Origin of the sequence: Micromonospora sp. C31 (genome assembly GCF_018070575.1) — a bacterium.
Classification (GTDB): domain Bacteria; phylum Actinomycetota; class Actinomycetes; order Mycobacteriales; family Micromonosporaceae; genus Micromonospora.
Genome location: NZ_JAGPXN010000005.1, coordinates 115,343 through 230,246, shown reverse-complemented (window position 1 = coordinate 230,246; position 114,904 = coordinate 115,343). Strand labels below are relative to the sequence as shown.

The following is a 114,904-nucleotide window of genomic DNA, read 5'->3' as shown; positions in this document are numbered from 1 at the left end:
GCTGGTCGACAAGGGCAACACGGTGATCACCATCGAGCACAACCTCGACGTGATCAAGACGGCCGACTGGTTGATCGACATGGGCCCCGAGGGCGGCCACCGGGGCGGCACGGTGCTCGCCACCGGCACCCCCGAGGAGGTCGCCGAGGTGCCCGGCAGCCACACGGGCCAGTTCCTGCGTCAGGTGCTCAAGCTCGACGGCGAGGCGAAGGGCGCGGCGGCGGCCACCTCCCGGGCGGCCAAGGCCAACGGCACGAAGTCCCGCGCCCGCAAGGTGCCGGCCGGGGCACGCTGACGACGAGCCTCCCGGCCGGACCTCGGGCAGTTGTCCGGCCGCGCCATCCGGCCGCCGGTGCGGGCGGACCGCTGACCGGGCACCACCCGGGCGGGCCCAGGGCCCGCCCGGGTGACCTCCGGTCGCCGATCGGGTGAACCGTCGGGCAGAGTGATCCGTGTACCCGAGTGTGGCCGCGGATCATGACCAGGCGGCGGCAGCCGAGAGAAGGGCGAGGCATGAGTGACGATCAGGGGCTGACCGGGCCGGCGACGCGGACGCGTCGCGCTCTCCTCACGGGCGCGGGCGCCGTCGGGGCGGCGGTGGTCCTGGCCGCCTGCGGCAGCGACGACTCCGGCGACACGGCGGCCCCGACCAGTGGCGGCCCGCCGGTGCCCAGCACCGGTGACGCCGGCGGCGGCGACCGCGAGGGCGCGCAGTCGCTGGCCCGTACGGCTGACATCCCGGTCGGCGGCGGCACCGTCTATCCCGCCCAGGGCGTGGTGATCACCCAGCCCCGCGAGGGCGAGTTCAAGGGCTTCGACTCGATCTGCACCCACCAGGGCTGCCCGGTGACGAGCGTCGACGGCGGCACCATCAACTGCACCTGTCACTTCAGCAAGTTCTCGATCGAGGACGGCTCGGTCAAGGGCGGCCCGGCCACCAAGCCGCTCCCGCCGAAGAACGTGAAGGTCACCGGCGACCGGATCTCGCTGGCCTGACCGGGGCGAGCGGGGCCGGCGGCCGGGGCGAGCGGGGCCGGCGGCCGGGGCGAGCGGGGCCGGCGGCCCGCCGGCCCCGGGCGGTCCGCAGACGGGCCCGGTCACCGCGTCGTGGCGCTCGCGGCGGCCCTCGGTCGCTGGCCCGCTGCCGGCTGCCCGCACAGGGCGCGCGGCGGCAGGCGCCGTTCCAGCAGCAGGACGCCGGCGACGCCGAGGGCGTTGAGCAGCGCCAGCGCCAGCCAGGGCGCGGCGGTGTCGACCTCGTACAGGGTGCCGAAGAAGGCCGGTGCGAGCATCGAGGCGATGGCGAAGGAGTACTGGAAGGCCGCCAGGTAGCGGCCCCGGGCGGCGACCGGTGCGGCGGCCGCCGCCAGCGCGGCGGAGGCCGGCGCGTGCACCACCTCCGCGACGGTGAACAGCAGCGTCGCCGTGACCAGCAGCGCGGCCACCACGCCGAGGCGCCCCGGGCCCAGGGCGGCCATGGCGAGCCCCCAGACCGTCCACAGGGCCGCCGCCAGGGCGACCGCGCGGGTGCGGCGGTGGCGCGGCAGGCGGGCGCCGACGGGCGCGGACAGCAGTGCGACGAGGAAGGCGTTGCCGGCCAGGATGCCGGAGGTCAGCCACGCGGGACCCCGAAGGTCCGTGAGCATCACCGTGGGCAGGGCCAGGCCGAGCATCATGCTGCTCAGCGCGAAGACGGTGTTCAGGCCGATGAGGGCCAGGAACGGCCGGTCCCGGACCAGGGTGGCGTACCCGCCCGGCGCCGGACCCGCCGGGCGGGCGGGGGGCGGTGGGATCCGCACGCACGCGGCGATGAGCACGGCGGCGAGGGCGAAGCAGGCCGCCGCCGCGTAGGCCACCGCGCGGTAGGTGACCGTCCGCCCGTCGGCCACCACCACGCCGGTGGTCAGGCCCCCGACCGCCAGGCCGGCGGTACGGGCGCCGTTGCTGATCGCGTACCAGGTGTCGCGGGCCCAGCCGTCCGGCCTGCCGTCGGCGTGGTCGGCGACCGCCGTGAAGATCGTGGACCAGAAGAACCGTACGCCGACGGCGACCAGCGCCGCCGCCGCGAAGACGCCGACCGGCCCGCTCACCCAGGCGTACGCCAGATAGCCGGCCGCCTGCAGCAACTGGGAGGCGACGACCACCGGCAACGCCCCCAGCCGGTCGGCCAGCGAGCCCGCCCAGAGCGGCACCGGCAGGGTGAGCACGGTCGCCGCGCTGAGCAGCACCCCGAGCAGCGCCAGCGGCACGTCGGTCAGCCGCAGGAAGTACACCAGCGACAGGGGCAGGAACAGCCCGTTGCCGATCGAGTCGACGGTGAGGGCCGCCACGAGGACGGCGCCCCCTCGGCTGCGTCCCCCGGGGTGTGCGTCCATGTCCCCCGTGCCTCCTCGCGTCTGCCCGGCCAGGGGCGGATGCTAGCCGGGGCCGGCTCCGCCGGCACCGCAATAAGCCGGGCTTCCGGCACTTCGCAGCGGCCGGGTTTCCGGCGCCGCGGCGCCCCGGCCTCCGGCGCGGCGGCGCCCTCGATCTCCGGCGTCGGGGCGGAACGGCGTCCCGGAGGGCTGTCGGGGGTGCGGACTACGCTTGCTGGCGTGGCTGACCCCTCGACCTACCGTCCCGCCCCCGGCACCATCCCGGAGTCACCCGGGGTCTACCGGTTCCGCGACGGCACCGGCCGGGTGATCTACGTCGGCAAGGCGAAGAACCTGCGCAGCCGCCTCAACTCCTACTTCGCCGACCTGTGGGGCCTGCACCAGCGCACCCAGCAGATGGTCACCACCGCCGAGTCGGTGGACTGGGTCACCGTGGGCACCGAGGTCGAGGCGCTCCAGCTCGAATACACCTGGATCAAGCAGTACGACCCGCGTTTCAACGTCCGCTACCGCGACGACAAGTCCTACCCCTACCTCGCGGTCACCCTCGACGAGGAGTTCCCCCGGTTGCAGGTGATGCGGGGCGCCAAGCGCAAGGGGGTGCGCTACTTCGGGCCCTACTCGCACGCCTGGGCGATCCGCGAGACGCTCGACCTGCTGCTGCGGGTCTTCCCGGCGCGCACCTGCTCGGCCGGGGTGTTCAAGCGGGCCGGACAGGTCGGCCGCCCCTGCCTGCTGGGCTACATCGGCAAGTGCTCGGCCCCCTGCGTCGGCAGCGTCACCCCCGAGCGGCACCGGGAGATCGTCGACGGCTTCTGCGACTTCATGGCCGGCCGCACCGACACCATGGTCCGCAAGCTGGAACGGGAGATGACCGAGGCCAGCGAGCAGTTGGAGTTCGAGCGGGCGGCCCGGCTGCGCGACGACGTGGCCGCGCTGCGTCGGGCCATGGAGAAGCAGACCGTGGTGCTCGGCGACGGCACCGACGCCGACGTGGTGGCGTTCGCCGACGACCCGCTCGAAGCGGCCGTCCAGGTCTTCCACGTGCGCGACGGCCGGGTACGTGGGCAGCGCGGCTGGGTGGTGGAGAAGACCGAGGAGCTGAGCACCGGCGACCTGGTGCACCACTTCTGCACCCAGGTCTACGGCGGCGAGCAGGGCGAGGCCGACGTGCCCCGCGAGCTGCTCGTGCCGGCGCTGCCCGCCGACGCCGAGGCCCTGGCCGACTGGCTCTCCGGTCACCGGGGCAGCCGGGTGAGCCTGCGGGTGCCGCAGCGCGGCGACAAGCGTTCCCTGCTGGAGACCGTCGAGCGCAACGCCAAGGACGCCCTCGCCCGGCACAAGCTGCGCCGGGCCGGCGACCTGACCACCCGCAGCAAGGCGCTCGACGAGATCACCGAGGCGCTCGACCTGCGCACCTCGCCGCTGCGCATCGAGTGTTTCGACATCTCGCAGATGCAGGGCACCGACGTGGTGGCGAGCATGGTCGTCTTCGAGGACGGGCTGCCCCGCAAGAGCGAATACCGGCGCTTCATCATCCGGGGCGCCACCGACGACCTCTCCGCCATGTCGGAGGTGCTGCGCCGCCGCTTCGCCCGCTACCTCGACGCCCGCGCCGAGACCGGCGAGGCGGGCGTCGAGCCGGCCGACGACCCCGTCGCCCCGGCCGGGCAGGCCGCGCCGGAGGACCTCGTCGAGCCGGCCGACGACCCCGTCGCCCCGGCCGGGCAGGCCGCGCCGGAGGACCTCGTCGAGCCGGCCGACGACCCCGTCGCCCCGACGGGGCCCGATGAGCCCAGGGTCGGCGTCCTGATCGACCCGACCACCGGGCGGCCGCGCCGGTTCGCGTACCCGCCGCAGCTGGTGGTGGTCGACGGCGGCGCGCCGCAGGTCGCGGCGGCGGCCCAGGCCCTGGCGGAGCTGGGCGTCGACGACGTGGCGCTGTGCGGGCTGGCCAAGCGGCTGGAGGAGGTCTGGCTGCCCGACGACGAGTTCCCGGTCATCCTGCCGCGCACCTCGGAGGGCCTCTACCTGCTGCAACGGGTGCGCGACGAGGCGCACCGCTTCGCCATCACCTTCCACCGGCAGCGGCGCTCCAAGCGGATGACCTCCTCGGCGCTGGACAGCGTGCCCGGCCTGGGGGAGGTGCGGCGCAAGGCGCTGCTGCGGCACTTCGGCTCGCTCAAGCGGCTCTCCGCGGCCACCGTGGAGGAGATCACCGAGGTGCCCGGCGTGGGCCGGCGCACCGCCGAGGCGATCCTCGCCGCGCTGGGCGGCGGGGCGAAGGCCCCGGCTGGGGAGTGACCACTGCGCCGCCGTCCGGCCGGCGCTCGGCCGGTGGCTCAGCCGAGCGGCCCTCTGACGGGCGGGGTGCGCGCCCGGCCGGTCACTCGGCCAGGACGGCCAGGATCTGCTCGCCGTACTTCGCGAGCTTGTTCTCGCCGACGCCGTTGACCGCCGACAGCCCGGCCAGTGACGTGGGCGCGTCGGTGGCGATCTGCCGCAGCGTGGCGTCATGGAAGATCACGTACGCCGGCACGCCCTGCTCCTTGGCGGTGGCCCCGCGCCAGGCGCGCAGCCGCTCGAAGACCCCGGCGGCGCTCGGCGACAGCTCGGCGACGACGGTGGCCGCCCCACGCGGCTTGGCCGCCCGGGACGAGGCGACCTTCTCCGGCTCGCGGCGCATCATCACCGTGCGGCGGCGGCCCAGCACCTCTGCGCTGGCCTCGGTGAGGGCCAGCGTGCCGTAGTCGCCCTCGACGGTCAGCAACCCCTCGGCCAGCAGTTGCCGCACCACGCCGCGCCACTCGGCCTCGCGCAGCTCGCTGCCGATGCCGAAGACGGTCAGCGAGTCGTGGCCGTACTGGGTGACCTTGTCGGTCGCGCGGCCGAGCAGGATGTCGACGCAGTGCCCCGCGCCGAAGCGCTGGTTGCGTTCCCGGTCGAGCCGGAAGACCGTGGAGAGCAGCTTCTGCGCCGCGACGGTGCCGTCCCAGCACTCCGGCGGACTGAGGCAGGTGTCGCAGTTGCCGCAGGCGGCCCTCGCCTGCTCGCCGAAGTAGTCGAGCAACTGGCCGCGCCGGCAGCGGACCGTCTCGCAGAGGGCGAGCATCGCGTCGAGGTGGGCGGCGAGGTTGCGCCGGTGGGCGAGGTCCCCGTCGGAGGTCTCGATCATCTTGCGCTGCTGCACCACGTCCTGGAGCCCGTACGCCAGCCAGGCGGTCGACGGCAGGCCGTCCCGCCCGGCGCGGCCGGTCTCCTGGTAGTAGCCCTCGACCGACTTGGGCAGGTCGAGGTGGGCGACGAAGCGGACGTCGGGCTTGTCGATGCCCATGCCGAACGCGATGGTCGCCACCATGACCAGGCCGTCCTCGCGCAGGAAGCGCTGCTGGTTGCGCGCGCGGGTCGCCGCGTCGAGCCCCGCGTGGTAGGGCAGCGCGGCGACACCGTTGGCGGTGAGGAACTCCGCCGTCTTGTCCACCGAGGCGCGCGACAGGCAGTAGACGATGCCGGCGTCACCGGGGTGTTCGTCGCGCAGCAGGCTGAGCAGCTGCTTGCGCGGCTCGCGCTTGGGCACGATCCGGTACTGGATGTTGGGCCGGTCGAAGCTGGCCACGAAGTGCCGGGCGTCGGTGAGCTTGAGCCGGGTGGCGATCTCGTCGCGGGTCGCGCTGGTCGCGGTGGCGGTCAGCGCGATGCGGGGCACGTCGGGCCAGCGCTCATGCAGCATCGACAGGGCGAGGTAGTCAGGGCGGAAGTCGTGGCCCCACTGCGACACGCAGTGCGCCTCGTCGATGGCGAACAGGGCGATCCGGCCCCGGTCGAGCAGCTGCTGCACCCCCCGGGTGCCCAACGCCTCGGGGGCGAGGTAGAGCAGGTCCAGCCCACCGGCGACGAACGCGTGCTCCACCACGCGGCGGGCGTCGAGATCCTGGGTGGAGTTGAGGAAACCCGCCCGTACGCCGACCGCCGTCAGCGCGTCGACCTGGTCCTGCATCAGCGCGATCAGCGGGGAGACCACCACCGCCACACCCTCGCGGAGCAGGGCCGGGATCTGGTAGCACAGCGACTTGCCGCCACCCGTGGGCATCAGGACCAGCGCGTCGCCGCCGGCCACCACGTGGTCGACGACCTCCTGCTGGAAGCCGCGGAAGGCGTCGTAGCCGAAGACGCGGCCCAGCACCTCCAGGGCGTCGGCGGAGCGCAGGTCGGTGGGGGAAGCCATCCGGGGATTCTACGAACCTCCCCCGACAGCCCGTGCAGGCGAGCGGGCGGGACGCGCCGGGTGGCCGCCGGGCCGCGCCGTCGCGGGCGTACGACGGTCGGCCCGGCCCGGCGGGATAGAGTCGCTGATTGACCACGCGCGGCCGGGGGCGCCGGCCGCGGCGCCACGGCTTGGGGGTAGCGGGTGAGCGAGGCGCGTACGGCCGAGGAACGGAGCGTGACGGTGACCGGGCAGCAGACACCGGCCGAGTCGGACACCACCCTGGTGGTGGTCACCGGGCTCTCCGGCGGCGGTCGCAGCACGGTGGCGAGGGCGTTGGAGAACGTCGGGTTCTACGTGGTGGACAACCTGCCCCAGGCGCTGATGCTCGACATGGCCGAGCTGGCGTTCAAGGCGGGCGGGGCGGCCCGGCGCACGGCGATGGTGCTGGACGTGCGCTCGCGTGCCTTCTCCACCGACCTGGCGGGGGCGATCCGGGAGCTGAAGGAGCGCGGCTTCTCGCCCCGGGTGGTCTTCGTCGACGCCGACGACGAGGTGCTGATCCGGCGGTTCGAGAGCGTCCGGCGTTCGCACCCGTTGCAGGGCGACGGGCGGCTCGCCGACGGCATCGCGGTCGAGCGCGGCCTGCTGGAGGAGGCCCGCGACCAGGCGGACGTGATCATCGACACCAGTCACCTGAACGTCAACCAGCTGCGCCGCCGCGTCGAGGAGCTCTTCGGCGGCGAGGACGCCCGCCGGCTGCGCGTCACCGTGCTCTCCTTCGGCTTCAAGTACGGCCTGCCGCCGGACGCCGACTTCGTGCTCGACGCCCGGTTCCTGCCGAACCCGTACTGGGTGCCGGAGCTGCGCGAGCACACCGGCCGCGACGAGGCGGTCAGCTCGTACGTGCTGGGTCAGGAGGGCGCGGACGCCTTCGTCGGGTCGTACGCCGACCTGGTCAACGCCACCACCGTCGGCTTCGAGCGGGAGGGCAAGCGCTACCTGACCGTGGCGGTCGGCTGCACGGGCGGCAAGCACCGCAGCGTCGCCATCTCCGAGGAGCTGGCCGCCCGGCTGCGCCACTCCGGTCTGGCCGCCAACGCCCAGCACCGCGACCTGGGGCGCGAGTGACGGCGACGCGCGTTGTCGCCTTCGGCGGCGGGCACGGCCTGTCCGCCTCGCTGCGCGCCCTGCGCCGCTGCGCGCCCGAGCTGGACCTCGACATCACGGCGGTGGTCACCGTCGGCGACGACGGCGGCTCCAGCGGCCGGCTGCGGGCCGAGCGGGGCGGCCTGCCCCCGGGCGACCTGCGGCAGGCGCTGGCCGCGCTGGCCGGGGACCACCCGGCCACCCGGCGCAGTGCCAAGCTCTTCCAGCACCGCTTCGCCGAGGTGCCGCCGCCGCGCGCCGACGACCCGTCCGGCACCGTGAGCCGATTGGAAGGGCCCCTTCCTCACGTTTCCGGTATAGGAAGGGCCCCTTCCTTTCCGCAGGGTGCCGGCGTGGACGGTGGACGGGGGAGTGCCGGCGCGGCCGATCGGGGCGCCGGGCTGGCCGGGCACGCGGTGGGCAACCTGGTGCTCTGCGGGCTGATGGAGCTGCTCGGCGACCCGGTGGCCGCCCTGGAGCACGCCGGCGCGATGCTCGGCGCGGTGGGCCGGGTGCTGCCGATGTCGTGCGAGCCGGTGGGGATCGAGGCGCGGGTGCGCGGCGCCGACCCGCGCCGGCCGGACGAGGTGCGCACGGTCACCGGCCAGCACCAGGTCGCGGTGACCACGGGCCGGGTGGAGTCGTTGCGGCTCACCCCGGTCGCGCCGGAGGCCTGCCCGCAGGCGGTCACCGCGATCGGCGCGGCCGACTGGCTGATCTTCGGGCCGGGCAGTTGGTACACGAGTGTGCTGCCGCACCTGCTGGTGCCGCAGCTCGCCGCCGCGATCGTGGCCAGCCCGGCGCGGCGGCTCGTCACGCTGAACCTCGCCGCCGAGAAGGAGACCTCCGGGCTCTCCCAGGCCGACCACCTGGCCGCGCTGCGCGCGTACCTGCCGGAGCTGAGGGTCGACCGTGTGGTCGCCGATTCCAAGGCGGCGGGTGACCCCGAACCGGTCGCACGTGCGGCAGAATCGCTGGGCGCCCGCCTGGTCCTCGCTCCCGTCGCGGTCACCGACGGCACTCCCCGTCATGATCCGGCCGCCCTGGGCGCCGCACTGGTGCCTGTCCTGGGCGCCGATCGTTAGACACGTACGTAATCTCCGGCGACACGCCGGAACAGGTCCGTGAGGGGACGCACAATGGCGATGACGGCTGCGGTCAAGGACGAGCTGAGTCGGGTCGACGTGCCCAAGCCCTGCTGCCGGCGGGCGGAGATGGCGGCGCTGCTGCGCTTCGCCGGCGGGCTGCACATCGTCTCCGGTCGGGTCGTGGTGGAGGCCGAACTCGACACGGGGGCGGTGGCCCGACGGCTGCGGCGGGAGGTCGCGGAGGTCTACGGCTATCCGAGCGAGATCCACGTGCTCGCGTCCGGCGGCCTGCGCAAGGGCAGCCACTTCATCGTGCGGGTCGTCAAGGACGGTGAGGCCCTCGCGCGGCAGACCGGCCTGCTCGACGTGCGGGGGCGCCCGGTGCGGGGCCTGCCGCCGCACGTCGTCGCCGCGAACGTCTGCTGCGCGGTGTCGGCCTGGCGCGGCGCGTTCATGGCGCACGGCTCGCTGACCGAGCCGGGCCGCTCCAGCGCGCTGGAGATCACCTGCCCCGGGCCGGAGTCCGCGCTGGCCCTGGTGGGCGCGGCCCGGCGGATCGGCATCACCGCCAAGAACCGCGAGGTGCGCGGCGTGGACCGGGTGGTGGTCAAGGACGGCGACGCGATCGCCGCGCTGCTCACCCGGATCGGCGCCCACTCCAGTGTGCTGGCCTGGGAGGAGCGCCGGGTGCGCCGCGAGGTGCGGGCCACGGCGAACCGGCTGGCCAACTTCGACGACGCCAACCTGCGCCGCTCCGCGCGGGCCGCGGTCGCCGCCGCCGCGCGGGTGACCCGGGCGCTGGAGATCCTCGCCGAGGACGCGCCCAACCACCTCACCTCGGCCGGCCGGCTGCGCCTGGAGCACCGGCAGGCGTCGCTGGAGGAACTGGGCGCGCTGGCCGACCCGCCGTTGACCAAGGACGCGATCGCCGGCCGGATCCGCCGGTTGCTGGCCCTGGCCGACAAGCGGGCCCGGGACCTGGGCATCCCGGATACGGAAGCGGCCGTCACGCCCGACATGCTCGTGGTCTGATAGGACGGAGCGGGTCGGCGGTGCGGTGGGGTCACCACCCGACGCTGCACTGCGCCACACGCTCGGATAGGGTCGCTGCGTACGGCAAGGAGGCCGGCACAGGCACTCCTCGCCGTGCACACCGCCTCGGGCGGTCAGGTCCTTCGAGACCGCGGCGGGGTGGCCGAGATGAACCGTCAACGGCCGGCTCCAACGGTCGGCGCACACACCTCCGCCGGCCCGGGTCTTACGCCGGCGGACCAGAACGCAAGGAGATGGGACCTGTGACCATCCGGGTTGGCATCAACGGCTTCGGCCGGATCGGCCGCAACTTCTTCCGGGCAGTGCTGGCGTCCGGCGCTGACATCGAGGTCGTGGCGGTCAACGACCTGACCGACAACGCGACGCTCGCCCACCTGCTCAAGTACGACAGCATCCTGGGCCGGCTCCCGCACGAGGTGAAGGCCACCGCCGACGAGATCACCGTGGGTGGCAGGACCATCAAGGCGTACGCCGAGAAGGACCCGGCGAAGCTGCCGTGGGGTGAGGTCGGCGTCGACGTCGTCATCGAGTCCACCGGCTTCTTCACCGACGCCACCAAGGCGAAGGCGCACGTCGACGGCGGGGCCAAGAAGGTCATCATCTCCGCCCCGGCGAAGAACGAGGACGTCACGGTCGTCATGGGCGTCAACCACGACCAGTACGACCCGGCCAAGCACACCATCATCTCGAACGCGTCCTGCACCACCAACTGCCTCGCGCCCATGGCGAAGGTCCTGCACGACACGTTCGGCATCCAGCACGGTCTGATGACGACGATCCACGCGTACACCCAGGACCAGAACCTCCAGGACGCGCCGCACTCCGACCTGCGTCGCGCCCGCGCCGCCGCGCTGAACATCGTGCCGACCTCGACCGGCGCGGCGAAGGCCATCGGCCTGGTGCTGCCGGAGCTGAAGGGCAAGCTGGACGGCTACGCGCTGCGGGTGCCGATCCCGACCGGCTCGGCCACCGACCTCACCGTCGACGTCGCCCGGGAGACCACGGTGGACGAGGTCAACGCCGCGCTGAAGGCCGCCGCCGAGGGCCCGCTCAAGGGCGTCCTGGTCTACAACGAGGACCCGATCGTCTCCGCCGACATCGTCACCGACCCGGCGTCGTGCATCTTCGACGCGCCGCTGACCAAGGTCGTCGGCAACCAGGTCAAGGTCGTCGGCTGGTACGACAACGAGTGGGGCTACTCGAACCGCCTGGTCGACCTGGTCAAGCTGGTCGGTCAGTCGCTGTGAGCATCCGTACCCTCGACGACCTGCTCGCCGAGGGGGTGTCAGGTCGGCGCGTGCTGGTGCGCGCCGACCTGAACGTCCCGCTCGACAAGCAGACCGGTGACATCACGGACGACGGCCGGATCCGCGCCGTGCTGCCCACCCTGAGCGCCCTCACCGCAGCCGGCGCCAAGGTGGTCGTCTGCTCGCACCTGGGCCGCCCGAAGGGCACCCCGGACCCGCAGTTCAGCCTGCGCCCGGTCGCCGGGCGCCTCGGCGATCTGCTCGGCGCGTCGGTGCGCTTCGCCACCGACACCGTCGGCGAGTCCGCCCGCTCCGCCGTGGACGCGCTCGCCGACGGTGAGGTCGCGCTGCTGGAGAACCTGCGCTTCAACGCCGGTGAGACCAGCAAGGACGACACCGAGCGGGGCGCCTTCGCCGATCAGCTCGCCGCGTTCGGTGACGCCTACGTCGACGACGCGTTCGGCGCGGTGCACCGCAGGCACGCCAGCGTCCACGACGTGCCGGCCCGGCTGCCGCACGTCGCCGGCCGCCTGGTGCTGCGCGAGGTGGAGGTGCTGTCCCGGCTGACCGGCGAGCCGGAGCGCCCGTACATCGTGGTGCTCGGCGGTTCGAAGGTCTCCGACAAGCTGGCGGTGATCGAGGCGCTGCTGCCGACGGTCGACCGGCTGCTCATCGGCGGCGGCATGTGCTTCACCTTCCTCAAGGCCCAGGGCCACGAGGTGGGCTCCTCGCTGCTGGAGGAGGAGATGGTCGAGACCTGCCGCAACCTGCTGGAGCGCGCCGAGGGCAAGATCATGCTCCCGGTCGACGTGGTGGCCGCGGACGCGTTCGCGCCGGACGCCGCGCACGACACCGTGCCGGCCGACGGCATCCCGAGCAGGCGGGTCGGGCTCGACATCGGGCCGGAGACGGTCGCCGGCTTCGCCGCCGCCCTCAAGGGCGCGCGGACGATCTTCTGGAACGGCCCGATGGGCGTGTTCGAGATGCCGGCGTTCGCCCACGGCACCCGGGGGATCGCCGAGACGATCGCGAAGGCCGACGCGTTCACCGTCGTCGGTGGCGGTGACTCGGCAGCCGCCGTACGGGCGCTCGGGCTGGACGAGTCGTCCTTCGGGCACATCTCCACCGGCGGTGGCGCCTCCCTGGAATACCTGGAGGGCAAGACCCTCCCCGGCATCGCGGCCCTGGAGAACTGATGGCGAGCGTCACCCGCCGGCCCCTGATGGCCGGCAACTGGAAGATGAACTGCAACCACCTCGAGGCCAACCTGCTGGTGCAGAAGCTGGCGGCCAGCCTCACCGAGAAGCAGCTCACCGACGTCGAGACGGTGGTCCTGCCGCCGTTCACCGACCTGCGTACGGTGCAGACCGCCGTCGACGGCGACAAGCTGCTCATCGGCTACGGCGCGCAGGACCTGTCGCCACACGCGTCGGGGGCCTACACCGGCGACATCTCCGGCTCCATGCTGGCGAAGCTCGGCTGCACCTACGTCGTGATCGGGCACTCGGAGCGGCGGGCCTACCACCACGAGGACGACGCGGTCGTCAACGCCAAGGTGCAGGCGGCGCTGACCCACGGGCTCACCCCGATCCTCTGCGTGGGGGAGGGGCTCGACGTCCGCGACCAGGGCACCCACGTGGCGCACTGCAGCGACCAGCTCGACGGGGCCCTGAAGGGGCTGACCGCCGAGCAGGTGGCGAAGGTCGTGGTGGCGTACGAGCCGGTCTGGGCGATCGGCACGGGCAAGACGGCCACCCCCGACGACGCCCAGGAGGTGTGCGGCGCGGTCCGTCAGCGGCTGGCCGAGTCCTTCGGCCAGGACACCGCGGACAAGGTCCGGGTGCTCTACGGCGGGTCGGTCAAGTCCGCCAACGTCGCGGCGATCATGGCCCAGCCGGACGTCGACGGGGCGCTCGTGGGCGGCGCCAGCCTGGACGCCGAGGAGTTCGCGAAGATCTGCCGGTTCCCGGAGCACATCTCCCGCTGATCGCTCGCTATCCTTGACTCCGCCCGTCCGTCGGTCGGTGCCACCGTGCCCGATCTGCCCGGGCGAGGATCGTAACGAGAGGACTGACCCCAGCCATGCCGATCTGGTTCGCATACACGTTGATCGTGTTGCTGGTCATCACGAGCGTTCTGTTGACCATGCTGATCCTGCTGCACCGTGGTAAGGGCGGCGGGTTGTCGAGCATGTTCGGCGGTGGCGTCAGCTCCAGCCTCGCCGGGTCCTCGGTGGCGGAGAAGAACCTCGACCGCTACACCGTCCTGGTGGGCATCGTCTGGTTCGCCTGCATCGTCGGGTTGGGGCTCTGGCTCCGCCTCCAGATGTCCAGCGGCGCGGTCTGAGCCCGCCAAGTCGTACAATTTGCGCGCGGTCCGTCACCGACGGGCCGCGCGCAGTTCGTTCCACCCGCTGCACCGCGTCGCCCGCCGCCCTCTCCGCGGCGGTTCCCCTCCGACGACAGGAGCGAGCAGCCGTGCCCATTGGCAACGTCTTCCCGGGCACCCGGGTCGGGTCCGCGTCCGACCGCCGCGCCGAACGCCACCAGCCGGCCCCGTGCCGGACGGTGGCGTACTGGTGCCGCAACGACCACCGCACCGAGATCCGGCTCGCCGCCGAGGTCGAGGTGCCGAAGGTGTGGGACTGCCCGCGGTGCGGCGTCCCGGCCGGCCGGGACGCGCAGAACCCGCCGGGCCGCGTCCGGCCCGAGCCCTACAAGACCCACCTGGCGTACGTGAAGGAGCGGCGCACCGCCGAGGAGGGGGCGGCCATCCTGGCCGAGGCCCTCGCCACCCTGCGCCGCCGGCGTGGCCGTCCCACCACCTAGGCTGCGACCGCGCTCCACCCACAGCGTGTAAGGAAGGGCCCCTTGTTAACGCATAGCGTTAACAAGGGGCCCTTCCTTACACGCGCGTCAGCGCAGGCTGCGCAGGCGGGCCGGCACGTCGGCCGCCGCCGCCCGGTCCAGCAGCCAGAGGGTCCGCCCCGTGCCCTGCACGCCGGCAGCCGGCAGTTGCACCGGCCCCGCCCCGGCCAGCGCCATGCCGACCGCCCGTGCCTTGTCGGCCCCGCTGGCGACCAGCCAGACCTCCTCGGCCGTGTTGATCGCCCGGAGGGTCAGCGTGGTCCGCACCGGTGGGGGCTTCGGGCTGCCCCGCACCGCGCTGACCGGCCGGCTGTCGTGGTGCACCGGATGTTCGGGGAAGACCGAGGCGACGTGCCCGTCCTCGCCGACGCCCAGCATCAGCACGTCGAAGTGGGGGAGCGCGGCGTGCCCCGGACGCGCCGCGCGGACCAGCTCCTCGGCGTACCGGGCCGCCGCCTCCTCCGGGTCTGCCCCGGCCGGGCCGTCGGAGGCCGGCATGGGGTGCACCCGGGCCGGGTCCAGCGGCACCGCGTCCAGCAGCGTGGCGCGGGCCTGGGTCTCGTTGCGCTCGGGGTCGCCGGCGGGCAGGAACCGCTCATCGCCCCACCAGACGTCCACCCGGGACCAGTCCACGGCGTCCCGGGCCGGCAGCGCCGCCACCGCCCGGTGCACCGCCGCGGCTATCCGCCCGCCGGTCAGCACCACCGACGCCTGGCCCCGTTCGGCCTGCGCGTCGAGCAGCTTGACCACCAACCGGGCGGCCACGGCCTGGGCCAGCAGGTCGGCATCGGCGTGGACGGCGACACTCGCCTCACTCATCTGAACTGCCTTCGTTTCTCCGGCCGCCGCGCGGCCGGTTTCCGTGGTGTCCCCGGGCGCTCAGTGCTCGGCGCTCGTTCCCACGTGTGCGGTGACCCCCGCCTCGGCCCGCTGGGCCGTGGCCGGGTCCTTCCAGACGTGCACCCGCTGCGGCGGGCGCTGGTCGAGACCGGTCAGCCCGGCCGCCGTGCCCAGCGCCTCCGCGTACACCTGGTCGGCGTCGAGCCGGCGCAGCTCCTCGGCCAGCTCGTCACCGAGCGGCCGGCGGACGAGCGGCAACTGCCGGTCCTCCTGGCCGGTACGGCGGAACGTCGCCACGCTGTCGTCCCGGGTCAACGTCAGCGTGTCGCCATTGGCGCAGCGCAGCTGCACCTCCCGCATCCGGGGGGCCGCGTCGGTGTGCTCCCACACCGGCTCGACACCGAGCCGCGCGGCCAGCCAGCCCTGCATCAGCGCGGCGGTCGGGTCGGTCGGCGGAGCCACCACGGTCGCCTCGGTCACCTGGGCCTGGGTGGTGTCGAACGCCCCCGCCACGAGCGTGCGCCACGGGGTGATCCGGCTCCACGCCAGGTCGGTGTCGCCGGGCGCGTAGTCCCGGGCCCGCTGGCACAGCGCCTCGATCGGGTCGGCGGCCTGCGCGCAGTCGGTGATCCGCCGGTCGGCCACCACCCCGAGGAAGTCCGTGGCGATCTCGGTCGGCGGCTCGCCGTGCCACCACGTCACCACCGGCACGTCCGGCACCAGCAGCGGCATCACCACCGACTCGGCGTGCAGGGCCAGCCTCCCGTACATCCGGGTGACGACCGCCTCGCACGGACCGAGCCGACCGCCCACGACGATCTCCGCGTCCAACCGGTTGCGCTCGCGCTGCACGTCGGCGCGGACCACCACCACCAGCCGGCAGGGGTGGGCGGCGGCCGCTATCGTCGCCGCCGCCTCCGCCTCGCGGACCCGCTTCTCGTCCACCACCACGATCAGGGTGAGCGCCATGCCGCTGGCCACCCCGCCGGCGCTGCGCCGCTCGGCGGCCAGCGCCTTGACCACCTCGTTCCCGGTGGTGTCCCACAGGCCGATCACTGGAGCCTCCTGGTTTGCTCGCTGCGCCTGCTCACGGCATGTGCCTTCGTTCGCGACTGCGGGGCTCGCAGAACCGGCTCACTCCTCGCGCTCACGGCATGTGCCTTCGTTCGCGACTGCGGGGCTCGCAGAACCGGCTCACTCCTCGCGCTCACGCCCGCCGCCAGGCCCGGCCCTCGCGGGCGAGCATCTCGTCGGCGGCCCGGGGGCCCCACTCGCCGGCGCGGTACGGCTCCGGCTTCGTCGCCGCCCACGCGTGTTCCAGCGGGTCCACCACGTGCCAGCTCTGCTCGACCTCGGCGGCGTCCGGGAAGAGGGTACGGTCGCCGATCAGCACGTCCAGCACGAGCCGCTCGTACGCCTCGGGGCTGGCCTCGGTGAACGCCTCGCCGTACTGGAAGTCCATCGCGATGTCGCGGACCTCCATGGTGGTACCGGGCACCTTGGAGCCGAACTTGAGCACGACGCCCTCGTCGGGCTGTACCCTGATCACGAGCTGGTTGTTGCCCAGCGACTCCATGTCGGCCTCGTTGAACGGCAGGTGGGGCGCCTTCTTGAAGATGATGGCGACTTCGGTGACGCGGCGCGGCAGCCGCTTGCCGGCCCGGATGTAGAACGGCACCTCCGCCCAGCGGCGGTTCTGGATGCCGAGCCGGACGGCCACGTAGGTCTCCGTGGTGGAGCCCTGCGGCACGCCCTCCTCCTCCAGGTATCCGACGGCACGTTCGCCGCCCACCCAGCCGGGCAGGTACTGGCCGCGCACCGTGCCCTCGGCGACGTCCTTCGGCAGGGTGATCGCCCGGAGCACCTTGAGTTTCTCCGTGCGGATCTCATCGGCGTCGAAGCTCGTCGGCTCCTCCATCGCCACCAGCGCCAGCAGTTGCAGCAGGTGGTTCTGGAACACGTCGCGGGCCGCGCCGGCCGAGTCGTAGAAGCCGGCACGGGTGCCGATGCCGACGTCCTCGGCCATGGTGATCTGCACCGAGTCGACGTACTTGGAGTTCCACAGCGGCTCGAACAGGTTGTTGGCGAACCGCAGGGCGAGGATGTTCTGGACGGTCTCCTTGCCCAGGTAGTGGTCGATGCGGAAGACGTCCTTGCGGGTGAAGACGTCGTCGACCAGATCGTTGAGCGCCTTCGCCGAGGGCAGGTCGTGCCCGAAGGGCTTCTCCACCACCACCCGGCGCCAGCCGCCGGACTTCGCGTTGTCGGCCATCCCGGTGCGGGCCAACTGCTTCAGGACGACGGGGAAGGCCGCCGGGGGGATGGAGAAGTAGAAGGCGGCGTTGCCGGGGATGCCGTGCGTCTGGCGCAGCTCGTCGAGCATCTCGGCGAGGTGGTCGAACGCGGCGTCGTCGTCGAACGAGCCGCCGACGAACTTGATGCTGCCCGCCAGACGCGCCCACACCTCCTCCCGCCAGGGGGTGCGGGCGTGCTTCTTGGCGGCCTCGTGGGCGAGCGACTCGAAGTCCCCGTCGCCCCAGTCCCGGCGGGCGAAGCCGAGCACGGCGAAGCCCGGGGGCAGCAGCCCCCGGTTCGCCAGGTCGTACACGGCCGGTAGGAGCTTCTTCCGGGCCAGGTCACCGGTGACGCCGAAGATCACCAGAGCGCACGACTCCGGGATCCTCGGCAGCCGGCGGTCCTGCGGGTCGCGCAGCGGGTTCACGCCGCCTCCTCGCTCCGCGTCGTCCAGGGTCCTCATCGTCACGCCCGCGACGCCCCGGCCGCATCGAGCAGCTGGGCGACGCCCGCCGACCGGTCGGTCAGGTGCAGCCGGACCACCGGGCGCTTCCGTTCGGCCAGGGCCTGCCGGTCGCCGGCGGCCTGCGCCGCCTGCAACTGCCCGAAGGTGTACGGCCGTCCGGGCACCGGCAGGTCGTCGGCGACCGCGCCGGTGAGCTGCAGGTAGCTGCCGACCTGCGGACCACCCTTGTGGTACTGGCCCGTGGAGTGCAGGAACCGCGGGCCCCAACCGAAGGTGACCGGCCGTCCGGTGGCACCGGCGAGCAGCGGCCGCAGCCGGGCCGCGTCGGCGTCGGCGAACCGGTCGAGGTACGCCATCACCGCGAGGTAGCCGTCGTCGCCCGCCTCGTCGGCCAGCTGCCGCAGCACGCCGGCCAGGTCGCCCGGGGCGCCCTGCGGCGCGTACACCTCGATCGCGCCCTCGGTGAACGACGGCGTCTCCGCCGGCGGGCCCGAGGCGAGGATCCGGTTGGTGTTCTCCTTGCTCTCGGTGACGTTGGGCTGGTCGAACGGGTCGATGCCGAGCACCGCACCGGCGATCGCGGTGGCGTACTCCCAGACCAGGAACTGCGCGCCGAGCGGGCCGTTGACCGCCACGTGGGCGTCGACGCCGCCGCCGGGGACCGCGCCGGCGGGCAGCGCGCCGCCGTAGGTCACGGTGAGCACGTCGTCGCCGGTGGCGCCGGGGCTCTGCGGCGACTCCACGACGACCGGCAGGATGCCGACCCCGGCCTTGCCGGTGGACTCGGCGATCAGCTGCTCGGCCCAGTCGCCGAGACCCTCGATGCCGGTGCCGTCGGAGATCAGGGCGACCTTGTCCCGGCCCATGGTGGCCGCCGCGCCGAGCGCCGCGCCGAGCGCCAGGCCCGGGTTGTCGCGGTCCCCGCCCAGCGACCGCGCCAGCGCGTCGGCCTCGTCGAGCAGTTCGGCCACCTCCACGCCGGCCAGCGCCGACGGAACCAGCCCGAACGCGGTCAGCGCCGAGTAACGGCCGCCCACGTTCGGGTCGGCGAGCACGGTGAAGGCGCCCATCTCGGCGGCGGTGGCCTCCAACGGCGAGCCGGGGTCGGTGACGACGACGAAGTGCCGGCCGGCCTCCGCCTCGGTCATCCCCGCGTCGAGGAACGCCTGCCAGTAGGCCCGGCGGTGGCTGTCGGTCTCGACCGTCGAGCCGGACTTGCTGGCCACCACGACCACGGTGCGCTCCAGCCGGTCGGCCAGCGCCGCCCGGACCTGCCCCGGGTCGGTGGTGTCGAGCACCGTGAGCTGCCTGCCGAGGGTGCGGGCGATGACCTCGGGGGCCAGCGACGAGCCGCCCATCCCGGCGAGCACCACGTGGTCCAGGTCGGCCAGCTCCGCCTTCAGCTCGGCGAGCTGGGGGAGCAGTTCCCGGCTGCGCAGGTGGGTGTCCACCCAGCCGAGGCGGATCTTCGCCTCGGCCTCGGCGTCCGGACCCCAGAGGGTCGCGTCCTTCGCGGCCAGCTTGCCCGGCACGCCGGCGCCGACCAGCGCGTCGCGGGTGGAGGCGGGGGCCGATCTGTCGACCGCGTCGGCCCCGTGGACGGCGAGCCCGGCGGCCGTCTCGACCGCCCCGGCGAGCAGGTCACTCACGCCGCCACCTCGCTTCGCCCGGCGGCGCCACGAGGCGCCGCGCTGCTGAGCCCGATGGTCCGCCCGCTCACGCGTTTCCTCCCGCCTGCTGCGCGGCCTGCGCGTTCTCCGTCGCGGCGTCGCCCGGGTGCCCGGCGCCCCGGCTCGCGGCCGACAGCGACTTGCGGACGCCGTCGAGCAGTTCCTGCCAGCTCGCCTCGAACTTCTCCACGCCCTCGCGCTCCAGGGTCTCGATGACGTCGGCCAGGTCGACCCCGACGGACTCCAGGTCCGCGAAGACCTTGCGGGCCTCGTCGTACGAGCCGGTGATGGTGTCGCCGCGGGTCTCGCCGTGGTCGGCGTACGCGTGCACGACCGGCTCCGGCATGGTGTTGACCGTGCCGGGGGCGACCAGCTCCTCGACGTAGATGACGTCCCGGTAGTCCGGGTTCTTGGTCGAGGTGGAGGCCCACAGCGGCCGCTGCGGGTGCGCGCCGGCGTCGGCGAGGGCCTGCCACCGGTCGGAGGAGAACACCTCGCCGTAGCGCTCGTACGCCAGCTTGGCGTTGGCGACGGCGGCGCGTCCCTTCAGTCCCAGCGCGCGCTCTTTGCCTGCGGGGTCGGAAGCCTCGCCGGCCATCCGGTCCAATCGCTTGTCGACCTCGCTGTCGACCCGGGAGATGAAGAACGAGGCGACCGAGCCGATCTTGGACAGGTCGTGCCCGTTCGCCTTCGCCTGCTCCAGGCCGGCCAGGAACGCCTCCATGACCTGCGAGTAGCGGTCCAGCCCGAAGATCAGCGTGACGTTGACGCTGATCCCCTCCGCCAGGGTGGCGGTGATCGCCGGCAGGCCGGCCTCGGTGGCCGGGATCTTGATGTAGAGGTTGGGCCGGTCGACCAGCCACCACAGCGCCTTGGCCTCGGCGACGGTCCTGTCGGTCTCGTGGGCCAGCCGGGGGTCCACCTCGATGGAGACCCGGCCGTCGATCCCGGCGCTGCCCTCGTACGACGGGTGCATCACGTCGCACGCCCACCGCACGTCGTAGGTGGTGAGCATGCGCACGGCCTCCTCGACCTGCACCCCACGGGAGGCGAGGTCGCGCAGCTGCCAGTCGTACTCGTCGGCGTCGCTCAGCGCCTTGGCGAAGATCGTCGGGTTGGTGGTCACCCCGGCCACGTGCTTCTCCCGGCGCAGCTGGTCCAGCCCGCCGGAGGACAGCCGTACCCGGGAGAGGTCGTCGAGCCAGACCGCCACGCCTGCGGCGGTGAGTTCACTAAGCCTGTCCGTCATACCGTCCACGCTCCCCTCAGTTGCCGGTCGTGAAACCGGTGATGTCGCCCACCCGGGTCAGCGCCGCGTGCGCGGCGGCCACGATCCGGTCGGGGGTGAAGCCGAACTGCTCGAAGAGCACGGAGTGCGGGGCGCTCGCGCCGTAGTGCTCCAGGCTGACGCTCTCGCCGCAGTCGCCGACGATGCCGTGCCAGGACATGGCGATACCCGCTTCCACGCTCACCCGTGCCTTTACCCCCCGCGGCAGCACCGACTCCCGGTACGCCTCGTCCTGCTCGAAGAACCACTCCTGGCAGGGCATCGAGACGACCCGGGTCGGAGTGCCGTCGGCCTCCAGCCGCTCGCGCGCGGTCAGGCAGAGCTGCACCTCGGAGCCGGTGCCGATGATGATCACCTGCGGCTTGCCGTTGGACGCCTCGGCCAGCACGTAGCCGCCCCTCGCCACGCCCTCCGCGCCGGCCAGCGCCGACCGGTCGAACGTCGGCAACGCCTGCCGGCTCAGCGCCAGCGCGGTCGGCCGGTCGGTGTGCTCCAGCGCCTGCCGCCAGGCCCAGGCCGTCTCGTTGGCGTCGGCCGGCCGGACCACGTCCAGGCCGGGGATGGCGCGCAGCGCGGTCAGGTGCTCCACCGGCTGGTGCGTGGGGCCGTCCTCGCCGAGGCCGATCGAGTCGTGCGTCCAGACGTAGACCACCGGCAGCTTCATCAGGGCGGCGAGCCGCACCGACGGGCGCATGTAGTCGCTGAAGACCAGGAAGGTGCCGCCGTACGGGCGGGTGCCGCCGTGCAGCGCGATGCCGTTGAGGATCGCGCCCATGGCGTGCTCGCGGATGCCGAAGTGCAGGGTGCGGCCGTACTCGTGGCCGGGGAAGTCCTTGGTCGCGTGGACGGCCGGGACGAACGACGGCTCGCCCTTCATGGTGGTGTTGTTGCTCTCCGCCAGGTCGGCCGAGCCGCCCCACAGCTCCGGCAGCACTCCGGCGAGCGCCTCCAGGACCTTGCCGGAGGCGGCCCGGGTGGCGATGCCCTTGGCGTCGGCCGGGAACTCCGGCAGCGCCTCCGTCCAGCCGCTCGGCAGGACCCGCCCGGCCATCCGGTCGTACAGGGCGTGGCGCTCCGGGTTCGCCTTCGCCCAGCCCTCGAACGCGGTGGTCCACTCCTGCTGGGCCCGGTCGCCGCGCTCCATCACCGTGCGGGCGTGGCCGAGCATCTCCTCGTCGACCTCGAAGGTCCGCGCCGGGTCGAAGCCGAGGAGCTGCTTGGTGGCGGCCACCTCGTCGGCGCCCAGTGCCGAACCGTGGATCTTGCCGGTGTTCTTCTTGTTCGGCGCGGGCCAGCCGATGATGGTGCGCAGCGCGATGAAGGAGGGACGGTCGGTCTCGGCCTTCGCCGCCAGCAGCGCCCGGTGCAGCGCCTCGACGTCCTCGTGGTAGTCGCCCTGGTCGGCGTCGCCGGCACGCCAGTCGACGGTCTGCACGTGCCAGCCGTACGCCTCGTAGCGGGCCGCGACGTCCTCGCTCTTGGCGATGCGGGTGTCGTCCTCGATGGAGATCTCGTTGTCGTCGTAGATCACCGTGAGGTTGCCGAGCTGCTGGTGCCCGGCGAGCGCGCTGGCCTCGTGGCTGATGCCCTCCTCGATGTCGCCGTCGGAGACGACGCACCAGATGTCGTGGTCGAAGACCGACCGGCCCGGCTCCGCCTCCGGGTCGAACAGGCCGCGCTCGCGGCGGGCGGCCATCGCCATGCCGACCGCGTTGCCGAGGCCCTGCCCGAGCGGCCCGGTGGTGGTCTCCACACCGGGGGTGTGCCCGTGCTCGGGGTGGCCCGGGGTCAGCGAGCCCCACTGCCGCAGCGCCTCCAGGTCCTGCAGGGCCAGCGGGTAGCCGGAGAGGAAGAGCTGGATGTAGAGGGTGAGGCTGGAGTGGCCCGCGGAGAGCACGAAGCGGTCCCGGCCGGGCCAGTTCGGGTCGGCCGGGTTGTGCCGCATCACCCGGTTGAAGAGCAGGTACGCCGCGGGCGCGAGGCTCATCGCGGTGCCCGGGTGGCCGTTGCCGGATTTCTCCACGGCGTCCATGGCCAGCACGCGGACGGTGTCGACGGCCCGGCGGTCGAGGTCGGACCAGTTGAGTGCGGGGTGCTCAGGTCGGTTGGCAGCCACGATGGTTGTGCTCCTCGGCAGATGGGCGGAACCCTCAGTGATGACCCTATCGAGCGGTCCTAAACGTCCGCCCAGGGATCTCTGCATGCCGGTCTGTACTGGTCGGCGCCGCTGTGCCCACCGCCCCCGCGGTGTGACGGCCCGCACCGTCGTCGGGTCGCCCGGGCAGCGAAAACGACGACGCGTAGTCTGTGGTGCGGTGTGTGGCCCCAGCCGGGCCCGGCCGATCCGACCTCCCCCTGCCGACGCCGGAAGGTGGCAATCCGTGAGCATGATCACCGAGCGCCCCGTCAGCAACCCTGCCGGGCAGCCGCCGGTGCGGACCACGGTCGAGACGTCGGTGGCGGCCCGCCGGGACGTCCGCGCGGTGGTCGCGGCCTACGTGACGCTGACCAAGCCGCGGATCGTGGAGCTGCTCCTCGTCACCACGGTGCCGGCGATGATGCTCGCGCACGGCGGCATGCCGTCGCTCTGGCTGGTGGCCGTGGTGCTGGTCGGCGGCTCGCTCGCCGCCGGCGCGGCCAGCGTCATCAACTGCTACATCGACCGGGACATCGACCAGCTGATGCGGCGCACCAAGCGCCGCCCGCTGCCGACGCACACCGTGACGCCGCGCAACGCGCTGATCTTCGGGTTGGTGCTGGCGGCGGTGTCGGTCGCGATGATGGCGGCGTTCACCAACCTGCTGGCCGCCGGGCTCACGCTGGCCGCGATCGTCTACTACGACGTCGTCTACACCCTCTGGCTCAAGCGCACCACGACGGCGAACACGTTCTGGGGCGGGGCCTGCGGGGCGGCGCCGGTCCTGATCGGCTGGGCGGCGGTGACGGGGACGCTCGCCCCGGCCGCGTGGGCGCTGTTCGCGGTGGTCTTCTTCTGGCAGATGCCGCACTTCTACCCGCTGGCGATGAAGTACAAGGACGACTACGCCCGCGCCGGCATCCCGATGCTGCCGGTGGTGGCCTCGACCCGGCGGGTGAACGGCGAGATCATCGGCTTCGCCTGGCTGACCGTGGCGTCCTCGCTGGCCGTGTGGCCGCTGGGGATGAGCCTGATCTACGGCGTGCCCGCCGTGGTGGTCGGTGCCATCTTCGTGGTGGAGGCGCACAAGCTCGCCCGGCGGGTGGCGCGGGGGCAGGCCGTCAAGCCGATGCGGCTGTTCCACTGGTCGACCACCTACCTGACCATCGTCTTCGCCGCCGTCGCGCTCGACGCCCTGATCTGAGCGGGCCGAGCCCGCGCCGACGCCGGAACTGAGCGGGCCGGAGGCCGCGCCGACGCCGGACCTGAGCGGGCCGAGCCGCGCCGACGCCGGAGCGGGCTCCGGTCCGGCTGATCCGCCGGGGTGCCGGCCGGACGGGTGGGCCCGCGGCGACCGGTCCGGCCGTGGACGCGTGCGGGAAAGTCGTCATCGGGTATGCCTTGTCCGGGTTTCTCGTCACATCGGTGGCACGGTCGGCATCGGTCCGGAACCGCTCGGATGCCCCGAGGCGGACGGGTTCGGGCCGGGGTTTTGGCGTGATAAGTCGCCACATTGTGGGGCATTTCTCCTGCTCCTGTCCGTAAACCTGCGGGTAATCGGCATCACAAAAGCTTCATGGTTCTCGCCCGCCCGGGTGGAAGTCTGCTTACGCTTCGCGTCATGGCAGATGGTTCCGATACGACGCTGACGGCCGAGGAGACCCCCGGGCACGCCCCGCAGGGCCTGGTCGCGGGCATCAAGTCGTTCGCCGCCGGTCACGGCGGGGCGAAGGCGGTCATCGAGTACGTCGGCAAGCGTGGCGCGCGCATCGTCCTCGTGGGCGGGGACGGGGTGTGGGGCGACCAGTTCGCCGACGACACCGTCGTGGCGCGGCAGGCCTGCGCGAAGGCGGGAGTCACCGTCGAGAACGCCTGGGAGCGTGAACTGATGGACCAGATGCGTCCGAGCAACGACCTCTGGCGGTCGATGGCCCGGCGCACGATGGCCCGTTGACATAAATTGACCGACCACCACCAGTCGACCCGGGGGAGACCCCGGGTCGCTCTCGTCACCTGTGCCGACCTGCCCGACCTGGGCCCCGACGACCGGCTGCTGCTCGACCCGTTGGCGCGTCGCGGGGTGAGCGTCGACGTGCGGGACTGGGCCGACCCGAGCGTCGAGTGGGCCGCGTACGACCTGGCGGTGCTCCGTTCGCCGTGGGACTACGCGCTGCGCCGCGACGAGTTCGTCGCCTGGGCGTCGCGGGTGCCCGCCCTGGCCAACCCGGCCGACGTCGTGCGCTGGAACACCGACAAGCGATACCTGGCCGAGCTGTCCGCGGCGGGGGTGCCGACCGTGCCGACGTCCTGGGTCGCGCCCGGGCAGGACTGGCGCCCGCCCGCCGCAGGCGGCGGGTACGTCGTCAAGCCGGCCGTCAGCGCGGGCAGCCAGGACACCGGCCGCTACGACCCGGCCGTCGCGGAACACCGGGAACTCGCCGTGGCGCACGTGCGGCGGCTGTCGGACGCGGGGCGGCTGGTCATGGTGCAGCCGTACCTCGACGCGGTCGACACGGCCGGTGAGACGGCGCTGCTCTACCTGGCCGGACCGGACGGTCCGACGTTCAGCCACGCCATCCGCAAGGGCCCGATGCTGACCGGCCCGGACCTCGGCGCCGACGGGCTGTACCGGACCCAGGAGATCACCGCCCGCACGGCCACCCCGGAGCAACTGGCGGTGGCCGGTCTGGTCCTCGCGGCGGTGCCCGGTGGGCCGGGACGCCTGCTCTACGCCCGCGTGGACCTGATCCCGGGCCCGGATGGGGCGCCGGTCCTGGTGGAGCTGGAGCTGACCGAGCCGTCGCTGTTCCTCGGCCACGCCGAGGGCGCCGCCGACCGCCTGGCCGACGGGCTCCTCGCCCGGCTGGGCGCTCCCGCCTGACGACCCGCCGGCCGCACCCACGGGCCTGCTCCTGCCGCCCCGGCCGGGTCACGTTCCGGCCCGGCCGATCGAGCCAGGTGTCGTCGACACGGCGGCGCGACGAAGGCGTGCCGGTCCCGGCGTGGGCGTGCCCCGTCGGGTCAGGCCGGGACCGGGGCGGCCGTCTCGCGCCGTGCGGCGGCCTCCGTCGGCGGCGTGGGAGCCGGGCGGCGCTCGCGGATCGACCACAGCACCGCCAGGGTGGCCAGCCAGACCAGGCAGGAGCCCAACATGTGCGCGCCGACCAGGACGGCCGGGAGGTCCGTGAAGTACTGCACGAAGCCGACCACACCCTGTGCCAACTCCACCAGGAGCAGCACCCCGGCTGCGCGGACCGAACGGGCGGGCGCTCCCACCGCGCGCAGGGCCAGCCACAGGGCCAGGCTCAGGCCGACCAGGAGGAACACCAGGTCGGCGTGGACCTGTGAGATCGTCTCCGGGTCCAGGCCGTTGCGGACCGCGTCGGCGTCACCGGCGTGCGGACCGCTGCCGGTCACCGCCACGCCGACGACGATCACCGCCGCGCTCGCCGCCACGGTGATCCGGACCAGCGTCCGGATCGACGCCGGCACCAGGGGGACCGCCGGGCCGTCCGGCTCGTCGACCCGGCGCCAGAGGGCGTACGAGGCGAGCAGCAGCAGCATCGAGACCACGAAGTGGATGCCCACGATCGAGGGGTGCAGCTGCATCCGCACGGTGATGCCGCCGATCACCGCCTGGGCGACGATGCCCAGCACCACGGCGACTGCGAGCGGCACCACACCGCGGCGGCGCGGACGGTGCAGCAGCGCCGCCAGCAGCGTCGCGCCGGCGATCAGCACCAGAACGAAGGTGAGCAGACGGTTGCCGAACTCGATCACCCCGTGCACGCCCATCTCCGGCGTCGTGGTGTACGACTCGTCGGTGCACCTGGGCCAGGTGGGGCAGCCGAGGCCGGACGCGGTGAGCCGGACGGCCCCGCCGGTGACGACGATCGCCACGTTCGCGACGATGTTCGCGTACGCCAGGCGGCGCAGCAGGGCGGTGGAGACCGGGAACCGGACGGATCGCTTCACGGCGCAAATCCTACGCACCGTAGTGGAGCACGATCGGGTGACTCCGTCCGTGCGGTGGTTCGGATCACCGGGACCCCGGTTTGCGGGCCTCGGGCGAATTACGTAACGTTGGCGTTGTGAAATACGTGGCGGGGCTCTCCGGGGACCGGCCGACGGCCGCCACCCCGGCCGCCGGCCAGTCCGCGTCCGTCGCGGACCTCTCCACCCGCGACCGGGTCACCCAGCTGTTGCTGGAGCGCGGCGCGACCACCGCGGCGCAACTCGGCTCGGCGCTCGGGCTCAGCCCGGCCGCGATCCGCCGGCACCTCGACGCGATGCTCGCCGACGGCGACGTGCTCGCCCGCGACCAGACCGTCCGCGGCCACCGCGGCCGGGGCCGGCCGGCGAAGGTGTTCGTGCTGACCGATGCGGCCAGGGTCCGCTGCGGCACCCACCACTACGACAACATGGCCACCGCCGCGCTGCGCTGGATCTCCCGCAACGGCGGCGCCGAGGCGGTCGAGGCGTTCGCCACCGACCAGGTCGCCGCGTTGGAGGCCCGCTGCCGGGCCGCCATGGAGGACGCCGGCGACGACCCGCTCGCGCGGGCCGAGGCACTCGCCGGAGCGCTGACCGCCGAGGGTTACGCTGCGAACGCGTCCACGATCGCCTCCGGCGGCCAGCTCTGCCAGCACCACTGCCCGGTGGCGCACGTGGCCGCCGAGTTCCCCCAGCTGTGCGAGGCCGAGACCGCGGTCATCTCCCGCCTGGTCGGCACCCACGTGCAGCGCCTGGCCACCATCGCCCACGGCGACGGGGTGTGCACCACGCACATCCCCACCCAGCCGGGGCGTGCCCGTTCCGGTAAGACCGTCACCACTGTGAGGACAGATAGATGACCGAGCAGATCGTCCAGCCCCTGACCCAGGAAGAGCAGCTCGCCGCCCTGGGCCGCTACGAGTACGGCTGGGCCGACCCGGACGTCGCCGGGGCGGTCGCCCAGCGTGGCCTCAGCGAGGCGGTGGTGCGGGACATCTCGGCCAAGAAGAGCGAGCCGGCCTGGATGCTCGACCTGCGGCTGAAGGGCCTGCGGCTGTTCGGCCGCAAGCCGATGCCGGCCTGGGGCGCGGACCTCACCGGGATCGACTTCGACAACATCAAGTACTTCGTACGGTCCACCGAGAAGCAGGCCACCAGCTGGGAGGACCTGCCCGAGGACATCAAGAACACCTACGACCGGCTGGGCATCCCCGAGGCGGAGAAGCAGCGGCTGGTCGCCGGCGTCGCGGCGCAGTACGAGTCCGAGGTCGTCTACCACAAGATCCGTGAGGACCTCGAGGAGCAGGGTGTCCTCTTCCTGGACACCGACACCGCGCTGCGCGAGCACGAGGACGTCTTCAAGGAGTACTTCGGCACGGTGATCCCGGTCGGCGACAACAAGTTCGCCGCGCTGAACACCTCCGTGTGGTCCGGTGGCTCGTTCATCTACGTGCCGAAGGGCGTGCACGTGGAGATCCCGTTGCAGGCCTACTTCCGGATCAACACGGAGAACATGGGCCAGTTCGAGCGGACGCTGATCATCGTCGACGAGGGCGCGTACGTGCACTACGTCGAGGGCTGCACCGCGCCGCTGTACTCCTCCGACTCGCTGCACAGCGCCGTCGTGGAGATCATCGTCAAGAAGAACGCCCGGTGCCGCTACACGACCATCCAGAACTGGTCGAACAACGTCTACAACCTGGTCACCAAGCGGGCCGTGTGCCACGAGGGCGCGACCATGGAGTGGGTCGACGGCAACATCGGCTCCAAGGTCACCATGAAGTACCCGGCGGTCTACATGACCGGCGAGCACGCCAAGGGCGAGGTGCTCTCGGTGGCCATGGCCGGCGAGGGGCAGCACCAGGACGCGGGCGCCAAGATGGTGCACGCCGCGCCGCACACCTCCTCCACCATCATCTCCAAGTCGATCGCCCGGGGCGGCGGCCGCACGTCGTACCGGGGCCTGGTCCAGGTGCTGGAGGGCTCGCACAGCAGCCGGAGCACGGTCAAGTGCGACGCGCTGCTGGTCGACACCATCTCCCGCTCGGACACCTACCCGTACGTCGACATCCGCGAGGACGACGTGTCGATGGGGCACGAGGCGACCGTCTCCAAGATCAGTGACGACCAGCTCTTCTACCTGATGAGCCGGGGCCTGAGCGAGGACGAGGCGATGGCGATGATCGTGCGCGGCTTCATCGAGCCCATCGCCAAGGAACTCCCGATGGAGTACGCCCTGGAACTCAACCGCCTCATCGAGCTCCAGATGGAGGGCGCGGTCGGCTGACGCCGGCCCGGCCCCTGCGGGGCCGCGCGGACGCCGACCCGTTGCGGGGCCGCCGGACGCCGACCCCTCTGGCCGGGCAGCGCGAACACCGACCGACCCTCCAGTCAATGACACCGTCGTCGTAGAACAGACCAAGGAAGAGATGACTACCCAGGCTTCCGCGCCGCCCAGCACCAAGTCGCAGGCGCTCCGCTCGTACGACGTCGCCGACTTCCCGGCCCTCACGGGCCTGGAGGAGGAGTGGCGCTTCACCCCGCTCAAGCGGCTGCGCGGGCTCACCGGCGAGGCGCAGGCCGCCACCGGAGCGGTCCGTCACGAGCATGGCGACCTGCCCGAGGGCGTCACCGTCGAGCGGATCGGCTTCGACGACCCGCGGGTGGGCAGCGTGCTCACCCCGGTCGACCGGGTCAGCGCGCTGGCCTACGGCGGGGCCGGGCAGGCGCTGCTGGTCCAGGTCGCCCGCGACGCCGTGGTGGCCGAGCCGGTGGGCCTGCGGGTGGTCGGCGAGGGCGCCGAGGGCCTGGCCTTCGGGCACACCTTCGTCGAGGTGGGCCGGTTCGCCGAGGTGACCCTGGTGCTGGAGCACGTCGGTTCGGCCACGCTGGCCGACAACGTCGAGGTGTCCGTGGCCGACGGGGCGAAGCTGACCCTGGTCACCGTCGCCGACTGGGCCGGCGACGCCGTGCAGGCCCAGCACCTGCGGGTCCGGCTGGGCCGCGACGCCAAGGTGGTGCACGTCCAGGTCTCCCTGGGCGGCGACCTGGTCCGGCAGTACACCTCGGTGGAGTACACCGAGCGGGGCGGCGAGGCCGAACTGTACGGCCTCTACTTCGCCGACTCGGGCCAGCACCTGGAGCACCGCCAGCTGGTCGACCACACCGTGCCGGACTGCCGCAGCCACGTCGGCTACCGGGGTGCCCTGCAGGGCGAGAGCGCACACACCGTCTGGGTGGGCGACGTGCTGATCCGCGCCGAGGCGACCGGCACCGACACGTACGAGATCAACCGGAACCTGCTGCTGACCGACGGCGCGCGGGCGGACTCCGTACCCAATCTGGAGATCGAGACCGGCGAGATCGCCGGCGCCGGGCACGCGAGCGCGACCGGGCGCTTCGACGACGAGCAGTTGTTCTACCTGATGGCCCGGGGCATCCCGGAGTCCGAGGCGCGGCGCCTGGTGGTCCGCGGCTTCTTCGCGGAGCTGATCAACAAGATCCCGGTCGAGTCGCTGCGCGAGCGGCTGGGCGACGCCATCGAGGCCCGGCTCACCAAGGCCGGCGCCTGATGATCCGCCTCTGCTCCACCGAGGACGTGCCGAAGGGCACCGTGGTCAGCGCGGACGTCGACGGCACCCCGATCGCGCTGGTGCACGCCGAGGACGGCCTCTTCTACGCCGCCTACGACGAGTGCTCGCACGCCGCGGTCGCCCTCTCCGAGGGGGAGGTCTCCGGCTGCACGTTGGAATGCTGGCTGCACGGATCCCGTTTCGACCTGAGGACCGGCGAGCCGACCGGGCTGCCCGCCACCGAACCCGTTCCCGTCTATCCCGTCGAAGTCCGAGACGGCGACATCTACGTCAGTCTCACGCCGAGCAATGGAGTGACCCGATAATGAGCACCCTGGAGATCCGCGACCTGAAGGTGTCGGTCAAGCTGCCCGAGGGTGAGCTCAAGCCGATCCTGGCCGGTGTCGACCTGACCGTCCGCTCGGGCGAGACCCACGCGATCATGGGCCCGAACGGCTCCGGCAAGTCCACCCTGGCCTACTCGATCGCCGGCCACCCCAAGTACGAGATCACCGGCGGCTCGGTGACCCTCGACGGCGAGGACGTGCTGGCCCTGTCCGTGGACGAGCGGGCCCGCGCCGGCCTCTTCCTGGCCATGCAGTACCCGGTCGAGGTCCCCGGCGTCTCGGTGGCGAACTTCCTGCGTACCGCCAAGACCGCCATCGACGGCCAGGCGCCCAAGCTGCGCACCTGGGGCGGCGAGCTGCGCGGGGCCATGGAGCGCCTCCAGATGGACCCGGCCTTCGCCCAGCGCAACGTCAACGAGGGCTTCTCCGGCGGCGAGAAGAAGCGGCACGAGATCGTGCAGCTTGAGCTGCTCAAGCCGAAGATCGCCATCCTCGACGAGACCGACTCCGGCCTCGACGTGGACGCGCTGCGCGTGGTCAGCGAGGGCGTGAACCGGGTCCGCGACAACGGCGACACCGGCATGCTGCTGATCACCCACTACACCCGGATCCTGCGCTACATCAAGCCGGACTTCGTGCACGTCTTCGTCGCCGGCCGGATCGTCGAGCAGGGCGGCCCGGAGCTGGCCGACAAGCTCGAGGAAGAGGGCTACGAGCGGTACGCCGCCGGGGCCGGCGCGGCACGGGCCTGAGTCCTCTCGGAAGAATGGGTGGGCCGGTCGACATGACTTCCATCGCGATCCCGCCGGGGATGCCGCAGTACGACGACGTGCCGCGTTACGACGTGGCGAAGGTGCGCGCCGACTTCCCGATCCTCGACCGGGAGGTCAACGGGCACCGGCTGGTCTACCTCGACAGCGCCAACACCTCACACAAGCCGCGGCAGGTGCTCGACGTGCTCGGTGAGCACTACGCGATGCACAACGCCAACGTGTCCCGTTCGGTGCACACCCTGGGCACCGAGGCCACCGAGGCGTACGAGGGCGCGCGGGCGAAGATCGCCGCGTTCATCAACGCGCCGAGCGTGGACGAGGTGGTGTTCACCAAGAACTCCACCGAGGCGATCAACATCGTGGCGTACGCGTTCTCCAACGCCTCGCTGCGACCCGACGCCGACCCCCGCTTCCGGCTCGGCCCCGGCGACGAGGTGGTGATCTCCGAGATGGAGCACCACTCGAACATCGTCCCGTGGCAGCTGCTCTGCGAGCGCACCGGCGCGACCCTGCGCTGGTTCCCGGTCACCGACCAGGGGCGCCTGGACGAGTCGGGGCTTCAGGACCTGGTCACCGAGCGGACGAAGATCGTCTCGCTGGTGCACATGTCCAACATCCTCGGTACGGTCAACGCCACCTCGCGGATCACCGCGCGGGTGCGCGAGGTGGGGGCGCTGCTGCTGCTCGACTGCTCCCAGTCGGTGCCGCACATGCCGATGGACGTGGTCGACCACGACGCCGACTTCGTCGTCTTCACCGGGCACAAGATGTGCGGGCCGACCGGCATCGGGGTGCTCTGGGGCCGGGGCGAGCTGCTGGCGGCGATGCCGCCGGTGCTGGGCGGCGGATCGATGATCGAGACGGTCACCATGGCCCGCTCGACGTTCGCCGCGCCGCCGGCCCGGTTCGAGGCGGGCACCCCGCCGATCGCCGAGGCGGTCGCGCTCGGGGCGGCCGTCGACTACCTCGCGGGCATCGGGATGCGGGCCGTCCAGTGGCACGAGAAGGAGCTGACGGCGTACGCGCTGGACGCCCTCGCCACGGTGCCCGGCCTGCGGATCTTCGGGCCGACCGTGCCGGTGGGCCGGGGCGGCACCATCTCGTTCGCCCTCGGTGACATCCACCCGCACGACGTCGGGCAGGTGCTCGACTCGCTCGGCGTGCAGGTGCGCGTGGGCCACCACTGCGCCAAGCCGGTGTGCACCCGGTTCGGCGTACCGGCCATGACGCGGGCCTCGTTCTACCTCTACACCACCACCGGGGAGATCGACGCCCTGGTGGCGGGCCTGGAGCAGGTGCGGAAGGTGTTCGAGTGAGCGGCGACGCAGCAGCCCGCGGATCGACGGGAGTTCAGCCCGATGCAGCTTGAATCTCTTTACCAGGAGATCATCCTGGACCACTACAAGCACCCGCACGGTCGCGGCCTGCGCGACCCGGACGCCACGGGTGCCCGGGTCGCCGAGGCGCACCACGTCAACCCGACCTGCGGTGACGAGGTCACCGTACGGGTGGCGACCGACGGCGAGGTGCTGCACGACGTCTCGTACGACGGCATGGGCTGCTCGATCAGCCAGGCGTCGGCGAGCGTGCTGCACGAGCTGCTCGTGGGCCGGGGCGCGGGCGACGCGTTCCGGGTGCACGAGGCGTTCGTCGAGTTGATGTCCGGCCGTGGCCAGGTCACGCCGGACGAGGACGTGCTCGGTGACGGGGTCGCGTTCGCGGGCGTCGCCCGCTACCCCGCCCGGGTCAAGTGCGCGCTGTTGCCGTGGATGGCGTTCAAGGACGCCGCGGCACGCGCCGGTGTGGGCGTGAGCCCGACGGAGGTTGAGGCATGAGCAGCGAGGACACCGCCACCGCGGCGACCCCGGCGACCGAGGGCGCGACCGCCCCGGCGGCGGAGTCCGCCGCACCGGCCACGAACGGTGCGCCGCCGGCCGGGGGGAAGGCCGCGATCGCCGACATCGAGGAGGCGATGCGGGACGTCGTCGACCCGGAGCTGGGCATCAACGTGGTCGACCTCGGCCTGTTGTACGGCGTACACGTCGGCGACGACAACGTCGCCACCCTGGACATGACGCTGACCTCGGCGGCGTGCCCGCTGACCGATGTGATCGAGGACCAGGCCCGGCAGGCGCTGACCACCGGCCCGGGCGGCGGCCTGGTCGACGACATGCGGATCAACTGGGTGTGGCTGCCGCCGTGGGGGCCGGACAAGATCACCGACGAGGGGCGTGACCAGCTCCGTACCCTCGGGTTCAACGTCTGACCGCCACCTGCGCCGGTACCCGTCGAGCGCGTCGCCCCCTGCGGGGCGGCGCGCTCGACGCGTTTGCGCCGGCGGGCAGGTGGGGAAGCAGGATCGGGGCGTGATCGAGACGTACCCCCCGAGCCGCCGGCGCCGTGTTGCCGTAGGTTCGAGCGCATGAGCAGCCGACCCGCAGCCGGAGGCGGCCGCTGGGTCGAGGTGGACCCGGCACGGGTGGCCCGCTGGGTCGAGGGCTTCGCCGACCGGCACGGCCCGCCCGCCACCACCATCGAGGCGTACGGACTGCTGCTCGCCGCCGCGGACGGCGCGACCGCCGAGCTGCACACCCCACCCGGCGCCCCCGCCGCCCCCGACGTGCCCGGCTTCGTGGCCGCCGCCGCCGCGCCCCGCCGGCTCGGCCTGCTACTCGCCCGCAAGGGTGCGGTGGCCGTCGGTGTGGCGGCGGGGGAGCAGCTGGTGATCTCCAAGGTGGACACCCGCTACGTGCAGGGACGTACCGCCGCCGGGGGCTGGTCGCAGCAGCGCTTCGCCCGGCGGCGCGACAACCAGGCGAAGGCGGCGCTGGGCGACGCCGCCGAGCTGGCCGTACGGCTGCTGCTGCCGGAGGCGTCGTCGTTGCGCGCGCTGGTCTGCGGCGGCGACCGGCGGGCCGTGGACACCGTGCTGGCCGACCGGCGGCTCGTCCCGCTGGCGGCGCTGCGCGCCGAGCGGCTGCTGGACGTGCCCGAGCCCCGGCACGCCGTGCTGGTCGGCGCGATCGCGGCGGCCCGGGCGGTCCGGATCCTGGTCCGCGACCCGGCCTGACCTCCTTCGGGCGGTTCGCGCGCCCCTCGGGCCGGCGTCGGCCGGCGTTGCCGTCCGCCGCGGCGTGGCCCGTGGCTCTCGTGCACGCGCCGGGAGCGGGCGCGCGCCCCGGACAACGACGGCGGCCGGTGGGCGAGCGCCCACCGGCCGCCGAGGGGCGGTCGCCCGTGAGTTCAGAGGCTGCCGCGGAAGGTGTCGCAGGACTTCGGGTCCCCGGTCTCGTAACCGCGGGTGAACCACTGCCTGCGCTGCTCCGACGAGCCGTGGGTGAACTCGTCCGGGTTCACCGGCCGGTTGGCCCGCTTCGAGATGGCGTCGTCGCCGATCTTCTCGGCCGCGTCGACGGCCTGCTGGATGTCCTGCTCGCTGATGCTGTTGAAGATCTTCTGGCCGCTCGCGTCGGCGGTGCCGGTGGCGTTCTTGGCCCAGGCGCCGGCGTAGCAGTCGGCCTGGAGCTCCAGCTTCACCGAGAGCGCGTTCGCGTTGTCCGGGTCGCGCTGTTGCTGGCGGCGCATCTGGGCCTCGGTGCCGAGCAGGTCCTGCACGTGGTGGCCGTACTCGTGGGCGAGCACGTACGGCTGGGCGAACTCGCCGGCGGCGCCGAGCTGCTGGGCGAGCACCTGGTAGAAGGTCAGGTCGATGTAGACCTGGTCGTCGGCGGGGCAGTAGAACGGTCCGACGCCCGAGTCGGCCTGCCCGCAGGCGGTGTTGACGCCCTGGCTGAAGAACACCGTGCGCGACGGGCGGTACTGCTCGCCGAACGCCTCGGGCAGCGCTTTCTGCCAGTACGCCTGGATGGAGTTGACGTAGAGCGTGTTGCGGCAGTCGAGCTGCTGGAGCGCGTCCTCGGCAGAGCACTTCTGTTCCAGCGACGTGTTGTCGCCCTGCGGCTCGTCGCCGCCGCTGGTGGCCGCGTTCAGGCCGAAGCCGCCGCCGACGAGCGCGACGAGCACGGCGATGACGAGGCCGACGATGCCGCCGCGGCCGCCGCCGATCGGGATGGGGATGCCGCCCAGCCCGCCGCCCCTGCCGGATCCTCGCCGGTCGTCCACCTGGCTGGTGTCGATCCGCGCGTTCTCGTTCAGCTCCATGTCTACCCCGATCACCATTTGATCCGTTTTGGTGGTTGCGGTACCGGACCGGGTCCGGACGGCGTTCCGGTACCCGATGATCTTGATCGGTAATCCGTCGGGACGGTCGGGCGGCGCCCGGTACACTTGCCCCGTGCTGCTCTGCGAAGGCTGAACCGCCCCGCGCCGACGGGCCTCGTGCTCGCCGGCGCTTTCGCGTGCCCTGAGTCAGCCCTTCCAGACCCCGAGAGCGAGTCCTCCGACATGATCACTGCCACCGGCCTGGAGCTGCGCGCCGGCGCCCGGATCCTGCTGTCCGACACCACGCTGCGCGTGCAGCCGGGTGACCGGATCGGCCTGGTCGGCCGCAACGGCGCCGGCAAGACCACCACGCTGAAGGTGCTCGCCGGCGAGGGCCAGCCCTATGCCGGGCAGATCGACCGGCGCAGCGCCATCGGCTACCTTCCGCAGGACCCCCGCACGGGCGACCTGGAGGTCACCGGCCGCGACCGGGTGCTCTCCGCCCGGGGCCTGGACGTGCTGATGGCCCAGATGAAGGAGGTCGAGGCCAAGCTGGCCGACGACACCGACGACAAACTGGTCCGCCGCTACGGCGCGCTGGAGGACCAGTTCGCCTCCCTCGGCGGGTACGCGGCCGAGGCCGAGGCCGCTCGGATCTGCGCCAACCTGGGCCTGCCGGACCGGGCGCTCGCCCAGACCATCGGCACGCTCTCCGGCGGTCAGCGCCGCCGCATCGAGCTGGCCCGGATCCTGTTCCGCGACGCGGGCGAGAACGGCGGCGGCATCCTGCTGCTCGACGAGCCGACCAACCACCTCGACGCCGACTCCATCACCTGGCTGCGCAGCTTCCTCGCCAACCACAAGGGCGGCCTGATCGTGATCTCCCACGACGGCTCGCTGCTGGAGTCGGTGGTCAACAAGGTGTGGTTCCTCGACGCCACCCGCGCCGTGGTCGACGTCTACAACCTGGGCTGGAAGGCGTACCTGGAGGCCCGCGAGACCGACGAACGGCGCCGCCGCCGGGAGCGGGCCAACGCCGAGAAGAAGGCCGGCGCGCTGATGGCGCAGGCCGACAAGATGCGGGCCAAGGCCACCAAGACCGTCGCCGCGCAGAACATGGCCCGGCGGGCCGAGAAGCTGATCTCCGGCCTGGAGGAGGTACGCGTCGCCGACAAGGTGGCGAAGGTGCGCTTCCCGAGCCCGGCCTCGTGCGGCAAGACCCCGCTGACCGCGACCGGCCTGTCGAAGTCGTACGGCTCGCTGGAGATCTTCACCGATGTCGACGTGGCGGTCGACCGGGGCTCGCGGGTGGCCATCCTCGGGCTCAACGGCGCCGGCAAGACCACCCTGCTGCGGATGCTCGGCGGCCTGCTGGAGCCGGACACCGGCGAGGTGCACGCCGGGCACGGCCTGCGGCTGGGCTACTACGCGCAGGAGCACGAGACGCTCGACGTGGACCGCACCGTGCTGGAGCACATGCGCAGCGCCGCCATCGAGCAGACCGACACCGACCTGCGCAAGATCCTCGGCGCGTTCCTCTTCTCGGGCGACGACGTGGACAAGCCGGCCGGGGTGCTCTCCGGTGGCGAGAAGACCCGGCTGGCGCTGGCCACCCTGGTCTGCTCCGGGGCGAACGTGCTGCTGCTCGACGAGCCGACGAACAACCTCGACCCGGTCAGCCGGGAGCAGGTGCTCGACGCCATCGCCCGCTATCCGGGCGCGATCGTGCTGGTCACCCACGACCCGGGTGCGGTCATGGCGCTGAAGCCCGACCGCGCCATCCTGCTGCCCGACGGCGACGAGGACGCCTGGAGCGACGACCTGCTCGAACTCGTCGAGCTGGCCTGACTGTGCTGAGACACGCAGGGGCGGTTGGACCTCCCGGACGCGTCGGAGCATCACTGTATCGGGAAGCTGACATTGCATAGCGTGTCGGTTGGCGAAGAGTTGATATCTGGCGCATGATCGTTCGAGGCGGTCTAATAGGTGGGACCGTATCCGAACCGCACAGTCTGGGACGTGAGGACACAGCATGGCAGCCACTGGCACAGCCACCAGCACTGAGAAGGGTCGCCGGATCGTCGGAGCCGAGCGTCAGACGCTCGCCAAGGACCTGGTAAAGCGGTACACCTCGGGTGAGAGCATCCGCGCGCTCGCGGCCTCGACCGGCCGTTCCTACGGGTTCATCCACCGGGTGCTCACCGAGTCCGGGGTCCAGCTGCGGCAGCGTGGCGGCGCCCGACGCCGCAAGAAGGCGTGACCCGCCCACCAGCGTCGTCCATCAGCGCCGCTCCCCGGGTCGCTCGGTGACCGCCGAGGCGACCGGGGTCCGGCTGGAATGCGACGGGCCGGTCGCGACGGTCACGTTGTGCCGGCCCGACGTGCTCAACGCCCAGACCCCGGCGATGTGGCGCGCGATGAGTGACTTCTCCCGGGATCTCCCCGGCGACGTGCGCGTCGTGGTCGTACGCGCCGAGGGACGGGCGTTCTCCGCCGGCCTCGACCTGTCGGTGGCCGGCGCCGCCGGCCCGGGGTCCTTCGCCGAGCTGGCCACCCTGCCCGAGCAGGAGTGCGCCGACCGGATCGCGGAATACCAGGGCGGCTTCACCTGGCTGCACCGCCCCGACGTCGTCTCCGTCGCCGCCGTGCAGGGGCATGCGATCGGCGCCGGCTTCCAGCTGGCGCTCGCCTGTGACCTGCGTGTGCTGGCCGAGGACGCGAAGCTCTCCATGGCCGAGGTGACGCTCGGCCTGGTCCCGGACCTCGCCGGCACGGGGCGCCTGGTCGATCTGGTCGGCTACAGCCGCGCGCTGGAGATCTGCGCGACCGGCCGACGGATGGACGCCGCCGAGGCGGACCGGATCGGCCTGGCCACCCTGGTGGTGCCGAACGCCGAGTTGGACGCCGCGGTGCGCGACCTCGCCGCCGGGCTGGTGGCCAACGACCGTAACGCGGTGGTGGAGATCAAGGCCCTGCTCGCCGGCGCCACCGGCCGGTCCGCCGCCGACCAGCAGCGGGCCGAACGCGAGGCGCAGACCCGCCGGCTGCGCGATCTCGCCGGGCGCGGAGAATAGTAAGGACCGTCCGGGAAGACCAGGGTTACGGCCGAGGTTGTCAGAGTCGTCGGGAGAATTGACCTGACGGTCCGGTCGAACCCGACGACCCGGAGGTGAACGTGTCCAACTCGATGTCCGGCGGCGGCATGGCCGGCTGGAGCATGCTCCGGTCGATGCGCAACCGCGACGAGATCTCCACACACCGGCTCAAGCGCGGGGTGGCCCGCCGGATCGTGGCCTTCGCGGGGCCCTACCGCCGGGACATCGTCGTGTTCCTGGTCACCGTCGTGCTCGCCGCGGTCATCGGGGTCGCCACCCCGGTGCTCGCCGGCGACGTGATCGACACGATCACCCGGGGCGGCGCCGACGCCGGCAGCGCGGTGGTCCGGCTGGCGCTCGTCATCGCCGGGCTCGCGGTGGCCGACGCGCTCTTCTCCCTCGTCCAGCGGTGGTACTCGGCCCGCATCGGCGAGGGCATCATCCTCGACCTGCGCACCCGGGTCTACGGCCACGTCCAGCGGATGCCGCTGCAGTTCTTCACCCGTACCCAGACCGGGGCGCTGGTCAGCCGGCTCAACAACGACGTGCTCGGCGCCCAGCGGGCGTTCACCTCGACGCTGTCCGGGGTGGTCAGCAACGTCATCCAGCTCGTGCTCACCGCCGCGGTGATGTTCACCCTCTCCTGGCAGATCACCGCGCTCTCGCTGGTGCTGCTGCCGGTCTTCATCATCCCCGCCCGCCGGGTCGGCAAGCGGCTGGCCGAGATCACCCGGGAGTCCTACAACCTCGACGCGAAGATGAACGCGACGATGACCGAGCGGTTCGGCGTGTCGGGCGCGTTGCTGGTGAAGCTCTTCGGCCGGCCCGAGGTGGAGGCACGCCGGTTCGCCGGGCGGGCCGAGCGGGTCCGCGACATCGGCATCCAGTCCGCGATGTACTCGCGGACCTTCTTCGTGGCCATGCTGCTGGTGGCCTCGCTGGCCCAGGCGCTCACCTACGGTCTCGGTGGCTGGCTGGCGGTCACCGGCAACGTCAGCGCCGGCACCGTGGTGACCCTCGCGCTGCTGCTCACCCGTCTCTACGGCCCGCTGACCGCGCTGTCCAACGTCCGGGTCGACGTGATGAGCGCGCTGGTCTCCTTCGACCGGGTCTTCGAGGTGCTCGACCTCAAGCCGACGATCGAGGAGAAGCCCGACGCCGTGCCGGTGCCGCCCGGCGGCGGCCGGGTCGAGTTCCGCGACGTCCGGTTCCGCTACCCCAGCGCCACCGAGATCTCGCTCGCCTCCCTGGAGGAGGTCGCCGCCCTCGACCGCACCGTCAACGAGCCCGTGCTCAGGGGCGTCTCGTTCGCGGTCGAGCCGGGGCAGATGGTCGCGCTGGTCGGCCCCTCCGGCGCCGGCAAGTCGACGCTGTCCATGCTGATCTCCCGCATCTACGACGTCACCGACGGGCAGGTGCGGGTCGGCGGCGTCGACGTCCGCGACGCCACCCTCGACTCGCTGCGCGACGAGATCGGCGTGGTCACCCAGGATTCGCACCTGTTCCACGAGTCCATCGCCGAGAACCTGCGCTACGCCAAGCCGGACGCCACCGACGACGAGATCTGGGCGGCGCTGGCCGGGGCGCAGGTCGCCGACCTGGTGCGGTCGCTGCCGGAAGGGCTCGAGACCCTCGTCGGTGAGCGCGGCTACCGCTTCTCCGGTGGCGAGAAGCAGCGCATCGCCATCGCCCGACTGCTGCTCAAGGCCCCGTCGATCGTGATCCTCGACGAGGCGACCGCCCACCTCGACTCGGAGAGCGAGGCCGCGGTGCAGCGGGCGCTGTCGGTGGCGCTGACCGGGCGTACCGCGCTGGTGATCGCGCACCGGTTGTCGACCGTCCGCGACGCCGACCAGATCCTGGTGCTCGACGGCGGGCGGATCGTCGAGCGGGGGCGCCACGAGGAACTGGTGGCGGTGAACGGGCTCTACGCCGAGCTCTACCGCACCCAGTTCGCCGTCGCCGACTCGCCCACCCCGTACGTCGACGCGACCGGGCCCGAGCCGGTGGCCGTACCGCCGCTGCGGCCCTACCTCGCCGACGAGGCGCTCCCGCCGGCGGCGGCCAACTGACGCCGGCCCGGGCGGCCTGGTGACGCCGCCGCCGACCGACCCGCGCCTCAGCCGGCGGCGACCGCCGCCCGCAACTCCCCGAACGCGGCGCCGAGCGTCTCCGGGGTGAAGTGCGCGTTCAGGCCGCTGGGGTTGGGCAGCACCCACAGCCGGGCGCCGGCCAGCCGCTCCGGCTGCGGCCCGAAGGTGGCCTTCGGCCGGGCGAACCCGATCCGGTACGCGGTCACCCCCACCACGGCCACCCACCGGGGGCGGTGCCGTTCGACCTTGGCGGTGAGGATCTGCGCCCCCTCGATAAGTTCGGCCGGGGTCAGCTCGTCGGCGCGGGCGCTGGCCCGCGCCACCATGTTGCTGATGCCCAGGCCGTAGCCCGGCAGCTCGTCCTGCTCGCTGGGGTGCAGCAGCCGGGGCGTGAACCCGCCCCGGTGCAGCGCGGGCCAGAACCGGTTGCCCGGGCGGGCGAAGTGCCAGCCGGTCGCCGCCGACCACAGGCCCGGGTTGATTCCCACGAAGAGCACCTCCAGGCCGGGGGCGACGACGTCGGGAATGGTGCGCTCCGCCGCCGCGGCGAGTTCCTCCCGCGTGGGCCGCGGATACCGACCGGCCGGGTCCGCCGCCCCCGTCCGCCGCCGGACGGGGGAGCCGAGGGGCGGCTCGCCGGCGGGCGCGGCCATCACAGGCTCCGCAGGACGCCGCCGTCGACCGGCACGGTGACCCCGGTCAGGTAGCTCGCGGCGGGGGAGAGCACGAACGCGGCCACCCGGCCGAACTCGGCGGGGGAGCCGATGCGGCGCAGCGGAATGGCGGCCTCGGCCTCCGCGCGCGCCCGTTCGGGGTCGCCGGTGGCGGCGAAGAGCTCCACGTTGCGGTCGGTCATGATCCGGCCGGGCAGCAGACCGACCACCCGTACGCCCCGGGGCCCGTACTCGTCGGCGACGTCCTTGGCCATGCCCGCGAGGCCGGGCCGCAGGCCGTTGGAGATGCCCAGGCCGGGCACCGGCCCGCGCGCCGAGGTCGACAGGACCAGCCCGACCGCCCCGCCTCCGCCCTCGGCCAGGATCTCGGCGACGGTACGGACCATCCGGACGGTGCCGAGGAAGACCGTCTCGAAGGAGCGGCGCCACTGCTCGTCGGTGACCGAGGCGGCGCTGCCCGGCGGTGGCCCGCCGACCGAGACCAGCGCCCCGTCCAGCCGGCCGAAGTGCTCCCGGGCCGCCGCCACGAGGCGCTCCGGCGTCTGCGCGTCGGTCAGGTCGGCGGTCAGCCCGACCGCCCGCTCCGGCCCGCCGAGGCGCTGCGCGGCGGCGGCCACCGCGTCGGCGTCACGGGCGGAGAGCACGACGCGGGCGCCGTCGGCGACGAGGCACTCCGCGGTGGCGTAGCCCAGCCCTCGGGAGGCGCCGGTGAGTACGTACACCCGATCGGTCAGTCCGAGATCCATACCGTCGATCCTGCCGCACCCGGCGGGATCCGCCAGCGGGGCCCTCGGGCCGGCGGCGGCGGGCGGTCAGCGGCGGGCGGTCAGCGGCGGGCGGTCAGCGGCGGGCGGGACGCAGTAGGCGTACCCGACCGGCGGCCTGGACCGCGACGGCCCCGCCGGCGTGCCCCCAGCCCGGCAGCCGGCGCGGGCGCGGCGGTGCGTGCCCGTCGTAGCGGTCGGTGGCCTCGCGCGCGGCCAGCTCCTCCGCGCCCAGCGGCGGCAGCGCGCCCCGGTCGCGCAGGTCGCGGGCCAGGTCCCAGCCGTCGCGCAGGGAGCCCCCGCTCGGTCGTCCCGCCGCCCACCGGGCGAAGGTCGCCGGCCACCGTGGACCGAGACCGGCGGCGAGCAGCGGCCAGTGCCGGGCCACCTCCCCGGCGCGCTTGCGCAGCAGCGCGGCCCCGGCGGCGGCGAGCGCCGCCGGGTCGAAGCCCGCCGGGACCGGGCCGCCGGCCACCAGCGCCGCCACGAGCGCCGCCTGCCGCTCGGCCAGGTCGCCGCTCACGTCACCACCGGGAAGCCGGACGCGGCGGCCAGGGCGTCCAGCTCGGCGCGGAGCACCGGGGCGGGCGGGTGGTGCCCGTCGCGTTCGAGCAGGAGCGCGGGCGGCCGGCGGCGGGCGCACAGCTCGCGCAGCAGGTCGAGCACCGGTGGCGGCACCGGATCGGTGTGCGTGTCGTGGTAGTAGCCGCCGTGCTCGGCGCCGCCCGCGACGTGCACGTAGGAGACCCGCTCCAGCGGCAGCCGGTCGAGCAGCGCGACCGGGTCGACGCCCCGGTTGCGGGCGTTGGCGTACACGTTGGCGACGTCGAGCAGCAGGAACGCGCCGGTGCGGTCCAGGATCTCGGTGAGGAAGTCGGCCTCGTCCAGCTCGTCGTCGGGCCAGTCGAACAGGGCCGCGATCGGTTCCAGCGCGATCGGCACCGGCAGCGCGGCCTGGGCGCGGGCGACGTTGGCGCAGACCGCGTCGACCGCCTCCCGGCTGCGGGGCAGCGGCAGCAGGTGCCCGGCCTCGACGCCGCCGGCCCGGACGAATGCGATGTGCTCGCTGACCAGCGGCGCCCCGACCAGCTCCGCCACCGCCCCCAGGTGGGCGACGCGCGCCGGGTCGACCGGTTCCGCGCCGCCGAGGGACAGCCGCACGCCGTGCGGTACGACCGTCACGCCGCGCTCGCGCAGGGCGGCCAGCCCCGCGGGCGGTGGGCCGGTCGCGGCGAGGCTCTCCGCGACCACCTCCACGAAGCGCAGCCCGGGCAGGCCGGCGACGAAGCCGGCGATCTCCGGCCGCCAGCCGATGCCGACGCCGGCGGGGCCGGTCATCCGCCGCACCCACCGCCGCCGCAGCCACCGCCACCGCCACCGCCGTCCGAGCCACCGCTGCACGAGCCGCCCCCACCGCACGAGCTGCCGCCGGAGGAACCGCCGCCGATCGCCTGGCGCCGGATCTCGGCCTCGGCGGCGAAGCCGGGATCCATGGCGTAGAGCGAAGCGGTGCCGAACAACGCGACCCCCATCGCGGCGCCCGCCGCGCCGTACGTGGCGTAGGCGGGGGCCGAGGCGGGCGCGAGGTAGGTGTGCCGGCGTCGCAGGTCGCGCAGGGTCCGGGTGGCGGCGCGGGTGCGCCACGGCACCCGGTGCAGGAGGACGGCCACGACGATCAGCGGGAGCTGGCTCAGCACGAGCCAGCCCACCGGCCGGTCGTTGGCCAGCCCGGCGACGATGCGCGCCATGCCGACCAGCAGCAGTGCGGTGAGCAGGAACGCGCCCAGGCGCAGCGCGGCCCGGCGGGCCGGCGCGAGCGCGAGCCCGTGCTGCTCCAGGCTGGTCCGCAGCTGGTCGAGCGCCCGGCCGACCCACTCGTCGCGGGCCAGTTCCCGGGTGGTGGCGTTGCGGCCGGCCGCGAAGTGGATCGCCTGGTCCAGCGGCGTGATCCCGGCCGGCAGCGGCCCGCCGGTGGTGAGCCGCCGGTCCGGCCGTACGCCGATGGCCCCGTAGCTGCGCAGTGCGCCGACCGAGGCCCAGATCGCCAGCTGCTGCCCGCCGTTGAGGTAGGCGACCTGCTGTGGGCCGAGGTGGCCGACGTGACCCACCGGCGGGCCGGCGAGGGCCGAGAGCCGGTGGACGAGCGTACCGACGACGATCACGACGGCCGCGAGGAGATAGCCGCTGAGGAAGACCGGACCGGGGATGCCCCAGGTGTCACCAGGGGCGGCGAGGATGGGCATGGCTGCTCCTGTCGGGCGAGGGGATCGCGAGCCAATTGTGGAGCAGCCTCGCCAGGGCGTACCCACCGCGGCAGCCGAGTTACCGGACCGGTACGCACGGCGAGAGGGCGACCGGCGGCACCGGGACCGGCGGACGGAGCGCCCGGGGGAGAGAGGCGCGTGCCGGGCGGGTCAGCGGCGGCGCACGGCCTCCTCGACCAGGTCGAGGACCGGGCCGAGGTCACCGGCGGGGCGGCCCATCGCCAGGTGCAGCACCAGCCCGTCGTAGGCGAGTTCGAGGAACTGGGCCAGCACGTCGATCGACACGTCCTCGCGGAGCACGCCCGCCTCCCGCTGCCGGGCCAGCCGGTCGCGGGTCGCCTCGGCGATCGCGGCCGACCGCTGCGCCCACCGCTTGGCGAACGCCGGGTCGGTCCGCAGCCGCCGGGACACCTCCAGCTGACTGCCGAGCCAGCCGGTGGTGTCGGAGGAGAGCGCGCCGGCCAGCAGGTCCCGCATGACCTGCACCAGGCCGTTGCGGGCCACCGTCTCGACCATGGCAGCGGCGTCGTCCTCGGCCACGGCGAGGAAGAGCGAATCCTTGTCGCGGAAGTGGTGGAAGATCGCGCCCCGGGACAGCCTGGTGGCCTCCTCGAGCCGGCGGACGGTGGCGCCCTCGTAGCCGTGCCGGGCGAAACACGCCCGCGCGGCGGCGAGGATCTCCTGCCGGCGCGCGTCGAGCTGGTCCTGGCTTACTCTGGGCACGGTCCGATCGTGACAGCTCACCCCCCGCCGTGCAAACCGTACGTACGGCTTGGTTTGACCGCGCGACAAGATCATCCATGGGTCACGCGCCGGTCTAGGATCGGCCCGTGACGCCACTCCCGACCGCCGTCGCGGTCCCCGCCGCGCCGCTGACCGTCGCGGCCGTGCAGGCCGAGCCCGTACCCGGCGAGGTGGCCGGCAACGCGGCGAGCGCCGCCCGGCTGGTCCGCCGCGCCACGGAGCGGGGCGCCCGGGTGACCGTGCTGCCCGAGCTCTTCCTGCCCGCGTACCACCTGCCGACGCTCGCGGCCGATCCCGCCGGCACCGACGTCGTGGCCGACGCGTCGGCCACGGTCGACGACCCGCGGCTGGACCCGCTGCGCGAGGCTGCCCGCGACGGCGGCGCCGCCGTGGTGGTCGGCGCCGCCGTGCGGCACCCGGACGGCCGGCGGACGATCTCCGCCCTGCTGGTCGACCGGTCCGGCGACGTCCGCGTCGCCTACGACAAGCAGCAGCTGTGGAGCGGTGAGCGGGAGCTGTTCGTCGCCGGTGACCGGGGCGCGACCCTGCTCGTCGACGACTGGCGGCTCGGGCTCGGCATCTGCTACGACGGCTGCTTCCCCGAGCACGGCCGGGCCGCCGCGGCCGACGGGGCGCACGGCTACCTCTGCCCGAGCGGCTACCTGGCCGGCTCCGAGCACCGCCGCGACCTCTACTACGCCGCCCGCGCGCTGGACAACACGATGTACGTGGTGTTCGCCAACCTCGTCGGCGGCGTCCAACCGTGGCGGTTCAACGGTGGCGCGGCGGTCTACGACCCGGAGGGCCGGCCGCTGGCCAGGGGCGCGGACACCGACGAGGCCGTGCTGGTCGTCGCGCTCGCCCCGGAGGCCCTCACGGCGACCCGGGCCGCCCACTGCATGCTGCTCGACCGCCTGCCCGGTCAGGGCGGGACCCGCACGGCGCTGCCGGCCTGACGGGCGTCGGAGGCGGGAGGCGGTCGCGGGGCCGTGCCGCGCAGGTTCACCGCTCGGCACTGTCGGCGGGCGGGGGCGGTCCCGTAGGGTGCCCGAGTGCCACTGCTCCTGCTGGATCTGGACAACACGCTGCTCGACCGGGCCGGTCCGTTCCGCGCCTGGGGGGAGCGTTTCCTGGCCGGTGTCGGCGCGCCACCGGACGACATCGACTGGCTGCTGTCCATCGACGCCGACGGGCTGACCGACCGGTGGGACGTGGCCGACGCCGTACGCGACCGCTACCGGCTGCGGATCCCGTCCATCGACCTGGTCGAGGAGTTGCACGACGGCGTGGTGGCCAACGTCCGGCTCGATCCGCTGGTGGCGTGCGCGCTGCGCATCGCCGACGAGGCCGGCTGGACGCCCGTGGTGGTCAGCAACGGCGGGGTGCGCCAGCAGGAGGCCGTGATCCGGCGTACCGGGCTGGACCGCGTCGTCGCCGACTGGGTCATCTCCGAGGAGGTCGGCGTCAGCAAGCCCAACCCGAGGATCTTCGCGCTGGCCGCCCGGCGGGTACGGCTGCCCCTGCGCGGCGCCTGGGTGGTCGGCGACGGCCCGGAGGCGGACATCGGGGGCGCCGTCGCCGTGGGCCTGCCCAGCGTCTGGCTGCACCGGGGGCGGAGCTGGGTCGACAGCCGGTTCGCCCCCACCCGCACCGCGGACGGGGTGCTCGCCGCCGTCGCGACGGTGCTCGCCGCCTGACGGGCGCGGTGCGCGCAGCTCCCGCCGCAGCGGTGGGCGTAATTCGGTTGACCCGGGTGGCGTCGGCCCGTGAGCATGGGCGGCGCATCGTGCAGCCGGGTCCGCACCCGGTCGAGGAGAGGGGGTCGGTCATGGCCGTCTTCGCAGGTCACTTCCACCTGCCCCCATCAGCCTCGAGCAAGGGATCACCACCGCAGTGCGCGATCACGACCTTCCGGCGCGCGAGCGCCGTAACCGCGGCAGGCGCCGCTTCGACGACGACGAACAGCTCTTCCTGAAGCGGGGCCGGGCCGCCGGTCCCGCCCCCGCCGACCCGGACGCCGAGCCGGACCCCGAGACGGGGGACAGCTGGTCCTCCTGGGACGACGCCGTGCAGGGCCCGCAGCCCCACCCGGACTGGCTGGTCACCGAACTGGCCGCCAGGGACACGGAGCTGGGGGTGCTCAAGACCGGCAAGGAGGCGGACGTGCACCTGGTCCGCCGGGCGGTCCCCGGCACCGACCGGTCCTGCCTGCTGGCGGTCAAGCGGTACCGCGACCCCCAGCACCGGCTCTTCCACCGCGACGCCGGCTACCTGGAGGGACGCCGGGTCCGCCGGTCCCGGGAGAACCGCGCGATGGCCGGGCGTACCGCCTTCGGCCGGCAGATGATCGCCGGGCAGTGGGCGGCGGCCGAGTTCGCCGCGCTGGCCCGGCTCTGGGAGGTCGGCATCCGCTACGGGACGATCTCCGTGCCCTACCCGGTGCAGGTACGCGGCACCGAGCTGATGCTGGAGTTCCTCGGCGACCACGACGAGGGGCTGGCGGCGCCCCGGCTGGCCCAACTGCGGCCGGCGGCGGGGGAGCTGCGCGAGCTGTGGGGGCAGCTCGTCGACGCCCTGGTGGTGCTCGCCCGCGCCGGCCTCGCGCACGGCGACCTGTCGCCGTACAACCTGCTGGTGCACGCGGGGCGGCTGGTGCTGATCGACCTGCCGCAGGTGGTCGACGTGGTCGCCAACCCGCAGGGGCCGGAGTTCCTGGCCCGCGACGTCCGGGTGGTCGCCACCTGGTTCGCGGCCCGCGGCCTGCCCGCGGCGGACGCCGATCCGGCCGAGCTGACCGCGCTGCTGCTGCGGGAGGCGGGCATCCGCTGACCGCGACGTCCCGGGCGGCCGCAACTGGCCGCCCGGGGCACGGTTCACTGGAGGTAGCGCTCGACCGCCGGCTTGGGGCGCGTCCCCTGGGCGTCCGGGTCGCCGTGGGTCTGCCGGGCGGCCCGCCGTCGGCGCAGCAGGTCCCAGCACTGGTCGAGCGACTCCTCCAGCTCGCGCAGCTGGGTGCGGGCGTCGTCGTCCGTGCCCGACTCGCCGGCCTGCGCCTCGCCGCGCAACCGGTGCTCCTCGTCGACCAGCTCGGAGATCCGGTTCAGGATGGTCTTGTCGTCCATGCTCCTGAGCCTGGCACAGGCCGCGCGGGGCGCGCCCGGATTCGCCGCCGCACGCCCCCGTCGCGCCCGCGGCTGCGGTAGGTTGCCCAGCCATGGTCCCCACCCTCCGGGCCGCCGGCCCCTCGGACGCGGCACCGGTCGTCGACCTGCTCCGCGCCGTCCGTCCGCACCTGGTGGTCACGCCGGAGCTGCTCGCCTGGCAGGCGACCGGCAAGCCGGCCGAGCGCTTCGGGATGCTCGTCGCCGAGGCGGGCGACGGAATCGCCGGCGTCGCCCGTACGGGGTTGCTGCACGAGAGCGCGGAGCCGGGGCTCGGCTTCGTCAACCTGGCCGTGCGCCCCGCGGGGCGGGGGCGGGGCGTCGGGTCGGCGCTGCTCGCCGCCGCCGAGGAGCGGCTCGCCGGGCTCGGTGTGCGCCGGTCGTACGCGCGGGTCGACGACGAGCCGGCGGCGCGCGCCTTCGCCGAGCGGCACGGCTACCGGCCCGGCCGACGCAGCGTGATCCTGGGCCTGGACCTGACGACGGCGGTGCTGCCGCCCGCGCCCGTCCCGCCGGCCGGGGTGCGGCTGGGCACGGCCGCGGAGCTGACCGACCCGCGCCCGCTGTACGAGGCGGACCTGGCCGCCGCCGCGGACGAGCCGGGCGACGTCGGGATGGACGAGATCAGTTTCGGCGACTGGCGGGCCGCGTACTGGGACCGGCCGGACCTGGACCGGGCGCTCAGCACGGTGGCGACGGTCGACGGCGTGGTGGTGGCGTTCACGGTTGCGCTGACCGACGGGCGGGACCGCTACCTGTCGGGGATGACGGGCACCCGGGGCGGGTGGCGGGGCCGGGGTCTCGCCCGGCTGGTCAAGCACGCGTCGCTGCGGGCGGCCCGGTCGGCGGGCCTTCGGTGGGTGTCCACGGTCAACGACGCCGGCAACGACGCGATGCGGACGGTCAACACCTGGTTCGGTTACCGGCCGGTAGCCGCCGAGTGGCGCTACCTGCGGGAGTTGTCCCGTCACTGATCGTCCATTGTCGACAGTGGGACATTTCGCAGCACAAACACTGGAACTGTCGTCCCCAATGGTGAGATGCTCTCGGCTCAGGTGGTGGAAGTTCCAGGTGGAGCCCCCCGTGGGCCGCTGCCGACGCGACGAGGAGACCCGGTACGCATGCCCAGCCCGCACGACGGCCACCGCGTCCCCCTCCCCGCGAACCCGCGCACCGTCCCGATGCGACGGGCACTGCCCGCCCTGATCCGGGATCCGTTCGGTGCCCTGGTCGGCTTCGCTGAGGAATCCGGCGGGGAGGTCGTCCGACTCAACCTCGGATCGTTCCGCCCGTACCTGGTCAGCCACCCCGAACACCTGCAGTACGTGCTGCGCGACCGCGCGGGCAACTACATCCGCGACGGTGAGGGGCTGCTGTGGCGGCCGGTCCGCCGGGTCGTCGGGGAGGCCATCCTCGTCGCCGAGGGCGAGGTGTGGGAGTCCAGCCGTGGCGCCCTGCAACCACTGTTCACCGCGAAGCGGGCCGAGACCATGGTGGACCGGATGGCCGAGGCCATCAGCGAGTCCGTCGACGAGTGGGACGAGCCGGCCCGGCAGGGACGGCCGATCGACATCGCCACCGAGCTGACCCGGATCGTCCTGCGCACCACCATGCGGGTGCTCTTCGCCGACCGGATCTCCGTCGCGGAGGCCGAGCGGATCAGCGCCGCGCTGGACACCGTCACCACCTCGATGATCCCCCGCCTGCTGGTGCCCTTCGTGCCCTACTCGGTGCCCATGCCCGGCGACCGCGCGTTCCGGTCGGCCGTCCGGACCATCGACGAGGTGGTGCTGCCGATCATCCGCGCGGCGCGGGCCCGGCCCGGTGACGGCGACGACATCATCTCCACCCTCTGCCGGCCCCGGCCGGACGGCAGCGAGCCGGACGAGTACCAGATCCGCGGCGACGTCGTGGCCATGTTCTCCACCGCCACCGAGACCACCATCGCGCTGCTGTCCTGGCTCTGGCCGGTGCTGGAGACCCGACCCGAGGTCGCCGCGCGGCTCTACGCCGAGGTGGACCGGGTGGTGGGCGGCGACCGGGTCCGGCGGGAGCACCTCGCCGAACTGCGGTACGGGCGCATGGTGCTGGACGAGATGCTGCGGCTCTATCCCGCCGGTTGGATGGTCCCCCGCACGGCGGTCACCGACGACGTGCTCGGCGGGGTGCGGATCAAGGCGGGTGCGACGGTGCTGATCAGCCCGTACGTGACCCAACGGATGGCGACGTTCTGGGCCGACCCGGAGCGGTTCGACCCCGAACGCTTCTCGCCGGAGCGGCCCCGTCGCCGCTACCGCTACTCCTACTATCCCTTCGGCGGCGGCCCACACCAGTGCCTCGGGCAGTACCTGTTCCTGCTGGAGGCACAGCTCATCGTGAGCACGGTGCTGAGCCGCTTCCGGTTCCGGCCGACCGCGCCGGCCGACCTGACCCCCCGGATAGGTGCCTCGCTGTCGCCCCGGCAACGGCTACGGGTGACCCTGTCGCCGGTGCAGCGGCCGGTCGCCCGGTGAGCGCGACGGACGCGCGGTCGCGGGCCGGCCTGGTCGACGTGGCCGAGCAGGGCAGGATCTGCGCCCTGGCCACGCGGGGCGTACGTGACCTGCAGGAGGTCGTCGCCGCGCACCCCGGACTCTTCTCCGCCACCCCGTTCGACCCCGCGATGCTCAGTTCCGTCGCCACCGCCATCGCCTTCACCGCTCCCTGGCACAGTGCCGACGAGCTGCGGATCACCACCCGTACGCTGCTCTGGGTCTTCGCCGCCGACTGGCAGGTCGACCATCTCGCGGCGTCCGCCGAGGACGTGCGCGCGGTGGTGGCGGAGTGCCTGGCGGTGGCCGACGGCGCCGCTCCGCCGGCGGGGCGGCACCTGGCCCGGCTGCTGGCCGACATCCGGGACGAGCTGGCGAGGGTGCCGGCGTTCGGCGGGCTCCGGCCGGTGTGGCGCGACGAGCTGGCGCGGATGTTGGCCGCGGTGGCCCGGGAGTGGGACTGGAAGAACGCGGCGGCTGCCCCGGGCGGGTCCCTGCCCACCCTCGATCGCTACCTCGACAACGCCGACAACCTGGCCTGCTCCTTCGTCAACGTCACGCACTGGCTCGCCACCGGTGACGGGAACTGCCTGCGGCACCTGGACGAGCTGCTGACGGTGGGTCGCGAGGTGCAACGGGTGCTGCGCCTGGTCAACGACCTGGCCACCCACGAGCGGGACGTGGAGTGGGGCGACCTCAACGCGCTCATGCTGGTCGCGGACCCGGCTCTCGTGCGTGCGCGGTTGACCGGGCTCACCCAGCGCTGCCACGGGCTGCTCGACCTGCTGGCCGGGCGCGATCCCCGGCAGGCCGACTACATGCGCCGGCAGATCTCCTTCACCGCCGGCTTCTACCAGGTCTCGGACTTCTGGGGGACGCGATGAGCCACGGCGGATCCCGGGCGGCCACGGCAGCCGCGCCGCACACCGGCGGTGCTGCCGCCGACTGCGGGAGCCTGGCTCGGGACCTGGTCGACGCGATGGCGCTGCGACCGTGGGGAGACGTCGCCTTCTCCGTCTACGAGACCGGCCGGCTGGTCGCCGTCGCGCCCCTGCTCGCCGGGCACACCGAACGGATCGCGTTCCTCGTTCGGACCCAGCGCGCCGACGGCGCGTGGGGACCCCCGGAGGGCTACGCGCTGGTGCCGACGTTGAGCGCCACGGACGCGCTGCTGGCGGTGCTGGCCGACGAGGGCCTTCCCCCCGGAGCCCGCCCGGCCTCGGCCGCCGCTGCCTCGCGCGGACTGCGCGCCCTGTCCACCCTGCTCGCGGGCGGCTCCGCGGTGCCGGACACGCCTGCCGCCGACCTCATCGTGCCGGCCCTGGTGGAGTCGATCAACGCACGGACGTCCGGGCCGGGTGCCGCCCTGCCGGCCCGGCACCCGCTGCGCCTGCCCGCCGGCACGGACCGCCGACGGTTGACCGCGGTCCGGGCGGCACACGCCGCTGGTACCGGGCTACACCCGAAGCTGGCGCACTTCGGTGAGTTGTTCGACGGGCCGGCCCAGCGGTGGCTGCGGCCGCGCGCCGCCGGGCCGGGCACCGTCGGGGCCTCGCCGGCGGCGACCGCCGCGTGGTTGGCCACCGCCGGTCCGGACGCCGACGGGCGAGCGGCCCGCGCCTTCCTGGACCGGCTGGTCAGCGCGGGGGGCGGGCCGGTGCCCTGCCCGACGCCGATCACGGTCTTCGAGCGCGCCTGGGTCCTGAGCTGGTTGTCCCGGGCCGGCATCGAGGTGCGACCACCGGAGGCTGTCCTCGCGGGCCTCGCCGACGCGGTCGGCTCCGCCGGTGCCGCCACCGGAGCGGGACTTCCTCCCGACGCGGACACCACCGCGGTGAGCCTGTACGCGCTCGGGCGCCTGGGTCGTCCGCTCGACCCGGCGAGCCTGTGGGCGTACGAGACGGCGGAGGGTTTCTGCACCTGGCCGGGGGAGGACGGCTTCTCGGTCACCACCAACGCGCACGTGCTCGACGCCCTCGCGCAGCACGCGCTGCGTGACCCGGGTGCCGGTTCCCGACACCGCACCGCCATCGACCGGTTGGCCCGGGTGCTCAGGGAGCGGCAGGAGGCCGACGGCAGTTGGCGCGACCGGTGGCACGCCTCGCCGTACTACGCCACCGCCTGCTGTGTGCTCGCCCTGACCGAGTCCACGTGGGACGACGTCAGCCTGGGCGCCGTCGGTCGGGCGGTGCGCTGGGTGCTGGCCAACCAACGCGACGACGGGTCATGGGGCCGGTGGGAGGGCACCGCGGAGGAGACCGCGTACGCCCTGCAGATCCTGCTGGCCGTCGCGGCGCAGGAGCCGGCGGTGGTCGTCGCCGCGCTTCGGGGACGCACCTACCTTGAGGCGAACGCAGGTCGACACGAGCATCCACCACTGTGGTACGGCAAGGAGCTCTACTGCCCCACCACGATCGTCCGGTCGGCGGTGCTCGCCGCCTCGCACCTCGCGCACAGCCGACTCGAACACCGGCGCAACGGCCGCATGTCATGACGGGACGGCAGAAATCAGCAACTTGAGGGTGCCATGTGGACACTGCTAGCGTACCCACTGCCTCTGTCCCGAACGGCCACCCGGCGGGACACCCGCATCTTCACGATCTGCCGTTGATGACCTGAGTCAACGCCGGCCTGGGACGGTTCAATGCGTTCTCGCGGTACGAGTATCCGCACGAAGGTTATCGCTCTCCTGCTCTCCCTCGTCGCGCTCTGGATGTTCGCGGCCTGGGTGACCCTGCGGGACGGCTTCAACCTGCTCGGCGTCCAGGTGCTCAATGCCAAGATCTACGCCCCCAGTGAGCCGCTGCTGCGGGAACTCCAGCTCGAACGGCGACTGACCCAGGCCTACCTCAGCGACCCGGGGCCGCAGCAGCGGGCGGCGCTGGAGGCCGAGCACCGCAAGACGGCGGAGCTGACGAAGACCTTCAGCACGTCCATCCGGCACTGGCAGGTGGACGTCGCGGGCAACGAGACCCTGGACACGCGGCTCGACGAGTCGGTGGCGCAGTTGCAGGCGCTGGGCCGGGTCCGCAGCGAGGTGCTCGACCGGGGCATCGACCGGCTCTCGGCGGCGGACGCCTACACCCGCGCCATCGGGTCGATCTTCCAGGTCTACGAGATCACCGGCAGCCTGGACGACAAGGAACTGGCCGCGGACGCGGCGGGCCTCATCCAGCTCAACCGGATGAGGGAGCTGATCTCCCAACAGGACGCCCTGCTCAGCGGCCTCTTCGGCAGCGGCCGGATGAGTGGGCCGGAGTACGCCCGATACACCCAGCTCGTCGGCGCCGAGCGCTTCCTCGGCGACGAGACCAGGCCGAAGCTCTCCGGCGCCGACCAGCGGCGCTACCAGCAGCTCGTCGAGAGCGAGCCGTTCAAGCGCCTGCGCGCGGTTCAGGACGGCATCATCCGCGACGGCCGGCCGGCGACGCAGCTACCGGTGAGCCGGGAGGCCTGGCGGGACACGGTCGACCAGGCGCTCACCGAGGTCAACAAGACGGTGGTGGAGGGCGGGGAGGCCATCGTGAGCCGGGCGACCGCCGTGGCCGCGATGGTCGTCGTGCGCCTCGTGCTGGCCACCGGCCTGGGCCTGCTGGCGGTCATCGGCTCGATCGTCGTCTCCGTCACGACGACCCGCGCGTTGCTGCGGCAACTGGAGCGGCTGCGCGAGGCCGCCTTCCGGCTCGCCAACGAGCGCCTGCCCGGTGTGGTCGAGCGGCTCGGCCACGGCGAGGAGGTCGACGTCGCCAAGGAGGCGCCGCCGCTGGAGTTCGGCGACGACGAGATCGGCCAGGTGGGCCAGGCGTTCAACGCCGTGCAGGAGACCGCCATCCGCACCGCCGTCGAGCAGGCCGAGCTGCGCCGCAACGTACGCGAGGTCTTCCTCAGCCTGGCCCGGCGCACCCAGGCGCTGGTGCACCGCCAGCTCACCCTGCTCGACGCGATGGAGCGCCGCGAGCACGACGCCGAGGAGCTGGAGGACCTGTTCCGGGTCGACCACCTGGCCACCCGGATGCGGCGCAACGCGGAGAACCTCATCGTGCTCTCCGGCTCCACCCCGGGCCGCGCCTGGCGGCGTAACGTGCCCATGGTCGACGTCGTCCGTGGCGCGGTCGCCGAGGTCGAGGACTACACCCGCGTCAACGTGCTGCCGCTCGGTGCCGTCTCGCTCACCGGCCGCGCGGTCGGTGACGTCATCCACCTGCTCGCCGAGCTGATCGAGAACGGCCTGTCGTTCTCGCCGCCGCACACCTCGGTCGAGGTGCGCGGGCAGATGGTCGCCAACGGCTTCGCCATCGAGGTCGAGGACCGCGGCCTGGGCATGAGCGAGGAGGACCTGGCCGCCGCGAACCACCGGATCGTCGACCAGTCCGAGTTGAACCTGGCCAACGCCTCCCGCCTCGGGCTCTACGTGGTCAGCCGGCTGACCGAGCGGCACGGCGTGCGGGTGCAGCTCAGGGAGTCCGCGTACGGCGGCACCACGGCCGTCGTGCTGATCCCGGCCGAGCTGGTCACCGCCGACGACGAGGACCCGAGCACCTCCGGCGGGTTCCCGGCCGGCCTGACCGCCGCCGCCCCGGCGTCCGGTACGCCCGCCCCGGCGCCGCCCGCCGTCGAGCCGCCGTTCGCCAACGCGCCGGTGGCGCTCGTGGCGCCGCCGCTCGCGCCCCGCACGCGGCCGGCCCCGAACGCCGACGCGCCCGCCGAGGGCGACGGCGACGAGGGCGTCCTGCCGACCCGGTCGCGCGGCCGGAGCCTGCCGACAGCCGCCCCGGCCCGCGACGCGGGGCTGCCCGTCCGGCCCCGTGGCGGTTCCGAGCAGTACGCCCTCGACGGCCCGACCTTCCCGACCGGCCTGCCGGTGGCCGCCGCTCGACCCGCGCCGGCCGAGGTGCCCGACGCGACCGGGACGCCGGACGCACCCGAGACGGACACCGAAACCACCGCGACCGGCGGCCCGGCGCCGACGGCCCGCCAGGTGACGGCGCGTACCGACTCGGGGCTGCCCGTCCGGGTCCGCCAGGCCAGCATCGTGCCGGAGCTTCGCGACGATCCGGCCGCCGCCGGGGACGACGAGGGCGACGACGACGCGACGCGCCCGCCGGAGCAGGTACGCCGGATGATGAGCTCCTACCAGACCGGCACCCGGCGCGGCCGTACGGACGCCGCCCGGCTGCTCGGCGGGGCGGGCGACAGTCGAACCGAGACCGGCGGGGAACCCGACGCCGGCGACGACCTGCAAGCGACCTGACCGGCGCCGCCACGGTGCGGGGGATCCCCGTGACGTGACCATCAGCCGAGACGAGCACGGCGACAACTGCCGGGGGAGAAGAGGACGACGAGTGGCGCAGAAGACGGCTTCGAGTGCCGACCTGACGTGGTTGCTGGATGATCTGGTCGGCCGGGTGAAGCAGGCCGACCACGCTGTCGCGCTCTCGACGGACGGCCTGTTGATGGCCGCCTCGCGAGGGCTCGGCCGGGACGACGCCGAGCATCTGGCGGCCATGGCGGCCGGCATCCAGAGCCTGGCCCGGGGCGCGGGCAAGCGCTTCGGCGGAGGCCAGGTGCAGCAGACCATCATCGAGATGCAGTCGTCGTTCCTGTTCGTCACAGCGGCCGGGCGCAACGCCTGCCTCGCCGTCCTCGCCAGCGAGGACGCCGACGTCGGCCTGATCGCCTACGAGATGGCAATGCTGGTCACCCGTGTCGGCAAGTACGTGGCGTCGCCGTCGCGGACCGGCGAGCAGCAGACCGGCGAGAAGTAGCCGCGATGACGGTGCAGGGGGAGTCCTCGGAGCACCAGTGGGTCGACGACCATGCCGGCCCGGTCGTGCGCCCGTACGCGATGACGCGTGGCCGGGCCCGGCCGGTCACCGGCACGTTCGACCTGATCTCCCTGGTGACGGCGACCCGCTCGGACGTGACCCCGGAGGTCGGGCTGGGCCCGGAGCACCTGGCGATCGTCGGGCTCTGCCAGCGGATCCAGTCCGTCGCCGAGATCGCCGCCCACCTGGACCTACCGGTGGGCACCATCCGGGTCCTGCTCGGTGACCTGGCGGCCCGCAGCCTGGTGCAGGTGCGCGAGCCGCACACCACTGCCGGCCTTCCCGACAACAGCGTTTTCGAGGCGGTAATCAATGGACTACGGGCACTCTGAGCGGCCGGCGGGAGCGACGCCACTGCCCACCGCGATCAAGATCCTCGTCGCGGGCGGCTTCGGCGTCGGCAAGACCACCATGGTCGGTGCGGTCAGCGAGACGCGCCCGTTGCGTACGGAGGAGGTGTTGACCGAGTCCGGCGTCGGCATCGACGATCTCTCCGGGGTGGAGAGCAAGACGACCACCACGGTGGCGATGGACTTCGGCCGCATCACCATCAGCGACGACCTGGTGCTCTACCTCTTCGGCACCCCGGGCCAGGACCGGTTCTGGTTCGTCTGGGACGAACTGGCGCTCGGCGCGCTCGGCGCGGTGGTGCTGGCCGACACCCGGCGGCTGGCCGACTGCTTCCCCTCGATCGACTACTTCGAGGGCCGGGGCACGCCGTTCGTGGTGGCGGTCAACTGCTTCGAGGGAGCCCGGCAGTACCGGCTCGACGAGGTGCAGGCGGCGCTCAACCTCGACCCGGGGGTGCCGGTGCTGCTCTGCGACGCCCGGCAGCGTGAGTCCAGCAAGGAGGTGCTCATCACGCTGATGGAGCACGCCATGAAGACCCGCGAGGCCCGCCGCCGCGCAGCCGCCGCCGAGTAACCGGGCCCACCACGGCGCCCACTGCAGGGAGCCACGACGGGCCTGCTCCGCGCGGTGCCGGCACCGGCCGCGTCCGGTCTGCTCCGTGCGGCACCGGCCGCGTCCGGTCTGCGCGAAGGGAAGGGCCCCCTGCCGACGCCGTGCGTCGACAGGGGGCCCGCTCGCCTCGGTGCGTCAGCTGGCGATCATGCGACGCAGCACGTACTGCAGGATGCCGCCGTGACGGTAGTAGTCCGCCTCGCCCGGGGTGTCGATCCGGACCACCGCGTCGAACTCGACGCCGGTGTCGGTGCCGACCCGGACCGTACGCGGGGTCTCGCCGTCGTTCAGCGCGGTGACCCCGGCGATGGAGAACGTCTCCGTGCCGGTGAGCCCGAGCGACTCGGCGGTCTCGCCGGCCGGGAACTGCAACGGGAGCACGCCCATGCCGATCAGGTTCGAGCGGTGGATCCGCTCGTACGACTCGGCGATGACCGCCCGGACGCCCAGCAGCATGGTGCCCTTGGCGGCCCAGTCCCGCGACGAGCCGGAACCGTACTCCTTGCCGGCCAGCACGACCAGCGGGATGCCCGCCTCCTGGTAGGCCACCGAGGCGTCGTAGATCGAGGACTGCTCGCCGGTCAGGTGGTTGACCGTGAAGCCGCCCTCGGGGAGCGCAGCTCCCGCATCGGAACCGGCGCCCGGGACCCGCAGCTGGTTGCGCAGCCGGATGTTGGCGAAGGTGCCCCGGATCATCACCTCGTGGTTGCCCCGGCGGGAGCCGTACGAGTTGAACTCGTGGCGCGGCACGCCGTGCTCGGCGAGGTACGTCCCGGCGGGCGAGTCGGCCTTGATGGAGCCGGCCGGCGAGATGTGGTCGGTGGTCACCGAGTCGCCCAGCTTGGCCAGCACCCGGGCGCCGGTGATGTCGACGACCGCCTTCGGTTCCCGCTGCATGCCCTCGAAGTACGGGGGCTTGCGGACGTAGGTGGAATCGTCCGCCCAGGCGAACGTGTCGCCGGTCGGGGTGGGCAGCGACTGCCAGCGCTCGTCACCGGCGAAGACGTCGGAGTACGCCGCGCTGAAGCCGGTGGCGCCGATCGCCGAGGCGATGACGTCCTGGATCTCGGCGCTGTCGGGCCAGATGTCCCGCAGGAACACCGGGTTGCCCTCGCCGTCCTCGCCGATCGGCTCGTTGGCCAGGTCGATGTCCATCGTGCCGGCCAGCGCGTACGCGACCACCAGCGGCGGGGACGCCAGGTAGTTCATCTTGACGTCCGGGTTGATCCGGCCCTCGAAGTTGCGGTTGCCGGAGAGCACGGAGACGACGGCCAGGTCGCCCTCGTTGACCGCGGCGGAGACCTCCTCCGGCAGCGGGCCGGAGTTGCCGATGCAGGTGGTGCAGCCGTAGCCGACCAGGTGGAAGCCGAGCTTCTCCAGGTAGGGCGTGAGGCCGGCCCGCTCGTAGTAGTCCATGACGACCTTGGAGCCCGGGGCCAGGGTGGTCTTCACCCACGGCTTGCGGGTCAGGCCCTTGTCGACGGCGTTGCGGGCCAGCAGGGCCGCGCCGATCATCACCTGCGGGTTGGAGGTGTTGGTGCAGGAGGTGATCGCGGCGATCACCACGGCACCGTGGTCCAGTTCGTACTCGACGCCGTCGGTGCCGGTGACCCGGGTCGGGTTGCTGGCCCGCCCGCCGGAGCCGACCGCCGCCGTCTCCAGGTCGCGCGGCGCGTCGGCCGGGTCGCTGACCCCGTTGGCCGGGGAGTCGCTCGCCGGGAAGGACTCGGCGCTGGCCTCGTCGGCGTGGCCCTGCACGCCGAACGGCTTCTCCTGCTGCGGCACGCCCGACCTGCGGCCACGGTCGCCGCCGGTCTCGTCGGCGGCCACGTAGTCGGTCAGCGCCGAACGGAACAGCGTCTTGGCGTTGCCCAGCGGCACCCGGTCCTGCGGGCGCTTCGGGCCGGCCAGGGACGGCTCGATGGTGCCAAGGTCCAGCTCCAGGCGCTCCGAGTACGCCGGCTCGGCGGCCGGGTCGTGCCAGAGGCCCTGCTCCTTGGCGTACGCCTCGACGAGCGCGACCTGGGCGGCGTCCCGGCCGGTCAGCTCCAGGTAGCGGACGGTCTCGGCGTCGATCGGGAAGATCGCGACGGTGGAGCCGTACTCCGGGGACATGTTGCCGATGGTGGCGCGGTTGGCCAGCGGCACGGCGCTCACGCCGGGGCCGTAGAACTCGACGAACTTGCCGACCACCCCGTGCTTGCGCAGCATCTCGGTGATGGTGAGCACCAGGTCGGTGGCGGTGGTGCCGGCCGGCATCTCGCCGGAGAGCTTGAAGCCCACCACGCGCGGGATCAGCATGCTGACCGGCTGGCCGAGCATCGCGGCCTCGGCCTCGATACCGCCGACACCCCAGCCGAGCACGCCCAGGCCGTTGACCATCGTGGTGTGCGAGTCGGTGCCGACCACGGTGTCCGGGTACGCCTGGCCGTTGCGCTCCATGACCGTACGGGCCAGGTACTCGATGTTGACCTGGTGCACGATGCCGGTGCCCGGCGGGACGACCTTGAACTCGTTGAACGCGGTCTGGCCCCAGCGCAGGAACTGGTAGCGCTCCTTGTTGCGCTCGTACTCCAGCTCGACGTTGCGCTCGAAGGCGTCCTCGCGACCGAACAGGTCGGCGATGACGGAGTGGTCGATGACCAGCTCGGCCGGGGCGAGCGGGTTCACCTTGGTGGCGTCGCCGCCCAGCTCGCGGACGGCCTCGCGCATGGTGGCCAGGTCGACCACGCAGGGCACGCCGGTGAAGTCCTGCATGAGCACCCGCGCCGGGGTGAACTGGATCTCCACGCTCGGGTCGGCGTCGGGGTCCCATCCGCCGAGCTGCCGGATGTGGTCGGCGGTGATGTTCGCGCCGTCCTCGGTCCGCAGCAGGTTCTCCAGGAGGATCTTCAGGCTGTAGGGGAGCCGTTCGTGGCCCTCCACCTTGTTGATCTTGAAAATCTCGTAGCTCGCGTCTCCGACGCGTAGCTGGGTCTTCGCACCGAAGGTGTCGAGGCTCGCCACGTCGTACTCCTTCACACCAGCGACCGTGAGTAGTCCTGAGCAGTCTGTCGCACCGGTCGGGGTGTCGCCGTGGTTAGGCGACACTTACCGCCGATTCTCCGTCGTCAACAAAACCGTACGTCCGTCTTGCTAACTTCGCAACCTCGTGCCATCGTTCGGGACGAGGAGGTGCCACCATGATCCATCACGTCCAGCTCGCCTGCCCACGCGGCTCCGAGGAGGCGTCGCGGGCCTTCTACGCCGGCGTGCTCGGGATGAGCGAGAAGCCCAAACCGCCCGCGCTCGCGGCCCGCGGCGGCTGCTGGTTCACCGGTCACGGCGCCGAGCTGCACCTGGGCGTGGAGGACGACTTCCGCCCCGCCCGCAAGGCCCATCCGGGCCTCCTCCGGCCGGACCTGGACGCGCTCGCCGCCCGGCTGGCCGCCGCCGGCTACCCGGTCACCTGGGGTGACGACGAACTGCCGGGCATGCGCCGCTTCCACTCGCAGGACGCGCACGGCAACCGACTGGAGTTCCTCGCCCCGATCGACTGACCGCCGTCGCCCCGCCCCTGGGCTGCTGAGGTCGGCTCGGGGGCTGAGTCGCCCGTACGGGCTCGGTGGGTGCCGGGGCGGTTGGAGGCGACGAAGGGGCCGCTTGGTGGCCGGGGTGGTTGGAGGCGACGGAGCGGGCGGTCTGGTGGCCGGGGTGATTGGCGGCGGAGGGAGGACTGGGCCTGCGGGCGGTTGGGGACGGCAGAAGGGCCGGCCCCCGGGGTGGGGGTCGGCCCTCTGTGTCGTCGTTGCGGTGGTTCGTTGGTCGGGTGGTGTGGCTGTTTGTCGGGTCAGGCGGTGTAGCCGCGGGTGGCGGTCCAGTCGGCGAGGTTGTCGATGCTCATGCGGTAGGTGGCCTGGTCGGGGTCGGCGGAGTCGGCGATGGTGACGGTGTTGCCGTTGTCGCGGTAGCCGACGACGCTGATGTAGTGGCCGCCTTCGAAGGAGTGGGTGGTGCCGTCGGTGTCGGTGGCGGTGCCGGCGATGTTGGCGACCACGGCGTGGCCTTCGTCGATGGCGGTGACGATGTCGGCGCGCAGCTTGTCGGTCTGGGTGTCGTCGGCGGCGGAGTCGCGGATCTCGACGGACTGGTAGGCGTCGCGGCCGGTTTCCTTGTTGAGTACGGGGGTGATGTCGTTGATGGAGTTGGTGCCGGCTTCGGTGGTGCCCATGAGCTTGGCCATGGCGTCGACGTCGATGTTCTTGCCCTGGACGCTGAGGGCGTTGCGGGCGGCGGCGGGGCCGCAGTAGTAGAAGTTGGGCTGGGCTTCGTAGCGCACGCCGAGCTCACGCTCGCCGCCCTTGCGGTCCTGGGCGGTGGCCGGGACGGTCTTGGCCTGGGCAGGCGAAGCGAAGGCGGTGACGGGGCCGGCGATGGCGCCGCTGGTGACGGCGAGTCCGGCGGCGGTCAGGGCGGTCTTGCGCAGGATGTCGGTACGCATGATGTCCGGCGCCTCCCGTTCGGGGGTACGCGGACACGCGCCAAGGGGAGCGGGCGTGCCGCGAAGGGGAAAGGGGTCGAGATCGGGGGTGCGCCCCTTGCGAGGGGGTGGGGCGCGAGGGGTGGGGCGTGGTGCGGGGGGTGTAACGACGCGGGCCTGGCCGGCATTCCGGCCTCGCCCCGGCCCGCGGTGAGGGGCCTGCGGGGGGGTCACGCGCTCACGGTGGTTACAACGACCGGGGCTGGCGGCCCATGCCCACCGGCCGGGTGACCCGCCCCACCCCACACCCCCGCAAACCGGACGGCCCGCCCCACGTGACACTCCGCAGACCGGACAGCAAGCCCGAAACCGGACGCCATGCCGCTGGCTGCCCGCAGAGCGAGCCCCGTGCCCTGCCCGGCCCGTGCCCTGCCCGGACATCGTGCCCTGCCCGGCCCGGCCCGTGCCCTGCCCGGACATCGTGCCCTGCCCTGCCCTGCCCGGCCCGCGCCCTGCCCGGACACCGTGCCCTGCCCGACCCGGGCCGGCCGCTCCACCGTCCGCCGCCGCGGCAGCAGCCGCAGGCGCGGGAGGGCCGCATGATGATCAGGATCCCATGGACGTTATCCGGCTGGTTTACGGTCCATGGCGTCCTGATCACTGTGGCTCAGCGTCGTGATGACAGCGGGGGCGGGTGGATGCTCTCCGGAGGCTAGGTTTGTCGGCCCGCCGGACGCCTGGCGCAGGGGGGTTGGCGCTACGGGAACGGTCCCGCGCGGGGAGCGGGGACCTGGGCTCACGTCACCGTGCCGGCCGGGCCGGGTGGGTGCCTCTCGGACTTCTCAGGCGTGGCGTCCGTCGAACGGAGCCGGTCGGCTCGGGCCCGCGAGAACGCCGTGCCGCTCCGGCGGCGTAGGGAAGGGACGAACGGAGAACCCGGGTGACGCCACCCGGGTGGCCCTCCTCGGGCCGGCGGCGCGGCGGTTGCGACCATGACGGGCATGGAGATCTGGAGCAACCCGTCCTGCTCGAAGTGCGCCGCTGCCCGTACCGCGCTCGACGAGGCGGGCGTCGGGTACGCGGTGCGTCCGTACCTGGACCGGCCGCCGAGCGCGGCGGAGCTGACCGAGGTGCTACGCCGGCTCGACGCGCGCCCCTGGGACGTCTGCCGGACGCGGGAACCCGCCGCGGTTGCCCTCGGCATGGCCGACTGGCCACGGGACGAGGCAGCCGAGCCGCGCTGGATCGAGGCGATGGTGGCCGCCCCGGAGCTGATCCAGCGGCCCCTGCTGCTGCTCGACGACGGGGGAGCGCTCGTGGGACGTACCGCCGGGGCACTGATGGAGGCGGTGCGCCGCAGCGGCGCGACGCCCGGCGCCGACGCGGAGCCCAACCCTTCGACGGCTGGCACCGGCGCGACGCCTGGCACCGGCGCGGAGCCCAACCCTTCGACGGCTGGCACCGGCGCGGCGCCTGGCACCGGCGCGGCGCCTGGCACCGGCGCGACGGCTGGGACCGGCGGAGCTGGCCCTTCGCCGACCGCGCCGTCGGAGCGGCCCTCGCCCGCCCGGTAGCGCGTCACCGGCCGGGTACCGCGGGAACGCGCCGGTCGTAGGCGAACGACCGGACGGCACGCGCCGCCACGACGTCGACTGGCGTCGGCGGGGCTCAGCGCGCGTCGTCGGCGGGCGCCGTCGCCTCCGCGTGCCGGTCGCGCAGCCGGGCCCGGATCTCCTCCGGGGTGTACGCCCGGCGCCGCCGTTCCGCCCGGGCGATGACCACGCCCGACGCCGCCACCCCGGCGAGGCCGGCCAGCCCGAGCACCTTCCACCACCGCATCCGTTGCCGCATCGGCCTAGGGTAGACCCCCATGAGCATCAGCCTGGACGAGGCCGTGGAGCTGACCCGTACCGGTGACGTGTGGGTCTTCCGGGGCCGCAGCGTGCCCGACCGGGCCATCCAGTTGACCACGAACAGCCCGGTCAACCACGTCGGCATGGCGGTCGTGCTGGACGACATGCCGCCGCTCATGTGGCACGCCGAGCTGGGCAGGTCGCTGCCGGACCTGTGGAGCGGCACCCACCAGCGCGGCGTGCAGTTGCACGACCTGCGCGACGCCGTCTGCGTCTGGGCCAACCGGTACGGCCAGCGGGCCTGGCTGCGCCAGCTCGACCCGGCGGCCGACGTGGAGATGGAGAAGGCGGTGCTGCGCACCGTCGCCCGGCTCGACGGCACCCCGTTCCCGTCCACCGCCAAGCTCGCCTGGCGCTGGCTGCGCGGCCGGGTGCCGGCGGTGCGCGTGCCGGCCCTGCGCGGCCGGGTCCCGGCGGTGCGCTTGCCGGGCCTGCCGGGCCTGCGGGGCCTCGACGGCAACCGCCCCGAGGCCCCGGCGCCCGACCGCGCCGGGGCCGCCGCCGGGCCCGCACGCGCCGGGGCCGCCGCCGCACGCGAACGCGCCGGGGCCGCCGCGCGCGACCGTGCGCTGGAGACGGCGTACTGCGCTGAGGTGGTCGCGGTGACCTACGAGGCGATGGGGCTGCTTCCCGCCGGGCGGCGTCCCAACTGGTACGACCCGGGCCGGTTCTGGAGCGGCGACGACCTGGGTCTCGCGCACGGCGCCCGGCTCGGGGCCGAGATAGAGGTGCGTATACCGCCGCGCTGAGGTTTGGTCCGCCGTCCGGCCGGCAATTGGTGTCCCCGTGAGAGCCTCCACCGACCTGGACACGCTGACCGACTTCTTCGACCGGTACGGCGTGGCGCTGACCACCGGCGACGTGGCCGCCATCGCCGGCTGTTACGCCCTGCCGGGGATGGTGGTCGCCGACACGTACAGCTTCTCGTTCACCTCGCCGGCGGCGGTGGCGCTGTCCTTCGTGGGCGCGGCCCCCGACTACCAGGAGCGCGAGCTGGTCGCGGCGCACGCGGCCATCGAGGACGTGCTGCCGATGTCGGCGCTGCTGACCATGGTGACCGTGGAGTGGGAGTTCCTGGACTGCGGGGGCCGGGCGGTCCCCGGCGAGCGCTACCGCTACCTGCTGCGGGCCACCGACGACGGCCCGGTCATCTGCACCGTCCTGCGGACCGCCTGACCGCAGGCGGGGTCACCCTCCCGCCGACAGCGCCGGTCCCGGTCCCGGTCCCGGTCCCGGTCCCGGGTGCGCGGTGCGCGGTGCGCGGTGCGCGGACGGTCGCACCAGGTGGCCACCGACCGCTACGCTGCGCGGGACGACCGCGGGAGGAGGGGCATGCGCCGAGCACCAGGCAGGTCCTACGGCACGACCGCCGTCGCGTCCTCGCCGTGGATCGTGGTGTCCGTCGGAGTCGTGGTGATGGTGGTCCTGCTCGCCATCGCGCTCGGCACCTACCGGGGGCGCGGTCCCGCGTTCGACGCGCAGCCGGGCCCGCCGCTGCCCACCCTCGGCCTGGCCGACCCGGTGCCGTCGGTGACCAGCAGCCCCACGGCCACGCGGTCGCCGCGGCCGTCGGCCACGCCGTCGGCGCGTGCCACCGCCCGGCCCACCCCGAAACGGTCCACGCCCGACCGCAGCAGCGGCCCGCCGTCTCCGACCCCCAGCGCGAGCGGCGACGCGACGCTGATCGCGCCGCCGTCACCGTCGCCGTCGGCGTCGCCGGTGACCGGCCGCTATCGGGTGGTGGAGTCGTACGGGGGCGGATTCGTCGGGGAGGTGCTGCTCAGCAACACGTCGTCGACCGGTCGGGGATGGACGGCGCGGCTGACCTTCCCCGGAGCGCGGCTCGGCAGCGCGTGGGTCGAGGGCGCACCACAGGGGGCGGCGCAGCGGATCGAGGACGGTTTCACCTACCGCAGCGGCGACGACCTGCCCCCGGGCGCGTCGGTCGCGCTGCGGTTCTACGTCCAGGGCACGCAGAGCCGCCCGGCGAGCTGCACGGTCGACGGCGGCGCCTGCCGCCTCTAGCCCACCCCTTCCCTCCGGCCCGGCGCGAACCCGCCGGGCCGTTCCTTTGCAAGCTGTCTGCCGTGTTACGACTTTGTTTGCAAGGTATTGCAGAACGTTTCGGCAAGAGCTAGCGTGCGGGCCAGTCAGCGACCAGAGGAAGGCGTCGATGAAACCCCCGCCGATACCGCGCAAGGCCCTGCTCGCCCTCGTCTCCCTGCTCACCCTCACCCTCGTCGGCACCCCGCTCGCCGTACGTCAGCTCGGCGCCGACACCCCCGACGGCACCGGGCCGCTGCTCACCGCCGGCGCCGAGCAGTGGCGTGCCGAGCCCTCGGCGGAGGCGCTGCTCTCCGCCGGCAGCCGGCAGGCCCGCGCCGAGCAGTTCTACTTCGTCCTGCCGGACCGGTTCGCCAACGGCGACCGGCGCAACGACACCGGCGGCCTCACCGGCGACCGCCTCTCCACCGGCCTCGACCCCACCGACAAGGGCTTCTACCACGGCGGCGACCTCAAGGGCGTCATGGACCGGCTCGACTACATCGAGGGGCTCGGCACGACGGCCATCTGGCTCGCCCCCATCTTCAAGAACCGCCCGGTGCAGGGCAGCGGGGCCGACGTCTCCGCCGGTTACCACGGCTACTGGATCACCGACTTCACCCAGGTCGACCCGCACTTCGGCACGAAGGAGGACCTGAAGCGGCTGGTCGCGCTCGCGCACCGGCGGGGCATCAAGGTCTACCTCGACGTCATCGTCAACCACACCGCCGACGTCATCAAGTACGCCGAGGACAGGTACACCTACGTGGACAAGGCGACGTCGCCGTACACCGACGCGCAGGGGCGCCCCTTCGAGGACCGCAACCACGCCGACGGCAGCCGGGGCTTCCCGAAGGTGGACACGACGTCGTTCCCGTACACCCCGACGTTCGCGAACCCGGCCGACGCGCAGGTCAAGGTCCCGGCGTGGCTGAACGACCCGACGATGTACCACAACCGGGGCGACTCCACCTTCGCCGGCGAGAACAGCGAGTACGGCGACTTCTTCGGCCTCGACGACCTGTGGACCGAGCGCCCCGAGGTGGTGCGCGGCCTGACCAGGGTCTACTCCGACTGGGTGGCCTCCACCGGCGTCGACGGCTTCCGGCTCGACACCGTCAAGCACGCCAACCTCGACTTCTGGCCGCAGTTCAGCCAGGGCGTCGAGCGCGCCGCCGCGCGTGCCGGCAAGAAGGACTTCTTCATGTTCGGCGAGGTCTACAGCGCCGACCCGGAGATCACCTCGACGTACGTGCGGCGCGGCGGCCTGCCGGCCACCCTCGACTTCGCCTTCCAGGAGGCGGCCCGCGGCTACACCGCCGGCGACGGCTCCGCCAGGGCGCTCGCCGACGTGTACGCCCGCGACGACCTCTACCGCGCCCGCGACACCGACGCGCGCCGGCTGACCACCTTCCTCGGCAACCACGACATGGGCCGGATCGGCTCGTTCATCGCCGGCGGCGGCACCGACCCGGCCACCCACCTGCGCCGCGACCAGCTCGCCCACGAGCTGATGTTCCTGACCCGGGGCCAGCCGGTGGTCTACTCCGGCGACGAGCAGGGCTTCACCGGCCCGGGCGGCGACAAGGACGCCCGGCAGGACATGTTCGCCTCGAAGACCCCCGACTACCTCGACGACGACCTGCTCGGCACCGACCGCACCCACGCCAGCGACCAGTTCGACCGCGCCCACCCGCTCTACCGGGCCATCGCCGAGCTGGGCGCGCTGCGCCAGGCGCACCCGGCCCTGCGCGACGGCGTGCAGGTCGGCCGCTACGCCGCCGACGGCCCGGGCATCTTCGCCTTCTCCCGGATCGACCCGAAACAGCGCACCGAGTACGTCGTCGCGGTGAACAACGCCGCGACGGCGCAGACTGTCACCGTGGACACCTGGTCGGCCGGCGCCACCTTCACCGGCGTCTACGGCGCATCGGCCGCCCCGGTCGCCGGCGCGGACGGCAAACTCACGCTGACCGTGCCGCCGCTGTCGGCCGTGGTGCACCGCGCCGGCACGCCGATCGCGGCGCCCGACGCCGCGCCGAGGATCACGATCACCGCCCCGGCGCCCGGCGAGCCCGTCGCCACGAGGGCGGCCGTCACCGCGCAGGTCACCGGCGATCCGCTGGCCACGGTCACCGTCGCCGCCCGGGTGGCCGGCGGCAGGTGGACCCTGCTCGGCAGCGCCGAGACGGCCCCGTACACGGTGCACCACGACCTGACCGGGCTGGCCGGCGGCACGAAGGTCGAGTACAAGGCCGTCGTCCGCGACGCGAAGGGCCGCACCGCGACCGCCCGGTCCACCGCGACCGTGGGCACCCCGGCGCAGTCCGCCTCCCGGGAGTGGGCCGTGGTGCACTACCAGCGCCCGGCCGGCGGCTACGACGACTGGGGCCTCTACGCCTGGGGCGACATCGACCCGGCGTACGCGACCGAGTGGCCCAAGGGGCAGCCGTTCGCCGGCGAGGACTCCTACGGCCGGTTCGCCTGGGTGAAGCTCAAGCCGGGCGCGAAGTCCGTCGGCTTCCTCGTGGTGGACGAGGCCGGCAACAAGGACGTGGCACAGGATCGGACGATCGACGTGACGCAGACCGGTGAGGTGTGGGTCAAGCAGGGCGACCCGGCGACCTACCCGAGCCGGCAGGCCGCGACCGGCGAGCCCGACCCGCCGGTCGAGGACGGCACGGCCGTCATCCACTACCGCCGCGCCGACGGCAACTACGCCGGCTGGGGCCTGCACGTGTGGGACGGCGCCGCCAACCCGACGGACTGGGCAGCGCCGCTCGCCCCGGCCCGCATCGACTCCTTCGGCGCGGTCTTCCGGGTGCCGCTGGCCGCCGGTGCGACGGGGCTGAGCTACATCATCCACTCCGGTGACGAGAAGGACCTGCCGACCGACCAGCGGCTCGACTTCGCCGCCGCCGGGCGGGAGGTGTGGCTGCTCGCCGGCACGCCCGGGCGGCTGCTGCCGTCCACCGCGTCCGCCGCCGCCCGGGACGTCGACATCACGAAACAGAAGGCGCACTGGATCGACCGTTCCACCGTCGCCTGGCAGGCCGGGCCCACCGACGGCAGGACGTACGCCCTGGTGGCCGCCCCGGCCGGCGGGGTGGGCGTCGCCGACGGCGAGCTGGTCGGGACGTACACCACGCTGCCGTTGACCGCGCGGCGCAACGGGCTCACCGAGGCCCAGCGCGCGGCCTTCCCGCAGCTGTGGGCGCACGGCGCCTTCACGCTCGACCGGCGGGACCTGGCGAAGGTGCCGGCGGCCCTGCGCGGGCAGCTCCTGGTGACCGAGCGGGACGCCGGGGGCGCCCTGCTCGCCGCGACCGGCGTGCAGATCCCCGGCGTGCTCGACGACGTCTACGCCCGCGCCACCGACGCGCGGCTCGGGCCGACCTTCGCCGGCAGGGTGCCGACGCTGGCGCTCTGGGCGCCCACCGCCCGCACGGTCTCGCTCCAGCTCTTCGACTCGCCGACCGCGACGCCGCGGACGGTGGCGATGCGCCGCGACGACCGCACCGGCGTCTGGTCGGTGCGCGGCTCCCGCGACTGGACCGGCCGGTACTACCGCTACCAGGTCCAGGCGTGGCAGCCGGCGACGCAGCAGCTGGTCACCGCCTCGGTGACCGACCCGTACTCGCTGGCGCTCGCGCCGGACTCCACGCACAGCCAACTCGTGGACCTGACCGACCCGGCGCTCGCCCCGGCGGGCTGGGCGACGCTGCGCAAGCCGGCGGCGGTGCCGTCGACGAAGGTGCAGATCTCCGAGCTGTCGGTGCGGGACTTCTCCGTCGCCGACACCACCGTTCCGGCTGAGCGGCGGGGCACCTACCTCGCGTTCACCGACCCGGGCACCGCCGGCATGAAGCACCTGAAGGCGCTCGGCGACGCGGGGGTGACCCACCTGCACCTGCTGCCCGCGTTCGACTTCGCCACCATCCCCGAGCGCCGCGCCGACCAGCGGCAGCCGGCCTGCGACCTGGCCGCGCTGCCGCCGGACTCCGAGCAGCAGCAGAAGTGCGTCGCGGCGGTCGCCGACACCGACGGCTACAACTGGGGGTACGACCCGCTGCACTACACCGTGCCGGAGGGCGGCTACGCCGTCGACCCGGCCGGGGCGAAGCGCACCACCGAGTTCCGGCAGATGGTGGCCGGCGTCAACGGCGCCGGGCTGCGCGTGGTGCTGGACGTCGTCTACAACCACACCTCGGCGGCGGGCGCCGACCCGAAGTCGGTGCTGGACCAGATCGTGCCCGGCTACTACCACCGCCTGCTCGACGACGGTACCGTCGCCAACTCGACCTGCTGCGCCAACACCGCCCCCGAGCACGCCATGATGGGCAAGCTCGTCGTGGACTCCCTGGTCACCTGGGCCCGGGCGTACAAGGTGGACGGCTTCCGGTTCGACCTGATGGGCCACCACCCGAAGGCGAACATCCTGGCCGTACGCGAGGCGCTCGACGAGCTGACCGTCGCCCGCGACGGCGTGGACGGCAGGAAGATCCTGCTCTACGGCGAGGGCTGGAACTTCGGCGAGGTCGCGAACGACGCCCGCTTCACGCAGGCCACCCAGGCCAACATGGCCGGCACCGGGATCGGCACCTTCAACGACCGGCTCCGCGACGCGGTACGCGGCGGCGGGCCGTTCGACGCCAACCCCCGCGTGCAGGGCTTCGCCTCCGGCCTGTTCACCGACCCCAACGGCGACGACGTGAACGGCCCCACGGCCCAGCAGCGGGCCCGCCTGCTGCACCAGCACGATCTGATCAAGGTGGGGCTCACCGGCAACCTGCGCGGGTACCGGTTCACCGACTCGTCGGGCCGGCAGGTCACCGGCGCGCAGGTCGACTACAACGGCTCGCCCGCCGGCTACACCGCCGCGCCGGGGGAGGCGGTCACCTACGTCGACGCGCACGACAACGAGATCCTGTACGACGCGCTGGCGTACAAGCTGCCGCAGGACACCCCGGCGGTGGACCGGGCCCGGATGCAGGTGCTGGCGCTCAGCACGGTGGTGATGGGGCAGGGGCCCGGGTTCGTCACCACCGGCACCGAGCGGCTGCGCTCGAAGTCGCTGGACCGCAACTCGTACAACTCGGGCGACTGGTTCAACCAGATCCGCTGGGACTGCGCCCAGGGCAACGGCTTCGGCGCCGGCCTGCCGCCCGAGCAGGACAACCGGGACAAGTGGCCGTACGCCAAGCCGCTGCTGGCCGACCCGGCGCTGGTCCCGGACTGCGCGGCGATCGACCTGGCCGACGCCCGGTACCGGGAACTGCTCAAGATCCGGGGCTCCTCGCCGGTCTTCGGGCTGAGCACGGCGCAGCAGGTGCAGAAGCGGGTCGCCTTCCCGCTCTCCGGCGCGGCCGAGACCCCCGGCGTGCTCACTATGACGCTGGACGGCCGCGGCCTCGACGGACGCTGGAAGTCGGTGACGGTGGTCTTCAACGCCACGCCCGAGACGGCGACGCAGCGGCTGACCGGGCTGCGCGGGGCGGACGTGGCGCTGCACCCGGTGCTGCGGACCTCGGCCGACGAGGCGCTGCGGACGGCCTCCTTCGACCGGGCCAGCGGCACGTTCACCGTGCCGGCGCGCAGCGTGGCGGTCTTCGTGCAGCAGTAGTCGTGTCACACGTGTCCGGCCCCCTCCCGCTGAGCGGAAGGGGGCCGGAGCGTCCTCTGTGTCAGCCGATGCCGATCCAGGTGGTACCCGCGTGACTGTCGTCAGTTGGCGCAGCCGGTGACGTTGGTGCAGTTGCGGGGTTCGTTCTTCTTGATGATGGTCTTGTTGTCGAGGTTGACGGCGGTGGCGTTGCCGTTGTTGTGGATGCCGCCCGCGCCGGCGGGTTCGGCGGCGAAGTTGCCGACGATCTTGCTGTCGCGGATGGTGAGGACGGCGTTGTTGTCGTTGTAGATGGCGCCGCCCTGTTCGGCGTGGTTGCCCTTGAACTCGCTGTCGTAGAGGTTGAGGGTGTCGCCGTTGACCAGGCCGCCGCCGTTGTCGCCGGCGGTGTTGTCGGTGAAGACGGCGTGCTTGATGGTGGCGATGTTGTCGCTGTCGTGGTGGACGCCGCCGCCGTCGTCGGTGGCCTTGTTTTCGGCGATGATGATGTATTCCAGCAGCATGGTGGAGTCGCCGTCGTTGTGGATGCCGCCGCCGTCGTCGCAGGCGGTGTTGTGGGCGATCTTGGTGCGGGTGACGGTGAGGCGGGCGTCGTCTTCGCTGTGGATGCCGCCGCCGTCGTTGCTGGCCTTGTTGTTGGTGATCTGGCTGTAGGCGATGGTGGCGATGCCGTCGTCCTCGTTGGCGATGCCGCCGCCGTTGCCGCTGACCGCGCTGTTGCCGGTGGCGGTGTTGCTGTCGACGCGGGTGTCGTGGACGGTCAGTACGCCTTCGTTGTAGATGGCGCCGCCGTTGCCGCCGTTGCCGACGCCGCGGGCGTGGTTGTTGGCGAGGACGCTCTTGTAGATCTCGACCGTGCCGAAGTTGGCGATGGCGCCGCCGTTGCCCTGGTTGCCGACGCCGGTGACCCGGTTGTCGATGAGCTTGGTGTGCTTCAGGGTGGCCTCGCCGCCCTCCTGGACCAGCAGGGCGCCGCCGTTGGCGCTGCTTGGCGGCGGCGGGGGCGCGGTCACCTGGCCGCCCTTGAGGGTGAGGTCCTTCAGCGTCAGGTCGCCGCCGGAGGCGACCTCGAAGAACCGGAACAGTGCGGTGCCGTCGTGGAAGAACGTCGAGTTGTTGCCGAGGATCGTGATCCGCTGGTCGATGACGGGGAAGGCGTTGTTGCCGGTCTCCTCGGTGAACCTGTACGTGCAGTCCTTGGCCAGTTTGAACGCTCCGCCGTGGTCCTCGTTGGCCCTGTTCACCGCCTCGACCAGCACGTCGGTGTCACACGGCAGTTCCTTGGCGTCCTTACCGTGGTCCTTGCCGTCGCGGCCGTCCTTGCCGTCCTTGCCCGACCAGTCCTTGCCGTCCTTGCCCTGCCAGTCCTTGCCCTGCCAGTCGTCCTGGCCACCGCGGGCATCCTGCCCCTCCTGGCCCTTGCCGGCCTCGCCCGCACGGTCGTCGCGACCGGCGACGTCGTCCTTGGTGACCTGCTCGGCCGTGGACCACTTCAGATCGGCGAGACGTTCGGCGCCGACGGCGCCCGCGCTGCTCGCGGCGGCGACGCCGGCGAGGCTGACCACGCCGGTCAGCCCGGCGACGCCGGTGGCGAGCCACAGCTTGCGCCGGCTCTTCGGCGCGGTGTTCTCGGCGTTCTTGCGAAGGTAGTTGGACATCGGAGCTCTCTGCTCTCTCCTCGTACCAGACAGGGCCGCTCCGCCACCGCGGGCTGCCCTGGCTACAAATCGGTTGTAGCTACTGAGGCCAACCGTATGAGAGTTTTATTCTCTTCAAGGGCGTATCCGAATTAAACCCACGTTAGGGGTATGACGGGTCAAGGTAGGACGGCCCGGACGGCGAGGAGTTAGGCCCGCAGCCGTGCCGAACCGACGGCTTGCGTCACGGGTCGCCTCAACCGATCGAGAACTTGCGACGGGCTGGTGCCGTTCCGGCCTCCGAGACGGGGCTCGTCGTGAGCCGGCGTGTGCAGGAAGGGATCCCTTCCCACGTGTTCGGGGGAAGGGATCCCTTCGTTATGTGTTGGTTCAGTTGGCGCAGCCGGTGACGTTGGTGCAGTTGCGGGGTTCGTTCTTCTTGATGATGGTCTTGTTGTCGAGGTTGACGGCGGTGGCGTTGCCGTTGTTGTGGATGCCGCCCGCGCCGGCGGGTTCGGCGGCGAAGTTGCCGACGATCTTGCTGTCGCGGATGGTGAGGACGGCGTTGTTGTCGTTGTAGATGGCGCCGCCCTGTTCGGCGTGGTTGCCCTTGAACTCGCTGTCGTAGAGGTTGAGGGTGTCGCCGTTGACCAGGCCGCCGCCGTTGTCGCCGGCGGTGTTGTCGGTGAAGACGGCGTGCTTGATGGTGGCGATGTTGTCGCTGTCGTGGTGGACGCCGCCGCCGTCGTCGGTGGCCTTGTTTTCGGCGATGATGATGTATTCCAGCAGCATGGTGGAGTCGCCGTCGTTGTGGATGCCGCCGCCGTCGTCGCAGGCGGTGTTGTGGGCGATCTTGGTGCGGGTGACGGTGAGGCGGGCGTCGTCTTCGCTGTGGATGCCGCCGCCGTCGTTGCTGGCCTTGTTGTTGGTGATCTGGCTGTAGGCGATGGTGGCGATGCCGTCGTCCTCGTTGGCGATGCCGCCGCCGTTGCCGCTGACCGCGCTGTTGCCGGTGGCGGTGTTGCTGTCGACGCGGGTGTCGTGGACGGTCAGTACGCCTTCGTTGTAGATGGCGCCGCCGTTGCCGCCGTTGCCGACGCCGCGGGCGTGGTTGTTGGCGAGGACGCTCTTGTAGATCTCGACCGTGCCGAAGTTGGCGATGGCGCCGCCGTTGCCCTGGTTGCCGACGCCGGTGACCCGGTTGTCGATGAGCTTGGTGTGCTTCAGGGTGGCCTCGCCGCCCTCCTGGACCAGCAGGGCGCCGCCGTTGGCGCTGCTTGGCGGCGGCGGGGGCGCGGTCACCTGGCCGCCCTTGAGGGTGAGGTCCTTCAGCGTCAGGTCGCCGCCGGAGGCGACCTCGAAGAACCGGAACAGTGCGGTGCCGTCGTGGAAGAACGTCGAGTTGTTGCCGAGGATCGTGATCCGCTGGTCGATGACGGGGAAGGCGTTGTTGCCGGTCTCCTCGGTGAACCTGTACGTGCAGTCCTTGGCCAGTTTGAACGCTCCGCCGTGGTCCTCGTTGGCCCTGTTCACCGCCTCGACCAGCACGTCGGTGTCACACGGCAGTTCCTTGGCGTCCTTACCGTGGTCCTTGCCGTCGCGGCCGTCCTTGCCGTCCTTGCCCGACCAGTCCTTGCCGTCCTTGCCCTGCCAGTCCTTGCCCTGCCAGTCGTCCTGGCCACCGCGGGCATCCTGGCCATCCCTCTTGTCGTCCTTCTCGCCGGAGCCCGGGTCGGCCGTGCCGGCGTCGCTGACGTTCTGCCGCAGGGTCGACGACTGCGCGTCCGACAGCCGGTCCGCGCCGGCGGACTTGTCATCGCGAGCGGCCAGGCCGCCCAGTGCCGCCAGGCCGACCACGCCGGTCAGTCCGGCAACGCCTGCAGCCACCCAGAGTTTGCGCCGCCCTCGGGTCGGTGCACCCGTGGGGGCGCCACCGTCGGGAGTCGTTACGTCGTTGGACATCAGAGCCTTCCGCCCTTTCCTGCTGCCAGACGGGGTCGCACCACCTGAAGTGGCGCGACTGGCCACAAATGGGTTTGTAGCCTCTGATAGCCACCGTATGAGAAGGATCCTCGCGAGATACGCTAATCCGAGAAAACCGCGTATTCCCCTCACTCTGGACGTGACGCGTCAAGCCGACCGGTCCGGGCAGGAAGGGGGTGAGCAGCGCAGACGACGACGGGACCCGCGCAGGTGGCGACGGGTCCCATCGTGTGGTCGTACCCCAGGGTCAGCCGGGCAGGCGGGGACCCGCCTCGCGCTGCTCGGCCAGCCAGGTCTCCACCTCGGCGGCCGCACGTGGCAGCCCGGCGGAGAGGTTCACCGCTCCGGTCGCGGTGACCAGGATGTCGTCCTCGATCCGGATGCCGATGCCGCGCAGTTCCTCGGGCACCAGCTCGTCCTCGGGCTGGAAGTAGAGCCCGGGCTCGACGGTGAGCACGTAGCCCTCGCCCAGCGTGCCGTCCCGGTACTTCTCCTTGCGGGCGTTCGCGCAGTCGTGCACGTCGATGCCGAGCATGTGGCTGGTGCCGTGCAGCGTCCAGCGCCGGTAGACCGTCGATCCCCCGTCCATCGCCTCGTCGACGCTCACCGGCAGCAGGCCCAGGTCGGACAGCGCCTCGGCGAGCACCCGCATCGCCGTCAGGTGGACCTCCCGGAACGCCACGCCGGGTCGGATCGCGTCGATGCCGGCCTGCTGCGCGGCGTGCACGGCGTCGTAGACCTGACGCTGGAGCGGGGTGAACCGGCCGTCGACCGGCAGCACCCGCGTGACGTCGGCGGTGTAGAGGTGGCGGTTCTCCACGCCCATGTCCATCAGCAGCAGCTCGCCCGGCCGGGTGGTGCCGTGGTTGTGCACCCAGTGCAGGACCGTGGCGTGCTCGCCCGCGCCGACGATCGAGCCGTAGCCGACGTCGTTGCCGTCGTGCCGGGCACGCAGCGCGAAGATCCCCTCCAGCAGGCGCTCCGAGACGCCCCGGTCCGCCGGCAGGGCCCGGGCCACGTCCTCGAAGCCCCGGACGGTCGCGTCGACCGCGTCCTGGAGCTGGGCGATCTCCCACTCGTCCTTGACCAGCTTCAGTTCCGAGATCGCGATCGCCAGTTCCCGGTCGCGGGCCGGCTGGCCCTCGGCACGGTGGCCGTCGTGGGGGCGCACGGCCGTGTCCACCCGCGCGTCGAACCCGCGCAGCACCCGGGTACGCCCCGGCGCCAGGTCGGCCAGCGTCGCGTCCAGCTCGGTCAGGTCCGCCGTGGGCAGGCCCAGCTCGGTCGACTTCTCGGCCAGGGTGTGCCGCCGGCCCACCCACAGCTCGCCGTGCCGGCTGCGGAAGAACTCGTCGGTCCGCCGCGACGACCGGGGCCGCATGTACAGGGTGGCGTCGTGGCCCGAGCCGTTCGGCCGCAGCACGAGCACGCCGTCCGGGTCGTGGTCGCCGGTCAGGTAGGCGAAGTCGCTGCCCGGCCGGAACGGGTGGTCGGTGTCGTTGGCGCGTACCTTCTCGCCGCCGGTCGGGATCACCAGGGTCTCGCCCGGGAAGGCGGCCGAGAGCGCGGCCCGGCGCTTGGCGTGGTTCGGCACCTCCGGTCGCGGGCCGACCGGCAGGGTGGTGTCCCGCCAGCCCTGCCGCATGAAGGCCAGGAACGCCTCGGGAAAGTCCGGGTCGTGCGACTCGGTGCCGTCCGCCGGCCTGCTGTCGGTACGTCCCTCGGCCATGCCTAGCCTCCCTCGCGTCGTCGCAGGTCAGACGGTACCGCGCGCCGTCGGGGGCCGGCCGGGCCGGGACCGCCGGGAGTGCCGTGGGCGACGGATGCCACCCGTCCGGGTCGTCCGTCGTCGGCCGTCGGCTGCCGACGTCCTCCCGCCTGGGCGCACGGTGTCGCGACGGCGAGAGCCCAGCGGTGCCGCGACGGCCGCTCGGGCCGCGTGGAAAGATGACCACCATGTGCGGACTCCTGGCCTTCTTCAGTGCGCGCGGCGACGCCGCCGCCCACCGCGACAACATCGCCGGGGCGTTGGAATGCCTGCACCACCGCGGACCGGACGAGACCGGTGTCGAGGTGGTCGGCGACGCCTCCGGCCGGTACGCGGACGGCGTGTTCGCGCACAAGCGGTTGGCGATCATCGACGTGGCCTCCAGCCAAGAGCCCCTGTCCTACGCGAACGGGCGTTACCTGCTCACCTTCAACGGCGAGATCTACAACTACATCGAGTTGCGCGAGGAGCTGATCCGGGACTTCGGCGCGCAGTTCGCCACCGCCGGTGACGGCGAGGTGATCGTCGCCGGCTACCACTTCTGGGGCGAGCAGGTGCTCACCCGGCTGCGCGGCATGTTCGCCTTCGTCATCTGGGACCGGCAGGAGCGCCGCGCGTTCGGCGGCCGGGACTACTTCGGCATCAAGCCGCTGCACTACCTGGAGACCGCCGACGGCCTCTACCTGGCCTCGGAGAAGAAGGCGCTGCTGCCCTTCGCCCACTCCAACTACCAGGGCGACGCCGGCATCGACACGGCCAACCTCAGCCACTACCTGACCCTGCAGTACGTGCCCGAGCCCGGCACCCTGCACAAGGGCATCAGCCGGATCGGCTCCGGCGAGTACCTGAGCTGGACCCCGGGCGGGCGCATCGACGTGCGTCGGTGGTACCGGCCGGTGTTCCGGCCCACCCCGGTCGACGACGAGCAGCGGCTCTACCACGAGATCCGGGAGACGCTGCGGGAGAGCGTACGGATGCACATGCGCTCCGACGTGCCGGTCGGCTCGTTCCTCTCCAGCGGCATCGACTCGACCGCCGTGGTGGCCCTGGCCCGGGAGTTCAACCCGAACATCCTCACCTTCACCGTCGGCTACGACGTCCCGGGCTACTCGGAGATCGACGTCGCCCAGGACTCGGCCCGGCACCTCGACGTGACCACCATCCCGACCAAGATCGGGCCGTACGACATGATCGAGGCGCTGCCGAAGATCGTCTGGCACCTGGACGACCCGGTGGCCGACCCGGCCCTGGTGCCCCTCTACTTCGTGGCCAAGAAGGCCGCCGAGCACGTCACCGTGGTGCTCTCCGGCGAGGGCGCCGACGAGTTCTTCGGCGGCTACACCATCTACCGCGAGCCGCTGTCGTTGAGCTCGGTCAACGGGCTGCCCGACGGGGTGCAGAAGGGGCTGCGGGCGGTCTCCAAGGCCATCCCGCAGGGGGTGAAGGGCAAGAGCTTCCTGGAGCGCGGCACCACCCCGATCGAACAGCGCTACTACGGCAACGCCCGGATGTTCACCGAGGAGGAGAAGCAGCACCTGCTGCGCCGCTACGACCCCTCGGTCCGCTACACCGACGTCACCGCGCCCATCTACGCCGAGTGCACCGAGCTCGACGACGTCACCAAGATGCAGTACGTCGACCTCTACACCTGGCTGCGCGGCGACATCCTGGTCAAGGCCGACCGGATCTCGATGGCGCACTCGCTGGAGGTGCGGGTGCCCTTCCTGGACCGCGCGGTCTTCGACGTGGCGTCGCGGATCCCGGTGGACCTGAAGCTCCCGCCCCGCTCCGACGCCACCAAGTACGCGATGCGCCAGGCGCTGCAGGGCGTGGTGCCGCCGGCCATCGTCAACCGCAGGAAGCTCGGCTTCCCGACCCCCACCCGGGTCTGGCTGCGCGGCGAGATGTACGAGTGGGCCCGGCACGTGCTGTCCACCTCCGGCGCCGGTGACCTGCTCGACCTGTCGTACGCGATGCGGCTGCTGGAGGAGCACAAGCGGGAGGAGGCCGACCACTCCCGCAAGGTGTGGACGGTGCTGATCTTCTGCATCTGGCACGCCATCTTCGTCGCCAAGACCCTCGACCCGGGCATCCAGCGCAACCAGTCCGCCCTGCTCACCAAGCCCGTGGTCGGCTCCATGGTCCGCTGACCGCCCCGCCCGCCCAGGACCCCGCCCCCGGCCGGCGGTCCCGCTGTCGGTCAAGAGGTTTGCGTCCCCGGAGTCGTTCCCGGAGGACGCAAACCTCTTGACCGTTTCAGGGGTGCGGGGTCAGGCAGGGTGCGGTCAGCGGCCGGAGCAGGTGACCGTGGGCAGGGTGTTGGTGCCGTTGGTGGTGGCGACGAAGCCGAAGGTCGTGGTGCCCTCCGGGGGGATCGCGCCGTTGTACGGCGCGTTGGTCACGGTGACCGAGGAGCCGGACGTGCTCAGCGTGCCGCTCCACAGGCTGTTGATGCTCTGTCCGCTGGGCCACGTCCAGTTGGCCGTCCAGCCCGACCACGTCGACGCGCTGTGGTTCATGATCATGACCTCGCCCTGGAAGCCGCCGTTCCAGGCGCTGATCACCTTGAAGACCGGCATGCAGTCACCGCTGTGCGGCGGCGGCGTGGTCGGGTTCGGCGGCGGCGTGGTCGGGTTCGGCGGCGGCGTGGTCGGGTTGGGCGGGGGAGTCGTCGGGTTCGGCGGCGGGGTCGTCGGGTTGGGCGGCGGCGTGCCGCCCGGGCCGACGCCGGTGACCTCGCCGTTGCCGCCGTCGAAGGTGACGTCCGAGCAGCCGAAGAAGTTCTCCTGGCTGTCGGAGCGCACCCAGCGCGAGTAGATGACGTGCCGGCCGCTCTTGTTGGTGGGCAGGTTGCCGCTGAAGTAGTAGTGCCCGTCGTTGGTGCCGCTCGAGCCGCGCTGCGGCGGGTTGGTCACCGTCAGGAACGGCTCCTCCAGGTCGTTCCAGGCCAGCGGTCGGCCCGGGCTCCAACTGTCCTTCGTGACGTAGAAGTAGAAGGTGCCCGGGTGGTGGGCCCAGTTGCTGTAGCGGAAGTCCAGCCGGGCCCCGGCCGTCAGGTGGGTCAGCGGCCAGTCGGTGCGGGCCAGGTCGTACCCGGCGAAGCCCGGGTTGCCGCCGCTGCACAGCTTGCCGTCCGGGATGAAGCCGACGGTCCGGCCGCCGGCGTCGGAACGCAGCACGCTGAACCAGTTGTAGAGCGAGTTGGTCCCGCTCTGGGCCACGGCGGCGGAGCAGGCGGGATTGTTCGGCTTGATCTCGCCGGTGCTGGTGAGACCGTCCTTCCAACAGAGGTAGGTGCGGCTGCCGGGCGTCATCGGGGTGCCGTGCGCGGCGGCGGGGTCGGGCCCCGCCGTCAGGGCGACGGCGCCCACGAGAAGGGTCGCGGCCGCGGTGAGCAACGCGGCCGTACGCGATCGGTGGGACACGGGTTCTCCTCACTCGCGGGACGCGGGCGCCCCGCGGGCAACGCGCGGGAGGCGGCGCCGGCCGCCCCGCTGCGACACGGGCATGGCGGTCGTGGCGGACGTGCCCGGCGCGGATGGCCGGTGGACGTGCGCCGTCGGCGGCCCGACTCGCGGGCCGGTGCCCTCGCGTGGACGTGAAACCCGGCGCCAGCGGTGCGGCAGCCCCCGCACCAGCCGGCAAGCGCCATCCCACCACGGGACGACGAGCCGCGCAATAGCCGTTGCTCGATGTGTCAGTAGCGCTCGACGAGGTGCTCCCGGCCGGGCGGCGGTTCGTAGGGCTCCGGCCAGAACTCGGTCACCTCGCGGACGAGACCGGCCTCGTCGAGGTCGAGGAAGCTCGCGGCGGAAAGCACCTCGCCCCCGAGTGCGCAGGTGATCCAGCAGGCGGCGTGCCGGCCCGAGGCGACCGCCCGGGTCACCGTGAGGTGCCAGCCGTCGGCGTACTCCTGGTTGAAGCGCAGCAACGACTCCCGGCCCACGACCCGCTCGCGCGTCTGTGGCAGGTGGTAGACCACGTCGTCGGCGAGCAGCCGGCCGAAGGCCACCCAGTCGCGCGCCTCCAACGCCGCCCAGTAGGCCGACACGGTGGCTTCAGCGCTCGTCATGGGGGTGACTGTGCCAGGCTGGTACGACAAGATCGCTCGGCGGGCGGCGTGGACGGAGGACCGGCATGGGATACGCGGTGGTGCTGGGCGAGGCGCTGGTCGACCTGCTCGACACCGAGCGCGACGGCGAGCCCGTCTACCGGCAGGCCGTCGGCGGCGGGCCGCTGAACGTGGCGGTCGCCGTCGCCCGGCTCGGCGGCGCGGTGCAGTTCGTCGGGTCGCTCGGCGACGACGTCCTGGCCGGGCGGATCCGTGCCGTCCTGACCGGGGCGGGCGTCGGCCTCACCGGGGCGGTCACCGTCCCCGCCCCGACCGCCCTGGCGGTGGCCACCTTCGCCGGCCCCGAGCCAGACTTCCGGTTCTACGGCGAGCCGCCCTCCTACGGGATGCTCGGCCCCGACGACCTCGACGCCGGGCTGGTCGCGGGCGCCGACGTCGTCTACTGCGGTTCGATCGTGCTGCTCCAGCCGCCGGCGCTGGCCGCCGCGCGTCGGGCCTGGGGCCTTGCCTGCGGGCTGCGGGTCTTCGACCCGAACGTGCGCCCCCGGCTGCTCGACGGGCCGGGCGCACTGGCCGGGCTGCGCCGGGTGGTGGCGGAGTTCGCCGCCGGCGCCCACCTCGTCAAGCTCAGCGCCGCCGACGCGGAACTGCTCTATCCCGGCGAACCCGAGGAGGGCGTGGCGGCGTACCTGCGGGAACTCGGCGCCGGCACCGTCGTGGTCACCCTCGGCGCCGCCGGCGCGGTGCTCGCCGCCGCCGGTGCCGATCCGGTACGCGTACCCGCGCCGAAGGTCGACGCGGTCGACGCCACCGGCGCGGGCGACTCGGTGATGGGGGCGCTCGTCGCGGACCTGCTGGTCGACGGCGAGCCCACGGACCCGGCGGCCTGGCCCGAGCGGGTGGCCTTCGCGCTGCGGGTCGCCGGCCTGGTCTGCGAGTCGCCCGGCGGCGCGACCGCCATGCCCACCCGCGCCGAGGTCCTCGCCCGCTTCGCCCACTGACCGCCGCTCGCTCCCGCGGGCGCCGTGCCGCGGCCCGCCGGTCGCGTTGGACCCGCTGACCGGGCCCTCCCACAGCGTCAGGCGGTGCCGTCGAGCTCGGCGTAGCCCCGGCGGGCGGCGTGCAGGGCGGGACGGGCGCCGAAGGGCGCCTCGGCGGCGACGCGCTCGGGCGGGGCGCCGCCGGTGTGCCCGGCGCGGATGAGCCAGGCCAGCTCGGCGAGCCCGGCGTGCTGGGCGCGGACGAACCCGGCGTCCACCGGCTCGCCGTGCCCCGGCACGACCACGGTCTCCGGGGTGGTCATCCGCAGCAGCTCCGCCACCGTGTCGGGCCACTGCAACGGGTACGACTCCTCGAAGGCGGGCGGGCCGCTCTGCTCCACCAGGTCACCGGCGACCAGCACGTCGGCGTCCGGCACGTGCACCACCAGGTCGCCCGCGGTGTGCCCACGACCGGGGTGGCGCAGCACCACCCGCCGGCCGCCCACGTCGAGCACTGTCTCGGCGTGCACGGTGTGCGTCGGCGCCAGCAGCGTCGTCGTGGCCACCTCCTCGGCCAGCGCGGGCTGCGTGTCGCGCAGTTCCGCGTACGCCTCGCGGCGCAGCCGGTCCGGCTCGCGCATCGCCTCGGCCGCGATCTCGTGCGCGTACACCGGGCGGGGCGGGTCGGCGGCGAGCGTCGCGTTGCCGAAGCAGTGGTCGAAGTGGTGGTGGGTGTTGACCAGCGTCCACGGCGCGGCGGTGACGGCCCGCGCGGCGTCGGCCAGCGCGGCGGCCTGCCCCGCGGTGGAGAGCGTGTCGACGACCAGCGCGGCCCCGTCGCCGACGACCAGGGTGACGTTGACGTGCAGCAACGGCTCGCGCAGCACGTGCACCCCGTCGGCGACCCGCACGAAGCGGGCGGTCACGACGACCGCGCGGCGCGTTCCACGAAGCGCTGCCGGTCGACCAGCACCCGCTCCACCCGGCCCTCGGCGACCGTCGCGTCGCCGTCGCTGACGCTCACCTCGAAGTGCAGCCGCCGCCCGTCGACCGCGGTCAGCCGCGCCTGTGCCACCACCGTCCGCCCGACCGGGGTGGCCGCGAGATGGTCGAGCTCGACCCGGGTTCCGACGGTCGTCGACCCGCCCGGCATCCGGGCGGCGGTGGCCGCGACCGTGGCCGCCTCGGCGAGGGCGAGCACGCGGGGCGTGCCGAGGACGGGCACGTCCCCGGAGCCGACCGCCTGGGCGGTGTCGGTGTCGGTGACGGTCAGCTCCACCCGGGCGGTCAGGCCCGGGGTCAGCGCGGACTCCGGCTGCTCCTGCATCGCCAAAGCCTAGCCGAGACGACACGGGCGGTGGTCGGCGTCGGTCGATGCCGCCCGCGCCGTTAACCTTGACCGCGATGTCTGTCGCGACCGACCCCCAGCCCCCTGCCCGCAGCGAGCCACCCGCCTCGCCCGACGGCGGGCGTCGCCGGGTGGTCGCGATGACGGTGTGGGGGGTCGCCTTCGTCGCCGGATGGCTCGGCATCGGCCTGCCGACCGACCCGGCGTACGCCTTCCTGTGGATCTGGGCGGCGACGATCGCCTGGCACAGCAGCCGGCCGTGGCGCAGCCACCTGCGCTTCGCGCGGGACTGGGTGCCGGTGGTGCTGCTGCTCGCCGTCTACAACCTGTCCCGGGGCTTCGCCGACAACGGCGCCACCCCGCACGCGTACGAGCTGATCGTCGCCGACCGGGTCATGTTCGGCTGGGCCACCGGCGGGCAGGTGCCGACGACCTGGCTCCAGGAACACCTCTACCGGCCCGAGGTGCACTGGTGGGACGTCGCCGTGAGCTGGGTCTACTTCTCCCACTTCGTGGTGGCGCTGGCCGCCGCGGCGGTGCTCTGGCTGCGCGACCGGGGGCGGTGGGCGGCCTTCATGCGCCGCTGGGGCTTCCTGTGCGCCACCGGCCTGATCACCTACTTCCTCTACCCGGCCGCCCCGCCCTGGTGGGCGGCGCAGAACGGCCTGCTGGAGGAGGTCGCCCGGATCTCCACGCGCGGGTGGAAGGCGTTCGGCATGCACGGCGCCGGCAACCTGCTCAACGCCGGGCAGATCGCCTCCAACCCGGTGGCCGCGATGCCCTCGCTGCACACCGCGTTCGCGTTGTTCGTGGTGCTGTTCTTCCTGCGGCAGACCCGCCGCCGCTGGTGGCCGCTGCTGCTGACGTACCCGCTGGCGATGACGTTCACCCTGGTCTATTCGGGCGAGCACTACGTCATCGACGTGCTGGTCGGCTGGGCGTACGTCGGGATGACCTTCCTCGCGGTCGGCCTGGCCGAGCGCTGGTGGGCGGCCCGCAGGGCCCGCAGGGCCCGCCGGGCCCCGGCGGGGCCCGGCGCCGCGCCGACCGACCCGCCGGCCGCCGCCGAGCCGCCACCGGTGACCGCGGCCCGCTGACCGCCTCCGGGCGGGGTCAGCCCGCCCGGCGGGCGGCCCGCGCGCGGGCCGTCAGTTCCGCCGCGAGGACCCACGCCTCGGTGACGTCCCGGTCCCGGGCGGCGGCGCCGGCGCCGCCGGCCGTGTCGGCGTGCACCGTCGCCAGCCGCAGGCGCCGCTGCGCCGGCCCCTGCACGACCCGCACGCTCTGGATCCGGGCGTACGGCACCAGCGCCACCTGCCGGGTGAGCAGGCCGGACCGGACGGCGAAGACCCGGGCGTCGAGCCCGGCTCCGAGCACCTGCCGGCTCAGCGGGTTGAGCCAGCGGGCCCGCTCCGGCGGCGGGCTCAACGGCAGCGCCTCCAGCCGCACCCCGGGCAGCACCTCGGCCACGATCGCCTCGCCGGTCGCCAGGTCCCCGACGGGGAGCAGCCGGTCCGGCCGGTTGCGCTCGTCGGCCTCGCCGGCGGAGTAGCCCGCGACCTCCAACCGCAGCCGCAGCCAGCCCTTGACCCGCCACAGCAGCGGCCAGGTCACCCCGACGGCCTGCACCCGGTCCAGCGGCACGGTCTGCGCGCGCGTCTCCAGCAGCCCGTTGCGGATCCGCAGCGTGCCCTCGTCCCGGGCGAGCCGGAAGTTCCAGTCGTCGAGCACCCGCCGTACCGGTTGCAGCAGCACGCCCGCCATGGCGGTCAGGGTGCTCGCCACCGCGACGAACGACCAGGAGTCCTCGGAGAGGAACTGCGCCACCACGAAGGCCACGCCGAACGGGATCATGAACGCCTGCGGGGTCAGCAGTTGGCTGACCAGCAGGTCGTTGTTCGCCACGGCGTGCAGCGGCCGGCCGGGCGGTGCTGCCGGCGTCCCCGCCGGATCCGCGGCCAGCCCGGGCGGCGGCGCGCTCGTCCCGGCCGTGACCCGCCCGGCGAGGGCGAGCAGCCGCTGGCGCAGCGCGGCCGCCTCCGCGACGCCCAGGTAGGCCAGCGGCGCCTCGGTCTTGCCCCCGCCCACCACCTCCAGTCGCAGCTCCGCCAGGCCGGTGAGCTGGGCGAGCAGCGGGCGGACCACCTCGACGGCCTGGAGCCGTTCCAGCGGGATCGCCCGGGTGCGCCGCCAGATCAGCCCCTCGTACACCCGCAGCTCACGACCCACCACGTGGTAGCCGGTGTGGTACCAGCTCACCACGGCCAGCACGGTGGCACCCAGGGCCAGCACCGCCGCCATCACGGCGAACCAGCCGAAGCCGACGCGTGACAGCGTGGACCAGGACAGCCCGGCGATCACCACGACCAGGGACTTGGCGCCGTGCAGGGCGGGGCTCAGCGGGTGCAGCCGCTGCCGCGGCTCAGGACCCCCTGCCGGCCCGGGAACCGTGCCGGGGCCGGTCGTCCCCGGTGGGACGCCGGGCTCCGCCGGCGCCGGCCCGGGACGCTCCGTGCCCCGGGCGGCCGGGTCGCTCACAGGCCCTCCGCCCGGTCCTCGCCCAGCGCGGTGAGCCGGTCGCGCAGCCGGGACGCCTCCGCCGGGCGCAGCCCCGGCACCCGGGCGTCGCTCGCCGCCGCCGCCGTGTGCAACTGCACGGTGGCCAGCCCGAACGCGCGCTCCAGGGGCCCCGCGCTGACGTCCACGAACTGCATCCGGGAGTACGGCACGATGGACAGCCGCCGTACCAGCAGCCCGTGCCGGACCAGCAGGTCGTCCTCGCGCTCCGCGTAGCCCCAGGCCCGTACGGCGCGCACGATCGCCACGCTGCGCAGGACGCCGAACAGCAGCACCACGCCGACCGCTGCGCCGAAGAACCCGCTGCCACTGACCGCCCAGCCGACGCCCAGCCCGAGGGCGAGGACGATCAGCACCATCGCCAGGCGGATCAGCTCCACCCAGATCAGGTCGGACGAGACCGACTGCCAGCGGACGGTGTCCGGCCACGGCTCCAGGGGGCCGGGCGACGGGAGGGGCGAGGCCGGTGGCGGGCCGGCGGACCCGTCACCGCTCACCGTGGAGTTCCGTTGTGCGCGCTCACCCTTCGAGCGTAGGCGATCGGGGCGCCGGTACGACCTCCCGGAGGAAGCCGCGGGCGTCGAGAAAGTCGCCGAGGGTGGCGCGGTGCGCGGTGCACGCCAGCCAGGTCTTGCGCCGCTCGGCGTCGTGCAGCCGGGGATTGTTCCACCTCAGCGCCCACTCGGCCGGCGCGCGACAGCCGCGGGACGAGCAGATCAGCGGCTCGTCGGCGGGGAGGGGGGTGCTCATCCCGGCCAGTCTAGGGCGGCGGCACCGGAAGTTTGAGCGCCGGGCGGCCACGGGGGGAGCCGCCCGGCGACGGGGTGAATGGTACACGCGCGGCACCCGTCCGTGTCCACCCGTGATCGGCGATTCCGCCTCCCGAGGCGGCGTGGCGGGCCCGCGACGCGCCCCCGGGGACGGCACGGCGAAAATCGCCTTCTCCCTACCTCGGCACTCAGCCGGACATGCGAGTCTTGACACGCACCACGCCGCGCGACAACCGATCATGCTGTGGAGGACCGGTGGCCCAGCCGACCACGCCCGACGCCCCGACGCCGAACGGGACGGGCCCGGAGACATCCGAGCCGGTGACCACGCCGGCCGAGGACGCGACGCTGCTCGAGCGGGCGCTGTTCGAGACCAAACGGGTCATCGTCGGGCAGGACCGGATGGTGGAGCGGATGTTCGTCGCGCTGCTCGCCCGGGGCCACTGCCTGCTGGAGGGCGTGCCCGGGGTGGCGAAGACGCTCGCGGTGGAGACCCTCGCAAAGGTGGTCGGCGGCTCCTTCGCCCGGGTGCAGTTCACCCCCGACCTGGTGCCCGCCGACATCATGGGCACCCGCATCTACCGGCAGTCGAGCGAGAAGTTCGACGTCGAGCTGGGCCCGGTGTTCGTCAACTTCCTGCTCGCCGACGAGATCAACCGGGCGCCGGCCAAGGTGCAGTCGGCGTTGCTGGAGGTGATGAGCGAGCGGCAGGTGTCCATCGGCGGCGAGAGTCACCGGGTACCCGACCCGTTCCTGGTGATGGCGACGCAGAACCCGATCGAGCAGGAGGGCGTCTACCCGCTGCCCGAGGCCCAGCGGGACCGCTTCCTCATGAAGATCGTCGTCGGCTACCCGACCGACGCCGAGGAGCGGGAGATCGTCTACCGGATGGGGGTCGCCCCACCGCGGCCGGCGTCGGTCTTCACCACCGGCGACCTGATCGCCCTGCAACGCAAGGCCGACCAGGTCTTCGTGCACAACGCGCTGGTCGACTACGCGGTCCGGCTGGTGTTGGCCACCCGCGCTCCGGCGGAACACGGGATGCCCGACGTCGCCCAGCTCATCCAGTACGGCGCCAGCCCGCGCGCCTCGCTCGGCCTGGTCCGGGCCACCCGCGCGCTGGCACTGCTGCGCGGCCGGGACTACGCCCTGCCGCAGGACGTGCAGGACATCGCGCCGGACATCCTGCGCCACCGGCTCGTGCTCAGCTACGACGCGCTCGCCGACGACGTGCCCGCCGACCACGTGGTGCACCGGGTGATGTCCACCATCCCGCTGCCCTCGGTCGCGCCCCGGCAGCAGGCCACCCCCGCCCCCACGCCGACCGCCGCGCCGCCGGGCGCCGGTTGGCCCGGCCAGCGCCCGTGACCCCACCCGCCCGTCGGCCTGCCGACGTCCCCTCCGACCGCACCGAGGCCATCCTGTCGCGGCTGCAACTGATGGTCACCCGCAAACTCGACGGCCTGCTCCAGGGCGACTACGCCGGCCTGCTGCCCGGTCCGGGCAGCGAGGCGGGGGAGTCGCGCGAGTACCGCCCCGGCGACGACGTACGCCGGATGGACTGGCCGGTCACCGCCCGTACGACGACGCCGCACGTCCGACGTACGGTGGCCGACCGGGAGCTGGAGACGTGGCTGGCGGTGGACCTCTCGGCGAGCCTGGACTTCGGCACCGGCCGTTGGCTCAAGCGCGACGTCGTGGTGGCCGCCGCGGCGGCGCTGGCCCACCTGACCGTGCGCGGCGGCAACCGGATCGGCGCGGTGATCGGCAGCGGCGGTGGCGCGAGCGCCCCGGCCCGCCGGTGGCACCCGGCGCCGCCGGTGGCCGGCCCGGACGTCTACACCCGGCTGCCCGCGCGTTCCGGGCGCAAGGAGGCCCAGGCGCTGCTGCGGGCGATCGCCGGCACCGAGATCCGCCCCGGGCGCAGCGATCTGGGCGCGCTGGTGGACATGCTCAACCGGCCGCCCCGGCGGCGCGGCGTGGCAGTGGTGATCTCCGATTTCCTCGCCCCGCCGCAGCGGTGGGCCCGGCCGCTGCGTAAGCTGCGCGTCCGGCACGACGTGGTGGCGATCGAGGTGGTCGATCCCCGTGAGCTGGAGCTGCCCGACGTCGGGGTGCTGCCGGTGGTCGATCCGGAGACCGGTGAGCTGCACGAGGTGCAGACCGCCGACCCGCGGCTGCGCCACCGCTACGCCGAGGCGGCGGCCGCCCAGCGGGCCGAGATCTCCGCGGCGCTGCGCGGCGCGGGTGCGGCCCACCTGCGACTGCGTACGGACCGAGACTGGCTGCTCGACATGGTGCGTTTCGTGGCCGCGCAGCGGCACGCGCGCACCAGGGGGACGACACGATGATCCGCTTTCTGCAACCGTGGTGGCTACTGGCCGTGCTGCCGGTGTTCGCCCTGGCCGCGCTCTACGTGTGGCGGCAGCTGCACCGCCGGGCGTACGCGCTGCGGTTCACCAACGTGGACCTGCTGCGCACCCTGGCACCGAAGGGGCTGGGCTGGCGGCGGCACGTGCCGGCGACGGCGTTCCTGCTCTGCCTGCTGGTGCTGGCGACCGCACTGGCCCGGCCGTCGGTCGACACCCGGGAGCCGCTGGAACGGGCCACCGTGATGCTCGCCATCGACGTGTCGCTGTCCATGCAGGCCGACGACGTGTCGCCGAACCGGCTGGAGGCGGCGCAGGAGGCGGCCAAGCAGTTCGTCGGCGAGCTGCCGGAGAGCTACAACCTGGGGCTGGTCTCGTTCGCCAAGTCGGCGAACGTACTGGTGCCGCCGGGCAAGGACCGGGCGGCGGTGACCAGCGCGATCGACGGGCTGGTGCTGGCCGAGGCTACGGCGACCGGGGAGGCGGTCCTCACCTGCCTGGAGGCGATCCGGTCGGTGCCGGCGGACGGCGCGGCGGGGATCCCGCCGGCCCGCATCGTGCTGCTCTCCGACGGGTACCGCACCTCGGGGCGGTCGGTGGAGGAGGCGGCCGCCGCCGCGCAGGCGGCGAACGTGCCGGTCTCGACGATCGCCTTCGGCACCGACTCGGGGCAGGTGGACATCGGCGGTCAGCTGCAACGGGTGCCGGTGGACCGGCTGGCTCTGGCCGACCTGGCCGAGGCCACCGAGGGCTACTTCTACGAGGCGGCCTCGGTGACCGAGCTGAAGCAGGTCTACCAGGACATGGGCAGCTCGATCGGGTTCCGCACGGAACCCCGCGAGGTCACCCAGTGGTACGCGGGGGTGGCCCTGCTGCTGGCGCTCTGCGCCGGCGCGCTCAACCTGCTGTGGTCCTCGCGGATGCTCTGACGACGTGCGGGACGGCCGGTGGCGGTCGGTGGCCGCCGCCGACGCTCAGCGCGTGCCCCGGCAGTCCACGTGCCCCCGGCAGTCCCGCGCCCCGGCAGTCCCGCGCCCCGGTAGTCCGCGTGCCGCGGGCGGTCAGTGCGCGGTGCCGCCGGCGAGGACGAAGACGACGGCCACCCAGACGGCGGCGAGGGTGAAGCCCAGCGGGGCGACGTAGCGGCTCATGGACGGCTCCGGGTGGCGGCTGGACGGTCCGCGCGTGCGGGGGCGGACCGCAGGGGGTGGATCAGGACGCGCACACGAAGTCGTGACCGGGCGGCTCCCGGCGGGCCACCCGGGCGGCGGGCGGCGCGGCCCGGTCACCCGGCGCGGGGCCGGTGACCGGGCGGAGGCGGGGAGCGGAGCTGGGTCAGCTCACCTGCTGAGTCGTGGCTCAGCGGGGCTGACGTTCGGCCCGGCCACGACTGGGAGGATCGCTATCTCGCACAGCGATCACCTCCTGCGGTCGGCGGGGCCCGGAACGCGGGCCGCACGGCCCGCAAGCGTGGATCATCGTACACCCGCGGGGTCCTGTCGGCGCACTCGGCCGAGCGGCCGGACCGACCAGCTCCGATGGGCCCGCAGCGCCGCCGGCGGCGCGCGGCCGGGGCCGCCGGCGGGCGACACCCGACCTGCCCGGACGTGCCCGGCGTTAGCGCTTACCTGCCGGTAACGCCTAGGCTCCGACCGACCGGGAGATCACTGAACCACAGGAGGAACCGTGGCCCGTACCGTCCTGGTGACCGGCGGCAACCGGGGGATCGGCCTGGCCATCGCGCAGGCCTTCGCCAAGGAGGGCGACCGGGTGGCGGTGACCCACCGCAGCGGCGAGCCCCCGGAGGGGCTGTTCGGCGTCCGCTGCGACGTGACCGACTCCGCGTCGGTCGACGCGGCGTTCACCGCCGTCGAGGCGGAGCTGGGACCGGTGCAGGTGCTCGTCGCCAACGCCGGGATCACCGACGACACGCTGCTGCTGCGGATGTCCGAGGAGCAGTTCACCCGCGTGCTCGACACCAACCTCACGGGCGCGTTCCGGTGCGCCAAGCGCGCCTCCGGCAAGATGCTGCGCGCGAAGTGGGGGCGCATGATCTTCATCTCCTCGGTGGTCGGCCTCTACGGCGGCCCGGGCCAGGTCAACTACGCCGCGAGCAAGGCTGGCCTGGTGGGTGTGGCCCGCTCGATCACCCGCGAGCTGGGCAGCCGCAACATCACGGCGAACGTGGTCGCGCCCGGCTACGTGGAGACCGACATGACCGCCGGCCTGCCCGAGGACCGCAGGACCGAGTACCGCAAGGCCATCCCCGCCAACCGCTTCGCGCAGCCGGACGAGATCGCGGGTGTGGTCACCTGGCTGGCCGGCGACGCCGCCGGCTACGTCTCCGGCGCCGTCATCCCCGTCGACGGCGGCCTCGGCATGGGCCACTGACCACGCGGTCACCGAAGAACTACGGAGGAACTCCTGCATGTCCGGACTGCTCGCCGGTAAGCGGCTGCTGGTCACCGGCGTCATCACCGACGCCTCGATCGCCTTCTCGGTGGCGAAGCTCGCCCAGGAGAACGGGGCGCAGGTCGTGCTCACCGGCTACGGCCGGCTCTCCCTGGTGGAGCGGATCGCCAGGCGACTGCCCGAGCCCGCCCCGGTGATCGAGCTGGACGTCACCGACGCCGACCACCTCGCCGGGCTCGGCGACCGCGTGCGCGAGCACGTCGACGGACTGGACGGGGTGGTGCACTCGATCGGGTTCGCCCCCCAGAGCTGCCTCGGCGGTGGCTTCCTCGACGCTCCCTGGGAAGACGTGGCCACCGCGCTGCACGTCTCCACGTACTCCTACAAGTCGCTGGCCATGGCGGCGCTGCCGCTGATGTCCGCCGGCGGCGCGGTGGTAGGTCTGACCTTCGACGCCACGAGGGCGTGGCCCGTCTACGACTGGATGGGCGTGGCCAAGGCCGGGCTGGAGTCCGCCTCCCGCTACCTGGCGCTGCACCTGGGCAAGCAGGGCATCCGCAGCAACCTCGTGGCCGCCGGGCCGCTGCGCACCATCGCCGCGAAGTCGATCCCCGGCTTCGACCAGTTCGAACAGGCCTGGGCCGATCGCGCGCCGCTGGGCTGGAGCCTCACCGACCAGGAGCCGGCCGCGCGGGCCTGCCTGGCGCTGCTGTCCGACTGGTTCCCGGCCACCACCGGCGAGATCGTGCACGTCGACGGCGGCTACCACGCCATCGGCGCCTGAGGTGTAAGGAAGGGCCCCTTACTAACGCTATGCGTTAGTAAGGGGCCCTTCCTTACACCAGGGGTGAGGGGGCCCCGCCCGGCGGGACGGGTCGACCGGGGAGAATGGGGCCCATGGCGTACGACGCGGTGGTCCTGGTGTCCTTCGGCGGACCGGAACGGCCCGAGGACGTGATGCCCTTCCTGCAGAACGTGACCCGGGGGCGGGGCGTGCCGCCGGAGCGGCTGGCGGAGGTCGCCGAGCACTACCAGCACTTCGGTGGCGTCTCCCCGATCAACCAGCAGTGCCGGGAGCTGTTGACGGCTGTCCGGGAGGACTTCGCGGCCAACGGCGTCGACCTGCCGGTCTACTGGGGCAACCGGAACTGGCACCCGATGCTCGCCGACACCGTGGCGCAGATGCGCGACGACGGCGTCACCCACGCCCTGGCGTTCGTGACCAGCGCCTACGGTGGCTACTCCTCCTGCCGGCAGTACCAGGAGGACATCGCCGCCGCCCGCGCGGCGGTCGGCCCGGACGCCCCGATGATCGACAAGATCCGCCAGTTCTGGGACCACCCCGGCTTCGTCGAGCCGCACGCCGACGCGGTGCGGGCGGCGCTCGGCCGGCTCGACCCGGCCCGGCGGGACAGCACCCGGCTGGTGTTCACCGCGCACTCGATCCCGAACTCGATGGCCGCGAACGCCGGCCCGCACGGCGGCCGGTACGAGGCGCAGCTCGCCGAGGTGGCCCGGCTGGTCCACGCCTCGGCCGCCCCGGACCTGCCCTGGGACCTGGTCTGGCAGAGCCGCTCCGGCCCGCCGCAGGTGCCGTGGCTGGAGCCGGACGTGAACGACCACCTGCGTACGCTGGCCGGGGCCGGCACCACCGCGGTGGTGGTCAGCCCGATCGGGTTCGTCTCCGACCACCTGGAGGTGGTGTGGGACCTGGACACGGAGGCGCGCCAGACGGCCGGGCAGCTCGGGCTGGAGCTCGTCCGGGCCGCCACCCCCGGCACCGACCCCCGCTTCGTGGCGATGGTCCGCGAGCTGGTTCGGGAGCGCACCGAGCCGGACGGTGTCGCCCTGCGCCGCCGCGTCGGCGAGCTGCCGATGTGGGACACCTGCCCCACGGTGTGCTGCGTCCCGGCCCGCCGCCCCTCCGCCGCGCCGGCCCCGCAGCATCCGGCTTCCTGACTTCCGCGCCGGCCCCGCAGCATCCGGCCTCCTGACTTCCGCGCCGGCCCCGCAGCATCCGGCCTCCCGACCGCCGCGCCGGCCCCGCCGGCGACCCCGACACCCCTGGAACGAGAGACGATGCAGGACCGCAGGCCGGTGGAGAGCTGGCTGACCGACATGGACGGCGTGCTGGTGCACGAGGGCCAGCCCGTGCCCGGGGCGCCGGAGTTCGTCTCCCGCCTGCGCGCCTCCGGCAAGCCGTTCCTGGTGCTCACCAACAACTCGATCTACACGCCGCGCGACCTCACGGCCCGGCTGAGCCGGATGGGCCTCGACGTGCCGGAGCAGTCGATCTGGTCCTCCGCGCTGGCCACCGCGCAGTTCCTGGCCGACCAGCGGCCGGGCGGCACCGCGTACGTGATCGGGGAGGCCGGGCTGACCACGGCGCTGCACGCGGTCGGCTACGTGCTGACCGACTTCGCCCCGGACTACGTGGTGCTGGGGGAGACCCGCACCTACAGCTTCGAGGCGATCACCAAGGCGGTCCGGCTGATCAACGACGGGGCCCGGTTCATCTGCACGAACCCCGACGTGACGGGCCCGTCGGTGGAGGGCGCGCTGCCGGCCGCCGGCTCGGTCGCCGCGATGATCTCCAAGGCGACGGGGGTCGAGCCGTACTTCGTCGGCAAGCCGAATCCGATGATGATGCGCTCCGCGCTGAACACGATCAACGCGCACTCCGAGACGACCGCGATGATCGGCGACCGGATGGACACCGACATCCTGTGCGGGCTGGAGGCCGGCCTGGAGACGATCCTGGTGCTGACCGGGATCAGCAGCCGCGCCGAGGCGGAGCGCTACCCGTACCGTCCCTCGCGGATCGTCAACTCCGTCGCCGACCTGGTCGACGAGGTCTGACCCGACCGCACGCGGGCGCCCCCGACGTCAGGGACGCAGCGGGGCGTTGCAGGCGGCGACCAGGGCCTGCCGGCAGGCGGTGGTCAGCGGGCGCAGCGCGGCGTCGCGCTGCTGGGCCTCGTAGTTGTTGATCGCGCCGCCCGGTGCGGCGTGCCCGGCCAGCGCCAGCACCCGGTCGAGCACGGCGGCCCGGGCGAAGAGCCGCCGGGCCCGCGGGTCGAACCCGGGCGGCAGGTCGGTGGCGCCGTCCGGTCGGCGCAGCGCCTCCAGCGCCCCGGCCAGCTCGGGGCGCCACTGGGCGACGTCGAGCCGGGTCAGCGCCGCGGTGGTGTCGTGCAGCGCCGCCGCCAGTTCCGCCTCGGCCTCGGCGGCGCCGGGCAGCGTGAGCGAGGCGGCCGGGGCGTCGGCCGGCAGCGGGTAGACCCGCCAGAGCACGGTCTCGAAGGTGTCGCCGGACCCCGAAGTGTGCGTGCGCACGTGCGGGATCAGCCCGAGGCCCCCGGCGACGACCGCCTCGCCGGCGACCAGCGCCGCGCCGGCGAAGTCGCCCGGACCGGGCAGCCCGCGCGGGTCGCCGGGCGCGGGCAGCACGAGCCGGATCTCGTCGGGCGAGAGCTTCGCGAGGGTGGGCAGTGCCTGGGGCAGGGGGACGTCGGTCCAGGTGCCGGGTGCGTCGGCAACCAGGTGTTCCTCGTCGCCGGCGATGGCGTCGGCCACCTCGTCGAAGGGCACCAGGCCGGCGCGCCAGGCGCGAACCCAGGCAACGAACCGGCTGGACCGGCGCGGTGTGAGAGTGGCCGCGCCCGCTGCGGGGGTGGACATGCCGAAAGGGTACGTGGTCACCACCGCCCCTGTCTCGACTGCCGCTCCGACCGCCCGCCACCCCGTCGATCATGCATCCACCACCCCGTCGATCATGAGGTTCCGGTGGGCGGAAGGTCGATGTCTGCCCCTTGTGCGGGCACCACGACTGCTGATCGCCGAGGGTCGGGGGCGGGGGCGGGGGCGGCGTGTCGGGTGCGGGGGGTGGGGTGGGGCGTTAGCTTGATCGGCATGGGGCGGTATGCGGAGGATGTGCTGGCGGGGGACTGGCGGCGGCGGAAGGTCACGCCCGAGGTGGACGCCGAGCCCGACCTGGTGGTCGAGGACGCCGACTCCGGCTTCTGCGGTGCGGTGGTCGGCTTCGAGGCCGGCGCGGTGGTGCTGGAGGACCGGCACGGGCGCCGGCGCAACTTCCCGCTGCTGCCGGCGGCGTTCCTGCTCGACGGGCGGCCCGTGACGCTGCGCCGGCCGACCCGCGCCCCGGTGCCGGCCGCCCGCCGCCGTACCGCCTCCGGCTCGATCGCCGTCGACGGCGTACGCGCCCAGGTCGCCAAGGCCAGCCGGATCTGGGTGGAGGGCATCCACGACGCCGCCCTGGTCGAGCGGATCTGGGGGGACGACCTGCGCGTCGAGGGCGTGGTGGTGGAGCCGCTGGACGGCATCGACGCGCTCGACGCCGAGGTACGCGACTTCGCCCCCGGCCCCGGCCGCCGCCTCGGCGTGCTCGTCGACCACCTGGTCGCCGGCTCCAAGGAGAGCCGGATCGTCGCGAAGGTGACCTCCCCGCACGTGCTGGTCACCGGGCACCCGTACGTCGACGTGTGGCAGGCCGTGAAGCCGGCCGCCCTGGGCATCGCCGCGTGGCCGGTGGTGCCGCCGGGGCGGCCGTGGAAGGAGGGCGTCTGCGCCGCGCTCGGGGTCGCCGAGCCGGCGGACATGTGGCGGCACATCCTGTCCCGGGTCGACAGCTTCGCCGACGTGGAGACCCCGCTGATCAACGCGATGGAACGCCTGATCGACTTCGTCACCGAACCAGCCTGAGCACCGGCGCGCAGGGGCGGCTGCTGCCGGGCTCGGGCGGTCAGGGCTCCTGGTCGGGGGTGCGGGTGAAGACGAAGGTGGCGATGTCGAGCGCCACCGCCCGCCCCGCCTCGTCGCGCAGCACCGACAGGATCTCGCCGTTCTCCGGGCCGGAGCGGCCCCGCCAGCGGTCCGGCCCCTCCTGGGTGAACGTGCTCACCCGCTCGCCGCGCACGTACACACCCAGCTCCCCCTTGGCCGCCTCCCAGGTGACGTCGAGCGACGCCCCCATCCACCACCAGCGCCCGGCCACCTCGTCGACCTCGGCGGGCGGGGGAGTGGCCGAAGGCCGCCAGGGCTGCGGGAACGCCGGCTCGGCGTCCAGCACGGTGGTCAGGACCCGTAGTCCGAGCGCGCCGATCCCGCCGGTGCGGAAGCCGTACGAGTTGGCGAAGCCGATCACCCCCGTGCGGGACGGGCGGTGCACCGCCAGGGCGGCCACGTAGCCGGGCATCGAGCCGCCGTGCCCGACGTACACCCGCTCGCCCTGCCGGTAGAGCGCCAGCCCCAGGCCGTGCCCGCCGGTCCACGAGTCGAGGTCGCTGATCGCCACCGGGACGCACATCTCGCTCAGCGTGTCCGCCGCCAGCACCTCCGGCGCCGGGTCGGCCAGGAAGGCCGCCCAGCGGGCCAGGTCCTCGGCGGTCGACCAGAGCTGCCCGGCCGGGGCCATCGCCCCGGTGTCGGTACGCGGCTCCTCCCGCAGCGTGTCGTGCCACGGGTGCACGACGTAGCCGCGGGCGAACGGCTCGGTCGCCGCGTACGTGGTGCGGCGCATGCCGAGCGGCTCCAGCACGCGCTGGCGCAGCAGCTCGGCCCAGCCGGTGCCGGTGATCCGCTCGAGCACCCCGCCGAGCAGCCCGTACGCCAGGTTCGAGTAGTGGTAGGAACGGTGCGGGGGATAGGAGACCTTGTCGGCGTGCACCCCGGCCAGCAGGGTGGCCAGGTCCGTGCCCTCGGCGCGCTCCCACCACTGCCCGTCCGGCTCGCGGCGCAGGCCGCTGGCGTGCCCGAGCAGCTGCCGCAGGGTGAGCTTGCCCACCCCGGTGCCGGGCAGGTGCCGCTCCAGCGGGTCGTCCAGGGTCAGCCGGCCGGCGTCGCGCTCCTGCATGACCAGCGTGGCCGTCATGGTCTTGCTGATCGACCCGAGGCGGTACTGGAGGTCGGCGTCGGGGCGCGGGTGCTCGCCGGCGGTGGCGAGGTGCGTCAGCGTGCCGTTCCGCACCACACCGATCAGCAGCGACGGCGTACGGCCGGCGGACTGTGCTGCGGCGACGAGGGCGTCGACCTGGCGGGCGGTCTCGGGCAGCAGGGACACGGGTTCTCCTCGGTGGTCTTCCGGCCTCGCCGGGCGGGCCGCTGGCGTGCCGCCGAGCTTACTGATCTTCGTTGTTGGGCTCCACGTGCTTCGACGTGTCACGATCGGGGGGTGGACGCCGTGCTGTGGATCGTTTTGGGTGTCGTTCTGGCGGTCGCCGAGATCTTCACGACGACGCTGTTTCTGATCATGTTCGCGGTCGGGGCCCTGGCCGCCGCGGGAGCGGCGGCGCTCGGCGCCCCGGTCGAGGTCCAGGCCATCGTGTTCGCCGCGGTGTCGGCGCTGACGGTGCTGGGCGTACGCCCCACGCTGCGCAGACACCGCCGCTCCGCGCTCGAGAGCGGCGAGCGGCCCTTCGGCGTGGAGGCGATCGAGGGCAGCGCGGCGCTGGTGCTGGAGCAGGTCGACGCCGGGCAGGGCATGGTGAAGATCGATGGTGAGTTGTGGCAGGCCCGCTCCTACGACGCGAGCCAGCACTTCGCCCCGGGCGAACGGGTGCAGGTGATCCAGGTGCGGGGCGCCACCGCCCTGGTGTGGCGGGACGACATTTCCCCTTCGGGGGAGCTACCCGAAGCGAAAAGGTGAGTACATGGAACTTGTGATTCCGGTCCTGCTGATCGCCATCGCGCTGATCGGGGTGATCACCCTGGCCAAGGCGGTGCGGATCGTGCCGCAGCAGCGTCAGGACGTGGTCGAGCGGCTCGGCAAGTACAAGCGCACCCTCAACCCGGGGCTGAACGTCCTGGTCCCGTTCGTCGACGCGGTGCGTACCAAGGTCGACATGCGTGAGCAGGTGGTCAGCTTCCCGCCGCAGCCGGTGATCACCTCCGACAACCTGGTCGTCTCGATCGACACGGTCCTCTACTTCAAGGTGGTGGACGCGGTCCGGGCCACCTATGAGATCTCGAACTTCCTCCAGGCCATCGAGCAGCTCACCGTCACCACGCTGCGTAACGTGATCGGCTCGCTGGACCTGGAGCGGGCGCTGACCAGCCGCGATCAGATCAACCGTCACCTGTCGGGCGTGCTGGACGAGACCACCGGCCGGTGGGGCATCAAGGTCACCCGCGTGGAACTGAAGGCGATCGAGCCGCCGGCGAGCATCCGCGACTCGATGGAGAAGCAGATGCGCGCCGAGCGGGACCGGCGCGCGGCGATCCTCACCGCCGAGGGGCACAAGCAGTCGCAGATCCTCACGGCCGAGGGCGAGAAGCAGTCCGCGGTGCTGCGCGCCGACGGTGACCGGCAGGCCCGGATCCTGCAGGCCGAGGGTCAGGCGAAGGCGATCCGGACGGTGTTCGACGCGATCCACCAGGCGAACCCGAGCCAGAAGGTGCTCGCCTACCAATACCTCCAGGCCCTGCCGCAGATCGCCAACGGCACCGCGAACAAGGTCTGGATCGTGCCGGCGGAGCTGACCAAGGCGCTGGAGGGCATGGGCGGCGCGCTCGGCGGGCTGAGCCGGATGGTCGGCGACGAGCCGGCGCCGGAGGCGGCCGGCAGCGCGAGCGAGGTGGAGCGCGAGGCGGCCGAGGCCGCGCAGGCCGCGGCGGCCGCCGCGCAGCAGATCCACGACGAGGTACGCGTCGCCGAGGCGCAGGCCTCCGGCGGCAAGCCGCAGGGGCTGCCGGCACCGGAGCCGGTCTCCCCGGCGAGCCTGTTGCGCGACCCGGCGAACCAGCGCGAACGGGGCTGACCGGGCCCCGGCGCCGATCGGCGAAAATGCGAGAAAGACTCATGGGGCGCTCCGTCGCCTGCCACCATCGGTCCTAGGACGGGCGGTGAGCAGGCATCGGGGCGCCCCGGCGCGTCCCGCACCGCTCGTCGGACGAGCGAGGTGACGCATGAAGGATCCGGCGAAGCGGGTACGCTCCTCGGCCCCGGTGCCCGGCGCGCACGATCCCGCCGGGCCACTCGGCAGCCGGCGTACCGGTGGGGGGTTCGGCGTGCTGCCCTTCGTCGAGCCGACGGCGGCCGGGCCGGCCACGAACGCCACCTGGGCCTGGTCGCTGCGCCGGCTCGCCCGTGGCGCGGTGTGGCTGCTCCCCGCGTACGCGATCCTCTACGCCGTCGTGGCGATGGGCAGCGACGGCGGGGTGGGCAACGACCCGTACCCCGCCGACGGCCGGCCCCTCTACCTGGTGGGCTGGGTGGCGGCGGTGTGGCTCGGGCTGCTCGCCCTGCTGGCGCTGACCGGGCTGCTGGCGGCGACCCGCAGCCGCCGGGCGGCCGTCGCCGGCCTGCTGGTGTCGATCGCCGGCACGGTGCTCATGCTGCCCTTCGCGGGCCTGGCGGAGCAGACCCCCGTCTTCGGCACCACCGCCCGGACGCTCGTGCTCGTCGGCGCCACCTGCTACAGCCTGGGCTGGCTGCTGACCGGCTGGTCGGTGGCCCGGTCGGGGACGTTCAGCATCGGCGACGGCGCCATGCTGATGATCGCCGCCCCGCTGCTGGGGGTCGGCGGCGCGCTGATCGGCTCGATGCAGACCTTCGGCGCGATCTTCGTGCTGATCTCCGGCCTCGGCATCGGCTACCGCTCCGGCCGCCTGGTGCCCCGCGACATCGCCCGCGACGCCGCCAGCGCCAGCCTCGCCACCGCCGCCCCGGCCGCTCCCGGCCCGAACGGCCCCCTGCCCACCTGACCCGCCAACCCCGGCGCCGGGGCGGGTGGGGCCACCGGTACCGGCGGGGCAACCGGATGGGAATCCGCTGGCAGCGGGCGGTGAGGTTGCTGACAGCAGGCCTCCGGGGGTGGTCGATTGGCCGTTTTCGTGGCAATCCTGGGGACCATGGCCCCACCCCGCCCGCCGCTGTCGCGGCTGTTCACCGTGCTGCTCGCCGGCGTGCTCGCCGGCCTCGTCCTGGCGGTGGCCGCGCTGCCGGGAAACCTGCTGCTCGGTGTCGCCGCCAAGGCCGCGGTCGGGTCGTACGCCGCGCTGCCCGAGGCGCTGCGCACCCCGGCCACGCCGCAGCGGTCCTACCTCTACGCCAACGACGGCAGGACGCTGATCACGACGTTCTTCGACGTCAACCGCACCGACGTGCCGCTCGACGAGATCGCTCCGGTGATGGGGCAGGCGATCGTGGCGGCCGAGGACCGGCGCTTCTACGACCACGGCGGCGCCGACCTGCGCGGGCTGCTGCGGGCCGTGGTGTCGAACGTCTCCGGCGGCGGCCAGCAGGGCGGTTCCACGCTGACCATGCAGTACGTCCGCAACGTGCTCAAGACCGACCCCGGCCGCACCGCCGAGGAGCGCGCCGCGGCCACCGAGCAGACCGTCGGGCGCAAGATCCAGGAGATCCGGTACGCCACGGCGCTGGAGCAGCGCCTCAGCAAGGACGAGATCCTCAACCGCTACCTGAACATCGCGTACTTCGGCTCCGGGGCGTACGGCATCGCGGCGGCCAGCCAGCGCTACTTCGCCAAGTCCCCGGCGGAGCTGACCCTCGGCGAGGCGGCCCTGCTCGCCGGCCTGGTGCAGTCGCCGGAGGCCTACAGCCCGATCGACGGCGACGCGGACGCGGCGCTCCAGCGGCGCGGCTACGTGCTCGACTCGATGGTCTCCACCGGCGCGATCGGCGCCGAGGAGGCCGCGCGGGCCCGGGCCGAGAAGCTGACGCTGCGCCCCACGGCCCAGCCCAACGGCTGCACCGCCGTGGCCGAGGGCCACGACGACTGGGGCTTCTTCTGCGACTACCTGCGGCAGTGGTGGCTCGCGCAGCCGGAGTTCGGCGCGACCGTCGAGGAGCGCGAGCAGGCCCTGCGTCGCGGCGGCTACACCGTGGTGACCTCGCTGGACCCGAAGATCCAGGCCACCGCGCAGAAGCAGGCCACCAGCGTCTACTCGTACGACAACAAGCGCGCCCTGCCGATCGCCGCCGTCGAACCGGGCACCGGCCGGGTGCTGGCGATGGCGGTCAACCGGCACTACAGCCTCGAGCCCAACCCGGACGGGCAGGCCAACCGCCCCAACACCGTCAACCCGCTGATCTCCGGCGGCGACAGCGTGGTCGGCTACCAGGCCGGCTCGACGTTCAAGCTCTTCACCATGCTCGCCGCGCTGGAGGCCGGCAAGCCGCTGTCCACCGGCTTCGACGCGCCCAGCCGGCTGCCCACCCGGTACGCCGCCGAGGGCGAGGGCAGCTGCGACGGCCGGTGGTGCCCGGCCAACGCCAACCCGGAGTGGATGGACGGCTACCGGATGATGTGGGACGGCTTCGGCCGCTCGGTGAACACGTACTTCGTGTGGCTGGCCGAGCAGGTCGGGCAGGAGAAGGTGGTCGAGATGGCGAAGCGCCTCGGTATCGCCTTCCGGGCCGACGCCGACGCCACCTTCGCCGAGAACGACGCCGCCGACTGGGGCTCGTTCACCCTCGGCGTGACCGCCACCACCCCGCTCGACCTGGCCAACGCGTACGCCACCGTGGCCGCCGAGGGCACCTACTGCGCGCCGCTGCCGGTGGTCTCGGTGACCGCGCCGGACGGCCAGCGGGTGCCGGTCGGCGATCCGTCCTGCCGGCGGGTGCTCGACGCCGACGTGGCGCGGGCCGCCACCGACGCGGCCCGCTGCCCGGTCGGTCAGCAGTCCGCCATCAAGCAGTGCAACGGGGGCACGGCCACCTCCGTGAACCGGATCCTCGACGGCCGGCCGGTGGCCGGCAAGACCGGCAGTTCGGAGCGCAACGCCACCGAGACCTTCGTCGGCTTCACCCCGCAGGTCGCGGTCGCCGGCATCGCCGCCAACCCCGACGACCCGACCGACTCGGTGGGCGCGGCGGTGCAGGCGAGGGTGATCGACGCGGTCGCCCGGGTCATCGGCACCGCCGTCGCCGGGCAGCCGGAGAAGGCCTTCGCCGCCCCGAGCCGCGAGCTGGTCGGCGCCCCTCGTCGCCCGGTGGAGCGCCCGCCGGTCGAGCAGCGCCGCCCGTCGGAGGAGCGCCGCCCGTCGGAGCAGCGCCGCCCGTCGGAGGAGCGCCGCCCGTCGGAGCAGCGCCGGCCCTCGCCCTCGGACGATCAGCGCCTGTCCGACCTGCGGCGCTGGCTGGAGCGCGGCTGACGGCCGGTGGGTGCGCCGTGGCTGACGGCTGGTGGGTGCGCCGCGGCTGGCGGCCGACGACAGCCGGCGTCGCACGGTGCACGGCCTTGCCGTGCCGAGGCCGAGGCCGAGCCGACCATCCCCGCCCGGTGCGGTCGAGGCACGGCCACGTGCGGGTATCGGGCAGGTACTCGCCGCCGGCCGCCAGCACCAACCGCCGGCCACAGCGCACCACCGCCCTTGGCGGGAGGTACCTGGAGCGCCCTGTCGACCTGCCCCGCTCATGGGACCGCCCGACGGGCGGGAGCCGGCGTGCGGGCTCCGGTCGTGGCAACGCACCGTCCGCTCGTCCGTGCCCCATTCGTGGGGGCAGCTCGACAGCGCGCGCCCGGAGCCTCCGCCGGCCCGCACGGCCGTTCCTCGCGGCCAGGGGCGCCGAACCGATCTGCGCCTGCACCGACCATCGGTCGCACCGGCCATCCGTCGCCCCGGCCATCGGTCGCCCCGGGCGTCGGCCGGTCGGGGCGTCGGTCGGTCGGGGCGTCGGTCGCCCCGGGCGTCGGCCGGTCGGGGCGTCGGGCGGTCGGGGCGGCCGGCGGGGCGTCCGGCAGAATCGGCGGGTGCCCATCCACCCCGTCACCGACCCCGACGACGACCGGATCGCCGACTACCGGGCGTTGACCGACGTCGAGCTGCGCACCCGCTGGGAGCCGCCGCACGGCCTGTTCATCGCCGAGGGCGAGCTGGTGCTGCGCCGGGCGCTGCGGGCCGGCTATCCGGCCCGGTCTTACCTGGTGGACGCCAAGCGGGTCGACCAACTCGCCGACCTGGACACCGGCGACGCGCCGGTCTACGCCGCCACCCAGGACGTGCTGCAACGGGCCACCGGCTTCCACGTGCACCGGGGCGTGCTGGCGTCGTTCCGGCGCAAGCCGTTGCCGGCCGCCGCCGAGGTGCTGGCGGCAGCCCGGCGGGTGGTGATCCTCGAGGACGTCAACAACCACACGAACCTGGGCGCCATCTTCCGGGCCGTGGCCGCGCTCGGCGTGGACGCCGTGCTGCTCTCGCCGACGTGCGCCGACCCGCTCTACCGGCGCAGCGTCCGGGTCAGCATGGGCGAGGTCTTCGCCATCCCGTACGCGAAGCTGGAGCCCTGGCCGGACGCGCTCGGTGCCGTCCGCACGGCTGGTTTCACCGTGCTGGCGATGACCCCGGCGCCGGACGCGGTGCCGATCCAGCGGCTCGACCCGGCGCAGCGGGCCCGCGCGGCGTTGCTCATGGGCGCAGAGGGCGCCGGCCTGACCCGCACGGCGATGGACGCCAGCGACGTGCGGGTGGTGATCCCGATGCGCCGCGGCGTCGACTCGCTCAACGTCGCCGCTGCCACCGCCGTGGCCTGTTGGGAGCTGGGCCGCGACGACCCGGCCTGACTTGTTCTCCAAGCCCCGGCGAGCCGACGAGCCACGGTGCCGCTTGCGGCAGGTCGAGCCAGGCTCCCGCTGGTGACTCCACGGAAGCGGACGAAGGGGCCCCGCCAGCGCGAGTTTCGCCAGATCAAGCTCATGACCGACTACACCGCGTTTCCGCTCTGGGGCATCCCAGACGAAGGGCGATGGGGCGGCGGCATGCTTTCACCCGGATCCCTTCCCATCTCCCAGAGCCTCAAGGAGCAGCTGCAAAGCTGGGCAGACACCTACGACCGGCTTCCTGAGACTGGTTTCGAGTGGCCGTCAGAAGCCGCCCTGACGCAGTTCGTCGAAGAGGGTCGCCGACTGTGGAGGCTGCTCCAGCGGGAGCTCGGCCCCGACTACACCATCGTGTACTTCAACGAGGCGACACAGCAGATAGAGAGCTGTGGGTGACTGACAGATGCCCCTCCGGGCGCTGCTCGCGCGGCGTGGGGACATGCGATTCCATTTGCATGGCCATGCGGCACGGTGCATAATTTTCCCCGTGTCCAAGGTTCTCACCTCCCTGCCCATCGGCGAACGTGTCGGCATCGCCTTCTCCGGCGGCCTCGACACCTCGGTCGCGGTCGCGTGGATGCGCGACAAGGGCGCCGTACCCTGCGCCTACACCGCCGACATCGGCCAGTACGACGAGCCCGACATCGCCTCGGTGCCCGGTCGCGCGCTCAGCTACGGCGCCGAGGTCGCCCGACTGGTCGACTGCCGCGCCGCCCTGGTCGAGGAGGGTCTGGCGGCGTTGACCTGCGGGGCCTTCCACATCCGCTCGGGCGGGCGGGCGTACTTCAACACCACCCCGCTGGGCCGGGCCGTGACCGGGACCCTGCTGGTGCGGGCGATGATCTCCGACGACGTGCAGATCTGGGGCGACGGCTCGACCTTCAAGGGCAACGACATCGAGCGGTTCTACCGGTACGGCCTGCTGGCCAACCCGCAGCTGCGCATCTACAAACCGTGGCTCGACACCGACTTCGTCAGCGAACTCGGTGGCCGCAAGGAGATGTCGGAGTGGCTGCTCGAACGCGGTCTGCCGTACCGGGACAGCACCGAGAAGGCATACTCCACCGACGCCAACATCTGGGGCGCCACCCACGAGGCGAAGACCCTGGAGCACCTCGACACCGGCATCGAGACGGTCAACCCGATCATGGGAGTCCGGTTCTGGGACCCGGCGGTGCAGATCCCGACCGAGGACGTCACGATCGGCTTCGACCAGGGCCGCCCGGTGACGATCAACGGCAAGGAGTTCGGCAGCTCCGTCGACCTGGTGCTGGAGGCCAACGCCATCGGCGGCCGGCACGGCCTGGGCATGTCGGACCAGATCGAGAACCGGATCATCGAGGCCAAGAGCCGGGGCATCTACGAGGCGCCCGGCATGGCGCTGCTGCACGCCGCGTACGAGCGGCTGGTCAACGCCATCCACAACGAGGACACCCTGGCGAACTACCACAGCGAGGGCCGCCGCCTCGGTCGGCTGATGTACGAGGGTCGCTGGCTGGACCCGCAGGCGCTGATGCTGCGCGAGTCGTTGCAGCGCTGGGTCGGCACGGCGGTCACCGGCGAGGTGACGTTGCGGCTGCGCCGGGGCGAGGACTACTCGATCCTGGACACCACCGGCCCGGCGTTCAGCTACCACCCCGACAAGCTGTCGATGGAGCGTACCGAGGACTCGGCCTTCGGCCCGGCGGACCGGATCGGCCAGCTCACCATGCGTAACCTGGACATCGCCGACTCGCGGGCGAAGCTGGAGCAGTACGCGACCCTCGGCATGGTCGGCGGCGCGGCCCCGCAGCGGATGGTCGGCGCCGCGCAGGCCGCCTCGACCGGGCTGATCGGCGCGATGCCGCAGGGCGGCGCGGAAGCCATCGCCTCCCGGGGCGTCTCCTCCGCCGAGGACGAGGCACTCGACCGCGCCGCGATGGAGTTCGGCGTCGACTGAGCAAGCCTGGGCCGTGCGGAATCGACGTCACGGACGGTAGCGTGTCGCCCGTGTTCCCTACCGTCCGTGAGGTTCTCGCGCTGGACCCGGTCCGCCACGGCGCCCCGCGTCTGGTCGCCGGGGACGTCGGCCTCGACCGTCCGGTGCGCTGGGTGCACGTGACCGAGGTGCCCGACATCGCCCCGCTGCTCGGCGGCGGCGAGCTGGTGCTCAGCACCGGCATCGGGCTGCCCGCCGACGACACGGGGCTGCGCGCCTTCATCGGCGACCTGGCGGACGTCGGGGTCTCCGGCCTCGTCGTCGAGCTGGGCCGCCGGTACGTCACCGGGGTGCCCCGGGTGATGGCCGCCGCCGCCGAGCGGCGCGGGCTGCCCCTGGTCGAGCTGCGGCGGGCCACCCCGTTCGTCCGGATCACCGAGGCCGTGCACGCGCTGATCGTCGACGCGCAGCTGACCGAACTGCGGGCGACCGAGGAGATCCACCAGCGCTTCACGGAGCTGTCGGTCGAGGGCGCGGGCCCCGGCGACGTGGTGCGGCAGGCCGCCGAGCTCTCCGGCTGCCCCGTGGTGCTGGAGAACCTCTCCCGGCAGGTGCTCGCGTACGACCCGGCAGGCGAGAGCGCGGAGCTGCTGCTGGACGGCTGGGAGCAGCACTCGCGCCGGATCCGGCCGACCGGGCGGACCGCGTACCACGGCGACAGCGGGTGGCTGGTGACCACGGTGGGCGCCCGCGGGCAGGACTGGGGGCGGCTGCTGCTGCGCTGGCCCGGCGGCGGCGACCTGGCGGCTGGCCGGCGCGTGTTCGACCCCGTCGAGGAGGTCGGTGCGCACGTCGGCGTCGCCGCGCCGCCCGTGCTCCCGCCCACCCGCCTGACCATCCTCGTCGAGCGGGCCGCCTCGGCGCTGGCTCTGGGCCGGCTCATCCGGCGCGACGCCGAGGGCCTTGAGCGGCAGATCCACCGTACGCTGCTCACCGCCCTGCTGGACCACTCCCTGCCGGTGGACCAGGTCGCCCTGCGGGCCCGGGCCCTCGGTGTGGTGCTGGAACGGCGGCACCTGGTCGGGGTGATGGTCCGGCACCGCGCCGACGAACCGGCGGGGGAGGGCGGCCCGGCCCCGGAGACGGGACACCCGGCCGACCCGGGGGCCGGCGGCCCGGCGGCTGGCCCGGCCCGTCTGCGCGACCTCGCCGAGGCGGTCGGGCAGGCGCTGCGCGAGGCGAAGCTGACCGGGCTGACCAGCGCCGTCGACGACCAGGCGGTCGGCGTGCTGCTCGCCCTGCCGGAGCCGGCGGCCGAGGAACGGGCGCTGGCCGCGTTCGCCGCCGCGCTGCGCCGCACCCGCCCGGACGCTGCCGCCGACGGCCCGGCCCGGCCCACCGGCCGGACGAACGGTGCCGCCCGGCCGGGCGGTGGACTGCTCGTCGCGGCCGGTTCGGTCGTGGCCGGCCTGCGGGAGGCGCGTCGGTCGCTGGTCGAGGCCCGGCAGGTCGCCGACGCCGCCCGGCGGGACCGGCGCGACCTGCCGATCTTCCGGCTGCCGCACGTCGGGCTGGCGGGGCTGCTGCACCTGCTGCGTGACGAGCCCAGGCTCCAGACCTTCGTCGAGCGGGAACTCGGCGCGCTGCTGGCCTACGACGCGCAACACCCCCGGGAGCAGCTGCTCGGCACCCTGCGCGCCTACCTGGAACAGGGCCGCAACAAGTCGGCGGCGGCCAGTGCGGCGCACCTGTCCCGGCCGGCGTTCTACGAGCGCCTGGCCCGGATCCGCCGCGTTCTCGACGTGGACCTCGACTCGGTGGAGGCCTGTCTCTCCCTGCACGTGGCCCTGCTGGCCCTCGACGCGGTGCGTACCCCCTGACCGGCCCGGTCCCGGGCCGCACCCCCGAGCCGCTCCGGCCGGGAACGGTCAGGTCAGCGCGGCGAGGGCCTTCGCGTACGGCGGGGGGACGTGGTTCGGGCCGCCCGGCGTGAAGACGTCGGAGCTGGCGGCGGCCGACCAGGCCGTCTCGGGTACGGCGTCGACGAGGGCGCGTACGACCGGGGCGTCGCGCCACTGGTCCTGCTCGGCGAGCAGGCTCAACGCCACCACCGACTCCTCCACCTCGCCGACGCACTCGAACGGCTTGTGCCCGTCCACGCCCAGCAGTTCCCGGTAGCCGGGGATCTGCGACTCGTCGGCCAGCAGGTCGCCGCCGAAGATGTGGGTGATCCGCCGGCGCGACATGAAAGGCGCCATGGCCAGGAAGACGAACCGGCACTTCGGGCAGTCACGGCACCAGCGCTCGCTGGCGTCGCGCAGCTTGAACGCGGCGTTGCAGCTCGTCACCACGTCGTCGTAGCGGTCGATCTCGGCGAACGAGCGGGCGATGTGCAGCTCCGACAGCGAGCGCAGCAGCGAGAAGTAGGGCTCGGTCAGCCCGGCGTGCTCGGCCAGCGCCGCCCGCAGCAGCCCCTCCGCCGCCACGCCCTTGGACCACTGGTGGTTGATCTCGTGGCCGTCCCAGACCAGGTTCGGGTCCGACGCCGACCGCTCGTTGGACATCACCACCGGGCCCAGGCCGTGCAGCACCGCCGTGGCGACGGCGATCAGCGAGTTGATCGCGGTGACCGGGATGTGGCCGTTGCGCGCCCCGGCGGCGTTCAGCTCGAACAGCACCGGGTCGATGCGCCGCCGGGCGGCGAGCGGGGCCAGCCCGGACGCCTCGTTCACCGCGACGATCACGTGGTTCGGGTTGACCGAGAACGGCACCGGGTCGAAGCCGGCCCGGCGCAGCGCCTCCAGGCTGACGATGGAGTCCTTGCCGCCGCCCACCGCCGAGAGCGGACGCCGGTCGGAGTCGTCGTACACCCGGGCGGGGGAGACGGTGCCGGCCGGCACCTCCGGGCGCAGCCGCAGCACGTGCGGCAGCCGGTTGCGGTACGCGTACTCCGCGAGGCCTTTGGTGTAGACGGCGGTGACCAGCTCCGCGGCGGCCGTGCCCAGCGGCGCCGGCAGCACCAGGCGGGGCGGCGCGGCGGCCTTGTAGTAGCTCACCCCGGCGACGACGTGCAGCAGCTCCAGCACCCGGCCGAGGGTCGCCACGGTCTCGTCCGACGGCGGCGCGTCCGGCAGGGGGAGGGTGACCACCTCCGTGAACCGCTGCTCGCCGTCCGGGCCGGTGAGGGCGTAGTCGAACGACACCTCCCCGGTGGAGAGGTCGATCGAGTAGGACGGGAAGGTGAAGGCGTCCATCCGCCGCAGTTGCTCATTGGGCACACGCCATACTAGGCCCTGGTTCGTCCGGCCGTGTCCGGCTGCGTCGGACCCACCCCTGCCTCGCCGTCGAGATCCCCTGAGGAGAGCCAGTGCGCCTGTCTGACCTGCGCGGACGTACCGTCGCCGTCTGGGGGGCCGGACGGGAGGGCCGGGCCGCGGTGATCGCGATCGCCGCGCACGGCCCGGCCGGCCTGGTCGCCGTCGACGACAGCGCCAACTTCCTCAGCCTGCCCTGGGAGGGGCCGCTGGCCGAGGCGGCGCCGCTGGTCACCGGCGAGGAGGGCTTCGCCCGGCTGGCCGCCGCCGACGTGGTGGTCCGCTCGCCCGGCGTGCCGCAGACCCACCCGTGGCTGGTGGAGCTGCGCCGACGCGGTGCGACCGTGACCCAGGGCACCGCGTTGTGGATGGCCGACCACGCCGCCCGCACCGTCGGCGTCACCGGCAGCAAGGGCAAGAGCACCACCTCCAGCCTGATCAGCCATCTGCTCGCCGCCGTGGACCGGCCGAACGTGTTCGGCGGCAACATCGGCGTGCCGACGCTGGACCTGCCGGCGGCGGAGCTGTACGTGCTGGAGCTCTCCAGCTACCAGTGCAGCGACCTGACCGACTCGCCGCGCGTCGCGGTCGTCACCGCGCTCTTCCCCGAGCACCTCGACGCGCACGGCGGCGAGCGCGAGTACTACCGCGACAAGCTCAACCTGCTGGCGCACGGGCCGCGGACCGTGGTGGTCAACGGCGCCGACCCGCGCCTGGCCGTCGAACTGGGCGACCGCGCGGCGGTGCGCGCCGGGCTGCCGGACACCGCCCACGTGGCCGGCGGCCCGGACGGCACGCCCTGGTTCCACCTCGGCGACCAGCCGCTGTTCCCGCGCGCGGTGCTGCCGCTCGTGGGCCGGCACAACGAGGGCAACCTCTGCGTGGCCCTCGCCGTGCTCGACGCGCTCGGCGTCGACGTGGTGGCCCGCCGCGACACCCTGGCCGTGGCGGTCGCCGAGTTCCAGGGGCTGGCGCACCGGCTCACCGAGATCGCCGACCCGTCCGGCCTGACCTTCGTCGACGACACCCTGGCCACCAGCCCGTACGCGGCCATGCACGCCATCGACGCGTACGAGGGGCGGCCGTTGACGGTGATCGTCGGCGGCACCGACCGGGGCCTGGACTACACGCCGCTGCGGGAGCACCTCGCGGAGCGCGAGCTGACCGTTCTCGGCATCCCCGACAGCGGCGCCCGGATCGTCAAGGCGCTCGCCGGGCTGCCCAAGGTACGCACCGAGGTGGTCGACGACCTGGTCGCCGCCGTTCGGCTGGCCCGCGAGCTGACCCCGGCCGACGGGGTGGTGCTGCTGTCCCCGGCCGCCCCCAGCTACGGGCGGTTCCGCAACTTCGAGCACCGCTCCGAGGTCTTCGCCCAGGCCGTCCGGGACACGGTGGGCTGACACCGCCTCGGCGGCGGGCGCCGGTCGCCCACTCAGCCGAGGGCGGTGTGCAGGGCGCGCATCGACCGGATGGCCGAGCGGATCTCCTGGAGGTAGCGGCCGGGGGTGGGCGTCGGCTCGGGCAGCCCGGCCAGGTCGGGCAGGGCCGGGTCGACGCCGACGGTCTCGAGTGCGCAGCCGTACGGCACGGCGAGGGTGCGCAACGCGTCGCAGTGCTGGAACGGCACGTAGATCGGCGCGGTCACCATCAGCACCGGATCGCCCGCGCGCAGCAGGACGTGCCCGGCCCAGAACCGCTGGGTGTCGGCGGTGTGCGCGCGGCGCCGCGCCGGCTCGCTGGACGGGGCGGCCAGCACCCGGACCGGCGGGCAGCCCGCGGGCCGGTACGTGCGCGACGACCAGGAGTGGTGCGGGTGCCCGGCGTCCCGGCCGTCGTCCTGCGCCGGGGCGGGCACCCGGAACTCGCGCCGCACCGCCGCGTCCAGCGCCGCCACCTCCGTGTCGCACGGCCCGACGCCGGCCTTGTCCAGGGCCTGACGCTCGACCTCGGACAGGGGGCGGAAACTGCCCAGCACCGCCACCTCGCCGGTGACCCGGGTGCCGGCGCGCAGCAGGTGCGCCGCGTACGCGACCCGGCGCTGGCAGGCGTGCGCCAGACCGCCCAGCACGACCAGGTGGGCGTACCGCGACCGGGCGGGCGGCGCAGGGCGGACCATGCCGAGCGCGGCGGCGGTGGCGAGCGCCAGCCGCGCGGTGGCCGGGTCGAAGGCCGGCTCCCGGGCGTCCGGGCGCTCGCGGCCACCCCGGAAGTCCCAGTGCCGGGCCGAGAAGTCGTCGAGGCCGGCCAGCACCGCCGCCACGTCCCCGCCGGGCCAGTCGCCGCCGAAGTGCCCGACGAGGTCGCGCAGCGGCGCCGAGCCCACCCAGGCCCGTACGCCGGCCGTGATCGCTTCGGCGCTCGTGCCCGCCGCGCCGGTCGGCAGCGCCAGCGCCCCACGCGGCGCTTCCTCACCGGTCCGCACCGCCGGATCGTACCGGCGCCGGGGTGTCGGGCCACACACCGACTCTTGTCCCCGCCGCCGGGTGGTGGCAGCGTGCGGTTACCGAGAACGCCGCTGAGAGGGTACGACGATGGCCACCGACGATCTGCTCGCCCGGCACCGGGCCGTGTTCCCGTCCTGGATGCCGCTCCACCACGACGAGCCGATCGAGCCGGCTCGCGGCGCGGTCCCCGCCGACGCCGTCGGCTCCTGCCTGGCGGCGGGGGCGGCGGCGTGAGCGCGCCAGGGCCCGGCGTGGCCGTCATCGGTCACTTCGTCGACGGCAAGCCGTTGCCCGGGTCGTCCGGGCGGCACGGGGACGTCTTCGACCCGGCGACCGGTCGGCGTACCGCCCGGGTGGAGCTGGCCTCGGCGGCGGACGTCGCGGTCGCGGTGGAGGCCGCCGCGCGCGCGGCCCGGCTCTGGCGGGACGCGTCGCTGGCCAGGCGTACGGCCGTGCTGTTCGCCTTCCGGGAGCTGGTGCACGCGCGGCGGGACCGGCTCGCCGAGGTGATCACCGCCGAGCACGGCAAGGTGCTCGCCGACGCCGCCGGGGAGGTGCAGCGCGGCCTGGAGATCATCGAGTACGCCTGCGGCATCCCCTCGGCGCTGCGTGGCGGGTTCAGCGAGAACGTCTCCGCGGAGGTCGACTCGTACACCCTGCGGCAGCCGCTCGGCGTCGTCGCGGTGATCACCCCGTTCAACTTCCCGGCGATGGTGCCGCTGTGGTTCCTGCCGATCGCGGTGGCCTGCGGCAACGCGGTGGTGCTCAAGCCGAGCGAGAAGGACCCGAGCCCGGCGCTGCTGCTGGCGGAGTGGTTCACCGAGGCGGGCCTGCCCGACGGGGTGCTCAACGTCGTCAACGGCGACGTCGGGGCGGTGGACGCGCTGCTGGAGCATCCGGGCGTGAAGGCCGTCTCGTTCGTCGGCTCCACCCCGGTCGCCCGGTACGTCCACCAGCGCGGCACCGCCGCCGGCAAGCGGGTGCAGGCGCTGGGCGGGGCGAAGAACCACATGGTGGTGCTCCCCGACGCCGACCTGGACCTGGCCGCCGACGCGGCGGTCAACGCCGGGTTCGGCTCGGCGGGGGAGCGGTGCATGGCGATCTCGGCCCTGGTCGCGGTGGAACCGGTCGCCGACGCCCTGGTCGCCCGGATCGCCGAGCTGATGGGCCGGCTGCGCACCGGCGACGGCCGGCGCGGCTGCGACATGGGCCCGCTGGTCACCGCCGCGCACGCAGCCCGGGTGCGGTCGTACGTCGAGGCGGGGGTGGCCGCCGGCGCGGTGCCGGTGGTGGACGGCCGCGACGTCGAGCCGGACGGGGACGCCGCCGGGTTCTGGCTGGGCCCGACGCTGTTCGACCACGTCACCCCCGACATGTCGATCTACACCGACGAGATCTTCGGCCCGGTGCTCGGCGTCGTGCGGGTCGGCTCGTACGACGAGGCGGTGGAGCTGGTCAACGCCAACCCGTACGGCAACGGCACGGCGATCTTCACCAACGACGGCGGCGCGGCCCGGCGCTACCAGCACGAGGTGGAGGTCGGCATGGTCGGCGTGAACGTGCCGATCCCGGTGCCGATGGCCTATTACTCCTTCGGCGGCTGGAAGGCTTCGCTCTTCGGCGACCTGCACGCGCACGGCGAGGACGGGGTCCGCTTCTTCACCCGGGGCAAGGTGGTCACCAGCCGCTGGCGGGGCCCCCGGCGCGGCGGGGTCGACCTCGGCTTCCCCACCCAGACCTGAGCAGGCGCAGGGTGCCGGCCCCGGCCAGGTACGCCGCCAGCGCCGCCGCCGGCACCCCCAGCGGCTCGGGCGCCGACCTCGGCGTCTGGGCGTTGACCACCAGGGCGTACACCACGGCGGCGAATCCGGCGGCGGCGAGCACGCTGCGCGCGGTGGCCCGCCACCCACGGTCGTCCGGCGCGGCCCGGTGGCCGGTCCGCCCGGCGTCTCCGGCGCGACCACGGCCGGTGCGGGCCTCGACGGGGCCGAAGACGGCGACCAGGGCGGCCAGCACCACGGCCAGCATCAGCACCCACGGCACCCGCCACGCGAGCCAGGCTGCCGACCCCGGCGGCGGGGTCGGCAGCCTCCCGGCCGCGTCCAGCGCCCCCACCAGCAGGATCGCGGCGGTCAGGTGCCAGAGGAAGACGGTGAGCACGACCGCGTTCACCGCGATCACCGCCTGCCACGGGCGGGGGCGGCGCAGCCAGCGCTCCGCCGGGTCGCGCAGCAGCAGGATCAGCCCGAACTGGGCGGCGGTCAGCGTCAGCAGGGCCAGGCTGGGCGGGGCCGCGTTGTCCAGCCGCTCGCCCGGCACGTTGAGCATGCTCACCGGGTACGGTCCGGCGGTGGTCAGCAGCACCGTCGCCGTCAGCCCGCCCCCCAGCAGCGCCGCCGCGCCCGCGCGGCGCGACGGCGGCGGCCGACGTTCCGGAGCCTGGTTCCGCGTGGGTTCCGGCCGGGTCGGGGTCGCGCCCGACCCGGAGCCGGCCCGCGGGGCGGGGTGGGCGGTGTGACGGCCGGCGTCGGCGTCGCGCCAGGCGATGCCGAGTTGGTGCACGGCCAGCCAGCCGAAGACGTAGTTCGGCAGCGCCAGCTCGGCCGGGCCCAGCGCCCGCCCCACGTCACCGGCGACGACCAGCGCGGTCAGCGCCGCCGGCACGAGCAGGCCGAAGCGCCGGTGCAGGGCGAGCATCGCCGGGGTCAGCGGCACCACGATCAGGTAGGCGGCGAGGAACCAGAGCGGGATCGTGGCGAACCAGGCGACCGTACGCACCAGCGTCGCCCCGACGCCGACGAGCGACGCGAGCGCGGCGCCGACGGCGATGACCAGCAGCAGCGCGGTCGTGGGGCGCAGCAGCCGGGCACCCCGGTCCAGCAGCCAGGCGGTGGCGTCGACGCCGGCGGCCCGGCGGGCGGTCAACGAGGCGGCGTTGGCGTACCCGCCGACCAGGAAGAAGACCGGCATGACCTGGGCGATCCAGGTGAGCGGGTACGCCCACGGCAGGGCGGGCAGCGCGGAGCGCCCCGTCGGCCGGCCGGCGGCGTCCTC

At 73.5% G+C, this 114,904-nt stretch carries 101 protein-coding genes (2 of these 101 cut by a window edge); 66 read left to right on the top strand and 35 right to left on the bottom strand.

The features are described 5' to 3' along the window. Together uvrA and KBX06_RS09850 are read left to right on the top strand one after the other, a co-directional pair. A protein-coding gene (uvrA, locus tag KBX06_RS09855; RefSeq protein ID WP_210834116.1) for an excinuclease ABC subunit UvrA crosses the window boundary here: on the top strand, nt 1-295 show its 3' end. It extends 2,645 nt beyond the left edge of the window; 295 of the gene's 2,940 nt are visible here — the last part of the coding sequence; its start codon lies off the left edge, out of view; its stop codon occupies nt 293-295. 218 nt (nt 296-513) lie between these two features. Then, entirely contained in the window at nt 514-996 is a 483-nt protein-coding gene (locus tag KBX06_RS09850; RefSeq protein WP_210834114.1) for a Rieske (2Fe-2S) protein, read from the top strand. Between the two features lie 101 nt (nt 997-1,097). Here the strand turns inward: KBX06_RS09850 and KBX06_RS09845 are convergent, their stop codons facing one another. Continuing rightward, a complete protein-coding gene (locus KBX06_RS09845; protein WP_210834111.1) occupies nt 1,098-2,375 on the bottom strand; it encodes an MFS transporter in 1,278 nt (425 codons plus the stop codon). A gap of 39 nt (nt 2,376-2,414) precedes the next feature. On the opposite strand from KBX06_RS09845, the gene uvrC reads away from it, so the two are divergent. Beyond that, nucleotides 2,415-4,679, top strand: a complete 2,265-nt coding sequence (gene uvrC / locus KBX06_RS09840; RefSeq protein WP_374225599.1) for an excinuclease ABC subunit UvrC — start codon at nt 2,415-2,417, stop codon at nt 4,677-4,679. Nucleotides 4,680-4,761: 82 nt separating this feature from the next. Here uvrC and recQ read toward each other — a convergent pair whose 3' ends face one another. After that, on the bottom strand, nt 4,762-6,600 hold the full coding sequence (gene recQ / locus KBX06_RS09835) for a DNA helicase RecQ (RefSeq protein WP_210834106.1): 1,839 nt from the start codon (nt 6,598-6,600) through the stop codon (nt 4,762-4,764). Between the two features lie 222 nt (nt 6,601-6,822). Between recQ and rapZ the strand changes: the two genes are divergently transcribed. The 8 genes from rapZ to KBX06_RS09795 all read left to right on the top strand — a co-directional run bounded on the left by rapZ (nt 6,823) and on the right by KBX06_RS09795 (nt 13,944). After that, nucleotides 6,823-7,710 (top strand): RNase adapter RapZ, encoded by an 888-nt coding sequence (gene rapZ, locus KBX06_RS09830; RefSeq protein WP_210834208.1) that lies wholly within the window; start codon nt 6,823-6,825, stop codon nt 7,708-7,710. Beyond that, nucleotides 7,707-8,813 carry a 2-phospho-L-lactate transferase CofD family protein gene (locus KBX06_RS09825; protein WP_210834103.1) on the top strand — a complete coding sequence of 369 codons (1,107 nt, stop codon included), beginning with the start codon at nt 7,707-7,709 and terminating at the stop codon, nt 8,811-8,813. The genes rapZ and KBX06_RS09825 overlap by 4 nt, the downstream gene beginning before the upstream one ends. A gap of 54 nt (nt 8,814-8,867) precedes the next feature. Next, entirely contained in the window at nt 8,868-9,848 is a 981-nt protein-coding gene (gene whiA, locus KBX06_RS09820) for a DNA-binding protein WhiA (RefSeq protein WP_210776688.1), read from the top strand. A gap of 263 nt (nt 9,849-10,111) precedes the next feature. Next, nucleotides 10,112-11,116: a type I glyceraldehyde-3-phosphate dehydrogenase gene (gap, locus tag KBX06_RS09815; RefSeq protein WP_210834101.1), complete on the top strand. Its 1,005-nt coding sequence runs from the start codon at nt 10,112-10,114 to the stop codon at nt 11,114-11,116. Then, nucleotides 11,113-12,312 (top strand): phosphoglycerate kinase, encoded by a 1,200-nt coding sequence (gene pgk, locus KBX06_RS09810; RefSeq protein ID WP_210834094.1) that lies wholly within the window; start codon nt 11,113-11,115, stop codon nt 12,310-12,312. Before gap ends, pgk begins: the two co-directional genes overlap by 4 nt. Next, a complete protein-coding gene (gene tpiA, locus KBX06_RS09805) occupies nt 12,312-13,103 on the top strand; it encodes a triose-phosphate isomerase (protein WP_210834092.1) in 792 nt (263 codons plus the stop codon). Before pgk ends, tpiA begins: the two co-directional genes overlap by 1 nt. Before the next feature lie 95 nt (nt 13,104-13,198). Further along, the gene (gene secG / locus KBX06_RS09800) at nt 13,199-13,462 is read left to right on the top strand and encodes a preprotein translocase subunit SecG (protein WP_210834090.1); all 264 of its coding nucleotides are present in this window, start codon (nt 13,199-13,201) and stop codon (nt 13,460-13,462) included. Between the two features lie 131 nt (nt 13,463-13,593). Then, the gene (locus tag KBX06_RS09795; protein WP_210834087.1) at nt 13,594-13,944 is read left to right on the top strand and encodes an RNA polymerase-binding protein RbpA; all 351 of its coding nucleotides are present in this window, start codon (nt 13,594-13,596) and stop codon (nt 13,942-13,944) included. A gap of 87 nt (nt 13,945-14,031) precedes the next feature. Here KBX06_RS09795 and pgl read toward each other — a convergent pair whose 3' ends face one another. The 6 genes from pgl to tkt form a co-directional block, all read right to left on the bottom strand. Beyond that, nucleotides 14,032-14,802, bottom strand: a complete 771-nt coding sequence (gene pgl, locus KBX06_RS09790; RefSeq protein WP_210834085.1) for a 6-phosphogluconolactonase — start codon at nt 14,800-14,802, stop codon at nt 14,032-14,034. 60 nt (nt 14,803-14,862) lie between these two features. Then, complete coding sequence (locus tag KBX06_RS09785) at nt 14,863-15,879, bottom strand: glucose-6-phosphate dehydrogenase assembly protein OpcA (RefSeq protein WP_210834083.1); 1,017 nt, start codon at nt 15,877-15,879, stop codon at nt 14,863-14,865. A 151-nt stretch (nt 15,880-16,030) separates the two neighbouring features. After that, entirely contained in the window at nt 16,031-17,581 is a 1,551-nt protein-coding gene (gene zwf / locus KBX06_RS09780) for a glucose-6-phosphate dehydrogenase (protein WP_210834081.1), read from the bottom strand. Between the two features lie 2 nt (nt 17,582-17,583). Further along, on the bottom strand, nt 17,584-19,233 hold the full coding sequence (locus tag KBX06_RS09775; RefSeq protein WP_210834079.1) for a glucose-6-phosphate isomerase: 1,650 nt from the start codon (nt 19,231-19,233) through the stop codon (nt 17,584-17,586). A gap of 67 nt (nt 19,234-19,300) precedes the next feature. Next, nucleotides 19,301-20,503 carry a transaldolase gene (gene tal, locus KBX06_RS09770; protein WP_210834077.1) on the bottom strand — a complete coding sequence of 401 codons (1,203 nt, stop codon included), beginning with the start codon at nt 20,501-20,503 and terminating at the stop codon, nt 19,301-19,303. A 16-nt stretch (nt 20,504-20,519) separates the two neighbouring features. Continuing rightward, entirely contained in the window at nt 20,520-22,658 is a 2,139-nt protein-coding gene (gene tkt / locus KBX06_RS09765; protein WP_210834075.1) for a transketolase, read from the bottom strand. A 265-nt stretch (nt 22,659-22,923) separates the two neighbouring features. Between tkt and KBX06_RS09760 the strand changes: the two genes are divergently transcribed. The 3 genes from KBX06_RS09760 (at nt 22,924) to KBX06_RS09750 (ending at nt 25,560) form a co-directional block, all read left to right on the top strand. Continuing rightward, nucleotides 22,924-23,883 (top strand): heme o synthase, encoded by a 960-nt coding sequence (locus KBX06_RS09760; RefSeq protein WP_210834073.1) that lies wholly within the window; start codon nt 22,924-22,926, stop codon nt 23,881-23,883. Between the two features lie 417 nt (nt 23,884-24,300). Further along, nucleotides 24,301-24,633 carry a hypothetical protein gene (locus tag KBX06_RS09755; protein WP_210834071.1) on the top strand — a complete coding sequence of 111 codons (333 nt, stop codon included), beginning with the start codon at nt 24,301-24,303 and terminating at the stop codon, nt 24,631-24,633. A gap of 6 nt (nt 24,634-24,639) precedes the next feature. Beyond that, nucleotides 24,640-25,560 (top strand): RimK family alpha-L-glutamate ligase, encoded by a 921-nt coding sequence (locus KBX06_RS09750; RefSeq protein ID WP_210834069.1) that lies wholly within the window; start codon nt 24,640-24,642, stop codon nt 25,558-25,560. 140 nt (nt 25,561-25,700) lie between these two features. Here the strand turns inward: KBX06_RS09750 and KBX06_RS09745 are convergent, their stop codons facing one another. Continuing rightward, nucleotides 25,701-26,672, bottom strand: coding sequence for a heme A synthase (locus KBX06_RS09745; protein WP_210834067.1), 972 nt, complete (start codon nt 26,670-26,672; stop codon nt 25,701-25,703). 98 nt (nt 26,673-26,770) lie between these two features. On the opposite strand from KBX06_RS09745, the gene KBX06_RS09740 reads away from it, so the two are divergent. The 9 genes from KBX06_RS09740 to KBX06_RS09700 all read left to right on the top strand — a co-directional run bounded on the left by KBX06_RS09740 (nt 26,771) and on the right by KBX06_RS09700 (nt 34,434). After that, nucleotides 26,771-27,532 carry an ArsR family transcriptional regulator gene (locus tag KBX06_RS09740; protein WP_210834065.1) on the top strand — a complete coding sequence of 254 codons (762 nt, stop codon included), beginning with the start codon at nt 26,771-26,773 and terminating at the stop codon, nt 27,530-27,532. Beyond that, complete coding sequence (sufB, locus tag KBX06_RS09735; RefSeq protein ID WP_210834062.1) at nt 27,529-28,959, top strand: Fe-S cluster assembly protein SufB; 1,431 nt, start codon at nt 27,529-27,531, stop codon at nt 28,957-28,959. Before KBX06_RS09740 ends, sufB begins: the two co-directional genes overlap by 4 nt. Nucleotides 28,960-29,101: 142 nt before the next feature. Then, nucleotides 29,102-30,244: a Fe-S cluster assembly protein SufD gene (sufD, locus tag KBX06_RS09730; protein ID WP_210834055.1), complete on the top strand. Its 1,143-nt coding sequence runs from the start codon at nt 29,102-29,104 to the stop codon at nt 30,242-30,244. Further along, nucleotides 30,244-30,570, top strand: a complete 327-nt coding sequence (locus tag KBX06_RS09725; protein WP_210834053.1) for a non-heme iron oxygenase ferredoxin subunit — start codon at nt 30,244-30,246, stop codon at nt 30,568-30,570. The genes sufD and KBX06_RS09725 overlap by 1 nt, the downstream gene beginning before the upstream one ends. Next, nucleotides 30,570-31,343: a Fe-S cluster assembly ATPase SufC gene (sufC, locus tag KBX06_RS09720; protein WP_088999375.1), complete on the top strand. Its 774-nt coding sequence runs from the start codon at nt 30,570-30,572 to the stop codon at nt 31,341-31,343. The genes KBX06_RS09725 and sufC overlap by 1 nt, the downstream gene beginning before the upstream one ends. A gap of 32 nt (nt 31,344-31,375) precedes the next feature. Next, nucleotides 31,376-32,680, top strand: coding sequence for a cysteine desulfurase (locus KBX06_RS09715; protein WP_210834051.1), 1,305 nt, complete (start codon nt 31,376-31,378; stop codon nt 32,678-32,680). Between the two features lie 42 nt (nt 32,681-32,722). Further along, nucleotides 32,723-33,199 carry a Fe-S cluster assembly sulfur transfer protein SufU gene (gene sufU / locus KBX06_RS09710; RefSeq protein ID WP_210834049.1) on the top strand — a complete coding sequence of 159 codons (477 nt, stop codon included), beginning with the start codon at nt 32,723-32,725 and terminating at the stop codon, nt 33,197-33,199. Next, nucleotides 33,196-33,630 (top strand): metal-sulfur cluster assembly factor, encoded by a 435-nt coding sequence (locus KBX06_RS09705; RefSeq protein ID WP_210834047.1) that lies wholly within the window; start codon nt 33,196-33,198, stop codon nt 33,628-33,630. The genes sufU and KBX06_RS09705 overlap by 4 nt, the downstream gene beginning before the upstream one ends. A gap of 156 nt (nt 33,631-33,786) precedes the next feature. Continuing rightward, nucleotides 33,787-34,434, top strand: coding sequence for an acVLRF1 family peptidyl-tRNA hydrolase (locus KBX06_RS09700; RefSeq protein ID WP_247685552.1), 648 nt, complete (start codon nt 33,787-33,789; stop codon nt 34,432-34,434). Nucleotides 34,435-34,607: 173 nt separating this feature from the next. Here the strand turns inward: KBX06_RS09700 and KBX06_RS09695 are convergent, their stop codons facing one another. Further along, the gene (locus tag KBX06_RS09695; RefSeq protein WP_210834206.1) at nt 34,608-35,525 is read right to left on the bottom strand and encodes a neutral zinc metallopeptidase; all 918 of its coding nucleotides are present in this window, start codon (nt 35,523-35,525) and stop codon (nt 34,608-34,610) included. 243 nt (nt 35,526-35,768) lie between these two features. Between KBX06_RS09695 and KBX06_RS09690 the strand changes: the two genes are divergently transcribed. The 4 genes from KBX06_RS09690 to KBX06_RS09675 all read left to right on the top strand — a co-directional run bounded on the left by KBX06_RS09690 (nt 35,769) and on the right by KBX06_RS09675 (nt 40,692). Beyond that, a complete protein-coding gene (locus tag KBX06_RS09690; RefSeq protein WP_210834045.1) occupies nt 35,769-37,373 on the top strand; it encodes an ABC-F family ATP-binding cassette domain-containing protein in 1,605 nt (534 codons plus the stop codon). 184 nt (nt 37,374-37,557) lie between these two features. Continuing rightward, complete coding sequence (locus KBX06_RS09685) at nt 37,558-37,785, top strand: helix-turn-helix domain-containing protein (protein ID WP_007462679.1); 228 nt, start codon at nt 37,558-37,560, stop codon at nt 37,783-37,785. 46 nt (nt 37,786-37,831) lie between these two features. Further along, nucleotides 37,832-38,599, top strand: coding sequence for an enoyl-CoA hydratase/isomerase family protein (locus KBX06_RS09680; RefSeq protein ID WP_210834044.1), 768 nt, complete (start codon nt 37,832-37,834; stop codon nt 38,597-38,599). Nucleotides 38,600-38,712: 113 nt separating this feature from the next. Then, nucleotides 38,713-40,692, top strand: a complete 1,980-nt coding sequence (locus KBX06_RS09675) for an ABC transporter ATP-binding protein (RefSeq protein ID WP_210834205.1) — start codon at nt 38,713-38,715, stop codon at nt 40,690-40,692. 47 nt (nt 40,693-40,739) lie between these two features. On the opposite strand, the gene mug is transcribed toward KBX06_RS09675, so the two are convergent. From mug to KBX06_RS09645, 6 genes are all read right to left on the bottom strand, one after another. Beyond that, nucleotides 40,740-41,366, bottom strand: coding sequence for a G/U mismatch-specific DNA glycosylase (gene mug, locus KBX06_RS09670; RefSeq protein WP_210834042.1), 627 nt, complete (start codon nt 41,364-41,366; stop codon nt 40,740-40,742). Then, nucleotides 41,366-42,133, bottom strand: coding sequence for an SDR family oxidoreductase (locus tag KBX06_RS09665; RefSeq protein ID WP_210834040.1), 768 nt, complete (start codon nt 42,131-42,133; stop codon nt 41,366-41,368). Before KBX06_RS09665 ends, mug begins: the two co-directional genes overlap by 1 nt. A 94-nt stretch (nt 42,134-42,227) precedes the next feature. After that, nucleotides 42,228-42,674 (bottom strand): hypothetical protein, encoded by a 447-nt coding sequence (locus tag KBX06_RS09660; protein ID WP_210834038.1) that lies wholly within the window; start codon nt 42,672-42,674, stop codon nt 42,228-42,230. After that, nucleotides 42,671-43,489, bottom strand: coding sequence for a DUF692 domain-containing protein (locus KBX06_RS09655; RefSeq protein ID WP_210834036.1), 819 nt, complete (start codon nt 43,487-43,489; stop codon nt 42,671-42,673). The genes KBX06_RS09660 and KBX06_RS09655 overlap by 4 nt, the downstream gene beginning before the upstream one ends. Beyond that, complete coding sequence (locus KBX06_RS09650) at nt 43,486-44,394, bottom strand: TIGR04222 domain-containing membrane protein (RefSeq protein ID WP_210834034.1); 909 nt, start codon at nt 44,392-44,394, stop codon at nt 43,486-43,488. Before KBX06_RS09650 ends, KBX06_RS09655 begins: the two co-directional genes overlap by 4 nt. Before the next feature lie 171 nt (nt 44,395-44,565). Then, nucleotides 44,566-45,138 carry a TetR/AcrR family transcriptional regulator gene (locus KBX06_RS09645; RefSeq protein WP_210834031.1) on the bottom strand — a complete coding sequence of 191 codons (573 nt, stop codon included), beginning with the start codon at nt 45,136-45,138 and terminating at the stop codon, nt 44,566-44,568. A gap of 107 nt (nt 45,139-45,245) precedes the next feature. On the opposite strand from KBX06_RS09645, the gene KBX06_RS09640 reads away from it, so the two are divergent. The 3 genes from KBX06_RS09640 to KBX06_RS09630 all read left to right on the top strand — a co-directional run bounded on the left by KBX06_RS09640 (nt 45,246) and on the right by KBX06_RS09630 (nt 47,988). After that, the gene (locus KBX06_RS09640; protein ID WP_210834029.1) at nt 45,246-46,115 is read left to right on the top strand and encodes a carbon-nitrogen hydrolase family protein; all 870 of its coding nucleotides are present in this window, start codon (nt 45,246-45,248) and stop codon (nt 46,113-46,115) included. Nucleotides 46,116-46,211: 96 nt separating this feature from the next. Further along, the gene (locus tag KBX06_RS09635) at nt 46,212-46,856 is read left to right on the top strand and encodes an HAD family hydrolase (RefSeq protein WP_210834027.1); all 645 of its coding nucleotides are present in this window, start codon (nt 46,212-46,214) and stop codon (nt 46,854-46,856) included. A gap of 196 nt (nt 46,857-47,052) precedes the next feature. Beyond that, on the top strand, nt 47,053-47,988 hold the full coding sequence (locus KBX06_RS09630) for a serine protein kinase RIO (RefSeq protein ID WP_210834025.1): 936 nt from the start codon (nt 47,053-47,055) through the stop codon (nt 47,986-47,988). A 44-nt stretch (nt 47,989-48,032) separates the two neighbouring features. Here the strand turns inward: KBX06_RS09630 and KBX06_RS09625 are convergent, their stop codons facing one another. Beyond that, nucleotides 48,033-48,281 carry a DUF2630 family protein gene (locus KBX06_RS09625; RefSeq protein ID WP_210834023.1) on the bottom strand — a complete coding sequence of 83 codons (249 nt, stop codon included), beginning with the start codon at nt 48,279-48,281 and terminating at the stop codon, nt 48,033-48,035. A gap of 92 nt (nt 48,282-48,373) precedes the next feature. Between KBX06_RS09625 and KBX06_RS09620 the strand changes: the two genes are divergently transcribed. The 8 genes from KBX06_RS09620 (at nt 48,374) to KBX06_RS09585 (ending at nt 57,600) form a co-directional block, all read left to right on the top strand. Next, a complete protein-coding gene (locus KBX06_RS09620; RefSeq protein ID WP_210834021.1) occupies nt 48,374-49,294 on the top strand; it encodes a GNAT family N-acetyltransferase in 921 nt (306 codons plus the stop codon). Nucleotides 49,295-49,441: 147 nt separating this feature from the next. Beyond that, a complete protein-coding gene (locus KBX06_RS09615; protein ID WP_210834019.1) occupies nt 49,442-50,833 on the top strand; it encodes a cytochrome P450 in 1,392 nt (463 codons plus the stop codon). Beyond that, nucleotides 50,830-51,735, top strand: a complete 906-nt coding sequence (locus KBX06_RS09610) for a terpene synthase family protein (RefSeq protein WP_210834011.1) — start codon at nt 50,830-50,832, stop codon at nt 51,733-51,735. The genes KBX06_RS09615 and KBX06_RS09610 overlap by 4 nt, the downstream gene beginning before the upstream one ends. Next, the gene (locus tag KBX06_RS09605; protein WP_210834009.1) at nt 51,732-53,345 is read left to right on the top strand and encodes a prenyltransferase/squalene oxidase repeat-containing protein; all 1,614 of its coding nucleotides are present in this window, start codon (nt 51,732-51,734) and stop codon (nt 53,343-53,345) included. Before KBX06_RS09610 ends, KBX06_RS09605 begins: the two co-directional genes overlap by 4 nt. 150 nt (nt 53,346-53,495) lie before the next feature. Continuing rightward, complete coding sequence (locus tag KBX06_RS09600; RefSeq protein ID WP_210834007.1) at nt 53,496-56,102, top strand: nitrate- and nitrite sensing domain-containing protein; 2,607 nt, start codon at nt 53,496-53,498, stop codon at nt 56,100-56,102. Nucleotides 56,103-56,193: 91 nt separating this feature from the next. After that, nucleotides 56,194-56,616: a roadblock/LC7 domain-containing protein gene (locus KBX06_RS09595; protein ID WP_091629996.1), complete on the top strand. Its 423-nt coding sequence runs from the start codon at nt 56,194-56,196 to the stop codon at nt 56,614-56,616. Nucleotides 56,617-56,621: 5 nt separating this feature from the next. Beyond that, the gene (locus KBX06_RS09590; RefSeq protein ID WP_210834000.1) at nt 56,622-57,008 is read left to right on the top strand and encodes a DUF742 domain-containing protein; all 387 of its coding nucleotides are present in this window, start codon (nt 56,622-56,624) and stop codon (nt 57,006-57,008) included. Beyond that, nucleotides 56,989-57,600: an ATP/GTP-binding protein gene (locus KBX06_RS09585; RefSeq protein WP_121400720.1), complete on the top strand. Its 612-nt coding sequence runs from the start codon at nt 56,989-56,991 to the stop codon at nt 57,598-57,600. Before KBX06_RS09590 ends, KBX06_RS09585 begins: the two co-directional genes overlap by 20 nt. Before the next feature lie 174 nt (nt 57,601-57,774). Here the strand turns inward: KBX06_RS09585 and KBX06_RS09580 are convergent, their stop codons facing one another. Beyond that, nucleotides 57,775-60,660 (bottom strand): aconitate hydratase, encoded by a 2,886-nt coding sequence (locus KBX06_RS09580; protein WP_210833998.1) that lies wholly within the window; start codon nt 60,658-60,660, stop codon nt 57,775-57,777. A 161-nt stretch (nt 60,661-60,821) separates the two neighbouring features. On the opposite strand from KBX06_RS09580, the gene KBX06_RS09575 reads away from it, so the two are divergent. Next, nucleotides 60,822-61,178: a VOC family protein gene (locus KBX06_RS09575; protein WP_210833997.1), complete on the top strand. Its 357-nt coding sequence runs from the start codon at nt 60,822-60,824 to the stop codon at nt 61,176-61,178. A gap of 290 nt (nt 61,179-61,468) precedes the next feature. On the opposite strand, the gene KBX06_RS09570 is transcribed toward KBX06_RS09575, so the two are convergent. Further along, a complete protein-coding gene (locus tag KBX06_RS09570) occupies nt 61,469-62,119 on the bottom strand; it encodes a C39 family peptidase (protein WP_210833995.1) in 651 nt (216 codons plus the stop codon). Nucleotides 62,120-63,099: 980 nt separating this feature from the next. Here KBX06_RS09570 and KBX06_RS09565 point away from each other — a divergent pair. Further along, a complete protein-coding gene (locus KBX06_RS09565; RefSeq protein WP_210833993.1) occupies nt 63,100-63,672 on the top strand; it encodes an ArsC/Spx/MgsR family protein in 573 nt (190 codons plus the stop codon). 94 nt (nt 63,673-63,766) lie between these two features. On the opposite strand, the gene KBX06_RS09560 is transcribed toward KBX06_RS09565, so the two are convergent. After that, a complete protein-coding gene (locus tag KBX06_RS09560; RefSeq protein ID WP_091630004.1) occupies nt 63,767-63,949 on the bottom strand; it encodes a hypothetical protein in 183 nt (60 codons plus the stop codon). A 19-nt stretch (nt 63,950-63,968) separates the two neighbouring features. Here KBX06_RS09560 and KBX06_RS09555 point away from each other — a divergent pair, with 19 nt between their 5' ends. The 4 genes from KBX06_RS09555 (at nt 63,969) to pulA (ending at nt 71,677) form a co-directional block, all read left to right on the top strand. Next, on the top strand, nt 63,969-64,760 hold the full coding sequence (locus KBX06_RS09555; protein ID WP_210833991.1) for a hypothetical protein: 792 nt from the start codon (nt 63,969-63,971) through the stop codon (nt 64,758-64,760). Between the two features lie 37 nt (nt 64,761-64,797). Further along, nucleotides 64,798-65,187: a hypothetical protein gene (locus KBX06_RS09550; protein WP_210833989.1), complete on the top strand. Its 390-nt coding sequence runs from the start codon at nt 64,798-64,800 to the stop codon at nt 65,185-65,187. Between the two features lie 156 nt (nt 65,188-65,343). Further along, nucleotides 65,344-66,036 (top strand): cellulose binding domain-containing protein, encoded by a 693-nt coding sequence (locus tag KBX06_RS09545; RefSeq protein ID WP_210833987.1) that lies wholly within the window; start codon nt 65,344-65,346, stop codon nt 66,034-66,036. Nucleotides 66,037-66,184: 148 nt separating this feature from the next. Beyond that, the gene (gene pulA / locus KBX06_RS09540) at nt 66,185-71,677 is read left to right on the top strand and encodes a pullulanase-type alpha-1,6-glucosidase (protein ID WP_210833984.1); all 5,493 of its coding nucleotides are present in this window, start codon (nt 66,185-66,187) and stop codon (nt 71,675-71,677) included. A gap of 101 nt (nt 71,678-71,778) precedes the next feature. On the opposite strand, the gene KBX06_RS09535 is transcribed toward pulA, so the two are convergent. The 3 genes from KBX06_RS09535 to KBX06_RS09525 all read right to left on the bottom strand — a co-directional run bounded on the left by KBX06_RS09535 (nt 71,779) and on the right by KBX06_RS09525 (nt 77,026). Continuing rightward, a complete protein-coding gene (locus tag KBX06_RS09535) occupies nt 71,779-73,335 on the bottom strand; it encodes a right-handed parallel beta-helix repeat-containing protein (RefSeq protein WP_247685551.1) in 1,557 nt (518 codons plus the stop codon). Between the two features lie 369 nt (nt 73,336-73,704). Next, nucleotides 73,705-75,201: a hypothetical protein gene (locus KBX06_RS09530; protein ID WP_307854535.1), complete on the bottom strand. Its 1,497-nt coding sequence runs from the start codon at nt 75,199-75,201 to the stop codon at nt 73,705-73,707. Nucleotides 75,202-75,544: 343 nt separating this feature from the next. Then, nucleotides 75,545-77,026 carry an aminopeptidase P family protein gene (locus KBX06_RS09525; RefSeq protein WP_210833981.1) on the bottom strand — a complete coding sequence of 494 codons (1,482 nt, stop codon included), beginning with the start codon at nt 77,024-77,026 and terminating at the stop codon, nt 75,545-75,547. 227 nt (nt 77,027-77,253) lie between these two features. Here KBX06_RS09525 and asnB point away from each other — a divergent pair, with 227 nt between their 5' ends. After that, entirely contained in the window at nt 77,254-79,215 is a 1,962-nt protein-coding gene (asnB, locus tag KBX06_RS09520; protein ID WP_210834203.1) for an asparagine synthase (glutamine-hydrolyzing), read from the top strand. Nucleotides 79,216-79,350: 135 nt separating this feature from the next. Here the strand turns inward: asnB and KBX06_RS09515 are convergent, their stop codons facing one another. Next, complete coding sequence (locus tag KBX06_RS09515) at nt 79,351-80,490, bottom strand: lytic polysaccharide monooxygenase (RefSeq protein WP_210833979.1); 1,140 nt, start codon at nt 80,488-80,490, stop codon at nt 79,351-79,353. A gap of 272 nt (nt 80,491-80,762) precedes the next feature. Then, entirely contained in the window at nt 80,763-81,137 is a 375-nt protein-coding gene (locus KBX06_RS09510) for a nuclear transport factor 2 family protein (RefSeq protein WP_210833976.1), read from the bottom strand. A 65-nt stretch (nt 81,138-81,202) separates the two neighbouring features. Here KBX06_RS09510 and KBX06_RS09505 point away from each other — a divergent pair, with 65 nt between their 5' ends. Next, entirely contained in the window at nt 81,203-82,138 is a 936-nt protein-coding gene (locus KBX06_RS09505; RefSeq protein WP_210833974.1) for a PfkB family carbohydrate kinase, read from the top strand. Nucleotides 82,139-82,215: 77 nt separating this feature from the next. Here KBX06_RS09505 and KBX06_RS09500 read toward each other — a convergent pair whose 3' ends face one another. After that, nucleotides 82,216-83,043 (bottom strand): MBL fold metallo-hydrolase, encoded by an 828-nt coding sequence (locus KBX06_RS09500; protein ID WP_210833972.1) that lies wholly within the window; start codon nt 83,041-83,043, stop codon nt 82,216-82,218. Next, entirely contained in the window at nt 83,040-83,444 is a 405-nt protein-coding gene (locus KBX06_RS09495) for a thioesterase family protein (protein WP_210833970.1), read from the bottom strand. The genes KBX06_RS09500 and KBX06_RS09495 overlap by 4 nt, the downstream gene beginning before the upstream one ends. Before the next feature lie 77 nt (nt 83,445-83,521). Between KBX06_RS09495 and KBX06_RS09490 the strand changes: the two genes are divergently transcribed. Then, nucleotides 83,522-84,562 carry a phosphatase PAP2 family protein gene (locus KBX06_RS09490; protein WP_210833968.1) on the top strand — a complete coding sequence of 347 codons (1,041 nt, stop codon included), beginning with the start codon at nt 83,522-83,524 and terminating at the stop codon, nt 84,560-84,562. Between the two features lie 16 nt (nt 84,563-84,578). Here KBX06_RS09490 and KBX06_RS09485 read toward each other — a convergent pair whose 3' ends face one another. Genes KBX06_RS09485 through KBX06_RS09475 form a run of 3 tightly spaced genes read right to left on the bottom strand, consistent with a single transcriptional unit; the run spans nt 84,579 to nt 86,792 of the window. Continuing rightward, nucleotides 84,579-86,003 (bottom strand): PH domain-containing protein, encoded by a 1,425-nt coding sequence (locus KBX06_RS09485; protein ID WP_210833965.1) that lies wholly within the window; start codon nt 86,001-86,003, stop codon nt 84,579-84,581. Next, complete coding sequence (locus tag KBX06_RS09480; protein WP_210833956.1) at nt 86,000-86,539, bottom strand: PH domain-containing protein; 540 nt, start codon at nt 86,537-86,539, stop codon at nt 86,000-86,002. The genes KBX06_RS09485 and KBX06_RS09480 overlap by 4 nt, the downstream gene beginning before the upstream one ends. A 22-nt stretch (nt 86,540-86,561) precedes the next feature. Further along, on the bottom strand, nt 86,562-86,792 hold the full coding sequence (locus KBX06_RS09475; RefSeq protein ID WP_210833948.1) for a hypothetical protein: 231 nt from the start codon (nt 86,790-86,792) through the stop codon (nt 86,562-86,564). Between the two features lie 275 nt (nt 86,793-87,067). On the opposite strand from KBX06_RS09475, the gene KBX06_RS09470 reads away from it, so the two are divergent. The 7 genes from KBX06_RS09470 to KBX06_RS09440 all read left to right on the top strand — a co-directional run bounded on the left by KBX06_RS09470 (nt 87,068) and on the right by KBX06_RS09440 (nt 94,452). Continuing rightward, nucleotides 87,068-88,180: a MoxR family ATPase gene (locus tag KBX06_RS09470; protein ID WP_210833946.1), complete on the top strand. Its 1,113-nt coding sequence runs from the start codon at nt 87,068-87,070 to the stop codon at nt 88,178-88,180. Further along, nucleotides 88,159-89,163 (top strand): DUF58 domain-containing protein, encoded by a 1,005-nt coding sequence (locus KBX06_RS09465; protein WP_210833944.1) that lies wholly within the window; start codon nt 88,159-88,161, stop codon nt 89,161-89,163. Before KBX06_RS09470 ends, KBX06_RS09465 begins: the two co-directional genes overlap by 22 nt. Then, nucleotides 89,160-90,110 (top strand): VWA domain-containing protein, encoded by a 951-nt coding sequence (locus KBX06_RS09460; protein WP_210833942.1) that lies wholly within the window; start codon nt 89,160-89,162, stop codon nt 90,108-90,110. The genes KBX06_RS09465 and KBX06_RS09460 overlap by 4 nt, the downstream gene beginning before the upstream one ends. A gap of 757 nt (nt 90,111-90,867) precedes the next feature. Continuing rightward, nucleotides 90,868-91,572 carry a 3-oxoacyl-ACP reductase FabG gene (gene fabG, locus KBX06_RS09455; protein WP_210833940.1) on the top strand — a complete coding sequence of 235 codons (705 nt, stop codon included), beginning with the start codon at nt 90,868-90,870 and terminating at the stop codon, nt 91,570-91,572. Nucleotides 91,573-91,609: 37 nt separating this feature from the next. Continuing rightward, nucleotides 91,610-92,377 carry an enoyl-ACP reductase FabI gene (gene fabI, locus KBX06_RS09450; RefSeq protein WP_210833938.1) on the top strand — a complete coding sequence of 256 codons (768 nt, stop codon included), beginning with the start codon at nt 91,610-91,612 and terminating at the stop codon, nt 92,375-92,377. A 113-nt stretch (nt 92,378-92,490) separates the two neighbouring features. Further along, on the top strand, nt 92,491-93,552 hold the full coding sequence (locus KBX06_RS09445) for a ferrochelatase (RefSeq protein WP_210833936.1): 1,062 nt from the start codon (nt 92,491-92,493) through the stop codon (nt 93,550-93,552). A gap of 120 nt (nt 93,553-93,672) precedes the next feature. Continuing rightward, nucleotides 93,673-94,452, top strand: a complete 780-nt coding sequence (locus KBX06_RS09440) for an HAD-IIA family hydrolase (RefSeq protein ID WP_210833934.1) — start codon at nt 93,673-93,675, stop codon at nt 94,450-94,452. Between the two features lie 27 nt (nt 94,453-94,479). Here the strand turns inward: KBX06_RS09440 and KBX06_RS09435 are convergent, their stop codons facing one another. Further along, on the bottom strand, nt 94,480-95,274 hold the full coding sequence (locus tag KBX06_RS09435) for a hypothetical protein (protein ID WP_210833932.1): 795 nt from the start codon (nt 95,272-95,274) through the stop codon (nt 94,480-94,482). A 231-nt stretch (nt 95,275-95,505) separates the two neighbouring features. Between KBX06_RS09435 and KBX06_RS09430 the strand changes: the two genes are divergently transcribed. Next, the gene (locus KBX06_RS09430; RefSeq protein WP_210833930.1) at nt 95,506-96,315 is read left to right on the top strand and encodes a DUF3097 domain-containing protein; all 810 of its coding nucleotides are present in this window, start codon (nt 95,506-95,508) and stop codon (nt 96,313-96,315) included. Nucleotides 96,316-96,355: 40 nt separating this feature from the next. Here the strand turns inward: KBX06_RS09430 and KBX06_RS09425 are convergent, their stop codons facing one another. Then, a complete protein-coding gene (locus KBX06_RS09425) occupies nt 96,356-97,672 on the bottom strand; it encodes a serine hydrolase (protein ID WP_210833928.1) in 1,317 nt (438 codons plus the stop codon). A gap of 111 nt (nt 97,673-97,783) precedes the next feature. Between KBX06_RS09425 and KBX06_RS09420 the strand changes: the two genes are divergently transcribed. From KBX06_RS09420 to KBX06_RS09385, 8 genes are all read left to right on the top strand, one after another. Beyond that, the gene (locus KBX06_RS09420; RefSeq protein ID WP_210833927.1) at nt 97,784-98,257 is read left to right on the top strand and encodes an NfeD family protein; all 474 of its coding nucleotides are present in this window, start codon (nt 97,784-97,786) and stop codon (nt 98,255-98,257) included. Between the two features lie 4 nt (nt 98,258-98,261). Beyond that, complete coding sequence (locus KBX06_RS09415; RefSeq protein ID WP_210833925.1) at nt 98,262-99,368, top strand: SPFH domain-containing protein; 1,107 nt, start codon at nt 98,262-98,264, stop codon at nt 99,366-99,368. 148 nt (nt 99,369-99,516) lie between these two features. Continuing rightward, on the top strand, nt 99,517-100,314 hold the full coding sequence (locus KBX06_RS09410; RefSeq protein WP_210833923.1) for a hypothetical protein: 798 nt from the start codon (nt 99,517-99,519) through the stop codon (nt 100,312-100,314). 147 nt (nt 100,315-100,461) lie between these two features. Next, nucleotides 100,462-102,729 (top strand): transglycosylase domain-containing protein, encoded by a 2,268-nt coding sequence (locus KBX06_RS09405; RefSeq protein ID WP_210833921.1) that lies wholly within the window; start codon nt 100,462-100,464, stop codon nt 102,727-102,729. 599 nt (nt 102,730-103,328) lie between these two features. Beyond that, entirely contained in the window at nt 103,329-104,138 is an 810-nt protein-coding gene (locus tag KBX06_RS09400; protein WP_210833919.1) for an RNA methyltransferase, read from the top strand. 132 nt (nt 104,139-104,270) lie between these two features. Beyond that, nucleotides 104,271-104,570 (top strand): hypothetical protein, encoded by a 300-nt coding sequence (locus KBX06_RS09395; protein ID WP_210833917.1) that lies wholly within the window; start codon nt 104,271-104,273, stop codon nt 104,568-104,570. A gap of 91 nt (nt 104,571-104,661) precedes the next feature. After that, nucleotides 104,662-106,113, top strand: a complete 1,452-nt coding sequence (argG, locus tag KBX06_RS09390; RefSeq protein WP_210833915.1) for an argininosuccinate synthase — start codon at nt 104,662-104,664, stop codon at nt 106,111-106,113. Between the two features lie 41 nt (nt 106,114-106,154). Continuing rightward, a complete protein-coding gene (locus KBX06_RS09385) occupies nt 106,155-107,972 on the top strand; it encodes a PucR family transcriptional regulator (protein WP_210833913.1) in 1,818 nt (605 codons plus the stop codon). A gap of 48 nt (nt 107,973-108,020) precedes the next feature. Here the strand turns inward: KBX06_RS09385 and KBX06_RS09380 are convergent, their stop codons facing one another. Then, nucleotides 108,021-109,370 carry a hypothetical protein gene (locus KBX06_RS09380; protein ID WP_210833910.1) on the bottom strand — a complete coding sequence of 450 codons (1,350 nt, stop codon included), beginning with the start codon at nt 109,368-109,370 and terminating at the stop codon, nt 108,021-108,023. Nucleotides 109,371-109,459: 89 nt separating this feature from the next. Here KBX06_RS09380 and murD point away from each other — a divergent pair, with 89 nt between their 5' ends. Next, nucleotides 109,460-110,806: a UDP-N-acetylmuramoyl-L-alanine--D-glutamate ligase gene (gene murD / locus KBX06_RS09375; protein WP_210833908.1), complete on the top strand. Its 1,347-nt coding sequence runs from the start codon at nt 109,460-109,462 to the stop codon at nt 110,804-110,806. Nucleotides 110,807-110,838: 32 nt separating this feature from the next. Here the strand turns inward: murD and KBX06_RS09370 are convergent, their stop codons facing one another. Continuing rightward, nucleotides 110,839-111,828, bottom strand: coding sequence for a hypothetical protein (locus KBX06_RS09370; RefSeq protein ID WP_307854532.1), 990 nt, complete (start codon nt 111,826-111,828; stop codon nt 110,839-110,841). A gap of 109 nt (nt 111,829-111,937) precedes the next feature. Here KBX06_RS09370 and KBX06_RS09365 point away from each other — a divergent pair, with 109 nt between their 5' ends. Next, nucleotides 111,938-112,084: a hypothetical protein gene (locus KBX06_RS09365; RefSeq protein WP_210834216.1), complete on the top strand. Its 147-nt coding sequence runs from the start codon at nt 111,938-111,940 to the stop codon at nt 112,082-112,084. A gap of 17 nt (nt 112,085-112,101) precedes the next feature. Continuing rightward, a complete protein-coding gene (locus KBX06_RS09360; RefSeq protein ID WP_210834201.1) occupies nt 112,102-113,592 on the top strand; it encodes a CoA-acylating methylmalonate-semialdehyde dehydrogenase in 1,491 nt (496 codons plus the stop codon). Here KBX06_RS09360 and KBX06_RS09355 read toward each other — a convergent pair. Next, a protein-coding gene (locus KBX06_RS09355; RefSeq protein WP_210833906.1) for an acyltransferase crosses the window boundary here: on the bottom strand, nt 113,528-114,904 show its 3' portion. 123 nt of this gene lie beyond the right edge of the window; 1,377 of the gene's 1,500 nt are visible here — the last part of the coding sequence; its start codon lies off the right edge, out of view; it ends in the stop codon at nt 113,528-113,530. The two genes, KBX06_RS09360 and KBX06_RS09355, sit on opposite strands and share 65 nt — an antisense overlap.

Coding starts and splice junctions, on each gene's coding strand:
- KBX06_RS09570 (WP_210833995.1), bottom strand. CDS start 62,119: ATGCGTACCGACATCCTGCGCAAGACCGCCCTGACCGCCGCCGGACTC.
- KBX06_RS09585 (WP_121400720.1), top strand. CDS start 56,989: ATGGACTACGGGCACTCTGAGCGGCCGGCGGGAGCGACGCCACTGCCC.
- KBX06_RS09615 (WP_210834019.1), top strand. CDS start 49,442: ATGCCCAGCCCGCACGACGGCCACCGCGTCCCCCTCCCCGCGAACCCG.
- KBX06_RS09365 (WP_210834216.1), top strand. CDS start 111,938: ATGGCCACCGACGATCTGCTCGCCCGGCACCGGGCCGTGTTCCCGTCC.
- KBX06_RS09410 (WP_210833923.1), top strand. CDS start 99,517: ATGAAGGATCCGGCGAAGCGGGTACGCTCCTCGGCCCCGGTGCCCGGC.
- KBX06_RS09415 (WP_210833925.1), top strand. CDS start 98,262: ATGGAACTTGTGATTCCGGTCCTGCTGATCGCCATCGCGCTGATCGGG.
- KBX06_RS09430 (WP_210833930.1), top strand. CDS start 95,506: ATGGGGCGGTATGCGGAGGATGTGCTGGCGGGGGACTGGCGGCGGCGG.
- KBX06_RS09695 (WP_210834206.1), bottom strand. CDS start 35,525: ATGGAGCTGAACGAGAACGCGCGGATCGACACCAGCCAGGTGGACGAC.
- KBX06_RS09625 (WP_210834023.1), bottom strand. CDS start 48,281: ATGGACGACAAGACCATCCTGAACCGGATCTCCGAGCTGGTCGACGAG.
- sufU (WP_210834049.1), top strand. CDS start 32,723: ATGCAGCTTGAATCTCTTTACCAGGAGATCATCCTGGACCACTACAAG.
- KBX06_RS09845 (WP_210834111.1), bottom strand. CDS start 2,375: ATGGACGCACACCCCGGGGGACGCAGCCGAGGGGGCGCCGTCCTCGTG.
- KBX06_RS09555 (WP_210833991.1), top strand. CDS start 63,969: ATGAGCATCAGCCTGGACGAGGCCGTGGAGCTGACCCGTACCGGTGAC.
- KBX06_RS09560 (WP_091630004.1), bottom strand. CDS start 63,949: ATGCGGCAACGGATGCGGTGGTGGAAGGTGCTCGGGCTGGCCGGCCTC.
- KBX06_RS09665 (WP_210834040.1), bottom strand. CDS start 42,133: ATGGATCTCGGACTGACCGATCGGGTGTACGTACTCACCGGCGCCTCC.
- sufD (WP_210834055.1), top strand. CDS start 29,102: ATGACTACCCAGGCTTCCGCGCCGCCCAGCACCAAGTCGCAGGCGCTC.
- KBX06_RS09850 (WP_210834114.1), top strand. CDS start 514: ATGAGTGACGATCAGGGGCTGACCGGGCCGGCGACGCGGACGCGTCGC.
- KBX06_RS09690 (WP_210834045.1), top strand. CDS start 35,769: ATGATCACTGCCACCGGCCTGGAGCTGCGCGCCGGCGCCCGGATCCTG.
- KBX06_RS09535 (WP_247685551.1), bottom strand. CDS start 73,335: ATGTCCAACTACCTTCGCAAGAACGCCGAGAACACCGCGCCGAAGAGC.
- KBX06_RS09405 (WP_210833921.1), top strand. CDS start 100,462: ATGGCCCCACCCCGCCCGCCGCTGTCGCGGCTGTTCACCGTGCTGCTC.
- KBX06_RS09435 (WP_210833932.1), bottom strand. CDS start 95,274: ATGTCCACCCCCGCAGCGGGCGCGGCCACTCTCACACCGCGCCGGTCC.
- recQ (WP_210834106.1), bottom strand. CDS start 6,600: ATGGCTTCCCCCACCGACCTGCGCTCCGCCGACGCCCTGGAGGTGCTG.
- tpiA (WP_210834092.1), top strand. CDS start 12,312: ATGGCGAGCGTCACCCGCCGGCCCCTGATGGCCGGCAACTGGAAGATG.
- KBX06_RS09685 (WP_007462679.1), top strand. CDS start 37,558: ATGGCAGCCACTGGCACAGCCACCAGCACTGAGAAGGGTCGCCGGATC.
- KBX06_RS09445 (WP_210833936.1), top strand. CDS start 92,491: ATGGCGTACGACGCGGTGGTCCTGGTGTCCTTCGGCGGACCGGAACGG.
- KBX06_RS09715 (WP_210834051.1), top strand. CDS start 31,376: ATGACTTCCATCGCGATCCCGCCGGGGATGCCGCAGTACGACGACGTG.
- pgl (WP_210834085.1), bottom strand. CDS start 14,802: ATGAGTGAGGCGAGTGTCGCCGTCCACGCCGATGCCGACCTGCTGGCC.
- pulA (WP_210833984.1), top strand. CDS start 66,185: ATGAAACCCCCGCCGATACCGCGCAAGGCCCTGCTCGCCCTCGTCTCC.
- secG (WP_210834090.1), top strand. CDS start 13,199: ATGCCGATCTGGTTCGCATACACGTTGATCGTGTTGCTGGTCATCACG.
- KBX06_RS09490 (WP_210833968.1), top strand. CDS start 83,522: ATGTCTGTCGCGACCGACCCCCAGCCCCCTGCCCGCAGCGAGCCACCC.
- zwf (WP_210834081.1), bottom strand. CDS start 17,581: ATGAGGACCCTGGACGACGCGGAGCGAGGAGGCGGCGTGAACCCGCTG.
- tal (WP_210834077.1), bottom strand. CDS start 20,503: ATGACGGACAGGCTTAGTGAACTCACCGCCGCAGGCGTGGCGGTCTGG.
- KBX06_RS09575 (WP_210833997.1), top strand. CDS start 60,822: ATGATCCATCACGTCCAGCTCGCCTGCCCACGCGGCTCCGAGGAGGCG.
- KBX06_RS09675 (WP_210834205.1), top strand. CDS start 38,713: ATGTCCGGCGGCGGCATGGCCGGCTGGAGCATGCTCCGGTCGATGCGC.
- KBX06_RS09525 (WP_210833981.1), bottom strand. CDS start 77,026: ATGGCCGAGGGACGTACCGACAGCAGGCCGGCGGACGGCACCGAGTCG.
- whiA (WP_210776688.1), top strand. CDS start 8,868: ATGGCGATGACGGCTGCGGTCAAGGACGAGCTGAGTCGGGTCGACGTG.
- KBX06_RS09650 (WP_210834034.1), bottom strand. CDS start 44,394: ATGCCCATCCTCGCCGCCCCTGGTGACACCTGGGGCATCCCCGGTCCG.
- KBX06_RS09395 (WP_210833917.1), top strand. CDS start 104,271: ATGACCGACTACACCGCGTTTCCGCTCTGGGGCATCCCAGACGAAGGG.
- KBX06_RS09460 (WP_210833942.1), top strand. CDS start 89,160: ATGATCCGCTTTCTGCAACCGTGGTGGCTACTGGCCGTGCTGCCGGTG.
- KBX06_RS09620 (WP_210834021.1), top strand. CDS start 48,374: ATGGTCCCCACCCTCCGGGCCGCCGGCCCCTCGGACGCGGCACCGGTC.
- KBX06_RS09600 (WP_210834007.1), top strand. CDS start 53,496: ATGCGTTCTCGCGGTACGAGTATCCGCACGAAGGTTATCGCTCTCCTG.
- KBX06_RS09440 (WP_210833934.1), top strand. CDS start 93,673: ATGCAGGACCGCAGGCCGGTGGAGAGCTGGCTGACCGACATGGACGGC.
- mug (WP_210834042.1), bottom strand. CDS start 41,366: ATGGCCGCGCCCGCCGGCGAGCCGCCCCTCGGCTCCCCCGTCCGGCGG.
- KBX06_RS09700 (WP_247685552.1), top strand. CDS start 33,787: ATGAGCAGCCGACCCGCAGCCGGAGGCGGCCGCTGGGTCGAGGTGGAC.
- fabI (WP_210833938.1), top strand. CDS start 91,610: ATGTCCGGACTGCTCGCCGGTAAGCGGCTGCTGGTCACCGGCGTCATC.
- KBX06_RS09545 (WP_210833987.1), top strand. CDS start 65,344: ATGCGCCGAGCACCAGGCAGGTCCTACGGCACGACCGCCGTCGCGTCC.
- KBX06_RS09495 (WP_210833970.1), bottom strand. CDS start 83,444: ATGCAGGAGCAGCCGGAGTCCGCGCTGACCCCGGGCCTGACCGCCCGG.
- sufB (WP_210834062.1), top strand. CDS start 27,529: ATGACCGAGCAGATCGTCCAGCCCCTGACCCAGGAAGAGCAGCTCGCC.
- KBX06_RS09565 (WP_210833993.1), top strand. CDS start 63,100: ATGGAGATCTGGAGCAACCCGTCCTGCTCGAAGTGCGCCGCTGCCCGT.
- KBX06_RS09505 (WP_210833974.1), top strand. CDS start 81,203: ATGGGATACGCGGTGGTGCTGGGCGAGGCGCTGGTCGACCTGCTCGAC.
- asnB (WP_210834203.1), top strand. CDS start 77,254: ATGTGCGGACTCCTGGCCTTCTTCAGTGCGCGCGGCGACGCCGCCGCC.
- KBX06_RS09705 (WP_210834047.1), top strand. CDS start 33,196: ATGAGCAGCGAGGACACCGCCACCGCGGCGACCCCGGCGACCGAGGGC.
- KBX06_RS09725 (WP_210834053.1), top strand. CDS start 30,244: ATGATCCGCCTCTGCTCCACCGAGGACGTGCCGAAGGGCACCGTGGTC.
- KBX06_RS09475 (WP_210833948.1), bottom strand. CDS start 86,792: ATGAGCACCCCCCTCCCCGCCGACGAGCCGCTGATCTGCTCGTCCCGC.
- KBX06_RS09605 (WP_210834009.1), top strand. CDS start 51,732: ATGAGCCACGGCGGATCCCGGGCGGCCACGGCAGCCGCGCCGCACACC.
- KBX06_RS09655 (WP_210834036.1), bottom strand. CDS start 43,489: ATGACCGGCCCCGCCGGCGTCGGCATCGGCTGGCGGCCGGAGATCGCC.
- KBX06_RS09590 (WP_210834000.1), top strand. CDS start 56,622: ATGACGGTGCAGGGGGAGTCCTCGGAGCACCAGTGGGTCGACGACCAT.
- KBX06_RS09510 (WP_210833976.1), bottom strand. CDS start 81,137: ATGACGAGCGCTGAAGCCACCGTGTCGGCCTACTGGGCGGCGTTGGAG.
- sufC (WP_088999375.1), top strand. CDS start 30,570: ATGAGCACCCTGGAGATCCGCGACCTGAAGGTGTCGGTCAAGCTGCCC.
- KBX06_RS09755 (WP_210834071.1), top strand. CDS start 24,301: ATGGCAGATGGTTCCGATACGACGCTGACGGCCGAGGAGACCCCCGGG.
- uvrC (WP_374225599.1), top strand. CDS start 2,415: ATGCTAGCCGGGGCCGGCTCCGCCGGCACCGCAATAAGCCGGGCTTCC.